83 protein-coding genes (2 of these 83 running past the window's edge) are annotated in these 115,343 nt (G+C 47.1%); 30 read left to right on the top strand and 53 right to left on the bottom strand.

Annotated features, from left to right (window positions below; all coding sequences use genetic code 11):
- The 5 genes from ACO08K_RS09450 to ACO08K_RS09430 form a co-directional block, all read left to right on the top strand.
- On the top strand, positions 1–926 hold the 3' portion of the coding sequence (locus ACO08K_RS09450) for a hypothetical protein (protein ID WP_421796148.1). 148 nt of this gene lie to the left of the window's left edge; 926 of the gene's 1,074 nt are visible here — the last part of the coding sequence; the start codon falls outside the window, past its left edge; its stop codon occupies positions 924–926.
- Between the two features lie 130 nt (positions 927–1,056).
- On the top strand, positions 1,057–3,153 hold the full coding sequence (locus tag ACO08K_RS09445) for an ATP-binding protein (RefSeq protein WP_421796147.1): 2,097 nt from the start codon (positions 1,057–1,059) through the stop codon (positions 3,151–3,153).
- Between the two features lie 326 nt (positions 3,154–3,479).
- Entirely contained in the window at positions 3,480–5,627 is a 2,148-nt protein-coding gene (locus ACO08K_RS09440) for an ATP-binding protein (protein WP_421796146.1), read from the top strand.
- A gap of 31 nt (positions 5,628–5,658) precedes the next feature.
- Positions 5,659–6,684, top strand: coding sequence for an alpha/beta hydrolase family protein (locus ACO08K_RS09435; protein ID WP_421796145.1), 1,026 nt, complete (start codon positions 5,659–5,661; stop codon positions 6,682–6,684).
- A 3-nt stretch (positions 6,685–6,687) separates the two neighbouring features.
- The gene (locus tag ACO08K_RS09430) at positions 6,688–7,764 is read left to right on the top strand and encodes a sensor histidine kinase (protein ID WP_421796144.1); all 1,077 of its coding nucleotides are present in this window, start codon (positions 6,688–6,690) and stop codon (positions 7,762–7,764) included.
- 6 nt (positions 7,765–7,770) lie between these two features.
- Here ACO08K_RS09430 and ACO08K_RS09425 read toward each other — a convergent pair whose 3' ends face one another.
- The 10 genes from ACO08K_RS09425 to ACO08K_RS09380 all read right to left on the bottom strand — a co-directional run bounded on the left by ACO08K_RS09425 (position 7,771) and on the right by ACO08K_RS09380 (position 19,061).
- Positions 7,771–8,712 carry a glycoside hydrolase family 43 protein gene (locus ACO08K_RS09425; protein WP_421796143.1) on the bottom strand — a complete coding sequence of 314 codons (942 nt, stop codon included), beginning with the start codon at positions 8,710–8,712 and terminating at the stop codon, positions 7,771–7,773.
- 214 nt (positions 8,713–8,926) lie between these two features.
- On the bottom strand, positions 8,927–9,196 hold the full coding sequence (locus ACO08K_RS09420; protein ID WP_421796142.1) for a hypothetical protein: 270 nt from the start codon (positions 9,194–9,196) through the stop codon (positions 8,927–8,929).
- A 44-nt stretch (positions 9,197–9,240) separates the two neighbouring features.
- Complete coding sequence (locus ACO08K_RS09415) at positions 9,241–10,008, bottom strand: MBL fold metallo-hydrolase (RefSeq protein WP_421796141.1); 768 nt, start codon at positions 10,006–10,008, stop codon at positions 9,241–9,243.
- A 207-nt stretch (positions 10,009–10,215) separates the two neighbouring features.
- Positions 10,216–10,644 (bottom strand): hypothetical protein, encoded by a 429-nt coding sequence (locus ACO08K_RS09410; RefSeq protein WP_421796140.1) that lies wholly within the window; start codon positions 10,642–10,644, stop codon positions 10,216–10,218.
- 3 nt (positions 10,645–10,647) lie between these two features.
- A complete protein-coding gene (locus ACO08K_RS09405; protein WP_421796139.1) occupies positions 10,648–11,475 on the bottom strand; it encodes a DKNYY domain-containing protein in 828 nt (275 codons plus the stop codon).
- A 7-nt stretch (positions 11,476–11,482) separates the two neighbouring features.
- Positions 11,483–12,883 carry a putative oxidoreductase C-terminal domain-containing protein gene (locus ACO08K_RS09400; protein ID WP_421796138.1) on the bottom strand — a complete coding sequence of 467 codons (1,401 nt, stop codon included), beginning with the start codon at positions 12,881–12,883 and terminating at the stop codon, positions 11,483–11,485.
- A gap of 211 nt (positions 12,884–13,094) precedes the next feature.
- Positions 13,095–14,492 (bottom strand): Gfo/Idh/MocA family protein, encoded by a 1,398-nt coding sequence (locus tag ACO08K_RS09395; RefSeq protein WP_421796137.1) that lies wholly within the window; start codon positions 14,490–14,492, stop codon positions 13,095–13,097.
- Between the two features lie 236 nt (positions 14,493–14,728).
- Complete coding sequence (locus tag ACO08K_RS09390; protein ID WP_421796136.1) at positions 14,729–16,735, bottom strand: DUF6807 family protein; 2,007 nt, start codon at positions 16,733–16,735, stop codon at positions 14,729–14,731.
- Positions 16,736–17,261: 526 nt separating this feature from the next.
- Entirely contained in the window at positions 17,262–18,449 is a 1,188-nt protein-coding gene (locus ACO08K_RS09385) for a serine hydrolase domain-containing protein (RefSeq protein ID WP_421796135.1), read from the bottom strand.
- Between the two features lie 9 nt (positions 18,450–18,458).
- Positions 18,459–19,061, bottom strand: a complete 603-nt coding sequence (locus ACO08K_RS09380; RefSeq protein ID WP_421796134.1) for a hypothetical protein — start codon at positions 19,059–19,061, stop codon at positions 18,459–18,461.
- 281 nt (positions 19,062–19,342) lie between these two features.
- Between ACO08K_RS09380 and ACO08K_RS09375 the strand changes: the two genes are divergently transcribed.
- Together ACO08K_RS09375 and ACO08K_RS09370 are read left to right on the top strand one after the other, a co-directional pair.
- Entirely contained in the window at positions 19,343–20,383 is a 1,041-nt protein-coding gene (locus tag ACO08K_RS09375; protein WP_421796133.1) for a sensor histidine kinase, read from the top strand.
- Between the two features lie 5 nt (positions 20,384–20,388).
- A complete protein-coding gene (locus ACO08K_RS09370; RefSeq protein WP_421796132.1) occupies positions 20,389–21,183 on the top strand; it encodes a LytR/AlgR family response regulator transcription factor in 795 nt (264 codons plus the stop codon).
- Positions 21,184–21,288: 105 nt separating this feature from the next.
- On the opposite strand, the gene ACO08K_RS09365 is transcribed toward ACO08K_RS09370, so the two are convergent.
- Positions 21,289–21,705 (bottom strand): hypothetical protein, encoded by a 417-nt coding sequence (locus ACO08K_RS09365; RefSeq protein ID WP_421796131.1) that lies wholly within the window; start codon positions 21,703–21,705, stop codon positions 21,289–21,291.
- Positions 21,706–22,171: 466 nt separating this feature from the next.
- Between ACO08K_RS09365 and ACO08K_RS09360 the strand changes: the two genes are divergently transcribed.
- Complete coding sequence (locus ACO08K_RS09360) at positions 22,172–22,990, top strand: YEATS-associated helix-containing protein (RefSeq protein WP_421796130.1); 819 nt, start codon at positions 22,172–22,174, stop codon at positions 22,988–22,990.
- Positions 22,991–23,111: 121 nt separating this feature from the next.
- Here ACO08K_RS09360 and ACO08K_RS09355 read toward each other — a convergent pair whose 3' ends face one another.
- Positions 23,112–23,744 (bottom strand): MarC family NAAT transporter, encoded by a 633-nt coding sequence (locus ACO08K_RS09355; protein WP_421796129.1) that lies wholly within the window; start codon positions 23,742–23,744, stop codon positions 23,112–23,114.
- Positions 23,745–24,597: 853 nt separating this feature from the next.
- Positions 24,598–25,245 (bottom strand): HAD family hydrolase, encoded by a 648-nt coding sequence (locus ACO08K_RS09350; protein WP_421796128.1) that lies wholly within the window; start codon positions 25,243–25,245, stop codon positions 24,598–24,600.
- Between the two features lie 72 nt (positions 25,246–25,317).
- Between ACO08K_RS09350 and ACO08K_RS09345 the strand changes: the two genes are divergently transcribed.
- The 3 genes from ACO08K_RS09345 to ACO08K_RS09335 all read left to right on the top strand — a co-directional run bounded on the left by ACO08K_RS09345 (position 25,318) and on the right by ACO08K_RS09335 (position 28,584).
- Positions 25,318–27,696, top strand: coding sequence for a TonB-dependent receptor (locus ACO08K_RS09345; protein WP_421796127.1), 2,379 nt, complete (start codon positions 25,318–25,320; stop codon positions 27,694–27,696).
- Positions 27,697–27,745: 49 nt separating this feature from the next.
- Positions 27,746–28,297: a hypothetical protein gene (locus tag ACO08K_RS09340; RefSeq protein WP_421796126.1), complete on the top strand. Its 552-nt coding sequence runs from the start codon at positions 27,746–27,748 to the stop codon at positions 28,295–28,297.
- 62 nt (positions 28,298–28,359) lie between these two features.
- Entirely contained in the window at positions 28,360–28,584 is a 225-nt protein-coding gene (locus tag ACO08K_RS09335; protein ID WP_421796125.1) for a hypothetical protein, read from the top strand.
- 166 nt (positions 28,585–28,750) lie between these two features.
- On the opposite strand, the gene ACO08K_RS09330 is transcribed toward ACO08K_RS09335, so the two are convergent.
- Together ACO08K_RS09330 and ACO08K_RS09325 are read right to left on the bottom strand one after the other, a co-directional pair.
- Entirely contained in the window at positions 28,751–29,647 is an 897-nt protein-coding gene (locus ACO08K_RS09330; RefSeq protein WP_421798283.1) for an IS630 family transposase, read from the bottom strand.
- A 4-nt stretch (positions 29,648–29,651) separates the two neighbouring features.
- Positions 29,652–29,951, bottom strand: a complete 300-nt coding sequence (locus tag ACO08K_RS09325) for a hypothetical protein (RefSeq protein WP_421795433.1) — start codon at positions 29,949–29,951, stop codon at positions 29,652–29,654.
- A gap of 206 nt (positions 29,952–30,157) precedes the next feature.
- Here ACO08K_RS09325 and ACO08K_RS09320 point away from each other — a divergent pair, with 206 nt between their 5' ends.
- On the top strand, positions 30,158–30,664 hold the full coding sequence (locus ACO08K_RS09320; protein ID WP_421796124.1) for a CARDB domain-containing protein: 507 nt from the start codon (positions 30,158–30,160) through the stop codon (positions 30,662–30,664).
- Positions 30,665–30,678: 14 nt separating this feature from the next.
- Here ACO08K_RS09320 and ACO08K_RS09315 read toward each other — a convergent pair whose 3' ends face one another.
- Positions 30,679–31,380 (bottom strand): SDR family NAD(P)-dependent oxidoreductase, encoded by a 702-nt coding sequence (locus tag ACO08K_RS09315; RefSeq protein ID WP_421796123.1) that lies wholly within the window; start codon positions 31,378–31,380, stop codon positions 30,679–30,681.
- 81 nt (positions 31,381–31,461) lie between these two features.
- Here ACO08K_RS09315 and ACO08K_RS09310 point away from each other — a divergent pair, with 81 nt between their 5' ends.
- The 3 genes from ACO08K_RS09310 to ACO08K_RS09300 all read left to right on the top strand — a co-directional run bounded on the left by ACO08K_RS09310 (position 31,462) and on the right by ACO08K_RS09300 (position 34,543).
- Complete coding sequence (locus ACO08K_RS09310) at positions 31,462–33,006, top strand: cryptochrome/photolyase family protein (RefSeq protein ID WP_421796121.1); 1,545 nt, start codon at positions 31,462–31,464, stop codon at positions 33,004–33,006.
- Positions 33,007–33,183: 177 nt separating this feature from the next.
- The gene (ygiD, locus tag ACO08K_RS09305) at positions 33,184–34,017 is read left to right on the top strand and encodes a 4,5-DOPA dioxygenase extradiol (RefSeq protein WP_421798304.1); all 834 of its coding nucleotides are present in this window, start codon (positions 33,184–33,186) and stop codon (positions 34,015–34,017) included.
- A 52-nt stretch (positions 34,018–34,069) separates the two neighbouring features.
- Positions 34,070–34,543, top strand: coding sequence for a YbjN domain-containing protein (locus tag ACO08K_RS09300; protein ID WP_421796120.1), 474 nt, complete (start codon positions 34,070–34,072; stop codon positions 34,541–34,543).
- Here the strand turns inward: ACO08K_RS09300 and ACO08K_RS09295 are convergent.
- The 23 genes from ACO08K_RS09295 to ACO08K_RS09185 form a co-directional block, all read right to left on the bottom strand.
- On the bottom strand, positions 34,540–35,475 hold the full coding sequence (locus tag ACO08K_RS09295; protein WP_421796119.1) for a hypothetical protein: 936 nt from the start codon (positions 35,473–35,475) through the stop codon (positions 34,540–34,542). The two genes, ACO08K_RS09300 and ACO08K_RS09295, sit on opposite strands and share 4 nt — an antisense overlap.
- A gap of 181 nt (positions 35,476–35,656) precedes the next feature.
- Positions 35,657–38,029 carry a beta-L-arabinofuranosidase domain-containing protein gene (locus tag ACO08K_RS09290; protein WP_421796118.1) on the bottom strand — a complete coding sequence of 791 codons (2,373 nt, stop codon included), beginning with the start codon at positions 38,027–38,029 and terminating at the stop codon, positions 35,657–35,659.
- 53 nt (positions 38,030–38,082) lie between these two features.
- Positions 38,083–39,621, bottom strand: a complete 1,539-nt coding sequence (locus tag ACO08K_RS09285; RefSeq protein ID WP_421798303.1) for a phytoene desaturase family protein — start codon at positions 39,619–39,621, stop codon at positions 38,083–38,085.
- Positions 39,622–39,767: 146 nt separating this feature from the next.
- Positions 39,768–40,400 (bottom strand): hypothetical protein, encoded by a 633-nt coding sequence (locus ACO08K_RS09280; RefSeq protein WP_421796117.1) that lies wholly within the window; start codon positions 40,398–40,400, stop codon positions 39,768–39,770.
- 184 nt (positions 40,401–40,584) lie between these two features.
- Entirely contained in the window at positions 40,585–43,422 is a 2,838-nt protein-coding gene (gene rapA / locus ACO08K_RS09275; RefSeq protein ID WP_421796116.1) for an RNA polymerase-associated protein RapA, read from the bottom strand.
- 190 nt (positions 43,423–43,612) lie between these two features.
- On the bottom strand, positions 43,613–44,389 hold the full coding sequence (locus ACO08K_RS09270; RefSeq protein WP_421796115.1) for an alpha/beta hydrolase: 777 nt from the start codon (positions 44,387–44,389) through the stop codon (positions 43,613–43,615).
- A gap of 193 nt (positions 44,390–44,582) precedes the next feature.
- On the bottom strand, positions 44,583–45,815 hold the full coding sequence (locus ACO08K_RS09265; RefSeq protein WP_421796114.1) for an alpha/beta hydrolase-fold protein: 1,233 nt from the start codon (positions 45,813–45,815) through the stop codon (positions 44,583–44,585).
- 570 nt (positions 45,816–46,385) lie between these two features.
- Entirely contained in the window at positions 46,386–47,891 is a 1,506-nt protein-coding gene (locus ACO08K_RS09260) for an agmatine deiminase family protein (RefSeq protein WP_421796113.1), read from the bottom strand.
- Between the two features lie 140 nt (positions 47,892–48,031).
- Positions 48,032–49,774: a tetratricopeptide repeat protein gene (locus ACO08K_RS09255; RefSeq protein WP_421796112.1), complete on the bottom strand. Its 1,743-nt coding sequence runs from the start codon at positions 49,772–49,774 to the stop codon at positions 48,032–48,034.
- 306 nt (positions 49,775–50,080) lie between these two features.
- The gene (locus ACO08K_RS09250) at positions 50,081–51,259 is read right to left on the bottom strand and encodes a C45 family autoproteolytic acyltransferase/hydolase (protein ID WP_421796111.1); all 1,179 of its coding nucleotides are present in this window, start codon (positions 51,257–51,259) and stop codon (positions 50,081–50,083) included.
- Complete coding sequence (locus ACO08K_RS09245) at positions 51,256–52,521, bottom strand: DUF418 domain-containing protein (RefSeq protein WP_421796110.1); 1,266 nt, start codon at positions 52,519–52,521, stop codon at positions 51,256–51,258. The genes ACO08K_RS09250 and ACO08K_RS09245 overlap by 4 nt, the downstream gene beginning before the upstream one ends.
- Before the next feature lie 208 nt (positions 52,522–52,729).
- Entirely contained in the window at positions 52,730–53,845 is a 1,116-nt protein-coding gene (locus ACO08K_RS09240; protein ID WP_421796109.1) for a tetratricopeptide repeat protein, read from the bottom strand.
- 317 nt (positions 53,846–54,162) lie between these two features.
- Positions 54,163–56,259, bottom strand: a complete 2,097-nt coding sequence (locus ACO08K_RS09235; protein ID WP_421796108.1) for a c-type cytochrome — start codon at positions 56,257–56,259, stop codon at positions 54,163–54,165.
- A 271-nt stretch (positions 56,260–56,530) separates the two neighbouring features.
- A complete protein-coding gene (locus tag ACO08K_RS09230; protein WP_421796107.1) occupies positions 56,531–57,442 on the bottom strand; it encodes a catechol 1,2-dioxygenase in 912 nt (303 codons plus the stop codon).
- Positions 57,443–57,476: 34 nt separating this feature from the next.
- On the bottom strand, positions 57,477–57,986 hold the full coding sequence (locus ACO08K_RS09225; protein WP_421796106.1) for a YybH family protein: 510 nt from the start codon (positions 57,984–57,986) through the stop codon (positions 57,477–57,479).
- Positions 57,987–58,112: 126 nt separating this feature from the next.
- Positions 58,113–58,868 carry a hypothetical protein gene (locus ACO08K_RS09220; protein WP_421796105.1) on the bottom strand — a complete coding sequence of 252 codons (756 nt, stop codon included), beginning with the start codon at positions 58,866–58,868 and terminating at the stop codon, positions 58,113–58,115.
- Between the two features lie 25 nt (positions 58,869–58,893).
- The gene (locus tag ACO08K_RS09215; protein ID WP_421796104.1) at positions 58,894–60,528 is read right to left on the bottom strand and encodes a discoidin domain-containing protein; all 1,635 of its coding nucleotides are present in this window, start codon (positions 60,526–60,528) and stop codon (positions 58,894–58,896) included.
- Between the two features lie 54 nt (positions 60,529–60,582).
- Positions 60,583–61,944: a DUF418 domain-containing protein gene (locus ACO08K_RS09210; protein WP_421796103.1), complete on the bottom strand. Its 1,362-nt coding sequence runs from the start codon at positions 61,942–61,944 to the stop codon at positions 60,583–60,585.
- A 78-nt stretch (positions 61,945–62,022) separates the two neighbouring features.
- Entirely contained in the window at positions 62,023–62,517 is a 495-nt protein-coding gene (locus ACO08K_RS09205) for a hypothetical protein (protein ID WP_421796102.1), read from the bottom strand.
- 198 nt (positions 62,518–62,715) lie between these two features.
- A complete protein-coding gene (locus ACO08K_RS09200) occupies positions 62,716–65,097 on the bottom strand; it encodes a T9SS type A sorting domain-containing protein (RefSeq protein ID WP_421796101.1) in 2,382 nt (793 codons plus the stop codon).
- A gap of 135 nt (positions 65,098–65,232) precedes the next feature.
- Positions 65,233–65,979, bottom strand: coding sequence for a LytR/AlgR family response regulator transcription factor (locus ACO08K_RS09195; protein ID WP_421796100.1), 747 nt, complete (start codon positions 65,977–65,979; stop codon positions 65,233–65,235).
- A 10-nt stretch (positions 65,980–65,989) separates the two neighbouring features.
- Complete coding sequence (locus tag ACO08K_RS09190) at positions 65,990–67,942, bottom strand: sensor histidine kinase (protein ID WP_421796099.1); 1,953 nt, start codon at positions 67,940–67,942, stop codon at positions 65,990–65,992.
- Between the two features lie 192 nt (positions 67,943–68,134).
- Positions 68,135–71,116, bottom strand: a complete 2,982-nt coding sequence (locus ACO08K_RS09185; RefSeq protein ID WP_421796098.1) for a tetratricopeptide repeat protein — start codon at positions 71,114–71,116, stop codon at positions 68,135–68,137.
- A 224-nt stretch (positions 71,117–71,340) separates the two neighbouring features.
- On the opposite strand from ACO08K_RS09185, the gene ACO08K_RS09180 reads away from it, so the two are divergent.
- Positions 71,341–72,768, top strand: coding sequence for an AAA family ATPase (locus tag ACO08K_RS09180; protein WP_421796097.1), 1,428 nt, complete (start codon positions 71,341–71,343; stop codon positions 72,766–72,768).
- 3 nt (positions 72,769–72,771) lie between these two features.
- Here ACO08K_RS09180 and ACO08K_RS09175 read toward each other — a convergent pair whose 3' ends face one another.
- From ACO08K_RS09175 to ACO08K_RS09140, 8 genes are all read right to left on the bottom strand, one after another.
- Complete coding sequence (locus ACO08K_RS09175) at positions 72,772–75,876, bottom strand: CHAT domain-containing protein (protein ID WP_421796096.1); 3,105 nt, start codon at positions 75,874–75,876, stop codon at positions 72,772–72,774.
- A 33-nt stretch (positions 75,877–75,909) separates the two neighbouring features.
- Positions 75,910–78,783: a CHAT domain-containing protein gene (locus ACO08K_RS09170; RefSeq protein ID WP_421796095.1), complete on the bottom strand. Its 2,874-nt coding sequence runs from the start codon at positions 78,781–78,783 to the stop codon at positions 75,910–75,912.
- A gap of 29 nt (positions 78,784–78,812) precedes the next feature.
- A complete protein-coding gene (locus ACO08K_RS09165; protein ID WP_421796094.1) occupies positions 78,813–79,712 on the bottom strand; it encodes a hypothetical protein in 900 nt (299 codons plus the stop codon).
- Positions 79,688–80,296, bottom strand: a complete 609-nt coding sequence (locus ACO08K_RS09160; RefSeq protein WP_421796093.1) for an RNA polymerase sigma factor — start codon at positions 80,294–80,296, stop codon at positions 79,688–79,690. Before ACO08K_RS09160 ends, ACO08K_RS09165 begins: the two co-directional genes overlap by 25 nt.
- A gap of 91 nt (positions 80,297–80,387) precedes the next feature.
- Complete coding sequence (locus ACO08K_RS09155) at positions 80,388–82,088, bottom strand: DUF3472 domain-containing protein (protein WP_421796092.1); 1,701 nt, start codon at positions 82,086–82,088, stop codon at positions 80,388–80,390.
- A gap of 23 nt (positions 82,089–82,111) precedes the next feature.
- A complete protein-coding gene (locus ACO08K_RS09150; protein WP_421796091.1) occupies positions 82,112–83,314 on the bottom strand; it encodes a DUF6786 family protein in 1,203 nt (400 codons plus the stop codon).
- A 117-nt stretch (positions 83,315–83,431) separates the two neighbouring features.
- A complete protein-coding gene (locus ACO08K_RS09145; protein ID WP_421796090.1) occupies positions 83,432–84,874 on the bottom strand; it encodes a hypothetical protein in 1,443 nt (480 codons plus the stop codon).
- An 85-nt stretch (positions 84,875–84,959) separates the two neighbouring features.
- Complete coding sequence (locus tag ACO08K_RS09140) at positions 84,960–86,183, bottom strand: tectonin domain-containing protein (RefSeq protein WP_421796089.1); 1,224 nt, start codon at positions 86,181–86,183, stop codon at positions 84,960–84,962.
- Between the two features lie 183 nt (positions 86,184–86,366).
- On the opposite strand from ACO08K_RS09140, the gene ACO08K_RS09135 reads away from it, so the two are divergent.
- The 4 genes from ACO08K_RS09135 (at position 86,367) to ACO08K_RS09120 (ending at position 94,210) form a co-directional block, all read left to right on the top strand.
- Positions 86,367–87,008: a response regulator gene (locus tag ACO08K_RS09135; protein ID WP_421796088.1), complete on the top strand. Its 642-nt coding sequence runs from the start codon at positions 86,367–86,369 to the stop codon at positions 87,006–87,008.
- A gap of 329 nt (positions 87,009–87,337) precedes the next feature.
- The gene (locus ACO08K_RS09130) at positions 87,338–90,664 is read left to right on the top strand and encodes a two-component regulator propeller domain-containing protein (protein ID WP_421796087.1); all 3,327 of its coding nucleotides are present in this window, start codon (positions 87,338–87,340) and stop codon (positions 90,662–90,664) included.
- 250 nt (positions 90,665–90,914) lie between these two features.
- The gene (locus tag ACO08K_RS09125) at positions 90,915–93,128 is read left to right on the top strand and encodes an alpha-galactosidase (protein WP_421796086.1); all 2,214 of its coding nucleotides are present in this window, start codon (positions 90,915–90,917) and stop codon (positions 93,126–93,128) included.
- A 32-nt stretch (positions 93,129–93,160) separates the two neighbouring features.
- Positions 93,161–94,210 carry a hypothetical protein gene (locus ACO08K_RS09120; protein WP_421796085.1) on the top strand — a complete coding sequence of 350 codons (1,050 nt, stop codon included), beginning with the start codon at positions 93,161–93,163 and terminating at the stop codon, positions 94,208–94,210.
- 57 nt (positions 94,211–94,267) lie between these two features.
- Here the strand turns inward: ACO08K_RS09120 and ACO08K_RS09115 are convergent, their stop codons facing one another.
- Together ACO08K_RS09115 and ACO08K_RS09110 are read right to left on the bottom strand one after the other, a co-directional pair.
- The gene (locus ACO08K_RS09115; protein ID WP_421796084.1) at positions 94,268–94,750 is read right to left on the bottom strand and encodes a phage tail protein; all 483 of its coding nucleotides are present in this window, start codon (positions 94,748–94,750) and stop codon (positions 94,268–94,270) included.
- Positions 94,751–94,913: 163 nt separating this feature from the next.
- Positions 94,914–95,366, bottom strand: coding sequence for a phage tail protein (locus tag ACO08K_RS09110; protein ID WP_421796083.1), 453 nt, complete (start codon positions 95,364–95,366; stop codon positions 94,914–94,916).
- 212 nt (positions 95,367–95,578) lie between these two features.
- Here ACO08K_RS09110 and ACO08K_RS09105 point away from each other — a divergent pair, with 212 nt between their 5' ends.
- The 3 genes from ACO08K_RS09105 to ACO08K_RS09095 all read left to right on the top strand — a co-directional run bounded on the left by ACO08K_RS09105 (position 95,579) and on the right by ACO08K_RS09095 (position 100,858).
- A complete protein-coding gene (locus ACO08K_RS09105; protein WP_421796082.1) occupies positions 95,579–97,693 on the top strand; it encodes a hypothetical protein in 2,115 nt (704 codons plus the stop codon).
- Positions 97,694–97,737: 44 nt separating this feature from the next.
- Entirely contained in the window at positions 97,738–99,255 is a 1,518-nt protein-coding gene (locus ACO08K_RS09100; RefSeq protein ID WP_421796081.1) for a sodium:solute symporter, read from the top strand.
- A 316-nt stretch (positions 99,256–99,571) separates the two neighbouring features.
- Positions 99,572–100,858, top strand: coding sequence for a hypothetical protein (locus tag ACO08K_RS09095; RefSeq protein WP_421796080.1), 1,287 nt, complete (start codon positions 99,572–99,574; stop codon positions 100,856–100,858).
- A gap of 4 nt (positions 100,859–100,862) precedes the next feature.
- On the opposite strand, the gene ACO08K_RS09090 is transcribed toward ACO08K_RS09095, so the two are convergent.
- Positions 100,863–101,582, bottom strand: a complete 720-nt coding sequence (locus ACO08K_RS09090) for an anti-sigma factor (protein WP_421796079.1) — start codon at positions 101,580–101,582, stop codon at positions 100,863–100,865.
- A 163-nt stretch (positions 101,583–101,745) separates the two neighbouring features.
- Between ACO08K_RS09090 and ACO08K_RS09085 the strand changes: the two genes are divergently transcribed.
- Positions 101,746–102,771 carry a WG repeat-containing protein gene (locus ACO08K_RS09085; protein WP_421796078.1) on the top strand — a complete coding sequence of 342 codons (1,026 nt, stop codon included), beginning with the start codon at positions 101,746–101,748 and terminating at the stop codon, positions 102,769–102,771.
- Positions 102,772–102,906: 135 nt separating this feature from the next.
- On the opposite strand, the gene ACO08K_RS09080 is transcribed toward ACO08K_RS09085, so the two are convergent.
- The 3 genes from ACO08K_RS09080 to ACO08K_RS09070 are packed head-to-tail and all read right to left on the bottom strand — an operon-like array spanning position 102,907 to position 105,322.
- Positions 102,907–103,554 carry a phosphatidylserine decarboxylase family protein gene (locus ACO08K_RS09080; RefSeq protein WP_421798302.1) on the bottom strand — a complete coding sequence of 216 codons (648 nt, stop codon included), beginning with the start codon at positions 103,552–103,554 and terminating at the stop codon, positions 102,907–102,909.
- A 9-nt stretch (positions 103,555–103,563) separates the two neighbouring features.
- Positions 103,564–104,397: a phosphatidate cytidylyltransferase gene (locus tag ACO08K_RS09075; protein WP_421796077.1), complete on the bottom strand. Its 834-nt coding sequence runs from the start codon at positions 104,395–104,397 to the stop codon at positions 103,564–103,566.
- 1 nt (position 104,398) lies between these two features.
- Positions 104,399–105,322, bottom strand: coding sequence for a CPBP family intramembrane glutamic endopeptidase (locus tag ACO08K_RS09070; protein WP_421796076.1), 924 nt, complete (start codon positions 105,320–105,322; stop codon positions 104,399–104,401).
- A gap of 111 nt (positions 105,323–105,433) precedes the next feature.
- Between ACO08K_RS09070 and ACO08K_RS09065 the strand changes: the two genes are divergently transcribed.
- The 6 genes from ACO08K_RS09065 to ACO08K_RS09040 form a co-directional block, all read left to right on the top strand.
- Positions 105,434–106,153 (top strand): pyridoxine 5'-phosphate synthase, encoded by a 720-nt coding sequence (locus ACO08K_RS09065; RefSeq protein WP_421796075.1) that lies wholly within the window; start codon positions 105,434–105,436, stop codon positions 106,151–106,153.
- Between the two features lie 223 nt (positions 106,154–106,376).
- A complete protein-coding gene (locus ACO08K_RS09060) occupies positions 106,377–109,565 on the top strand; it encodes a SusC/RagA family TonB-linked outer membrane protein (protein ID WP_421796074.1) in 3,189 nt (1,062 codons plus the stop codon).
- A 12-nt stretch (positions 109,566–109,577) separates the two neighbouring features.
- Positions 109,578–111,026: a SusD/RagB family nutrient-binding outer membrane lipoprotein gene (locus ACO08K_RS09055; protein ID WP_421796073.1), complete on the top strand. Its 1,449-nt coding sequence runs from the start codon at positions 109,578–109,580 to the stop codon at positions 111,024–111,026.
- 103 nt (positions 111,027–111,129) lie between these two features.
- Positions 111,130–111,972 (top strand): BT_3044 domain-containing protein, encoded by an 843-nt coding sequence (locus ACO08K_RS09050; RefSeq protein WP_421796072.1) that lies wholly within the window; start codon positions 111,130–111,132, stop codon positions 111,970–111,972.
- 223 nt (positions 111,973–112,195) lie between these two features.
- Complete coding sequence (locus ACO08K_RS09045; RefSeq protein WP_421796071.1) at positions 112,196–115,288, top strand: SusC/RagA family TonB-linked outer membrane protein; 3,093 nt, start codon at positions 112,196–112,198, stop codon at positions 115,286–115,288.
- Positions 115,289–115,306: 18 nt separating this feature from the next.
- A protein-coding gene (locus ACO08K_RS09040; protein ID WP_421796070.1) for a SusD/RagB family nutrient-binding outer membrane lipoprotein crosses the window boundary here: on the top strand, positions 115,307–115,343 show its 5' portion. 1,571 nt of this gene lie beyond the right edge of the window; only the first 37 of its 1,608 coding nucleotides appear in the window; its start codon is at positions 115,307–115,309; its stop codon lies beyond the right edge, outside the window.

Here is a 115,343-nt window from a genome sequence, read left to right as displayed (position 1 = left end):
TTTTTGAAGACCCCTCCAAAACGCCCCGGAAATATGCCCAGGTGCTGACCCATCAGGATGCCAATGGCAACAAGGTGGAAATCCCCATTGAGGTCAGTGCCAGAGGGCATTTTCGGCGTTTGTTGGGCCATTGCAGCTACCCGCCCTTGCAGCTTATTTTCCCCAAAAATGAGGCGCAGCAAAGCTCCATTTTTAAAGATCAGGTCAAAACCAAATTGGTAATGCCTTGCCGGGGAGACGAGTACGTGATTCGGGAATGGCTGGTCTATAAATTGTACAACCTGATCAGCCCCTACAGTTTCCGGGTACGTTTGGTGCAGCTGACCCTGGTGGATGAGGAGCGTAAAAAGCCGATTGAGCCCTTTTATGCTTTTTTGCTGGAAGAAGAAAAACAAATGGCCAATCGCCTGAAGATGCTGCCACTTGAGCGTAAACTCCCACCCAACGCCACCCAGGCCGAGCATTTCTTGAAGATGGCCGTGTTTGAATACCTGATTGCCAACACGGATTGGTCGGTAGAACACCTGCAAAACATCAAATTATTGACCCCCGATGGCAAAACCGTCCCCATTCCGGTGCCCTATGATTTTGACCATGCGGGAATCGTGGATGCTCCTTATGCCAAACCGGCCATGGAGTTGGAATTGGGGTCCGTTCGCGATCGGCGTTACCGGGGTTATTGCCTGGAAGACGCCCAGCAGTTTGAGCCCGTCATTGCCCAATTCAATACCTTAAAAGACAAAATTTACCAGACTTTTACGGATTGCAGCCTCTTGAATCCCAAATACATGAAGTCCACTTTGCTGTTTTTGGATGAATTTTATTCCACCATCAACAATCCCAAAAAGTGGCAGAAGGAATTTTTATACCCCTGTGATCCCAATGGGACGGGGTATGTGGTGATTAAGGGGTTGAGGGAGGATTGAAAAACTTCTGGCATAATTAGTGTTTGAGGGGGCAGATTTTGGTATTGCTAATCACCATCCAGTTCTGCCCCAATTTCACTATTTTTAAACAGTTATAGCAAATATTCACCTAACCTCTTTATTGCCGACAATGAAATACCTCCTTGCCCTTCTTGTTCTGTTTTGTTCCTTGACCACTAAGGCCCAAAAGCATGATGTGTTGACCATTGATTCCTTGCCACCGCAGGGCATCTTGCTCGATCAAGGTTGGAAATGGCATGCGGGGGATAATCCCGAATGGAAGAAAACCACCTTTAATGATTCCAAGTGGAAAGTCATCAATCCTTCCCAATCTATTCTCCAGGAAAAAGAAATGGATACCAAACGGCCGCTGTGGTTACGAATTAAACTTGACGCTGCGGATAAGACCGTGGCTCTAACCGTAAAACAGTCAGGAGCCACAAGTATTTTTTTAAATGGGAAACTGATAAAATCTTATGGTAAAATCGACCCAACGGGGGCTCACACCACGGCTTTTTCACCCATTGGGGAATATCTTTTATTGCATTTGGACTCAACCCAAAATACACTGGCTATTCGTTACTATTTTCAACAGGGCATTCGCTACAAAGGCGCTTTTGACGCCAGATACCCCTTATTCGAAGGTAAATTATTCCCTCCCGATGCGCTATCCAATAATCTTGAGCCCATCAAATATTTTTGGGAGGGATTCAACATGGCAACGGGTATTGTTTTATTCCTAATCCACTTCATTTTATTTTTATTTTACCCTCCCACCAAAGCAAACCTCTGGTACAGCCTCTCATCTTTGTTGAGTGCAATTGTGGCATATTGCCTGTTAAGTGAAAAAATACAGGGTGAGTTATACATCAAGAACCAATTCATCTTATTGGCCTTATTCATTTCTCCTCTTGCTACTTTTTTATTGTTTCTCACGGTCTATTTACTGCTCAGGCAAACTCAAAAAATATTACTCTGGGTTTTGGCTACCTTGCTGTTTTTGGCCACGATCTATTATTTTTTGTCAAAAAACGGAGAAGAGGTATTTTTTAATTTTTTGGCGACCTTGAGCTATATCATTATGGGCATGTACATGGGATACAATGCTTACAGAAATAACAATAAAGGTGGACTGTACGTGATGATAGGTATGCTGATCTTCATTGCCTGTTGGGCTGCTTTTGTATTTAATTTGGGGAGTGCCAACAATAATCAAATAATTGGTGATATCTTTTTCCACATTGCTAACTTATCCATGCCTATTACCATTTCTATCTTGCTTGGAATAAACTTTGGAAACACCAATCGAGCTTTAATTAAAAATTTGGAAGAAATAAATCGTTTATCCACGGAAAAACAACAAATTCTTGCCTCCCAAAACGAAACCCTCGAACGGCAGGTGGAACAACGGACCGCCGAACTGAAAGCCTCCCAAGCCCAACTCATCCAATCCGAAAAACTCGCCTCCCTGGGTGAACTCACCGCAGGCATCGCCCACGAAATCCAAAACCCGCTCAACTTCGTCAACAACTTTGCCGAAGTCAGTGCCGAAATGCTGGATGAGATGCACGAAGAGCTGGAAAAAGGAGATACTAATGAGGCCATTGCCATTGCTACGGGTCTCAAAACAAACCTGGAAAAAATCAACCACCACGGCCAGCGTGCTTCCTCCATCGTCAAAGGGATGCTCGAACATTCACGGGCGAGTACGGGGGTAAAAGAACCCACCGATCTTAATGCGTTGGCTGATGAATTCCTGCGGCTGGCGTATCATGGTTTGCGGGCGAAGGACAATAATTTTAATGCAAACATGGAGACCCATTTTGATCCTGATTTGCCGCTGGTTTCCGTCATCCCGCAGGACATTGGCCGGGTGCTATTGAATTTGATCAACAACGCGTTTTATGCCGTGCAGCAACGTACGGTAGAGACGTTGCATGCAACGTCTCTACAAAATCCCCCATATCAACCAACTGTCACCGTTTCCACCCAAAAAACGGGTGATCAGATTATCCTTAAGGTCCATGACAATGGCAATGGTATCCCTGAATCCATCCGCGACAAGATTTTTCAGCCCTTTTTCACCACCAAGCCGACTGGGCAGGGAACGGGTTTGGGGCTGAGTTTGGCGTATGATATTGTGACGAAGGGGCATGGTGGGAAGCTAGAAGTAGAGTCTACTCCTAACCTAGGCACTACATTTGTAATGACGTTAGAGCAAGTCTGAAATTTTCCTAATTTCTTTCGGAACCCAATTCTTACCATTCGGACAAAGATTCTTACCACTCGGAAAAACCCTCTTTTATCCTCGGGATGATTTGCCCAACTTTGAATCATCAGATCAGCAGAATGCAATCACAATGATAACAATCTGCTGAACTACTAAACCCCGTTAATTCTTTTTGAATCAAAACACCTAGAACTAGCAGGATTTGTACCTGCCTCGTTTTATCTGGCGAAAATGGGGCAGGATTTTTTTTCGCTCACGGCGTTATTTCTGTATTTTGCAAAAAGCATTTACTCTGATAATGCAGGCTCTAAAACCCCTTTATCATGCGGAATTTAATCTTCTGTTTGCTCTTGTTTCCCTTCCTTGCCTTTACCCAAAATGATGCTATTTTTCGCATCGATAGCCTACCCAAAGAAGGTGTTTTGCTGAACCAGGGCTGGAAATGGCACGCTGGAGATCATCCAGACTGGGCAAAAGTGGATTTTGATGACTCCCAATGGGAAAGCATTGACCCTACGAGGGATATATTCGAACTGCCCCGCCTGGATAAAAGTGGTGAAATCTTCTGGCTTCGGTTACATTTAGCAATGGATCCCAAGGGGCGGCAGCCCTTGGCCATGCTGATTCAGCAATCTGGTGCTTCCGAAATTTACCTAGATGGGCGTCTAGTGCATAAAATAGGCGTTATCGAGGCATTATATCATCGCCATCAGGCTTTAAACCCCATGCAATTCCCCTATTCCTTTCCAACGTCAAAGACAAATTCAACCCTGGCCATTCGGTATGCTTTTAAGCCCAATACTCCTTACAGCACCTTATTTGGTATGACAAACCCAGTTTTTTCAGCAAAACTTAATCTTGCAGAAATCGCCTTTGCTGAAAGTGCTTCCAATTTAGCACTCACAACCAACCGGGATATGTTCAGGATAGGGGTGTATTTTGTCTTGTTTATAATATTTTTTACCCGTTTTCTCTTCTTGCCCACCAAAAAAGTTAGCCTTTATTTTTCGATCTACACCTTCCTTTATGCCATTTCATGGTGGCAGTTTTTGGAAACGCGTTGTCCAAACATCCCCGAAAAATTCTATTGGGCCAATTTATTCTCTTTAATTATCCAAACCATTGGAGTGCTGTTTTTGACCTCTGCGGTATATCAATTTTTTGACCAAAAAAGAACCTGGATGTATTGGATCTTAGTCAGTTTGGCTATTGTATCCATTCCCTTTGCAATTGTTTTTTATGGTTGGGGTTGGCTAGTTTATGCTTTCATTTTTTACAATTTTGCCAATTTCGAAATCGTAAGAACATCCGTAATTACTAATTTAAACAAACAGAAAGGGGCGTGGATTATGGTAGTCGCAGGGGGAATTTACCTGATTTGCTGGATTGTATTTACTTTGCTGTTTTCCCGTATTGTTCAGCTTCAAAATCGAAATATTGAATTAATACTCTTTGATGTAAGCATGCTGATTATGTCTTTAGCATTTGCCATCAACCTGGGGTTTGACTTTGCGATGAACTATCGCTCTTTGCAGCAACAGTTCGAAGAAAATCAAAAACTAGCTGAGGAAAACCAGGCAATCCTTACCGTACAAAACGAAACCCTCGAACGGCAGGTGGAACAACGCACCGCCGAGCTAAAAGCATCCCAGGCCCAACTCATCCAATCCGAAAAACTCGCCTCCCTCGGTGAACTTACCGCAGGCATCGCCCACGAAATCCAAAACCCCTTAAACTTCGTCAACAACTTCGCTGAAGTGAGTGCTGAAATGCTGGATGAGATGCAAGAAGAACTGGAAAAAGGAGATACCACCGAGGCCATTGCCATTGCTACGGATCTAAAAACAAACCTGAAGAAAATCAACCACCACGGCCAACGCGCCTCCGCCATCGTCAAAGGGATGCTCGAACATTCACGGGCGAGTACGGGGGTAAAAGAACCCACCGACCTCAATGCGCTGGCTGATGAATACCTGCGATTGGCATACCACGGCCTGAGGGCGAAGGATAATAATTTCAATGCGACCCTGGAAACCCATTTTGATCCCAATTTACCCAAGGTCTCAGTGATTCCCCAGGACATTGGGCGGGTGTTGTTGAATTTGATCAATAACGCCTTTTATGCGGTTGCTGAGCGCAGTCGAAGCACGGTGCACCAGCGTGCGGTAGAGACGTTGCATGCAACGTCTCTACAACATCCCACATACCAACCCACCGTTACCGTTTCCACCCAAAAAACAGGTGATCAGGTTATCATCAAGGTACAAGACAATGGCCCCGGCATTCCCGAATCCATCCGCGACAAAATCTTCCAACCCTTTTTCACCACCAAACCGACAGGGCAAGGAACGGGTTTGGGGCTGAGTTTGGCCTATGACATTGTAACAAAAGGGCATGGGGGGACTTTAAACGTCGACTACACTGAAGGAGAAGGCAGCAATTTTATCCTAAGCCTTCCCATCCTACCGTAAAATGTTTATTTTGACAAAAAAACACTCACACATGCGTGCACTGAATTTCATTTTTGTCCTGAGTTTGATCTGTTCAATCAGCTTTGCCCAAACCCCCGACCTTTCCGCGCAGATCAAAGCCCTCGAAGACCGCCTGCAATTTTTGGAGCAAGGTTTATCCAAACAAGTGGACGACCTGATGTGGCACGAAAAACTCGGCGACATAGCCACAATCGACAAAGTACGTTACACCAGCAAACCACCCCATGTGATCAGCAACCCCACTGGACAGGGCGCCAAAAACCCGTTGGTGATCCAGGCTTATACCTTTATTCCCAAAAAATTCGCCTCATCCAATAAATTGCCCCTGATGGTGCTGGTTCACGGGGGCGTACATGGCGATTTCAATACCTTTAATGCCCATATCGTTGCCGAGTTGATCGATCAGGGCTACATTGTGATTGCGCCGGAATACCGCGGCAGTACGGGCTATGGTGCAGGTTTTTACCGCCAAATCGACTACGGCGATTACGAGAACGACGACGTACTGGCAGGCAAACAATGGGCCGTGGAAAACCTGCCCCAGGTCGACCCCTCCCGCGTAGGCATCATGGGCTGGAGCCATGGCGGCATGATCACTTTGATGAATATTTTTGACCATCCCGAAGATTACAAAGTGGCTTATGCCGGAGTACCGGTTAGCGACCTGATTGCCCGCATGGGTTACAAAACACAGGGCTACCGCAATGAATTTGCTGCCCCTTACCACATCGGCAAGGATGCCAACGACAATGTGGCCGAATACCGCCGCCGCTCCCCGGTCTGGAATGCCCAAAAGCTCAAAACACCACTCCTGATCCACACCAACACCAACGATGAAGACGTCAACTCGCTAGAAGTGGAAGCTTTGATCAATGCCCTAAAAGCCAATGGCAAAAAATTTGACTACAAAATTTATCAGGACGCTCCGGGTGGCCATATTTTTAACCGCATTGACACCAAGTTGGCCAAAGAGTCCCGGGTGGAAATTTACAAATTTTTAGCTCCCCACCTGAACCCACCCAATGCCCCCAAATAGCCGATGAGCAACAAGCGCAAAATATTGATCGTAGATGATGAAGCAGACATCGAGCTGCTCATCCGCAACAAGTTTCGGCGTCAGATCCGGGACAATCAATACGAGTTTGTCTACGCCAAAAACGGCGTTGAAGCCCTTTCCAGACTCCAGGAACACCCCGACCTCGACATAGTGTTCAGCGACATCAACATGCCGGAAATGGATGGGCTCAGCCTGCTTCGCGAAATCAACAATGTCAATCCACTTTTGCGCACAGTCATGATTTCAGCTTACAGCGACATGGCCAATATTCGGCAAGCGATGAATCGTGGAGCATTTGACTTCATCGGCAAGCCTATTGATTTTGATGACTTTGAAAACACCCTGGCCAAAACACTCCAATTTGTCGAGCACTTCAAGACCTCTTACCAGGCTATTGAAGAAAACAGCATACTGAACCTGCGCACCCAGGAACTCGCCAAAAAGAACCAGGAAATCGAACTCCTACTCAAAGAAATCCACCACCGGGTCAAAAACAACCTGCAAACCATCTCCAGCTTGCTCAACCTGCAATCTGCCACCATCAGCGACCCCGCAGCCCTCAAGGCCGTGCAGGAAAGCCAGAACCGGGTGCGCTCTATGTCGCTCATCCACCAAAAGTTGTACCAGGACAAAAACCTGGCTACCGTAGAAATGAAAGACTACCTGGAAACCCTGGCCCAAACCCTGCTTGATACCTATGGGAATATGGAGGGGCGGGTACAGCTGCATTTCCCGATGTCCGAGCTGGAACTGGATGTGGACACGGCCATCCCATTGGGTTTGATTGCCAATGAACTGATTACCAACTCCCTGAAGTACGCTTTTTCAGCTGGCCGGGAAGGAAAAATTGAGGTGAGTCTGGTTTTGGAGGATGACCAACAATATTGTCTGCGGGTTTCAGATAATGGGCTCGGTATTCAGGAGCAAGGCAATGAAAGTGGCACTGGTTTTGGCAGTCGTTTGATCCAATTGTTGGCCATCCAACTCAATGGTCGGGTAGAAATTCAGGACGATGAAGGGGTAACGACCCTTGTCAAATTTCAACCTTTGAATGGGTAAACTTTATCACAATTTAGCCTTCACCTCCTGATTGAACCACTTGGTTTTCACCGCAAACATCGTTCCATGCCGCACCCCGGCTGGGAAACTCACCTGATCCGAAATATCCGTCCAGGTTTTTAAATCGCTGGAACTGACCGCGCCGTATTTGTGCTCGGTGTACTTGTCAAAATACACGATCCAGTTTTTGTTGATGTGCAATAGGGTAGGGCCTTCAGCCCAATATTTACCCGTGATGGGTTCGGACGCCTTGCTGTACCCACTCAACAATTGGGTGCTGCGGGCAATGCGCAAATTCTTTTGTGCTGGATTGCGGGTTTCATCCTTCAAAAAGAGGAGGTATTCCTTGCCAATTTTTTGGATGGTGCCATCAATGACATTGAAATTCTGGTCGTAAAACAGCTGGGTAGGTGTAAAGGTCTTAAAATCTTTAGTGGTGGTGTAGTACAGGCGGTGGTTGTACCCGGCATCCCCTGCTTCGGCACCCGCACTAAAGCGCCCGGGAATGGTGCTCGCCCAATAGATGATGTATAGTTTGCTGGCTTTGTCGTAAAACAGTTCTGGCGCCCAGGTATTTTTTGTGGTAGGTTCGTGGTCCATCACCTTGAGGTACTGTTGTTCCGACCAGGTGATGAGATCCCGTGAAAAGGCATAGCCAATGCCCCGCTCCGTCCAGCCACTTGTCCAGACCATGTGAAACAAACCATCCGGGCCCTGAATGATGCAGGGGTCGCGCATCAGTTTGGAAATACCCACCACAGGTTGTAAAAAAGATTGGTCATTTTTGAGTGACTCCCATTTCAGGCCGTCGGCGCTCCAGGCCAGGTGGAGGCCGTCTTCACCGTTGCCTTTAAAGTAGGAGAAGAGGTAGGTGGTTTTGTTGGATTGGGCGTTGATGTGGCAGCAACACAGTCCAAGGAGGAGGAGCAGAGTGATTCGTTTTATCATGGTGGAATATTGGTTGCGTTGTCGTTGGTTAAAAACCCAAAGCGGCATTCTTTTTTATCACAAAGGAAAAAAACGAGGACTCAAAGGACACAAAGTTAGACGTTGACAAGGTTTTAAATCCAAGATACAATCTACTTTTCAATTCAACCCTCGTCAAAATCTCGCCTTTGTGTCCTCTGTGTTTCTTTGGGTATTCTTTGTGAAAAAAATGTCGCTAATGCCAGGGCCCCTTGTGCGTAATCATGGCGATGAAGAACAGCAATGCAAAAAGTGAAACCCCTATTGCAGGTGCCCCTGCCAACCAAAGAGCCAGGTTAAAACGATAAAAACTCAAAACAATGGCCGCCACCGTTAGTCCAAGTAAAGCACTGAACCTTCTGCGGTACATTCGTCTTTTGTTGGATTTCACCACAAAGGCTTCGTGGCCCAACATCAGTAGAATGATGGCGTCAATACAGAGGAAGAGGGCGAATAAGATTTTCATGTTCCAGGTATTCAGGTGTTAATCAAAGGTGCCAAAAGCTTGCCTTACAACTCAACCACACTGTAATCCGCCACAGCGACATAATTGGGCTGCTTTTCCAATACCGCAGCTGCACTCGGATAAAAAGTACGGGCAATTTTTGGCACCAAACCCTTGGCATACTTTTGCTCATCGTGGGTGCTGATGATGTGTCGGGGATTCAGGATTTGTGCCAATTTTTGTAAAACACCCAAACCTAAATTGACCGTTCCACCCAGAAAAAAAGGCAAATGGTACTCCGAAACGGTAGTGATGAGCACATGAATCGGGTATTGTTTCAGTATTGCGATTTGTTTGGCGTTGGGTACAAAGCCATGTGGAGCATAAAAGATGTTTTCCCCGTCCGGGCTCAGGATCAATAGGGCATTGTGCACCTGGTCAAATAAAGAGGCAGTACGAAACTGCGCAAAGCGCAGCTCCCCCAAACTCCAAAAGCCATTTTTGTAATCAGGAATCGTTTGGAATGTCCAGCTTTGCCCAAAGGTTTTTTCCAGTCTTTTGCGCGCGGCGGGCACGGCAGCAATCGGGATTTCCGGAGAAAGTAAGGCTAGTGTTTTTTCGTGACAATGGTCCGAAAAGGGTTGAGAAATGATGATGTGATCAATGCTTCCCAATGCCTCAATGGCTACAGGTGGCGTGGCATGCCATTGCTCATTGAACCAGGAAAAGCCATCGATCTCGGTGCCGGTGAGCCAGGGATCGAGGAGGAGGTTTTGGTTAGCGATTGTAATTTTCCAGCTGGTGTCTTGGTTTAGGCGTTGGAGGCTGATCATGGCAAATGTTTGGCTTGTATCGGATAGATTATCAAATAATTAGTAGGGATATGCACTGTCTAAAACCCCGCCCCGAAAGTTTTAGACTTTCGGGGCGGTCGAGCAAAGCACTGGTTCGCTGCTTTACCTCCCCGAAGGTTTGGAACCTTCGGGGAGGGGTTCTAGATTTGCGGGCAAATCCTTGATTTTTAACCTGCCTCAAATCTATTAATTCGGCACCGTACTCGGCACCCTAACAATATTCTCCAGTACCAAACTATCCACCGCCTCCACCTGTGCAGTTTCTTCATTTTTTTTAGGCCAAAGGTGGAACCCTCCTGTCATACTTGGGGTGATTTCCCAGGTGCCCCAAATGCCATTTTCATCCACATTACCGTCGTAAAAAACGGTGTGGGTTGCGTAGTATTTGGTCATTTTGCACCAGAGTCCCTGAGTGTCGTAAATGCCCTTCCAAACAAATGGCCCGATATTGTCACTTCCACCACCACTGACTTCATTGTTGGCAAAATTGAGGGAAAAATACATCTTGAATTGCTCTGCACCTGGGCCTTGAGCGTAGGTGTAAAAACCTTCCCATTCCCCGCTGGGAAAAAGTGGATGGGTTTCGGAAGCATTGTTTAAATCCAAAGGGTCCATTGTTTATTGTTTTTTACCCGATTGATAGGTGCCGTTTTTGTCCTTGGCCTGATGATTTTCGGTTTCTTCGAAGGTAGCCAGATCTGCGCCCTCTACTACCCGATCTTCATAGTAGACCTGATTCTTGTCTTTGGCATATAACCTTTTTAGACCTACAAAAGTTGGCACATCAACTCCCGTCATCGGCACCCAAGCCGTTTCACGCCCGAGGGATAAGCACCAGGCCTTGTTTTTATCCTTAAAATGGAATTCGCTTACCGCTTTAAAAGTTTCACCATCGGCACCTTCCAAGGGCTGATCATGCCAAAAAACATGGTAACGATCCCTGGCTAGGTAATTCCCGTTGAACATGGGTACAAATTCAAAAGTGGCAGGATCAGCTCCAGCTACGGGAACATTATCTCTAAAAACTTTTTCCCGATCGCGGGCATATACAATCCCTTCGGCGGTCACATTACCCGGCTTTTCATTGGGATTGGGTACAATTTCAAAATGAGCCCCATCATGGCTAATGATTTCATCGCGGGTAAACCCATAGTTTTTGTCTTTGGAATAAGCCCCAGCCAGATGTTTGAAAGAAGCAGGGTCGGCTTGAGGGATGATTTTCCCGTAATAAAACACATGGTTTTTATCCTTGCCGTATTCGTCTTTTATCGATTTGAAACTTTTGGGGTCAGCCTGTCCGATCACTTGACGCGAAGCTGGAAATCCGTGGTAAAACACCACTTGATTGTCTTCAATCTGGTATCCACTTTTTAAGCCATCAGGAATACAGCTTTTCAGCGATAAGCCAAAGATAGCCAGCCCCAGCGCAGCGATTTTTTTGAGCATTGTGGTTTTATTTGTCTCTACTCAACTCATATGCCTTTGTCGTAACGTAGTACTTCGCCAGCATATTGGGTACTTCCCACTCGGGCAATTTGCCTTGAGTCAAATATTGCAAATATTTTTCGGTTACCTGAGCAAAATGTGCCTCATGGCCAACGCTATAAGACTCGGGAATGATGATTTTCCAACCTTTTCCGTTGGCCTCGTAGCCCAAACCTTTGAATTGACCGTTGTTCAGGGTATTGATAGCTGTTTTTAAAGCAGCCTCAGCAGCAGCACGATCTACATTGGGAAGTGGCTCAACATAGAGGATGGGCTTGTATTTTTCTGCCGCGCCTTGCCGGATTACGAGATTGGCTTTGGTGCCCCGCATGATGGAAAAGTGGGTATCACCGGCGCCTTCGGGGGCCTGGAAGTTCCAGATCACCGATACTTTGGCGTGGACACCTTTGACACTAAAATGGGTTTCACCATTGGCAAACACTTTTACGGTTGAGTCCTTGGTCAGGTCTTTTTTCAAAAAACCGGGGAAACCGGGTAGGGCGGTTACCTGTTTGAATTGATCCCTGCTCAGCTCCGTAGCACTGCGTTTGGCAGCCTGCAACTGAATGTCTTTGGTATAACTGATGCTTTGTTCGGGGAAACATTCCCAGAGCACCAAATCCACTAGGTGAGTCGATACGTCTACCACCCCTTCGCCTTGCTGCTCCACATCAAAAAACCAGGCTGGGCGGATCAGTGGCGCACCAGATACAAATTTGAAAAAATGGTGTACACTTTCCTTGGTAATGGCGGGGTTATCCGGCGTCCCTTTCTCAAGGGTTCCAAACAGGTCCGGCATTTGAGAAAGCTCCCGTTGCAGGATGGTACTGATCTCGTAGCGCTCGGTCATGATGTCGTAGAGCAACACGCCTTTTTTTTCTGCCAGGGGAAAAAGCTGTTTGAGGCGCTGAAAATCTGCGGGTTTGATGGCCATGGGTTTATCGGCCAGTACGTTTAACCCGGCGTCGATGCAGGATTGGATGTAATGGGTTTTCTGGGCATTGTTGCCGGAGATCACCACTACGTTTCCAGGCTTTTCACTGAGCATTTTAGCCAAGTAATCAGTGCCCTTGTAGACCTTGGAATTCCAATGAGTAGGATTTTCCGGGCGTTTGTTGTAACTGTCGATGCGCGCCAGGTGGGCTTTTAACTCGGGTCCATCCGGTGCGTACACATACACTGTTGAATCAACTTGGGTGTAATTGTTTTTTTGCACCAAGGCCGCATGGAAATGCCCGGGATCGAGGGTCATCAGCTTGATTTCGTTGGCGGCACCACTGAGTTTCATGCTACTGGTTTGCTCTTGGGTTTGAGAATTGGAACAGGCGCAAAGGCCAGCGAGGAGGAGGAAAAGGAGTGATTTGTGCATTTTTTTCATTTATCTAGTTCTTTAGCAAAGGCAACATTTTTTTGATTTGGCTGCGCCAAATATTTTGTAACCGCGACGACGCGACGGCGCGACGTTACATGTGCTTCGCACACTTTTGCAACGATCATTTGGCGCAGCCAAATGGATCGTCGCGCCGTCGCGTCGTCGCGGTTACAAAAAAGCAGCGAAGCTGCTAAATGCGTAACATGAGTTATTTCACATATTCCGTCCCAAATGGAAAACGCTGTGGCCGAGCCAACATCGCATTCGCCTCATCGTCATTTTTGAAGCGTTCATGAATTGGGTCCCAATGGAGGGTGCGTTTCAATTTCATGGCCGCGTGAATGAGCAAACAAGCCGAGGTGGAACGGTGGGCCACCTCCACCGGAGCAATGGTTTGTTGACCATTTTGAATACAATCCAACCAGTTGCCGTGCTGATCTGGGGAATTGTACAGGTGAATTTCCTCAGGTTTGATGATCGATTGCAAAATTTTGGCATCGCTGGCACTAAAGGCATCCGAGTTTTTGGCATTACCTGGATCACTGGCCGTTACGCCCACATTGCCCCTTGATACAAAAATCCAGCCTTCGCTGCCTTCAAAACGGACCCCGTTCGGGAATGCACCGCTGACTTGCATGTTTACCCCATTGGCATATTTTGCTTCGGCCAAAAAGTCGCCGTGTACATTCCAAAGCCCACTGGTTGGAAACTTCGCATCCGCCTTGATTTCGATTGGCCCCGTATGTTCCGTGCCCATCCCCCAGTGCGCGGTGTCGATGTGGTGCGCGCCCCAACCCGTGATCATTCCCGCTCCGAATTGTTCACAACGCAACCAGCCCGGACGGTCAAATCCCACTTGTGGGTGTACTCTTTTTTCGGTGTAATACACATAAGGCGTAGAGCCCAGCCACATGTCGTAGTTCAGGGTTTTCGGGATGGGCATTTCTGGCTCCACTTCACCCCCGGGGTCGCCCGGCAAGCCAATTTTTACGGTATGCAATTTCCCAATGCGGCCATTGCGCACCAGTTCACAGGCCCTTTTGAATTGCGGCCAGGGGTTCTGAGAGCGCTGCTGGCTACCAATTTGAAAAACCACGCCCGATTTGTGGACGGCATCACTCATGCTGCGCCCTTCGGCGATGGTCAATGCAGCTGGTTTTTGCAGGTAGATGTGTTTGCCAGCGTATGCAGCCTCAATCGCTGGTTGAGCATGCCAATGGTCGGGTGTACTGACGATCACTGCATCGATCTCTGGATCCATGAGCATTTGGCGGTAATCGTCGTACATTTTAACATTGACGCTGGTTTTTTTCTTATCGGTGTACCATTTTTCAATCCATTCTTTGCCAAATTCCTTGCGCTTGCTGTCCACATCACACACCGCCATTACCCTGGCCTGGTCAAAGCGCATGGTATCTGGCAGGTCGTGCCCCATAGCTATTCGTCCAAAACCAATCTGACCAATTTGAATTTTATTGCTGGGTGCATTTTTGCCCAAGACCGAAGCAGGTACAATGGTAGGCAACACCATCATGCCGAGCGAGCCAGTGATGGTGGTTTTGAGGTATTCGCGGCGGGACATGCCGCGTTTTTTGTGATTTTGCATGGTTGTAGGTTAAGGGGTTGAGGAACATGAGTCATCCCGAGTTTTTGAAAAGTCAAAATCGGGCATAAACCTAATCGCGGAGCGATTGAATTTTGAATAGCCCCGGTCGTCCGGGGTAACTAGTTGGGTCAAATTGGCGGCAACCACGGCAGTGGTTGAACTCAATTGAGCAAAAAATTCAACCGCATCCGCGGTTTGTTATCCCAAAAATTCGGAATGACTCATGTTTTCAACTTTTATTCCGTAATGAGTTTATCTGTCGCCTTGCTGTAGTCCAACTTATCACTGCCGTCCAGCACCCACAGAATGCCACCCAGCAAGTGAGTCGTAAAAGTTGGATCCGAGTAGTATTCTTTTTTGTGCCCAAGTGCAGTGTACCAGGTACGTCCCAGGCCCTGTTCTTCTGACCAGCAGAGTGGAAAGAGTTTCCCGAAAGTAATGCCCGGGTATTCCCCTTTTTTGTCATCAACAACGGTATTCATGTTCGCGGCAAGCAGTACATGTTTGCCCGGATACAGGTGTTCAAGGTAGTAACATTCATCTTCCCAGGCCCAGGTACTGGGTAAGTGCAAGGTAGACGGATGTTGAGGATCGATCACCTGAATTTCAAATTTTTGTAGCGGCGGATGGCGTTTGAATTTGCCACCGAGGGTGCGCCAAAACCAGGGCCATTGCCGCTCCGATCCCGAAGCAGAGTGAATGGCCACCATACCGCCACCTGCCTGGATGTAGCGCTGGAAAGCCAGTTTTTGCGCTTCCGTATCAAAAGTTTCGTTGTTGGTATTCGAAAGGATAATCGCGTGGTACTTGTTAAGGTTGGCCTCGGTAATGAGGGCGGGATTGCTGCTGGTATCCACACTAAAGCCGTTTTCGGCGCCCAATTTACGGATGGCTACTATCGAGCTGGCGATGTTGTCATGCACATAGCCCTTGCCGTTTTTGGTGTACAGCAGCACTTTTTTATTGGTGTCGAGTTGGCGCAGGATGATTTCGACCTGAGGAGGGTGCGCGTAATCTTGCCAGTATTTCTCCATTTGTTCCGGGCTGATTTCACCGTCGTAAACCAACATACGGTAGTTCAGAGTATAGGCTTTGCCGGGTTGGAGCACCCAGTCCTGTTCCTGGGCGGGGTTAAAATTGAGGAAAACATTCTCCTTACCCTGATTGGCTCCGGTTGCCCAAAGGCGCAGTTGTTCAGGGTAGTTGTGGTTCAAAGGGTGAGTCATGAATAGGATGCCCGATTTGCCGAAGCTCGATACTCCACGGGCATCGATCCAGCGGGCGCGGGTGCCATTGCCATCACCTTTTCCTTTGCCTTCGGAGGTCAACAAGCGGGCGGTTTTATCGTCCCACTTTTCGGTAGCCCGAAACCCAAAACCTTGGTAAGTATACGCTTTGATGGTAAAAACGCTGTCGCTGGCGCAATGGAGAATGGATTGAAAATCTACCACTTGGGGGCCATCATCCACACCGGCATTCCAAACCTTGATGTTCCATTCTTCCTCCAGAGCAGCCCTGGAACCAGTGGGACTTGGGGCAGTTAAATCAATGTGTTCATGGCGCGTGCTGAGGGTCCCCAACACAGGCCCTTGGGTAACTGCGGGCAAAGAGGGCACTTTTACGGTGCCTTCCCCCTTGTACAGGTTCCAAAAATCCAGTTTGCGGCCCTCAAAAACCGTACTGGTCCAGGGGTTCCAAATGCCGTAATGGTGGATGTGATCGGGAGGCTGAACGCGGGTCAAGACCTCTCCTTTCGGCGACCACAGTGGATGGATGAAGCCACCACGGCGAAAAAGCTCGGATTTACCTTCGGGCACATTGGCTTCGGCGTATTGGTAGCGCAAGAGGTTGCGTTGTTTGCGTTGAAAAACGACGGCTCCTTTTTCCCGAATGGCGACGATGGGTGCCGCCGCCGCATTGGCCGTGCCCGTGCGTAGTTCAAATACCCGCTTGGTTCCGGCCGGAGTCGCCCCCGTTAAAATCCAGCACAATTGTTTTGTTGGCCCTTGTTCCAACTGAAAAGGAACAGGCACTTTGCCTTTTGGGGTTAATTCCAGGAGTTGATAAGTACTGGCTGGGAGGGCAACACCATCCAGATTTAAACTGACGGGGCTATTCTGGCGCTCAAAATCACCACTTGCAACCGTAAAAGTCAACAGTGCCCGATCTTGAGCAAAAAGAGAAGAGTTGAGCATACTACTCCAAAGCAGTATCAGCAGTGCTAATGTTTGTTGTTTGTTCATCTATACTTGTTCTTTTGCCCGGTGTAGGTAGAGAAATAAAGGTAGAAAAATCAGCAGACCTATTATTGGGTTGACGAAAAATTTAATTTTCACCCTGAACAGGTTGTGGGTTTCTGTTTTTGCAGAAAAAAACAAAAGATTTTGGGCAAAAGACTGGGAGCATTAACTGGGTAGTTTTCGAAGCCGGTTGAACATTGAGGATAGAATCTAAAAAATCTAAATAACTCACATTAGGCATTTTATTTATCGCAGAGTTTCACAGAGTACACGCAGAGTTTCACAGAGTTTTTTAGGGCACCTGCGGTGCCAAGAGGCCTCAGAGGTCGCCTTTTACTAAGGCTGGGTTCCTTAGTCGTTATCAAATCCATTACGCTTGATCTTAAGCAAGATTTTCCCGGAGCCCTAACTCCAGCCACCGCAGGTCGCAAACTCCTTACAACTAAAAAACTCCGCGAAACTCTGCGTGTACTCCATTAACTCTGCGGTGAAAAATGCCTAATGTGAATAAATGAGTTTCTGGAAATACCTAGAATCTGGAAACAAACCCACACAACTCCCGCTTGAAGTCGGTGGTGCGGAACAAGTACTGCCCGAACAATTGCCGCCCCGCATTGATGCTGATGAAAATGTAGGTTTGTTTCGAAGGGATGTACAATACTTCGGTGGTTGCGCCCAGGTTATCCCCCTCGTGACCATAAGTGGGTACTCCTTTTTCATACTCGAAATACTCCAACCCCAGACCATATTCAGCCTCCGTGGATTGTTTGCCTTTGATCCAGTTTCGCATTTCCTGAAGCGATTCCTGGCTGACCACTTTTCCTTCTACCAATGCCTCCATAAAACGGATCACGTCGCGGCCATTAGCAGCAATCCCGCCGTATCCTACCAGATTGTAGGCAATGGCGTGGTTCCACTGGGTGCAATTTTCCAAAACACCGTTGTTGAAGCGTTCAAAGTAATAGTTTGGGAAACCCAGGGTTTGTACCTGTTGCTCCGTAACTGGATAATAAGTATCCTTCAATTCCAGGGGTTGAAGAATTTCAGCATGCAACAATTCCCCCCAGGTTTTTCCACTCACTTGTTCCAGCATCAAGGTCAAGAGCAGGTAATTGGCGTTGGAGTAATAAAAATCGGTACCCGGTTCAAAGATTGGCTTTTCGTCGTAGAGGTATTCCAATTGTTCAGCAATGCTAGGCTGGCGCAAGGGGCGGTTGAATTGCTCCAAAAAGAAGCCTGGCGAAGCGGTGAAATTTTTAAGCCCGGAAGTATGGTTGAGCAACATCCGCACCGTAATGTTTTTAGCCTGCGGCAAACGATTAGTAATGTAAGCAGGCAAATAGCGCTGGATGGAACTATCCAAACTCAGCTTGCCTCGTTCTTTCATTTTCATCACCAGTGCCGCCGTATAGGTCTTACTGATGCTGTATACCCAGGCCACCATGCGGTCTTGCATTGGTTTTTTGTCTTCAATTTTGGCGTAGCCAGCATTCACAACGTACCAGCCCGCCGGGCTTTTGACCATGATTTGTACACCAGGGATACCTTTGTTTACATTGCGTTGGGCAATTGCCTTGAGTGAATCAGCCAGTGGGTGCTGAGGATTGACGGGGATGGTTCCATTGACCTCCGCTACCTCCGTGCTGTAAATGTCTTTGTCACAACTCCAGGTGCTCAGGCCCAGCAGGAGCAAGCCCAGGATAACGATCGTTCTCATGTGTTTGAATTATTTGTGTTTGGGTGAAAATTTGAAACCGCCAACCAGGGCACCTACCGGAAATGGGCTGAGATCGGGGCTGTAACCAAAAAGCAGATTGGTTTGATAAGCCAGGTATGGGGTGAAATGGCCACTACCCGAAGCAATTCCTTTAAATCCCAGAGCTAAACGCAGCGGCACTTGTACTACGCCTTTGAATTTTTTTCCCTGCGCCCAGGATTCTCCATTCCATTCCAGGGAAGTTGAAGGGTAATACACCAATTGATACCCAATCCCGGTACCAATGCTGGGCTGAATACTTTTGCCAATGGTAGGCTCATAGCGGATTTGAGTTTGTGCAAAAAGCCCATTTCCCTGGTAGGGATTGTGCTGATACCCCAGGGTGACGCCCGCTTGCAGGTTTTGTTTTTCCCCCAGCCCTCGATAAAGCCCCAACATAACCATGGGTTTGGGTGCAGTAAACTTGGCCTTGAGCCCCGGCAAAAAGAACGCATGCACCCCCACACTCAGATCAAAGCTGGTTTTGGAGTTGCTTTGAGCCTTCAAAGTTCCACCCAGCATCAGCAAAAAAAGCATCCTGAGCAGGTGGTGATGAAAAAATAGATCCTTCATTTTGTCAACAGTTTTAAGTGTAATTGATTGCGAATACTGAGACAAAACTGCAGGGGGATCCATTGGCAGGAAAGGGCAAGCAGACTTAAACCGCCGATTTTTGGCCTCAAGTCGCCAAGCGAAATCCTGAAAGGGTTTTGGAGCGTTTTTTGGATCAAAAATTTTAAAAAGCAGCTTGAGAAAGGAAAAAAGCAGCTTGAGTAGGCATTCTTGCTTTTCCAGGTATGGTTTCGTTGTTGAGCCACCCGATCTGCTGTATTTTTGCAGCTCAATGCCTACTGATGAAAAAGCAATACCGTTGGTTTATCTTATTTGCAGTGGCTCTGGCCTTTATTGGTTCCAATACCTTTACCATTTTGCAGGATACCCAAACCAGTATTTCCTGGCGGTTGGTGTATATCCTGACCACCTCAGTAGCCATACTCACCCATTTTTCCGTTTTTTATGGCATTGCGGTGGTCATGCAACGGGTGGCGCCGGGATTAACTTTGACCCGCCAACGCATCCTGGCCAGCTTGTTTATTGCGGTACCCTTGGTGACTTTGCTGATGGTTTTTTCGGATGCAGGCCAAAGTTGGTTGCAAGGGCAAAAAATCGTCGCTTTTGTTCCTCTGGCACTGGTGGCTTCTTTTTTTCAGTCAATGGCCATTGGGATGTTTGTAATTGGCTTGAGCGAGGCGGTGTACCAGTATGAGCAATTGCAAAAAACCGAGAAGGAAAAGGAGGATTTGCTGCGGCTCAATCTTTTGGCGCAATACGATAGCCTGAAACAACAAGTCAATCCACATTTTTTATTCAACAGCTTGAATAGTCTCAGTTCCCTGATTGGGCAAGACCCGGAGAAAGCGGAGCTTTTTGTGCAGGAAATGAGTCAGGTATACCGCTATTTGTTGCACAACAGTCGGGATGAGTTGAGTACCCTACAACGTGAACTCAATTTTATCCACTCCTATTTGCATTTGTTGTTGACTCGTTTTGGCGCTGCCCTACAAGTTCAGATTGATGTAGCCCCGGAGTTTTGGGAATATCGTATCCCGCCGCTCACCCTCCAATTGCTGGTCGAAAACGCGGTAAAACACAATGAAGTGTCCAGTGAAAACCCGCTCCAATTGAGCATCAGCATCGAAAGGGGGCGTTTAAAGGTGAGCAACAACCTGCAAAAACGCATCATCACTACTTATTCTGAAAAAATCGGACTGGCCAACATCATGGCCCGTTACCGTCTTCTGGGTTATCCTGATGTAGAGGTGATTGATGATGGCGAGCATTTCACGGTATTGTTGCCTTTGATCAAAAGGGATTCACTCATTCCCCAATTGTAAACAGCATGAAACTGGAATCATCCCTGAAAATATTCATAGTGGAGGACGAACGTTTGGGGCTCGAACGTTTGATCAAACTACTCCACGAAATTGACGAGACCATCGAAATCCTGGGGCATGTCGAAACCGTGAAATCCGCGGTATGGTGGTTGCAAAACCATCCGGCACCCGATCTCTTGTTGCTGGATATTGAGTTGGCAGATGGGCAGTGTTTTGAAATTTTTAGGCAAATTGATGTACAAGTGCCCGTGATTTTCACCACCTCCTACGATGAATATGCCCTCAGTGCCTTTAAAGTGAATAGTGTGGATTATTTGCTGAAGCCGATTCGCAAAGAGGAATTGGAACAAAGCCTAGCCAAATTGAAGCGCCTCAGAACTACTTACGGGGAACCCCAAACCCAGGTGAACGTGGAAAAGCTCATTGCCAGTATCCATCAGTTTCAAGCACCCCAGGAATACCGCAAACGTTTTTTGGTCAAGCAGGGGCAAAAATTACAAGCCATCGAAGTGGAAGAAATTGCCTGGTTCCATACAGATAGTAAAATCAGTTTTTTGCGCACCTGGGACAATCAGCGCTTTGTAGTGGATTATACCCTGGAAGAACTGGGTACTATGCTGGACCCGCAGTGGTTTTTCAGAGCCAATCGAAGCTACATCGTCCACGCACGGGCCATTAAAATGATCAATCCCTATTTCAATGGCAAGTTACAATTGAAACTCCAACCGGCAGCCGAGCTAAATGATGTAATCATCAGCAAGGAAAAAGCGAGTGAGTTTAAACGTTGGTTGGGAAAATAAAAACAGTATCGCGAATGCACTATTTAGTTGGGCAAAAATGAACACTTATTTTTTCATCGCCCCTGTGCTCCCGCGATACTGTTTTGCTTGTAGCTAGATTAAGTTTTAATGTGTTCCTGCTTCTTTGGTTTCCTCACAGGCCAAAGCCTTTACAGTTACCGTATTGGATCGATAACTGCTCACTCTACGCAAGGTTGTTTTGTCAATAAAATGGATCATCACAAAAACCTGATACTCTCCTGACCAAGGCAGAGGTACCATCCGTGCAGAGACTGGCGTATCCCAGGTTTTGGGGCCATCCGGATGGATTGCATACCAGGTGTACACAACTCCAACGTTGAGAGGGGGGGCAAAATTCGGAAACTTGATCACGCCCACATTGGCTTGATTGGCTTTGGTGTAACCACAACAGAAGGTGTTGTTGTTGTTATACCCATTGGTACAGGCGATTTGGAACTCTTGTGCGGATCCTGCGACAACAATGGAACCTAAAAAAATGATCGCAAGAATTAGTTTTCTCATGTTTACGTGTTTAACTCTCTACACAGCACTTGTAATGATTACAATGCCAGTAGGTTTTGTTCATGGTTGTTTTCAGTTGCACCCTCGACTACAAATTCTGCTTCTTTGTAATCTTTTCTTTTGACGCAAAAAGTCATCAAAAGTAAAAGGCCTTCACATACTTATTCGGTTACTTGATCTTTCAACTGTTTTATAAACAACAGTCGTTCCGAGACTTGATTCGTTTGACACGTATTTGAGCAGACCTAAGGGGAATGGCCTGTATAGAACTTTTACAAAAATGTGACTTTTTTGTTTAGTATGCAAACCTCCCAGCAGTTTTTTTTAGAATTCGGTAGGAAAAATTAGGGTGAAAGGTGTTATAGTCAGCACGGGGACAATTGCCACTGCATAAATAAGTGTTCAAGGAAAGCTACTTATCATTTTTCCTGCTATATTCGTAAAAAAACACTTAAACCTTCAAGCCATGCCAGATTCTTTGTCTTTATTGGTAGACTCCTTACGTCAAAGCATAGCCGATTCTATTTCCCAAAGCATTACCGATTCTTTAGCCCGCATTCAGCCGCCTGTTGACAACTCCCCAGCGGCATCTTCCATGGATTGGCACTATGTCCTTACCCTGCTTGGCATCATGGCAATAACGGGTATATTGGGCGGCACCGCCAATTACCTCAACGCCCCTAAAGAAGAGCGCAATTTTATGCGCAGTTTGTTGATGGGTTTGGTCGCCACTATTGCCATCCCTTTGTTTTTAAAAGTGGTGGACAGCAATATCCTGAACGACACCAAAGGAGATACCCTCAATTATTTCATCTACGCCGGTTGTTGCGTTCTAGCCGCTTTTTATTCGGCGCGTTTCTTAGAGGGTTTATCCAGCCGAGTACTTCAAAACTTGCAGGAAAAAGTTGATCGCACCAGTGAAGCTGTGCAGGAGCAGGGAGAAAAAATCAATGAAACTGCCGACAAAACCGACATGATCATAGATACCCAGATTCCGGATCCGGCACAAGTCATCCCAGAGCCGGAAAACATTCCGGAATTGGCCCCCGAAGATTTAAAATCGCGTAATGTATTCGAAGATTTTCCTGCCGTAGACAACCGCAGCCCTCAAGAAAAAATAGCCGCTACCTTTGCAAAATACCCTATGCAAAAAATGGAATCCATTTGTAAAGCCCTTGGGGTGAGCCCCGAAACCATAAAGCCAATTTTAATCGGCATGGAGCAAGAGGGCAAACTTAAAAAAGTGTTGCACCGCGGAGAGGAAGTTTATGCCATACAGCGTTAGACCGTTTTTTATTTCATTCGAGTGCAAGACAAAATCGGGGCAACACAAAAAATATTGAATGATTGCGGGTTGTAGAGACGCACGGCCGTGCGTCTCTACGGTGCGCTGCCCCGACATATATTTACTTCATCCCTTCAACCAATTGGATGATGCCAAAAATGATGTATTGAACCCCCAAAGACATTACAATGAAGCCCATAATGCGGGACAACGCATTCAATCCTGCTTCGCCCAACAGTCGATACAGGTAGGGCGCTGAGCGCAAGATCAAATACACCAAAACGCCCAAAAAGACGATTACGGCTGCGACCACCAGGTGTGCTTCCCAGCTGGGGTTCTCATTGTATTGGGTAATGAGGTAAGAAATTGAACCCGGACCGGATAGTAAGGGCATGGCCAAGGGGGCAAAAGAAATATCCTGCCTTTGGAGCGCCTCTTCTTCCACCTCTTTATTCACTGCCCGGTTTTCGGCAAATTTACCACTGATCAAACCATAACCAGAACTCAAAATCATGACGCCCCCGGCAATGCGCATGGCACTGATGCGGATGCCAAAGAACTCAAGGATAAGCGTTCCGGCAAAAAAGAAACCCAATAAAATGATGGTGAAATAGATCCCCGTACTGCGCGCGGTTTGGTTGCGCTCCACGGGCGTGTAATTTGGGGTCATCGCCAAAAACACTGGCACTGCTCCCAAGGGATTGACCACTGAAAACAGGGCCCCCAATACGGCAAAAAACAATTCGATCATCATGTGGCAAGAGTTGAAAGCTGAAGAGCAAGTTTAAAATCGGCTGAGAAAATAAGCAAAAGAGTGGAAATAAAAAAGGGAAGCCGAGTGACTTCCCATAAAAACACCTAAAACCCATATTCATATCATGAAAACCTTGCAAAACAAATCACGGGAAAGGTATTCTAAACCCGTGAACGTGCATTATATCTTCGGTTTTGAGCGGTTTTTAAAGTAAGGGGAGTAAAAAACTCCCCCTCGAAAAACACCTAAAACCCATATTACAAATTCGTAGAGTTGTGATCAGAGTAGGAAAAAAAGGGGGAATTTCTCCCCCACTAAGCACTAAAAACCCTATCTCATGAAAAAACTCATTTTCTTATGCAATGTCAATTTGGATAGTCCGAAGTTTTCATCGCTCACTCTTCACTCGGGCAAGTTTAAAAAGAAGGGGAGAAATTAAAATCCTCCCCATCCATAACACCTAAACCCATAACCTATCATGAAAAACTTAAGTCTATCTCTAAGCTAATCAAGCCTTTGCTTTTTCGCTTATTTGTCTTTTTGACGAAGGCTTTTTTTAAAGTCACACTTTAGTGTAATTTTTTTTTGTTTCTTGCTAAAAAAATTTCTAAAGTTGACTTTTACTGCCGTCCATTGTGTCAAAAACACACATTCATCAATGTGTACGCTTTTTTTGACGTGCCTACCTCAAAAAGTCACGCGAAGGACGAAATTTTTTTCATTTTATGGAAGCTAAGGAAAAATATTTCGATAAACCGTAGTCAAACAATAGAAATACGCAGCAAAACGGGGTGTTTTGGTTGTTCATCGTTGATTTTCATGCTTTTAAGCCATTCGAGTGCTAAAAGAAGCTTTATTGCCACAATAAATCGTCTAAATGGAGGTAGTTGTCAATAAAGCGCAACACGTTGGGGAAACGTTCAAATTCTTCCTTGCTGTGGGTGGTGGTCACCACGACCACCTGACATCCGGCCCGATGCGCCGTTTCCACGCCAGTAGGTGAATCTTCAAAAATCAGGCATTCTTCAATAGGCACTCCCATGCCCTGAGCCACCATTTGAAAAACCTGGGGGTCGGGTTTGCCTTTGCTGACCATTCCTGCATGGACCACAGTTTGGAAATAATTGCGCAACCCGTAGATGTTATCCAGCACGAAATTGACATTTTCGGCAGGTGCCGCAGTACCTACCCCCATCGGGATACCTTTGGAATGGACTTTTTGTAAAAAATCGGGTAATCCGTCGATTAATTTTAATTCCGAAATGAACTGACGGCGGTAGGCATTTTCTTTTTCCCAGGAGATGCGTTTAAATTCTTCTGGGGTAAAGCGATCCCCGAAAAGTTTGGCCAAAATCTCCTCATTTTTGCCATGAATCGTTTGTCGAACTTCCTCCAATTCCATTTTTAGGCCCAATTCAGCCAGTTTTATTTGCCAGGCGCGGTGGTGTACCATCATGTTGTCCACCATCGTACCATCCATATCAAAGATAAATGCTGCCATTTTTTTTAATTTGAGGGCATAAATATCTGTATTTTGGAAAGAAGAACCGTTGTTAAGCCTGTGAATAATTTAATGATTCGAAGTGCTGGGATGCAATTGATCAAAATGCTATTGCTGATTTACTTTGTTCCCGTTCTAACATTAGCTTCCGGACAATCAACCCAAATACAGGTTATTCGAGGAAGTATTGCTGATGCCACGTTGAAGGCGCCATTGGAAGGGGCCAACATTGTTTTACTTTCATTGAGCCCAAACCTGGGCACCAGTTCCAATGCTGAGGGCCAATTCCGCATTGAAGCAGTACCCATTGGTCGTCATAATTTAAAAGTGAGTTTCGTGGGTTACAAAGACCTGTACCTCAACAACATTTCCGTAGAATCAGGCAAAGAAACCCTATTGAATATTGAGTTGGAAGAAGACATTCAACAAACCAATACCGTTACGATTCGTGCAAAATCAGACAAAACCAAGGCGCTCAACGAATTTGCTGCAGTCAGTGCCCGCCAATTCAGTGTGGAAGAAACCCGCCGTTTTGCCGCCAGCTTATACGACCCCGCCCGAATGGCCACTGCTTTTGCGGGTGTAAACAGCTCCGGCGGCGATGGCAACGCCCTTGTCATCAGGGGCAATGCGCCAAATGGGCTGTTGTGGCGCATGGAAGGAGTAGATGTACCCAATCCCAACCACTTCGCCCGGGTGGGCACCTCTGGTGGAGGAATCTCCATTCTAAGTGCCCAGTTGCTGAGTAATTCGGACTTTTTCACCGGGGCTTTCCCCGCTGAATACGGCAATGCACTGGCGGGTGTATTCGACATCAAACTGCGTAAAGGTAACAATGAAAAACGGGAGCACACCCTGGCAGCCAGCATTATTGGGGTAGATGTGGCAACTGAAGGCCCTTTTAAAAAAGGATACGCGGGATCTTATTTGATTAACTATCGTTATGGCTTTTTATCGCTCATTCAAAAACTAGGCTTAAATGTGGGCGACGCGCCTACTGAGTTTCAAGATCTGTCTTTCAACATCAGCCTGCCCACCAAAAAACTGGGGCAATTCAGCCTCTTTGGTTTTGGAGGGCTTAGTCAACAGGCTATTGCCGCTGTGCCCGACTCCAATTTGTGGAAAATAGATGGGGATCGGCGCTTTGGTCGACTGGATGCTTCCAACACCGGAGCCATCGGGCTGACCCACAACTTGTTGCTAGGTAAAAAAACAGCCATCAAAAGTATTGTTGCACTCAATGGCTACGCCTACCGGGAGGAAGACTCGCGTTATGAGCGCGCCACTCAGCCGCTTATTTTTACCCGGGATAACCGCTTTGCTGAACAAAACATCACTTTTTCAATTGTCGCAAACCACAAATTTAGCCCCTATTTTTCGCTTCGATTTGGCGCGTACAACAGTGTCAAAAGTTTTGCATTGCGCCAGCGTGAACTAGTGAGTGGCAAATTGACTGATCGGATCAAAAATCAGGGAAAAACCCACTTACTCAATGCTTTTGCACAAGGCAAGGTGCGTTTTTCCGAACGTTTATCGCTACTCTTGGGTGCACATGTCCAGCACCTTTACCTCAACCACAAAACAGCCCTGGATCCTCGGGCGGCCTGGACCTGGGCGCTGTCGTCCAAGCAAAGTTTGGCATTGGGATATGGGCTTCATTCACAAATACAACCGCTGGGCAACTACTTTGCCCGCGTCATTCGGGGCAAGGATACCGTTTTGGTCAATAAAAATATGGGATTTACGCGGGCGCACCACCTTGTTCTGGCGCACAATTGGCAATTCGTGCCCAATTGGAACCTCAAAACTGAGCTCTATTATCAATGGTTGTTTAAAGCCCCCATTACTGCCGGGCGGGCTACCAATTTCAGTCTGTTGAACATGGACGATGACTTCACCATTGATGCGTTGGAGAACGAGGGCAGGGGAAAAAACTACGGCCTGGAACTTACACTGGAACGCTACTGGACCGATCAATTTTACCTGCTGGCCAGTTTGAGCCTGTTTGAATCTACTTACCTGGCCTCAGATGGGCAGTGGCGCAATACCCGCTTCAATGCCAATACTGCAGCTACTTTTTTAATCGGTAAAGAATGGACTTTCAAAAAGCGCCGCAACCCCTCCGCTCTGGGGTTGGACCTACGCTATTCTCACGCAGGAGGCCAACGGGTCGTACCGATTGATTTGTTGAAATCTCGCCAACAAGGGCGTACCATCACCATCCCTACCCGTATTTATGACGAGAAACTACCTGCTTTTCACCGCCTGGATGTTCAAATGGAATGGCGGGTGCAATATCCACACCTTACGGGAAGTACCATCCTGGGCGTTCAAAATGCGACCAATCATCCTAACCCTGTTCGGCAAAGTTTCAACGCCGCAACTGGAAAAATCCAGTACAGCTACTTGGCCGGAATCATCCCCGTTTTAGGATATCGGGTTGAATTTTAGCCCTTTTCCAAAATCTCTTTATCTTCGATATTCACCAAAACCTAAAACCATGCTTGCCAAACTGCAAAAATGGGCCACTGGCCGCAATGTGATCGTCCTGGTCATTCTCGATCTCATTTTTATGCTGGGCGTCATGCCGTACATGCAACTCCTGATGGCTCTGGTGATGAATCAGCATCCTCAACCCATCGACTTGAGTATTCCTACCTGGACCCCTGATCAGGGTTTTGCCCTGATAGAGTCTTATGGTGAGGCTGGTCGCAAATTGTACCGCACCATTGAACTCACTGCGGATGTGGTTTATCCGCTTGTTTATGGTTTTGCTTTCGCGTTGTTGATCACTTTTTTGGTGCGCAAAATAGCACCAACCCATAGGTGGTTGCCTTATCTGGCATTTTTGCCCCTCCTCGCAATGGTCTTTGATTACGCTGAAAACCTGGTCATCGTGACTTTGTTGTGTACTTATCCTGAAAAATGGGTGGGCGTAGCGAAACTGGGTGGCATTTTTACCTTCTTTAAATGGATATTGGCATTTGCGGCCATCGGGGGAAGTGTGATAGGTTTAATTGTGTGGGGGATTAAGGGCCTCAGCAAACGTTAAACAAAGACTGGCATAGGAACAAACCTTTTTGTACTTTTATTATCAGCTAAAACAATGGATCAATGACTATTGATGCAAGGAAATTACATTTGATTAAACGTTTGATGGACATCGAGAATGAGGCTATTCTGGATAAATTAGAGGCCATCGTAGATGCCGATCCTATTGATTTGCTGTTAGCAGATGTTGAACGCATCAACAATGGTGATACTAATGATTTCCTTTCCTTTGCCAGCACCCATGAACTAGCTGATCATTTAGGTGTAAAATGGACTCCGACTATTTAGCTCATACACTAGACATTTAGCTAGAAGGACATCAATTGCCCCTGGCTTCAGCCTGGGGGCATCAGCCCTCTCGGATTTGGGCTTTAGCCCTAGCATGAAAATTAAGGCTGTGGCTAAAGCCAGATCAACAAAGAAACCTCGGATCCACGCGCTAATGAAGTTTTCTTTAAAAAGCGTTCTTTGACATATTGGAACTAACATCAGCGAAAGGGCGATAAAAAGGCGACTGTAAAGCCCTTAGGCCCACATATTGAAGCAAAGGCTGGTTTTGATGACCAGGTTGTGCAAACCATTGTTCGACTTTAATTTTCAATGCATCCCATTGATCGACCAGGCGATGATTGTGCAAAAGATCTTGCTTGAGCCATCGCCACATTTTTTCAATGGGATTGAGCCAAGAAGCATAAGTGGGCAAAAACAACAATTGAACGGGTAAATTTTTACCCTTGAACTTTGCTTTAGGCTTGAGATGTTGCCATGATTTGGGTAAAATTATGGGGAATGGAGATTGCTGAGGAGCTAAAGCAGCAAGGACGTCGGGGTGAAAATGAACCGGCCAATTATCCAGGATGACCCAAATGGTTTTTTGAGGATGCTTCAGGGTGAGTTCCTCAAAAAATTGAATGATGGTGGGTACCTTGATTTTATGACGAATCAAATAGTGGGTTTGGCCCGTTAGTCCATTTAAAGCGCCACAGATTCTGAACGTTTTATTGGAATAATGACCTAATCTACACAAGGGTTGCTTTTGCGAAGCTGGACTCCAGTCATAGCCAATCGTGGGCTGGAGATATACGGTGAGCTGATCCAAGAAATAAATTTCCTGCTCTCCAGGATTATGGCTTCGGATTTGCTGTAGCAGGTACTCTACTTTGGCCTGATAAGCTGGATCAGGGCTATGTACATATTGGCGTGCTCGTAAATGGCGAACCCCAATTTTTTTGAGTACTTGCCACACTCCACCCAGGGAGTAGTCCTTAAATGCCTCGATCTTTTCCCTCAATGCCTTTAGCGTCCACCGACTTTGATCTAAACCAAAGTTAGTTGGACTTTGACCTACCACCAACTCAACCTGGGTTTGTAGTTGTGGGGGGCTTAGAGGGGGAAAACCCAGGCTTACGACCGCGGCCTGCCTTTTGTTCTAAGCCTTTGATGCCTCCTGCTTTGTAGCGAACCACCCAGTCATAGACCGTGTTCTTGCGCCGACGTCGCAGTAAGCCTTTGTTTGCAACTTCGTTGCCAAAGGAACCAGACGCAATTTGTAAAATGGCACTCGCTCGCTCTCGAAGATAGGGCTTGGGTGAACGTTTCAAGAGGCCTTCCAAGGCTTCTTTTTCCCCTTCGCTCAAGGTTAGATAGATTCTCATCTCTCCTCTTTTTGATGCTAAGTTACCAATATTTCAAAGATCGTTTTTTACGAAAAACTTCATAAGCACGTGGCAATTGATCTCCTCCGAGCAAAACGTACAGTAATGTAGCCCTTATTATATGGTATTTTTCAGCTCTCCCCCTTTATGAGGATGTTTTTGTTCCCTCAAAGCCCCAGCTTTGTACCAACAAAAATAGCCAAGCCATGCGACCCATTTTCCTCTTCATCACACTGTTCTATTGCGCTGTCCAAAGTTTACAAGCCCAAAGCCAACCCATTCAATCACCCCGCTTGGCGGTTCAACCCAAAGTGCGGGCTGTTGATCTAAACCTCAAACCAGAGCTGAATTTCAATGGGGAACCCCAACAGATTTACCGCTCACCACAAGCCCGAGTGGTGCTGCTCACAGTGCGCAATACCGGCCCTATTGCTACGGGAAACTTTAGCATTGAAGTGACCTACAACTGGCGGGTGGATCATGAATCTTTCACCGCCCAAAGCCTCAAAAGGAGCCAGAACATTGGAGCCTTGGCAGCAGGCCAGCAAGTGCAGGTAGAATTTGTGGTGCCCGACAATTTGATTCACCGCAATGCGCCCTATGGCTCGAGCAACGTAACGCTCAGTTTTAAAGTAGATGCAACAGGTGTAGTTGCAGAAATGTCTGAGAGCAACAATACTGCCAGCCTCAGTCTGCCCATTGTCAATCAATAAACTCCAATAGCTTCTTATACCCGTACTGCGCTCATCCCCCCATCTGCGTGAATGACCTGCCCCGTGATCCACGCAGCATCAGCAGTCAACAGGAAGGTAGCCAGAGCCGCTAGTTCGCTGGCGGCTCCTACTCTTTTGAGGGGGTGCCGATTGGCCGCAGCTTCCCGTTTTTCATCACTGCTCAAAAGGCGTGCGGCCAGAGGGGTATCGGTCAAAGAAGGAGCAATACAGTTCACCCGGATACCCGGAGCAAGTTCGGCGGCCAAGGATCGAGTCAATCCTTCTACCGCACCCTTGGCTGCGGCGATGCTGCTGTGAAACGGCATGCCTTGACCAACCGCTACAGTACTGAACAAAAGAATACTGCTGCCTGGATTCTTTTTCAGCGCCTTGAGGCTAGCCTGAATACTTTTGATGGCACCTACTACATTGATCTCAAAATCTTCCCGAAAAGAAGCAAGTGGCAAACTGGCAAAAGCCCGCAGATTGATACTCCCGGGGCAATACACCAAACCTTGTAAATTTTCGGGAATTATGGCGGCGGGAATCTCCTCCGTACTCACATCCAGCACATGATGAGTCACACCTGGTAATTCACTCAACTCGCCCAGTGTACGCGAAATGACCGTGACCTCATTGCCTTGCTCGAGCAATTTTCGACAAATTTCCAATCCAATTCCGTGGCTTCCACCCACTACCAGGTAATGTTTTGACATGGCTCAATCCTTTTGATGTGGTGCTAAGAACAAAGTTCGTGGCGCTTTGTTTAGAACCAGCAACTCATCGAACCGTATCCAATGACTTACTATACTTTGAGGCTCATCCTTGGTGACCAACTCAATGCCAACCATTCCTGGTTACAGGATAAAGACCCCTCCGTTCTGTACGTATTGATGGAAATTTTACCCGAGACCCAGTACGTTCAACATCACGTCCAAAAGGTTTGTGCCTTTTTCCTCGCCATGCGGGCTTTTGCGAGCCAACTCCAGGCAGCAGGCCATCAGGTGAAGTACTTCCAGCTGGATGATCCTGACAATCAACAAGATTTTGCATCCAATTGTCAACAACTGATCGAGCTTTATTCCATCCAAAAAATGGAATACCAGTTACCCGATGAATGGCGAGTGGATCAATTGCTGCTATCTTTTTGCAAAGGCCTGGCTATTCCCCACCAGGTTTATGACACTGAGCATTTTCTGAGTACCCGCAACGAACTGGCTGATTTGTTCAAGGGCAAAAAGACCTACCTGATGGAGAGTTTTTACCGTAAAATGCGGGTAAAACACCAAATCCTGATGGAGCCAGATGGAAAAACGCCACTTAGTGGACGTTGGAATTACGACGCGGAAAACCGCAAAAAAATGCCTGCCAATCTTGGTGTTCCTCCAACGCTGGCACAATACCGCGATGTTGAGGATATCCTACTAATGCTGGAAAAGATGGGGGTGAAAACAATGGGCTCGATTCAAACAAAGCATTTTAATTGGCCAGTTACTCGCGCCGAAAGTTTGGCGTTACTGGAACACTTTGTACAGATTCGGCTGCGGGCTTTTGGTGATTACCAAGACGCCATGATCGATCGGGATTGGTTGTTGTTCCATTCCCGGCTGTCCTTTTCTATGAATGTGAAATTGATCGGTCCCCGAGAAGTAGTGGATGCCTGCATCAGTTATTGGCAAAATAACCAGCAAAATGTGCCCTTTTCAGCCTTGGAAGGTTTTGTGCGGCAAATCATCGGTTGGCGGGAATACATGCGGGGGATTTATTGGGCGGAAATGCCGGGCTTCGCACAGCTCAACTACTTTGATCATCAAGCCAAACTACCCAGCTGGTACTGGACGGGCCAAACCAAAATGCGCTGCTTGGCACAAGCAGTTGGCCAGTCCCTGGATCGAGCCTACGCCCACCACATTCAACGCTTGATGCTAACAGGTAATTTCGCCCTGCTTTTGGGGGTGCACCCCGATGAGGTAGACGCCTGGTATTTGGGCATTTACATTGATGCGCTGGAATGGGTTGAAATTACCAATACCCGGGGCATGAGTCAGTTTGCCGACGGCGGCATAGTTGGCACCAAGCCCTATGTTTCCAGTGCCAATTACATCCACAAAATGAGCGATCACTGTGGGAAATGCCATTATGATAAATCTTTGCGTTATGGCCACCAAGCTTGCCCCTTCAATGCTCTTTATTGGGATTTTTATGATCGGCACGCCGACAAACTGCGCGGCAATCCCCGCATTGGGATGGCTTATCAGGTTTGGGACAAAATAGATGCTGAAGAACGAGGCAAAATTTTAGCCCATGCAGACTGGATCAAAACCGCCGTTGATTCGCTTTAAAAACAATGGCGCAGCATTCCACCACCCGCGAATCACAAGAACAGCTGAAACGCGTACATTCCCGGGTTTTCCAAAATTCAATGTATATACAACTATTTTTTACCTCGTAGCGTTTTTACAAAAAACTTGCGCATGAAACGCAAAACATTCATCAAAACTGTATCAGGAGCTGCGCTTATGATGACGATGGGATCTTTCAAAAACTTCCGCGATGAGTTGGAAGAACAAGACGTAAAAATGCCTCTTTTGTTCCTGGGCCACGGTTCGCCCATGAACGGTATTGAAGACAACGCCTTTAGTCAGAGTTGGAAACAACTGGCGAAAGACATTCCCACGCCAAAGGCAGTTTTGGTGGTTTCGGCGCACTGGCTCACCCGAGGTACCCATGTTACCGCGATGACCGCGCCAAAAACCATTCACGATTTTGGTGGATTTCCTCAAGCCTTATTCGATGTGCAATACCCCGCTCCTGGCGACCCGGTACTTGCCGAAAACACGCGCAAACTGATCACCAAGACTGAAGTAGGTTTGGATCACGAGTGGGGCCTGGATCATGGCACCTGGACGATCATTCGCCACATGTATCCCGAAGCCAACATCCCGGTTTTACAACTGAGCATCGATTATTACAAATCACCCCAGTACCACTACGAACTAATCCAGGAATTGGCAGAGCTGCGCAAAAAAGGCGTGCTCATCGTGGGCAGTGGCAATATGGTGCACAACCTGCGGATGGTTGCCTGGGAGCACCTACAAAAAGAGTCTTACGGCTTCGATTGGGCCATTGAGATGAACGAGGTTTTTAAAAAACACATCAGCGATGGCAATCACCAACCGCTGATCAATTATGAAAACTTGAACAAATCGGCCAAGCTGGCCATTCCTACACCCGATCATTATTACCCATTGCTCTACATTTTGGGCCTACAAGACAAGAACGATCCAGTGCATTTTTTCAATGACAAAGCGGTAGGTGGGTCTTTGACTATGACTTCGGTGAAATTGGGATAATTTTTAAAAAACTCCGATATTGTGGGTATTTCATAACCCAATGACAATACCCATGGAAAACACACAAAACCCATCTCATCCTGCCGATGTGCAGTACAACAAGGTGGTAGAAATGGTACACTGCTACGCAGAGTCTGTTGGCCTGGATCGACACACCGTGTACAATTCGGAGAAGCTTTTTTGGAGCTGGACCAAAGGTAGTGCGACCATCCAGATCATGATCCACAAGCTCAATTACGACAATGGATCACGACGTGATTTTATCCGCATTTTTTGCCCGGTGATGGACGTGCCAGCAACCAACCAACTACTCACTTTTTACCGCCGACTGTTGGAGTTAAACGATGAGAAATTCGGCATTAAATTCAGCATTTTACCCAATGCCAACAAAGTTTGGGCCACCTTTGAGCGGGACATCAAAGGCATTGATTTTAATGAACTGTCTACTTTTATCAGTGATTTCGAACACTGGGCCGATACCCTGGACGATCAGTTGAAAGAGCAGTTTCCGAATTTGCTGAATTAAAAATCCACTTGCGTCCTTCCCGTTTTAAAATCGTAGACACAAGAGATACGACCATCAAAGTTCCCCATACAACTTCCGTTGGCTTTGGTGGTTTCACTCTGTTGGCAATAAGGAAAATAGTAGCGGATGGTTTCCATGTTGCGCAAATCCCATTCGGTATTGACCATGGCGATCATTTCAACATGAAAGTCCAGTTTTTTGGAGGTCCGCAAAAAATCCACTACATCGTCGTGGATCTTTTTGCGGACTTCCATTTCTCTTTTGCCACTCAAACTCAGGCTTCCAGGCAAGAACTCTGAGGATCCAGGATCAGCCAAATCAGCATTGGCCGCTGCGATTGTATTTTCATAAACCCAGGCATTCGCCCGATTGACGAAGCGGGTATCGAGTACTTCTGGGAATCTTTTCCCCCAGGCCTTAGGGTCCATTACTTTCAAATTTAAGCGACAAGGCACCATATTGCGCTGGGCAGCCCAGGCGGCACTAACTTTTTGAATTTGCTTCATGCGGGAGGTGAAAATGGAGTTGAAAGGCTCCTCATACAATTGGATCTCAACCGCATTCTGAGCCAGGTTGGTTCCTACTACCACATTTTTAAAGCCATTTTTTTGCAATGCCGCCAATAAATTACCCGCTGCTTCAGCGTTAACCTTGGCTGCTTCAAAAGCGCTTTGAATCGAATCTTTGATCATGCCCCCTTTTTCCTTTTTGGGCTGGTAATCGATCGTAAACTGAATTTTAGGATCAGCGACCGACTGAATGGGGATCAACACTAGGGAGTCTGCGGTATTGACTTCCGTACCGTCCACAACTTTGTACTGTTTGGGAAACCATTCATCCAGAGCAGTTTGTACTTCCGAACTACTTTGATCACTTGTACAAGAAAAAAGAGCATAGGCCAGAGCCAAAGTAAAATAAATATAGTTGCGCATGGCTGTTTTGAATTTGAACAGGCAAGAGTACAAAATCTCTGGAACTCCACCTAGGTAGTGGGGCAAAAATAAATGTTCATTTTTTTTGAGCTAAAGGATTAGATAAGACACTTGAAATGAAACGTTTATTTATCTAATCCTTTGGCAAAATGAACAATTTATTTTTTTATCGCCCCTGAAATTAGTCCCGCAATATTCTGGCACCAAATACCCGGCCCGCAGTTTTCCCATAATTGGCCTCTACTCGCACCACAATTTTATCCCCAGTTGTCAACATTTCGGCTGGTATCGGGTACTCTCGATCGTAAAAACGCCCCGTTTGTCCACCAGTCAAGGTTTCGGTGAGTAGCAATTGGCCATTTACCTTGATGTCAAATTTGCGGTCTTTGTCGTCGCCGATGTAGGTGAAAAGCAGGCGGTTTTTGGCACCTGGTTGTACTTTCATTTCAAAGGCAAAAAAGTGCCCGGTACGAGCTTCCCGGCCATTTACCCCCAGGGCATCGCTGACGTAAGAGCGCTCACTAGCTTCCAGCTTGTGGTCGCGCTCGGGTTGCATTTCGCCGATGCGGAAATTATCGAGGGTCTGAGCGTCGATTTTTTGTTGGCGTTGTTTTTCGGCTTCATATTCGGCCTGGCGGGCCGTCCATTGTTCAGGCGTGAAATAATCCCAGTACACGCTGTAATATTCCTTATTGCTTTGGAAAAAGGGAATCAACACTGGTGCCAGGGGTTTAGCTACTGCTGGGCTCAATTGAAACTTCAAAGCAGCAAGGTCTTGCGGCTGTACCAGTTGATCGGCTTTACGCTCGGCACTCAAAATGACGGGAGTGCCGTATAATGGATCGGGCATTTTGTTGCCCAATTGACCAGCTAAAACGATGGGTCCGTACAAAAAGGCAATCCGATTGGGATTGTCGGGCATACTTTCGGTGTAGAGCTGCATGGGCATGTCCAGTTCGAGCACATCCCCATTTTTCCACTTGCGATTGATGCTGTAATACCCATTGGACTGGGCGATGGCTTCGACGGGTTTGCCATTGATTTTTAGTTGCCAGTTGGTGCTCATCCACCAGGGGCGGCGTAGGTACAGGCTGAATTTTTGGGCTTTTTTGCCACTAAATTTGACGCTTACTTTCCCACTTTGTGGGTAGTTTGTCTCCTGGCGAACGGTCATTCCCCTGGCCTGCCAATTCAATTCGGATGGAATGAACAGGTTGAGGTAAAGCCCTTTTCCATCTGCACTGTGGTAATAGATGCTCTCGTTGTATTTGACATGGTTTTCCATACCGCTACCCACACAGCAGGTGAATGTGCGGAATTCGTCGCTGAACTCCTTCTTGCTGCCCATCCGTAGGGGGACAAAGTAGGTCATCATGCCCGTCTCCGGGTTTTGCGAAGCCAAAATATGGTTGTACAAAGCCCGCTCGTAATAATTGGCCAACTCGGCGGTGGGTTCCTGACAAAAGAGGTGCCGGGTCAGCTTGAGCATGTTGTAGGTATTGCAGGTTTCGCAGGTATTGTCGCTGAGTCGATCGTTGAGTTTGCCGGCTTCGCCACAGTATTCGTAGTTGCTGTTTCCACCAATGACATAGCTGTGCTTGTGCACCATCGTTTCCCAAAAAAAGGAGGCGATGGTTTGATCCCGGGTATTGCCTGTGAGCTGGTACTGACGGGCACTGCCGATGGCTTTGGGTACATTGGTATTGGAATGTTTGCCAGGCAGCGGATCAATTTTTTTGGAGAGGGGCTCCATCACAAAGTCATCAAAGAACTTGTAAGAGAGGTCGAGGTATTTTTTTTCACCCGTGAAGGCGTACACGTTGGCCAGGATTTCATTCATGCCGCCGTATTCGCATTTGAGCATTTTTTGGCGTTGGGCGTCATCGAGTTTGTTTACCACTGCTCCGGTCCAGTCGGACATACCTTTGAGCACCTGCAAGGCCTGGTCATTGTTGGTATACAGGTAGGCATCAGCCAAACCAGCCATCACCTTGTGGATGGTGTACCAGGGAGACCAGCCTCCATTGAGGTCGAAGCCAGAAGAGCGGATGTCGCCCCGGGCCACCTGAGCAAAAATGCTGTCTTCTTTGGGAATGGCCCCCACGTAACCCGTTTTGCGCGCCTCTTGACAACGTGCCAGTTCCTGAACCAGATAGGTTACTCGCTCCTTGTATTTTTCATTCTTGCTGCCCGCGTACATCAAAGCGCAAGCGGACAGGTAATGCCCGAGGGTATGCCCCGACAGGCCTTCACTTTCCCAACCGCCATACACTGGGGCTTTGGTGGGCAAGCCAGCGTTAGCATAAAAGCGGTGCAAAAGACGATCGGGCTCTATTTTGAGCAGATAGGCGGCGTCTTTTTCCATCGCAGTGTAAAATGGGCTGCCGGGTAACAAGCGTACATCTTCCAGGGGGAAGCCATAGGCTTGCAGGGCGATGGCGGGTTTGACCTTTATTTTAGATTCTTGGGCAATGGGCACGTAGGATTGGGCAGAGAGAAAAAACGCCTGAATGCAAAGGCAGATGGTCAGGCTAAAAATGAGGGTATTTTTCATACGTCCGGTTTTGTCCAGGCAAGTTAAAAAAAGAATAATTGTGGTGTGTACATTTACCCCCGCTCAAGCACAGCCATGGCCGCGTTGTGCCCCGGGATCCCGCTTACGCCGCCTCCACGGATGGCACCTGCTCCACAAATAAAAATGCGTGGATCGTCCGTTTCTACCCCCCAAGCAGGCGCTTCGTCCTCTTCATGGAAAGGGAAGGCCAAATCCCGATGGAAAATATTCCCACGAGGCAAGCCAACCTCCGCTTCTATGTCGAGTGGGGTTTTGGCTTCGATGGCCAATTCACCATTTGGGGACTGGGCAAGTACGGATTCTATCGGGTCGAGCAAATATTGATTGAGGGAGTCGATGGCGGATTGCAGGGCCAATTTTCGCTGGGCGTCGTGCTGGTCATCAAACAAGGCTGCAGGAGTATGTATTCCAAAAAGTGTGAGTGTATGGTATCCTTTCTGCTGCAATTCAGTGCTCAGGATACTCGTGTCGGTCAAGGTATGGCAATAAATCTCCAGGGGCATCGAGGCGGGTATATTGCCCGCTTTGGCTTCCTGGTAGGCAGACTCCAGTTGTGAAAAACTCTCGTTGATGTGAAAGGTGCCTGCGAAGGCATCGCGCGGGTCAGCTCCCGATTTGAGTCGGGGCAATTGTTTGACCAACATATTGATTTTCATTTGCGAACCTTCTAAACTGGCCGGAGGATTTTTTCCACGCAGTTTTGCCAACACTTGTGGCGCAGTATTGGAGAGCAGGTAGTTCGCTGAAAATTGATCCCCATTTTCCAGACTTACCAAGACTTCTTGTTCATCGGATTGCACACTCGTGACTTTACTATTGGTCAAAATGCAAACACCCGATGCCAGTGCTACACGCTCCAACTCGCGTACCAATGCGCCCATACCCCCCTGAGGCACTTTCCATTCACCCGTTCCATTGCCAATCAGGTGGTAGAGGAAACATTTGTTGGCCTGCAAATCGTAAGCAGAAGCGAAGGTGCCAATGAGCCCATCGGTAAGCACCACTCCTTGCACCACATCGTGCTTAAAATGATTGGTGATGGTCTGTCCTATCGGTTCCTCAATCAAATAGTCCCAGACCCGATCAAGTCCGATTTCTTTCTTGAGTTGCGAGCGGGATGGCAGTGGTTTTAGCATGGTGGGCGCTATGCGCTGGGCAAATTCTTCTATTTCGCCATAAAATTTCTGCCAGGCTTTCATCTCGGCTTCGCCCCCTTCCAAGGAGGCAAAGGAGGCAGCCGTTTGTTCATCCCAAACTCTGGAAACGTGCAGGCCGGAATGTTGCCCCAGCGCAGCATACGGGGTATAACTGGCCACTCGCCGGGATAAGCACTTAAAATTAAGGTTGAGGTCCTGAATGATTTTATCAGGCAACAGGGAAACCAGGTAAGCGTAACGCGACAGGCGCGCATCAAAATCGGGAAAAACCCGTACACTGGTCGTGGCACCACCGATTTCAGCGTTTGCTTCCAGCACCAGGACTTTTTTGCCTGCTTTTGCCAGGTAAGTTGCGGCAACCAGGCCATTGTGCCCGGCGCCAATGATTATGATGTCATATTTTTGTGTAGCCATCTCAAAAATAGAAGAAGTGTATTGAAATTTCAAACAAGCTCTAAACCCATTGGTGGGACTGTTGTAAAAGTACATCTATTTTTGAAAATGTTGTTGCGGGTCATTCTCCTTTCTTACCAAGAGTTTGTCCAATAATCTCATCCACACTATTTAAAGGGTTCGTAATTGGTAAGTTTGATATTGTCAAACCAGGCTTCAATATAACCTTTAGTGCTGACTGCGCTCGACCTTAATCCCACTTCAAAACATCGTCCGATATCGGTGTTTAAATCAAAATCAGCTTTAATTCTGCCCCAGTTTTCGTACTGTAAATCGGCAAATCGCACTTTATAAAACGTCCATTTTTTAGCAGTAACCGGGATCATTTTTGTTGATCCCCATTTGCTGCTATGCCCTTTACTCAGCACCAGATAGTGCAACATTAACGTGTCGCCTTCGCCTCCTTTACACCAAAAAGAAAGCCAGGTGTCCTGTTGGAAAGATTTCCATTTTGTTTCCATACCATCAGCGGCGAGTGAATCCGCTTTAAGGTCGGTAAACCAAGTAAATGGTTTGTTGGATGGTATGGAATCCCATCGTACGTAGAGACAGCTTTTGGACTGCTTATTAATCTGATCCTTTTTGATTTCATCATAAGAAAACTTTACCCGTTTATTATCCCGCCACCAGTTTTCGGTTGGCGGTTTGTTTTCAAAATCATTGATCACGATTTTTTGCTTTTGCTGGGCTAAAGCAATTTGCAAGGGAAGAATGACTAGGATAAAAAGTAGGTTTTTCATATTTGGCGTCCTTTATTTTACTGATTTCTTCAAAAGCCAGCAGGTGATCAGCGTGAAGCTTCTCCTCGTCTGGAAGTTTGAGAATGTTGGAAGGTGTAAACTCAACCAAATAACTATTGAGTTTAAGAAAATGTGCATTGGCAGAAGCTAATTCATTTACCCCGCTCGTCTAAGCCTTCAACGCTCAAGGCACAACGCCGGCGCAAAGTATAAGTTGAATGGCGTCCAACCTTACGCGTGCATCTTTAATAAGCGAAGTTAGGGTCAGCTGTTCATGGAGTGCTGTCTGAATTTCTGCTGGTCTGATGTTTTTATTTTTTTGCTGTAATATTTTTAGTCTATCTATTTCATGATTCAGTGTGAGGTTCATGCGTTGCAATCCATTTTTTATTTCTTTTGTACTTTGTTCTTCCACCATTTTCGTGGCTGCTGAAATCATATTGGGCAGAGTCGTTTCCATTAACGTTTGATTATCCAGCAAAGCGTCTATTTGTCCAGGAATCATTTTTTTGTCTAATGTTTCAACAGAATACCGATCTGTTACATCGTTGCCAAGATGATCAACTACAATTCTTAATAGTGTATTTGGAAGGAAACGGTCTACATATATGCTTCGGTCTCTCGATGTTTCAAGAACAAAAAGTAGTTCAAGCAGAATACCGCGGCTGTTGGTTCCTCTAAGAACGCCAAAACTAGCGCTCCCTGTCCCTGAACTTAACACCATGTCGATAGCACCAGTTGTGATGGGATGATCCCAACTAAGGAAACTAATATCTTCCCGACTAAGCGCGCGTTGTCTATCGAATGTAACACTTATACCTTCAGGCGGAATAGCGGGAAATACCTCAGTGATTGCAGAAGCAGGATGCAAAAAGTAGGTTCGGGGAGAAAGATCTTCCATTTCTATATCAAAATGGCTAAAGACTTTTGTAAAATAATTTTCAAGGCTCTTATCGCAGTCTTCTCTTTTAATTTGCTCCACTAGTTTTGCTGCTATCCTGGGGCGAAAAGAATTCATCTCCAACAATCGATCACGTCCTTCAGCGAGGCTTTTTTGAAGTTCTTTTTGAAAAATGGACGTTTTGGTAATCAATGCTTCTAATTCCGGGCTAAAATCTGAGAAGGAGGGAGAGTTGGATAAGGTTAGCAGTTGGTCACGAAATAGTTTCGATATTTCATTTCCACCCTCAAGATTCTCTTCAAAGGCATTTAACCCTTCGTGATACCACCTTACCAGCACATGCTGTGGGCTGTTGGCCAGGTAAGGGACATGAATATGTATATCTTCTGTTTGACCAATCCTGTCGAGGCGCCCGATGCGCTGCTCCAACAATTCGGGATGAAGCGGCAAGTCGAAGAGTATGAGGTGATGGGCGAATTGAAAATTTCGCCCCTCGCTGCCAATTTCAGAACAAAGGAGGATTTGAGCGCCATCTGATTCTGAGAACCATGCCGCATTTCTATCGCGTTGGACAAGGGTAAGGTCTTCGTGAAAAACACTCGCTTTGAGATTGGCACGCTTCACTAAAAATTTTTCCAATGCAAGCACCTTTTCTTTGCTCTTGCATATGAGCAGTATTTTTGCAGGATACAGTTTCTTCATTGTAGTTAAAAGCCAATGAACTCGAGGGTCTTCGGCAAACCAAAATTCCTGTTTATTTGCAATAGCTCCGGGCGCCATATCGTGGGCAAACTCATTCGCCAGGCGCTGAAGCCAAAGGGCCTTATCTTTGGTTGTGTTTAAGGGAATTAGATGCGCCTTTCGCTTTGGGAAACCGCTCATTGCAGATCGGGTATTTCGGAACAATACTCGGCCTGGGCCATGCTGGTCCAATAAATCTTCAATAAGATTATCCTTGGCAACATCTCCTCCTTTTGTTAAGGATAGTATTCTTTCCTTTGGGAAAAAGGATTCTAATATTTTTGTATCGTTAGGTTGCAATTTTTTTCCGGAGTACAGTTTTTCCACAATAGTGGCAATGTTTCTATGGTCAGAAGGCTCATTTATGAAATCATGATAATTCGAATACCTGTTTGGGTCTAGTAATCGAAGTCGTGCGAAATGGCTTTCTTCACCTAGTTGTTCCGGGGTTGCAGTGAGGAGCAGTAATCCTTTGGCTGCTTTACTCAATAGTTCCACCATCCCATACTCCGGGCTCACTTTGTCAACAGACCATTCCAAATGATGTGCTTCGTCTACAACGAGCATATCCCAACCAGCAGTCAGTGCTTGTCTGGTTCGTTTCGCTGAACCGGCCAAAAATGAAGTACTGCAAATAATCAGTTGATCGTCGAGAAAGGGGTTACCATCTGGGGCATTGCCATCGAGTGAGGCACAGCGATCTTCATCGAAAATGTTAAACCACAGGTTAAACCGACGTAGAACTTCTATAAACCATTGATGTACCAAAGACTCAGGAACGAGAATGATTACCCTCGAAATTCGTCCACTTAACAACAAGCGATGAAGGATTAAGCAAGCTTCAATGGTTTTTCCAAGACCAACCTGATCTGAAAGTAAGACACGAGGAGCATATCGTGAACTCACCTCATGAGCAATGTATAGTTGGTGAGGAATAAGATCGATTCTACCGCCCACAAATCCATTTACAGGAGATAATCTCCGGTTGTAATCGTGTTGTAGTGTCTCTCTGCGTAAGGCAAAGGTTTGTGGAGCATCTACATCACCCATAAAAAGTCTGTCATCGACACCATGTCTTGCTGACACATCGCCGAGTTCGGCCTCAGACAATTTTCTGTCTTTCCCGTAATACAGATACAACTCACCCTCTAGTTCAACCTGTTTAATCAGCAATGATTGTTTTTTTGTATCTACGATGATATCGCCGGATTTAAACACAACTCGACGTAAGGGAGCACTTTCCAATGCATATAGTCGTATTTCATTGGATCTGGGAAAATACAGCTTGACCTTTCCTTTGCTGGTTTCTGTTACAATACCAATACCTAGTTCAGGTTCACCTTTGCTGGTGTATCTTTGATTAGGAAAAAAGCGTTCCATATAACGTTTCAAATTAGATTAAGCCTGAATGAACCTTCACTTTATTTTTTTTCAAAGTTAATGGATAGTACTTCTTCTAAAGTTCTACTGCAATTGTGTTTGTGCTTACAACAATATTAAATTGAAAACCATTGCTCAATACAGCGGCGCATGCCCCTTCAGGGTTCACACGCCGCTACCTAGTATTGTGTCATTTTTTCGCTACAAAGAGCAAGCCCTCTTTAAAGCCTGGATAGGGCGATATGCCCCAATCATCAAAGGCTTGGTACTTACTGGCGATTTTATTGCCGGATTTGCTGGTCAATAGTTTAGCAAAGGCGGTCATGTTTTCGTTCACTTCGGGGATGTTGCTGTTACTGTATGCCCCGTTCAAGGAAGCCAGGAAGATTTTCCGGTCCTTGAATTTGTCAGGGGTTTGTAGTGCCTTGTTGGCCAGCCCCGTGAAAAAATCATTGTTTTCGTCATACCATTCCTTGCTCGCAGCGATGTAGCCATTGAATAAGGTCGGTTTGCTCAGCATGGCGTACAAGGTAAAAGAACCCGACAAGGATCTGCCATGCAATACCCTCTGTCCATTGCAGCGGTACTTTTTTTCGATGGAAGGGATCAGTTCTTGCTCCAGGTAGGACAGGTGTTTGTCGTATACGGCGTTTCCCATCTCCCTTTCCAATTTGTCTTCCACGTTGATGCCTACCACGATCATTTCGGGGGTACCGTTTTCTTTGTGCAGTTTTTGGGTTAACACCGCAATTTCTTCCAGCATTTCGTCGGTTACTTGGAGAAAGAACAAGACAGGGTACTTTTGTTGTGATTTAGCATAGCTGTCAGGTAAACGGACCATTTGTTTGACGGTTTTTTTCAGAATGGATGATGCGGGATTGCTGGCCACCACCTTGGGGGTTTGGGCCTGGAGAAATCCGATTGAGCATAGGCTCAAAATAAGGAGAAGCGCACGGTTTTTAGGCATTGTATTTAGTTTTTATTGGTTATCAATAACTCTTAAGGAGCAATCAAGCGAATAAACGTTGAACGTAGCCAGTTTTGATTGTATAACCTGCTAAATTCAGGTTTATTTAACAGTTGGGCAAGGTATAAAATTGAAGCTTGCCAAATCTTGGATTTTTATGGTGATTTGGAACCTCATGGTACAAAATCACCATCTATTTGCTTTTAAGCTCTTCCAATTTCTTTCTGGTGCTCTCCGTCTCCTTGAGGGCTAGCGCTTTTTCGAACTGAACCAGCGCATTGGCCTTATCACCGATGGCTACAAAATAATCGCCATATGAATCAAAAACATTGAAGCTTTCGGGGTAATTGTCCACATTGAGTTTGAAGAGGCTTTCCGCTTTTTTGTAGTGTTTTTGCTTCAAAATTTCATAAGCCAAAAAATTGATTTCCGCTTCATCGGGCTTGATCTGGTATCCCATTTTTTGGGACAATTGGGCGAAATGGTTTTTGTATTTAGCCGCTAGCAAACTGGTCGAATCGGTATAATCTTTTGAAGCGAGTTTTAGCGGAAAAAAGTCGAAAAAGAAACGCAAGGCATCGTACTCGGTAATGAGCGGCACCGAACCATGCGTATCATTAGGGTAATATTTGCTACCGTACTTCAGGCCATTTTGCTTGTTTTTTTGAAAAGCAGCATCCAAAATCAGGATGGAGCGGATGTGCTCCGAATCTCTGGTTGTATCTTTATGGACCGTTTTGATGTTCATGCCTTCTTCCATGGTATTGGCAATGCCCAGGTACAGCGATTTTCCGGCAAATTTCTTTTCTGCCAAAACCTTTTGCGTTTGTTTCAGCAGCTTTTGTTTGTCCCACCACATACTGGGGTCGATGCTGATGTAGGAGTTGAATAGGTTGTTGTGGTGAATAAAAGCCTGCATCACCATCAAACCGCCTAGTGAATGTCCGATGAACATTTTGTAGGGCGCAGTCGGGTATTTTGCTTCAACGTGTGGCATCAATTCTTTTTCCAAAAAGGCAAGGAAATTTTCGCCGCCGCCGGTTGTTTTAGCGGAGGTGCTGTCGATATAAGGCGGGTCGACGTCGATGTGGGTAGGGGTGAGATCGCGCATTCGGTCGGTATTGGGGATGGCCACTACGATCATTTTGGGGCAGAGGTTATTGCCTCCGGTGCTCAATTGTTCAATCATGCCGACAACGGATGAAAAATGCCCGTCGCCATCCAACAAATACACTACTGGGTAACGTTGAGGGCTAAAAATGCTGTTACTGCCCTGGTCGGGAACGTAGACCCAGATTTTCCGTTGTTCACCCAGAATGCTGGATTGGAGGCTATCGATGCTGCCTATGACGATTTTGTTGGTTTGGGCAGTGGCGGCAAAAGTGCTCACCACAAAGCAAAGCAAAAGAAAAGCTGTTTTTTTCATACTGAAAGGTTGATGGTAGTTCGATGGTACGAAAATACGACGCTTTTCGCACCAGCAAACCATCAGTTCGTTGCTGAGTTGATTGATTTTCAGTCCCTCCATAGAGGCCCCGAAGCTAGCTTCGTTAAACCCATAGGCTGAGCGACATTTTCTTTTAAAACAAAGCGTCCAGAACAATACGTTTAGGTGCTTAAAATTGATTGCAACATATTTTAATGCCCAATCAACTTTGTAGCAATTTTCAGCCAGTTATCATTAAAGTATAACCAACCAGCGGTGACATCTATGCTCAATGCCCAAAGCACGCCCAGCACATAAGCGGGGTGTAATCTTCTACGCGTAATCAAATCATAAATACCCACGAATAAAATTAAGGTGAACGGGCATGAAAGCTGACGAACTACAAATGGCCAATAACAAAAAAGCATCATTGATAAACCCCGAAAGCAATGCCAGCCAGGCAAAAATTATCATCAATAAAAAGAAGTTTCTATCCCAAGGATGCTGTGAAGGGAAGCTATTCGTTTCACTCATTGTACTATTGTTTTTTGATTGGAAAAGGATGTGCCTTTATCGCTCTACCGTGTAAAATCCACTTGGTGCAGTTCGGGGCATGGTTTCCTTATTGCCCGATTTTGAGGCAGCCGAGATATAATACTCAATGATTTTATGGGGCGCTTTTGCTGGAATGGTGGTGTGGAAATGGGTGTCATCGTCGGCGGATTTAAGCGATTCCGTTTTCCAGTTTTGTTCGCCTTTTATCCGCCAATACAATGTGGGTGAATTCGCCACCAATCCTTTTTTACTGTAATCGATGATAGTGGCATACACGGTCAGGGGGTCATTGATTGCCAGTTTTGAGGATAGGCGTTTGACACTGATGAACAGCATTTCATTGTCCCAAACCGCTCGGGTACGGCAATGCAAGGCATCGCCACTTTTCCAGCCATAGCCCGATGAATATTGCTCTTGCATGCCAGGGGCCAGGAAGGGCTCGTCTTTCAAGGCAAACTCAAAACCTTTTACGGTATAACCAGGCATTGCCTTTTGCCAGGTTTGTAGGGCTATATTATCGGCTTTAATTTGGAACAGCGGGACGTAAATGGTTTTATTGACAATGATGGAATTGGAATACGCCGCTAATTTCTCACCCTCGTATCGGTCTGTTTTGAGCCTCAAAATTTCGTAAGGGCGACCATATACGGTTTTTAGCTTTTTTAATTCATTTTGAACGATGTTTTCATAAACGGGATAGAGCTCATGGTCTACAGGCGGCTCGGCTACCAGTATTCGTTCTTCATCCAACAATTTCATGAAGCAGTCAATATGTTGAATGCCCATCTTTTCAAAATTGGAAACAATATGGTAACTATTGATTCCTTGCAACGCCTTGTTGAGCTTGAAATACTGGGCTTCAGGTATCTGGTGGAATTTGTTTTCGCTGGGTAAAATGCAAGTCGAAAAAGCCGTTCCCAAGCCATCGGTTATAAAGTTGCCGCCCGTATTGATGAATGGCAGGTTCAATACTTCCAAGTTCAATCCTTTGGCCAGTGGCACAATCGTGTTGTCATCTATTTCTGATTCCAAGGTTTCATGCTGTTTATCCGAAAACAAGGAATACAATGAGTCGGTGCATCCCCATTTGGCTCTGGGCGGAACATAAAGGCAGTTGGCATCAGCGAGTTTCATGGTACCCTCCGGTGTAAATATGGCACTTGGGCCCCAATCTCTTACCCACCAAAAATCGATCCCTCGGGGTACATAAATGAATGTATTTTGGGAAGCCTCTATGCCCCATTTGCCGTACCATTGTTGAGCCTCTTTTTTGATGGAATCGTTTTCAACCAAGGTGTAAAGGTGATTGTCTTTGGCGAGTTCTACCAGCAATTTGTGGGGCAATGCCAAAGGCCATGCGACCAATGTTCCTTTGGCAGGCTCCCATTCAGCGGCGCTGCGGTTGGTGTTGCCTTGGGTGTAGTAATTGCTTTCAAGCGTAGCTTCCTGAATCTGATTTTTACAGGCAGATAGCGCGAAAATCAGCACAAGGAAAAAGGTATTTCGTGTTGTTGATTTCATTTTAGATTCCTTATACAAACAAAGCATCCAGAACAATGCTATTGTCCACCAATCCGTCACTTAAAGACGATTAATTCCAGATTATTTGTCTTTAAGTGGATCGGAAAAAAACGTCCAGATATCCCGCGTGGGGTATAGCTTCACTTCCACCCAAACATCCCTTTATCCGCATATCGGGTCGCTTCTTTGAGCTGGTGTTCATATTCAAGTTTTTTTTGAGCGTCGCCACTTTTTGCGTAAACTGCCGTCAAGGCATGAAGCACATAGGCGCTTTTGGGGAATCTTTTGAGTAAATCCTGGTAAGTTTCAATGGCTTTATCCCATCTTTCTGCTTTTTCGTAAGCCTGGGCCAAGCTCATTGCCACAGGGCGGGAATACAAAGGAGGCTCACCGTAGCCCAATTCCAGTTCATTTTTCTCAGCCTTCTTCAACAATTCCAGCGCATGTACAAAGTTGCCTTGATAACTGGAAATGCGGCCCTGTAATTCTAAACTTGCTATGTTTAAGGTGTTTTGATACCCCCATGAAAAACGTGAAAAGGGTTGGTTCAATGAATTATCCTTTTCCGCTTGCTTTTCATTTCGCCAGAGGATTGCATCCAAACCATTTGAACATTGAATAGCATCGCTTAGGTTATTTTTATCAAGGGCATCCATACCCTTTGCAAAAAGGGTTAAGCATTGTTTGAATTCCATGCTGGCAACACTAAAAGCAGAGTCACTGGCCATCACTTTTTCAAGTTGGGTTACAACTTTATCCCATCTGCCAAAAGCCATTTCCATTTTGGCGGGAGCTAGAATACCCTGGTTGAAAAAATAACCATCATAGATTTTCTTTCTGGCTTTATCTGCTTTCATGCTTTTTAGCTTTTCAGCATAAAAAAGTGCCTCATTGTATCTGCCATCGTGGACACAGTTGTTGATTAAATAGTTGATATTGTGGATGTAATTCCAGTTGTCTACTTCCTGAATTCCCTCGTTTTTCATGTAAGCCGAGTCTACTTTTACGGAAGCGACAAAGGCATCGTGAGCCCGTTTGTAATCGCCGATTCGGTTGTAAATATGCCCGGGCATGTGAACGTTATGCCCCGACTTAGGCGCAAGCGAGGTCAGGATATCGGCACTGGCCAGGGCACGTTCGGGGCAGCAATGTTCCATGAGGTGTATCCAATAATGGTTAAAAGCATGGTTGTTGGGAGCCATCCGTTGCACGTCTTTGAGTAAAAATTCGCTGTAAAGCTGCCCTTCATTGGGATTCATTTTTGTATCAAAACCACTCATTTTATCCAGGGCTAAAAACAATTTGGCATCAATGTCTTCGGGAAATTTGTGCACAATTATCTCATATTTTTTATCCATTTCCGGATAGGCTTTTTCTTTGAGGGAATCGCCTAAAAGTCCAATCTCGGCATACAACTTTTCGTGTTCGTTGGCAGTTTTGAGCAGTTTTTTCAACTGTTTCGCAGCCACTTTTTTCTGATGTGCAAATGCACTATCCGATTCCGGACCAGGAGTTTGGAGCAGTCCCCAATAAGGCATGATGGCTGAAGAATCGTTCCGGATGGCTTCTTTGAAAGCACGAAAGGCTTCAAAATCCCAAAAGCCATGCAGCAAATTGAGGCCCTGATTGAAATACGCTTGGGTTTTTTCGGATTGGGTGTTGATTTTCATGCTTGAGTTGCCAATTCCGGTCATCAACTTGGGTGGCGGCAGGTTGTGGATGTAGAAATTTTGCGCCCGTGATGCCTGGATATGGGCGAGGTGGTTGTGGCTTGAGCCTTCTGTTGTGGCATCGCTCTTGGGATGGTCGTGCTGGGCATAGCCGATTGTTCTGGCTCCCAGGATGCAAACAAACGCAATGGAAACAAAGGGGAAATTTTTCATTTTAAGTGTTTTTGAATTAATGCACATGACCACCGCAGGCCTCAATTTGTATGTTGACCCGAATCGATTTTAACAGCGTCAAAGAGAACTGAACCGAACCTTTGTTAGCCTTTTATTGCAGTCAAAAGAACAGAAGTAAGTGAGGGAGGGAAGTTTTTCATCGTTCCTGCAAACCGAGCTTCAAGATCGATGCAATTGCGATTTCAATCTAAAAGAAGCTATAAGTCGCGGAATGTGTAAAATTTACATAGATTCCGCGACTTATAGCTGTTTTTTTGAAAAAATCACCAAAACAGCCCGGGCTTATTATTCAGTTTTTCTTTTGCCCTTACTAAACTGCACTTCTTTGTACTCCGACTCATCCGGCGGCCCGGCGGTGATTTGCAGCTTGGGGTTGCCGGTCAGGGTCATCACCACCGAGCCAAAGGTACCACCCCAGCCATTGAAGGTACGGCAAACGGGGTTGCCCGGGTCGTCCTTGGCCCGCAAGGCGGCTTTGATGTCGGCGTCTTTTGCGTTGGGAAGTGCGGCGATGTGCCCCTGCACTGAAGCAAGGCGGATGCTGCTGTTTCCTTTTTCCGGCTCCTTGTACCAGTCTTTCAGGTCGTCGTTGGCGATGGGGTGGTTGGTGTGGTACACCGTGCCGTTGGTATTTTTAGGGTCAAAACGCACGACTTTGTTGCAAGACGCTTCAAAGTCATAAACTTCGCCCTTGATACCGATGATGTAGTTTTGCCCCGACGCATGGGGGACACTTTGGATGAAGCGCAGTATCTCGTCTTTGTCGGTGCTGTTGAGGATGTGTCGCACGACGAAAGCGACAGGCAGGCCTGTGGCGTTGGCTTTGAGTTGCATCAGGGTGTTCATGCAGGCTCCGATACCGGCTTCGTTCAGCCCATTGAGGGCGATCAGGCCGGGATAGGTGAGGATGAGTTGTTCGGGCGTTTGTTTGGTTTTTGCCAAACGCATCAAGACCTGATAACCGTCGGTGTAGCCTTCCAGGTCCATGTTTTGGGCGATGTAGCCGGGGTTGCCGTCGCGGGCGGGCACACCCATGCCGCTGCAATGGTGCTTGTCGCGGGCATCCTGCCAGACCCAAAATTCGTCGAGCAGGTTGTGAACCATGATGTCGTTGAAGGCCTGCCCCGAACCGTCGGCGATGCCGCGCACTTCTTCATACAAATCGGGCGTCCATTTTTTGATGGCTGCATCGAAGTGGGCGTAGGCAAAAAATTCCACCACCACCTGATCGGCCGGTTTCTCTAACTGATTTTCCACGCTTTTTTTCCATTTTGCGACAATTTCGCCGATTTCTTTTTTCAGTTGTTGGCCGTGTTGCAGGCCGCGAGCGTAGCCCCTGCCGTGGAAGCTGACTTCGCGAAGGCGGCGCTGAGGCGGATTAGGGTTCGCTGCGGATTGTGCTCCTACATTTTGGAGAAAGGCTACGCAAAACAGGCAGCAGAGGATGAAGGTGGTGTTTTTCATGCTAAAATGGTTTGAGCTTTTGTAAAAGATTGGGCTTTACCATACGTTAAGCTCCGCCAGACCCATTCCAATGGGCCATAGTTAAAATAGCGCAGCCAAACGGTACTGATGAGTATTTGCAGGGTGAAAAGGGCAATGGCAAAAACGGTTAAATAGAAGGTGCCTAGTTTGCCACCATAGTTCAGACCTTGGGATAGGAAAACAAACTGACAGACGAGCGAATGCGATACATAATTGCTGAAAGCCATTTTGCCAACTGGGGCGATGACAAGCATGATTTTTTTACCAAAACCCGTTTGAAAACCCAGCATAAACGTACCGACATATACCAATGCCAAAGGTGCAACCCCAAAGGCATAAGCCATGGTTTGGTAAAGGCCATTTGTTTTCAATTGGTAATAATCGCCATCAAAATTGTGCACGTAGTAGGCCAAAACATAATTTGCAGGCAAACCAATGAGCAAGCCCAAGCCGATGATCCAATACACCGTCTTTTTGTGCTGGGCGATGTTTTTGTAAAAATTGGAACGCCCCAATACGAACCCGATTAAAAACATGCCCAAAACTTTGGGGGTTCTGCTTACCAAAAACAAATAGCCAAAACGATGAAAAATACCTGCAATATTGAGTTGGAGTATACCCCACCAATTTGCCTGTTTAAACCAGGCTTCATAGTCGCCTTCGGACTGTACACCGCTTAGTTGTTTAAATACATTTTCCCCGATTAAATGTAGGAAATTGGCAGGCGCGTTCACCATGGCCCACTGCATTTTTGCAGCATATAATGCTATTGGTGAGCAGATCAACACTGCACCCGTGATCAGAAGGGCTCTGTCCGAAAAGCGCCGGAGTGGCAGCAGCAGGAAACCAAGCATGGCATAAAACAGCACGATATCGCCTGGCCAAATCAGGATATGCCCAAATCCGAGCAGCAACATGAATAGCAAGCGCCTTCTGATGGTTGGGAGAGCATCACTCCCCTTGTCAAGGCCACGTTGTATTTGTAGCGCAATGCCCCAGCCAAACAACAAACTGAAAATGGAATAAAACTTCCCCTCGATGAACATCGCATACAGGAAGTTGAGTTGCTTGTCCAGTTCAGGGAGTAAAAAAGGGCTTGATTCGACCCGATTAGTCCCCCAACCCAATCCGCCAATCGTCAAGTTGGCGATGAGGATACCAAATATGGCAAAACCCCGGAGTACGTCCATGAAGACTTCGCGGTCTTTGCTTTGGATCGGGGCTATGGTATGCTTGTTCATAAACGAAAATTGATTTTAGGAAAAAGGGGGTGTCACTACCGTTTCATCGGCTTTTAATCCTTTATTACAGCCAAAAGAGAAGAAGTAAGTGAGGGAAGGGAATTTTTTTCATTAGTCACTTGTACAAGCAAAGCATCTACTCCTAAATCACGGGCAACTGAAGCTCAAAGATTGTTGATACTCAAATAAAGCAAATACCAAGAGACCCTTACCCGCCCGCCCGTTCCTGAACTTTCTTAAACCTCGGGTCACTCCGGATGCGTTTCCAGCGCGGGTCGAGCTTGAGCCAGCGGAGCCATTCATCCCCTTCGTCCGCTGCGATATTTAGCCAAAGAAAGGTATTGTCAAAATCGCCGAGCGCTTCGTAAGCCGTTGCTATCTCGTAGGGCATCCACTCATAATTTGGCTCCAAAACCGCAGCTAGTAACCCTTTGCCGATTGCAGTATCACCGGCCATAACGTAAGCGCGTGCCGAGCTGGTCAGGTTGAATCCATCCTTGCTCAAAAACGCATAGGACAAATTTGTTGCCTCCAAAGCCTGGTCATATTTTTCCTGTTCTGCCAGGGCCAGCCCTTTGTAATAATAGGCCGGCCAGCCATTGTTCCAGAAGTCTTCCTGGTCTGTTTTTTCAATGTGCTGATCACATTGGTTGATCACCCAGTCGTAGTTTTTGGCCATGTAGTGCATCCGCATTACCCTCCACTGATAGAGGTCTTTGCACGGCTGGTCGGCGAGGGCCATGGCTGTTTCGGCATACCGAAACGCTGCTTCAAATTTTCCCTGATAAGCCAATAATTCAGCGTAGTCGAAATAGATGATTGCGTTGGCTGGCTCAATTTTAAGGGCATGCAAATACAGGGCTTCGGCGCAGGCATAGTTGTGTCCGCCCCGGGCCGCGATCAGTGCGATGGAATGGAGCGCAGATACCAAATCCGGATTCAGTACCAAGGCCTGCTGCAAATCGGCCATAGCTTTTTCCAACTTATCTTGTGTAGGTATCCCGGCATAGCGGTGCAAGGAACCATGCACCGAGCCCAGCAGCTCAAAAAAAGCCCGCACCCTGGCAGAGTCTGCTTTTGTTGACTGCCGAGACCGGGAGTTAACCTTGGCAATTCGGGCTTCGGTTTCCATATCCAAGGGGATGAGTGCTTCCTTCGCCAGGGAATCGGCCATGGCGAGGGAACGCGTAGTGGGGGCCGTCGTGCTTTGGGGTAGGGGCGGGCAATGGAATGATAGTTTGTCCTGGGTTTGGGTTTGCCCCAATCCAGGGGTTATGAGGATGAGAAGGCAGATTAAGGGGAGTTTAGGAATAACTTTTTTCATTGCTTGGTTTGCTTTGGTGATTGAGTAGCGTACGATTACCCAGTTTTTAACCGCAGAGTTTCGCAGAGTACACGCAGAGTTTCTCTGAGTTTCTTTTAGTTTTAAGGAGTTTGCCACCTGCGGTGGCGAGCGTTCGAGCGCTACTGAAATTTGATTTCTTTGTACCAGGTACTGTTCAATGCGGCCTCTGAGCACTATTTGCCATCGTAGATGGCCTAACTAAAAAACTCCGAGAAACTCTGCGTGTACTCTGCGAAACTCTGCGGTAAAAAATGCTAATGTGAGTTAGTGTTCAATAATGAACCCCAACCCGATGGCTATTTCTTTGCCACATCGCCTTGCCCATACTGCACCGGATAACCCCGATTTGTCCACACAATAATGCCTTCGTCAATGATGGCGGTATTTTTATAACCCAATCGCCGCAAGGTACTCACCACCTTTTCGGAGGCCGCGTGAGGACAAGCACAATACACCACAATCCAGGTGCCATCTTTAGGCATGTCTTTGATAAAGGAATCGGGCTCCTCGTAATAAGGAACCGGAACCGCACCCGGGATATGGCTCTGGTGCCAGCCCGCTTTGGAGCGTGCATCAAGGATCACCATGCGGGATTTGTCTTGCAAGGCTTTGAGCACTTGTTCGGCAGGCACGTATTTTCCTTCCCGCAAGCTGAATTTGGGGGCCTTCTTTTTGGGGTTCAAGATGTAATCTTTAGGAAGTGGTTCTTTGATCACCACTGCACCAGGAGCGTTCCAGCCCGAAGCGCGACTGCGGATATAAGCCGTGAGGCCGTCTATTTCTTCCTTCTTGAGCTCGTTCTTGAATGCCCGCATAGGAGTGCTGTCTCGGCCTTCCGCAATGGCATAGCGCAAAAAGGCATCGCTTGCGGTGGCCAAAAACATGGGGTTCCCCAAAGCCGGGGCACTAACTCCTTCACCTTTCACGCCATGGCAAGTTGTACAGGTTTTGTTGTACAATTTTTTGCCAAGCGCTACATCTCCGGCTACCGGATCTGTGGATAGTTCAAGCGGTTTTTTGACGCCACTTTTTTCGCGCAGCCAAGTGATCAACAGGTCGATGTCTAAATATTCCAATGGGCCGCCCTGGTCTTTGGCATAAGCGGCCATGGCGGTACCTTGCCGGCCATAGGCAATGGTATAGCGGAGGAAATTGTAATTGGCTGCAGGAATTTTGGTGACGGACATCAAAGAATGAGAGCGTAAGGAAGGCGCGTTGTCGGCGGCATAACCTTCCCGGTTCTTGCCGTGGCACAAGGCACAATACTTTTGATACAGGGCCGAAGCATGTTTTTTTGCCACCCTATTCAGCTTTTTGCCCTCTTTAATCTCGTATTGCTGAGCTAGGAGTGCTTGCGCTTTGGGCTCCTCTACAAATTCAAGTTGCACACCGTGGGCATATTCTTTTAACACAATCAAACGTTCGGGTGATTTTCCCATGCGCAGGGCTTTGGCTGGCAGCTTCTTTCTGAAAAATGCCCGCGTGGCTTTCAGTTTTTTTACTTCAAAGCGCATGGCATATACGCCTGGGCCGCGGGCTGTCAAAAACCTGGAAAGGGAATCGCCAGGCGATTGGGGCCTGATCAACTGCAGTTCCTGATTGGCGGATACCTGGAATCGAACTACATCGGGAGACTTGGGCTGTTTCAATTCGCTCAATCCCATCTTTTTAAATTCCTTGCGGGCAGCTTTCAGGTTGTCCACTACAATGCGCAGCGCAGTCATGCCCACGACACCGTTGGGATGATTGGAATACGTGCGATTCATCGCATAGATGGATGTTTTTTCGTTTTGATAGTCCTGATAAGGCAGACCAATGTACTCCATAAAATCGGGGAGATGTGCTGGGGGATTTTTGGCATTCAAGCCCACGGTGCGCCATTGTGGACCACCATCATCCCAATCCCAACCCTTGGGCAATTCTTTAGCAACCCGACCTTCCTGAACCGAGTCAATGGCAAATCCCCGGGTGTTGAGCCAATCCAAAGTGGCCTTTGCCGATGAGGTGGAAAGGGAATACAAACGAACGCCTTCATGTTTTTTCAAAAAAGAGCGGATGAATGAGGGCTTGGACTTTACAGTGGAATCCTTCAGGGTGATTAATTCCAGTGCCGACATGTCCGGGAAGAATGCAGCAATGCCAATTGATCCGCTGTAAATTCCTGGATCGTATTTTTCAGGCTTGGGGATGTCAAAGCCAAGTTTTTCGGCGTAATGTTGTCGGGCGCTGTCCAGGTTGGATACCACTACGGTAACATCACTAATCCCCAGGCCTAAACCCAATAGGGCGTCGTGCTTGGATTTTTGGTTTTGACAAGCAGGCAATAAGGAACTGATTGCCAGAACAAGGACAATCAGGTGATGGTTTTTTGAAGTTTTAAGGCTGGTATGCATAGGTGATGCTTAGATGTGTTTGGTTAAATGTGGGACATTTTCTAGTCCTTAATTGCAACTCGTTGAAGAGAGGTAAGTGGCAAAGGGGAATCTATTTATTTTTTTAACAAAGGACACAAAGACGCGATTTTAACAAAGCAATACACCTGGACTTTATCTTATTTTGGATGTAATGCCTCGTCAACGTCTAACTTTGTGTCCTTTGTGCTGCCTTTGGGTTCTTTGTGCTACTATGTCGCTTTATGTTTTCCGAAAAATTCGGGATGACTCATCATTTCATCACCCGCTTATACACAACCACAATCTTTTCCCCTTTGTCGTTCGAGTAGGTTTCTCTCATTGTGATCTTGCCGTAATCACCTATTTCAAAAACAGCTGAGTATTCCTGCACAGTCGAACCTGGAAAGGTGAAGGTATTATCGCCCACAAATTCAAAGTTCATCCCAAAGGGCATCCCATTCGTTTTGTCGCCTTTTATCCAGAGTTGTTTGTCCTTTCTGAACAGCTCCATTTTATTGTTGGGGTCATTTTCCGCGATGTAGTTGCCCACTAGGAGGCCCATGGAAGCGGGCTCTATCGCCAGTTTTTTGGCCATACTGATGTTGTACTCCACTTTTTTGCTGCCACCCGTCAAATTCTGGACCTCCAGGATTCTCTTTTTTGCAGCAGGGGAGGATGAACTACTGTCTTTTTCCACCCAGGGGTCGCCGCTGAAATAGAGCTGGGTCACCAATGGCTGATACCCCGCTGCGGTGATCATCATATGGAAATGGGCAGGTCGGAAATTTCCACCACCTGCATCATAAGGCACGGGTAAGATGGTTTTGAAGGAATAATTGCCCTTGTCATCGCTGTAGGTAGTGCCCCGGTATTTGAAATCCTTGGATTCGTTGTCGTAAACCCCATTGCCGTCGCAGTGCCAGAGCTCGATCTTGGCATTTTTGTAGGGAGTACTGCAATCGTCGTGTAGCACCTTTCCCAGCAAGGTGATGGGGTCGCCTTTTTCACCCTTGATGGCGAGTAGGTTTCGCACCGGGCTATTCGGGCGGTAAAATGGCCCCAGAATGTCGGAGGTGGTTGCACAATCGCCTACGTAGCGTTGGCCGTCGAAATGGACGAAACCGGTGGTGCTGATGGCGATGGCGGATAAGGCGGTGGTTTTTAGAAATGTTCTTCTTTGCATGATTGAGGGATTTTGGATTAAAACACGCCTATTTCTACTTCGCATCGTCGTTGCTGATGTCCCGAATGGTTAGCCATTTTCCGTTGCGTTTTTCCCAGACAGCCATGTATTTGCCTGTATAGATCACCTTTCCGGTGCTGTCAGTTTGGGTGGTTTTTCCGACTTCCGTCACGCGGCTTTCGTCGCCGTACAAGTCCAAGGTTTCAAACACGGTCTTTGTGTTTTCCTTGCGTCTTGCCATCTCCACTTCCACGCCTTTTTGGATGGCGGCTTTGCCCACGAGCATAGGTAGGTCGTCGTTCATGCTGATCGCATCGTCGGCATAAAAGCCCACAATCGTGGCGACGTCTTTTGCATTGGAAGCGGCGGCCCAAGCATCTTCAATGGCTTTGATTTCGGCTTTGATTTTCGCCATGTCGGGTTGAGCAACTACCGTTTCGGCGGCTTTTGTAGCGGCATCATTTGTCGGTGTATTGCAAGCGACTGTAAAAATGGACAGGGCAATACATGTTGCTATGACTGAGAAAAAATTAGTTGATTGCATGGTAAAAATTTGTTTTGAGCAGTTGATCACATTAAATGATTGACTTAATCTGATCAACTGCTTATTGTTAAAAATTAGAAATAGTCATTCCACGTTTCAAACACGGAGGATAGCGGACCACCTCGTTTATAGTTTCTCCATCTTCTCTTTACTGGCCGTAAACTTCGGGTTCATCTGAAAAGCCTTTTGGTAATTAGCCTTGGCTTTTTCCTTGTCTCCTTTGGCCGCATAAGCGTCGGCCAGGCTGTCGTAGGTATTGGCAGAGTTGGGAAACATCGTGTTGTTGAGGGTGAGCAGCGCGATGGCTACGTCGACTTTTTTGGCTTCCAACGCTTTATAACCTGCTGCATTTATGTCCCATTCAAAAAAACTGTATCCCTTCGGATTGTTTTTTTGCAGGGCTTTGAACTCGGCCTCGGCGGCGGCAATGCCACTTTTTTCGGCGGTTTCTACAAACAAGTCGCAGGCAGCAGGCTTGGCGTCCATCACGTCGGTGATTTCGACGATGGAGACGATGTACCCCGATTTTTTACTTTCGGGCGCCTCGGCAGGTAGCAGGCTAAAGGGCAATTCTTCGCGGTATTTGCTGCCTTTTTTCATCTGGGTCATCAAGAGGTCCCGGGCTTTGGAAATGGGGTCGGTTTCTTTGCCCAATTGGAAATGCATGTTGTATCCCAGATCGCGACTGGAAAACTCTACTTTGCCCGTGCTGTCCAAGCCCTCCACCTGAATCATTACCTCCTGTCCCATTTTTGGGGCTGGGCCGTTACCGGCTTGGAGAACGGTGTATTTCAGGCCTTCGGCGGTGGTGCCGCTTTGGGCAGCAAGGGTCAGGGCGCCGATCAGGGTGATGGCGCAGGCGAAAAACAATTTTATGGACATGATTGTATGTTTTTAGGTTTGAAAATCAACGTCTTACTATGCAATTGGGGTAGGCTTCTATTATGCGCTTATAGTTGACAGGAAGCACCCAATTTTCTTTAGTCGCCTTGAGCTCAGTGACCATATTATTGGGGATAAGCATGACAGTGATATCATTTGCAGGCGTAGCCTTTTCGTTTATTCTGTACCAAGAATAGGTTTCACCATTAAATTTGTAGGACATTGGGGTTTGGTTTAGGACAAATTTGTGGAATTCATACCGCGTATAGCCACCAGGCACATCTTGTGCAACCTCCAAAGTCTCGGAAGTCGTTTGATTAACATTGCGCCCTTGAGATGTTTGGGTGCCGTTGGTATGATCTATGCCTACCTCTGTTGTTATTCCAAACTCTAAACTAGCAATGGCGAGGCTTACGGTTGCCTTAGCGGTGGTGGTCAATGACCAATGGGTTCGGTCTTCTTGATGGACGGTTCTATTAAAATCCATTCCTTCGGAAATGCTGGTGGTTCTGGTGGACTTTATGGAATTTGCAGTGGGACTTAAATTCCTGAAAATACTTACTTGGTACATTTCTGAGGACTCGGCCTGGCCTGGAGTCAGTTCGCCAATATCACTTCCAAAAACCTGTACTTCCGCTAAATTCAGGTAGTTGCGATCGTTTAGTTCCACTCGTACGTAACGGCCAACTTTTTTATTGGTGAAAATTTTACTCGGGCCATCAAATTTCTTTTCATTTTCTGCAAAGGCTCCAATTTTACTGGTTACATCTTCTTTGATATAAGGTGTCACCCAAATATTAAAATTGTTCAATCGGTCTTGACAGCAGTCGGTTCGGTTGAACAATTTTACCTGGTCAATCAGGTAGTTTTTTCCTAAATCTACCTCCCAATAGGTTTGGTTATCAGCCTCAGTGTGTGAAATAGAGCCCGCATCTGAGCGACCACTGATGTCCCCGTCATTGGCCCTATTGGCGAAACTGAAATCAAAAACACTTGATTGTCGTGCTGGCTTGCCCAAGGCAAGGTTATTGTCCAGCGGTGGATTCACTAATTTACCATTTACTACCACTTCTGCAAGACTCAGAATACCAGGTTGGTTGAGGTAAATGCGAATGTATTGGCCTCTTTTATTGCCTGTTATTGTTTTACTTCCTTTAAAAGTGGGTTGCTTGTCAGCAAAAACCTCTCCACTGGTATTGCTGGTAAATGGCACTGAAGAAACCCGGATGCTAAAGTTATTCAGCCGTTCTGTGACATCATTCCGATTGTGAATCGTGATGGAGGTAATATCGTAGGTACCCAATAAATTGACTTCCCACCATGGATTCGGGGTGTCATTGGTGTGAGATACAGTGCGTTTCCCCCAGTCGCCATCGGTATTGCCGTCTACCGCCCGATTGGCATGCCCAGCCTCAAAAGTGCTGCTTTGTTTGGTCGGTTTAAATTGGGCAATGTTGTTTTGGTCAAATGCTGGCCATTCTGTTTGCCCCATCACGGAGCCTGATACCAGAAGTGCAATCAAAACGACGAGCATTGCGCTGAAAGGTAATCGTTTTTGATAGACGCGAGCAGTGGTTTGGCCATGATTGCCAATTTTGGTAGCATGAGCTGCGGTGTCCTGCTGCTGAGGTGCACAGGAGAAAAAAATTGTCGTTGACATATTTTAAGAATTTTGGTGTTGTAAGTGAAAGATTTAAAGCAGTGTTTAGCGAACTTAGGATGCGGTCGAAACGAGGTTAGGTGCTGAAGCAGTTCTCCGCATTGGTTGTAATTTCCAATAGGTCAAACTCCGCCACAGCCACTCCAGCGGGCCAAACAGAAAGTACTTCAACCAGATTGGGCTAACGATCAACTGGATGGCCCAGATGACCAACACGACGAAATAGATTTGGTAATATTCCAGCTCGGCGAAGTAGTTCAGACCATAGCCAAAGAAGAATAAAGTGCAAATGAGCGAGTGTGAAATGTAGTTGCTCAAAGCCATGCGCCCCACCGCGGCCAAACGGCGGCACAAGCCCTGGGCTACGCCCGATTTCGCCAACAGAATCAATGCCGAAGCATGCCCCAAAACGATCAAAATGCGCTGGAAAGGATAAATCAAACCAATCCAGTTGATGGACACTTGCTCCATGCGGGCGAGGTTGGCTTCGAGGGTTGTGAAGTGAAGGAAGGCGTAATAACTGCTGTACATCACTAAGGGCAAACCCAAGCCGTAACCAATTTTTAGTACTGTCCAGTAGTCCTTGGTTGACCAGGCACCAGCAAGGAAACCCCATTTGAAAAGTGCCAAACCCAGGAGCATTAAGGCCAGCGAATCCCATACTTCAAATGGCAAGTACTTGGTTTGACCGTCCCAGGCCAGTGGGCGCAGGTAGCCTGCTACAGTAGCATAATCCGACTTCATTTTACGGGTGTTTTCTTTGGCATCTTCCCGGTTGGGGATCATGCTCTTTTCTATTGTTCGCCATTCTTTCAATGCCTTGGTTTGGCTTGCCGTGAGGGTTTGATTTTGGCTTTGGGCAGTACTTGCTGCTACATAGGCGATGCGTTTTGCCCGGATGTTTTGGTATTGAATGGTTCCGGCCACAAAACTCGCGATGGCAACGATGGGCACCGCCCACACCAGGTATTTGGCTGCCACATTGCGGAACAAGTACAGGATCATGCCACAAACGGCGTAGAGATACAGGATTTCACCAATCCAAAGAATGAGGTGAGCATGAACCAAACCGAAAAGTAAGAGCCAAAACATCCGCCGATAGTACAGCGCATGAACCGAAGCGCCTTTGGTACCTTTATTGGCAATGAACAGCAGTAAACCTGCCCCGAACACCATGCCGAACATGGCGCGCATCTTGCCTTCAAAGAAGACTCCGATGAATTTGTAGAGCCAGAAATTGAAGCTGCTGGGGTCGTTTTTGAAGGCTTCGAATGAATAATCTGCCATGGAAAAGCCGGGAATATTCATCAATAAGATGCCCAAAAGGGCAAATCCTCGGAGGATGTCGATGGTGTCGATGCGCTGGGTTTCCGCAACGGGGGCGGCAGTAGCCATTGCTTGAGTTGTTGATGACATGTTTTTTGATTTTAGGTACAATGGAGTTGTATACTTAGAGCCGAAAACAGATTGTTTGAGCGTGATTTCGACAGGCCTTTAATTCCGAGGATCAACCAAGCGTTGTCCACAAAACTTGCAGGTTGAAGTGCGCTGTGCTGGATACCCGATGCTTCGATAGATGTTGACAAAAGCAAGTGGCTCCTGATTGGCGTGGTGATGAGGGCACCCGCGTTGGATTTGCTCTTGTGCAAGGTCAGATGGCGTGGTTTGCATTTCTTGCGCTACGCCACAACTGCTGCAAAACATACCTGTACCAAGCACCAGTACGAGGAGGCTCAGAAAGGGATTGTGTTTAGCTTGGCGATTGCGATCCGATTGGGTGTATTCCCTGAATACATAACATACGAAGAGGAACCCTAGCAATAAAACCCCAGCCGTTAAAGCCAGGAGGGTATTTTGTTCAAGCAAATGAACGGTAGTGGATAGGTCCATTTTTGCCTGCTGTACATTGCCCGCTGAGGCCAAAGTTTGTGCAGAAAGTAGAGCAGGTGTGCTAAGTAAAAAGGCTGTGACGATTAGGATGTTTCTCATGTTGCTCGTTTTTGGTGTTAACAGATCAACCAATGTTTAATCCTTAATTGTGGCTAGTGGGGGAGAGGTAAGTGGGAGCGGTAAATTTTTTTGAAAAAATAATTTTAGCCCATTGAAAATAGCGCCTAACCATTACAACAAGCGCACTGCTACACCAATGGTGCAGCAGTGCGCTGAAAAAAAGAACCTATTGTACGTTTATTGCAGCAGCACTTTCCTCGCATAAACCCGCGCGCCCGAACGCACTTGCAATACGTACAAGCCTTTGGGCAAAGTGCTCAAATCCAGATCGACCTGTTGTAAGGCTATTTTCTGATTTGAATTGCGTAGAATCTTTCCGGTCAGGTCACTAAGTTGAAAGGATTCTACGGGGTCATTGCTCAGCAATTTAACTTGAAGCTGGCTACTGGTAGGGTTGGGGAAAACCGATAACAAACTGGCATCGCCGATGTCTTTTGTGCCTGTAGTGGCATTGCCAAAAAATACCGACGCCAATACGCTGGAGGTAATATCGGGATCGCAGGGCGAATACATAAATACCTCCAGGTTAGGGTAAGTAAGCGGACTGGCGTCGGAGAGCCGACGCACCTCCAGGATCAAGTCTTGTACGCAGCTATTGGCTGGAATGGTAAAGGTTTGCCCCAAATCATTGCCATTGAGCGCTACTCCCGCTGCCGCCACAACGGCACCGTTGAGGTTGGATTGTGGATTGAGCTTCAAATTATAGGTGCGCGATTCATTGGATTCGTTGCACAAATCCAGTTTGAAGGTCGCCGAAGTATTTATCGGGATACCTTGTTTGGTAAGGGTGTTCGCCGTTTGGCCATCGTGTTTGAGTTTGGGCTGGTCGCGTTGGTAACCACCTTCAAAAGGGCAGGAACTGATCGTCCCCTGTTTTACCCTAAACACTGGTGTACCGTACATGGGGTCGCGTACCACGTCCACATTGAATTTGTCGCCCGGGTCATCATCCTGGAAGGTGTAGCGGATGTTTCGGGCCGCTGTACCACTTTGTGAAGCCGTTTGGCCAAAGCGCTTTTGGGTCTTGTATTCATACCCACCCGAGAAGCCGGAACCGCCAATATTGACCACACCTTGTAAGCCAAAAGCCCCGTCGATGTAATTTTCAGTCGTAATGGTTTTGGTATCGGTAATTTCGATGGAAGATTCCCGCGAAATCGGCCCGGCGGCGCCACTGAATGAAATGTTTTCAAACAGAGCCGTAGCGCCAGAGCTATTTTTATTGGCTTCATTGAGTTGCAATACCTGTTTCCAGACATCGATTTGGTTTTGGGCGTCGTTGATGGCTTTCAACTTTGCACGATTGTTGGGTCGAACGCCTACGGAATCTGCCACGATGCGCTGTAAAGCGGCAATATCTGCTTCAATGCCTTCTTTGGTATACACAAACTGCCGAATCGATTCTGGAATCGCCGCATATACCAGGCCAGTGTCAAGCCGGCCTCGACAAAGTTTGGTATCTGCTACAATGCTGCGGAATAAGCCATAATTCATGTTCATCCCATAACCGATGAACACATCTGAGCCATCTGCCGCATTCGAGGTGGCAAAACCTTTGCTGATGGTGACACAGGTTTGTCGGGTGTTGCTTTGGATCTTGACATTGCCCGTAGCGCCACTGCCCCTGATTTCAGCGTAAACTTCATAATCAACGGTAGCAATCAACCCAATCGATCCTTTTACGCCTATTTTTACATTGGCATTGTAGGAGTTGGATTCGTCCGTAGCAACGTTGGTTTCCAGGCTGCGACAAGAAGTCTCGGTCGTTTGAAAATCGGTGAAACTGCCATCGCCGGGAGGATCGTGCAACACCAGATATGGTACCTGGGGCTCGGTAATCGTGCCGAGAATGGGGGCCTCCTCGGGGATGATGCCTTCTACTATAAAGGGGAGTACGAGATTGTTATTACGGCCAAAAACAGTGCAATTAAATCTGTTTGGGCCACAATAACTATATAAAGAAACTGGAGCGTATAGCCAAGCTTGCTCCGCTGGGCGCGTGAAAGTAAACGTGACTTGCCGGGTATATTTTCGAGCACCAGTGGTAGGATTATCTTGTATTACCTCTTGAATTATCCCTCTGGATCCATTTGCACGCTCGGCATAGGGATACAAGGTAAAACTTCCGTCCCGATATTCCCCTATGTCTAAAAAACTCGGAGTTGCAAAACCACCGTTTTCAATGATGGGATTATACAGACCCGTACTCGCAAAAGCCCCAAGGGTATCCTTCGAATCGGATTCAAAAGTGATGGTGATGGGTTCCCCTACTTTGGCTTTGAAATATTTGCTTCGTGGTATCTGGTCAAAGGCCCTCTTCAATAAACGCGCAACGCGCAAGTCATTGTCAAATAGTCCATTTGTTAGCCCGTCCTTGTTCTCCTCCAAATAAGCCAGGGGCACTTCACAAATCTTACCCCGGTTGCTCGAAACCGTGATTTTGACGCCATATGGTGCCTGGATTACGGGAGCTTGTGCGTAAGTTCCTGGTATGCACAGCAGCCAGGCGACGCTGAGCAGGAAGGCAATTCTGAAAAAGTAGTCGTTGAGTTTCATCATGCAGCATTTGGTGAAATGATGCCTTAAAAAAGCAGCAATACCACAGGACTTGCAAACACCTGAGGACGAAAGGATGGGTTTCTTGAGTGGAGCTGGGGAATTTGTGAGTAAAGCAAAAAACGAGTGAGGAACAACTCAAATCGTCTGAATTCGTTTCAACAATTCTTCCCGCAGCACTTTGCTGAGAGGAATGGCCTTGCGGGCAATGATGACGTGACTTTCGCTGACTTCATCGATCTGGGCAAGGTTGACGATGTACGAGCGGTGGGCACGGATGAAATGTTTGGTGGGAAGTTTTGCTTCCATGATTTTTAGGGTGATCGCCAGTAGGTATTCTTTGTTTTTGGTGAAAATGCGGCAGTAGTTGCTTTCGGCTTCGATGTATAAAATGTCTTCGAGAAAAATTTTGACCATCGAGTCCTTGTGCCGCACAAAAATACGGTCGCTCAAAATAAACGAAGCTTCCTCGAATTGTCCTGCATCGGGTTCGGGCGTTGGGTTATCCGCCATTCGACTGAGGGTGAGTTCAATGGCGCGTTGGAGGTCCAGTTTTTTGAAAGGTTTGGAGATGAAGGCGTAGGGTTTACTCGTTTTCGCCCGATTAAAGGTGGCGTCGTCGGTGTTGGCTGTCAAAAAAATAATGGGTAGTTCGCGCTCTTTATTCAGGGCCAGCGCCAATTCTACCCCATCCATTTTGCCTTTCAGGTGAATGTCGAGCAAGGCGATATCCGGTACATTGTCTTCTACCTGTACAAGTGCATCTTCGGCACGAGGGAGAATACCCGTTACCTCATATCCAAGCTCGGTGAGCAAGGTGGATATTTTGGCGGCGATGAGCATCTCATCTTCTACGATTAAAATTTTTACTTTGTTTGACTCCATAAGCTTTGCATCAAGCTGCCCGGTTTTTCTTGAATTCCAAACGCACCAGCGTGCCGCTTTGTGTTTCTTCCTGTAGGGTGCCGCCGAGTTGTTGGGTCAATAACGCGATCAATTGTGAACCGAATCCGGTACCCTTAGTTTGGGGCGTTTTGCCAACACCATTGTCGGCTACTTCCAGGCGCAGGGAGTCAGCGTCGGTAGTTTCCAGTTGGATTTTCACAACGCCGCTTTGCCCATTTGGGAAGGCGTATTTCAAGGCATTGGTCAGCAGTTCATTCACAATCAGCCCCAATGGCACGGCAGTATCAACATCCAATTCCAACTTGTCCATGATGCATTCAATCTGAATCCGCTCCTCAGCAGCAAAGGTATCCAAAATGCTTTCACTCAAATTGATAAAATAATCCTTCATGTCAATACACGATAAATTATCACCTTGATATAATTTTTGGTGCACGATGCCAATGGATTGTACGCGGTTTTGCCCTTCTTCCATCACTTCGCGCAGGTTGGGGTCATCCACTTGACGCGATTGCAGGAGCAACAAACTCGATACCATTTCCAGGTTGTTTTTTACCCGGTGGTGTATTTCCTTGAGCAGCAGTTCGTTTTCCCGGTTCCTTTTTTCCAGTTGTTGATTGGCGGCTCCCAGCAGGCGATTAGCCTTTTGACGGGAACGCAAACCAAGGTAGATCAACAACGAAGTAAGCAGGGATAAAACCACAAATCCCCAGAGGAGCAACTGAAATTTGTTCTGCCTTTCAATTTGTTCTTCCTGCACGGCAATGGTCGCGGCGCGTTGCCCCGCTTCGTATTTATCGGCCAGACCATCTTTCAAGGTATTGATTGTTTGTTCGATCTCGCGTTCTCTTTCATCCTGATAAATGCTCATGTAGCGATAGGCGTTTGTGTAATCGCCCAGGCCCGCGTAGCTGTCGGCCGCGTGATGCAGGTTTTCCCGCAAATTGCGTTTTTCGCCAATTTCGTGCATCAGCTCAATGGCCCGTAAGGTGTGGGGCAATGCCTGATCGTAGCGTTTGTGCAGCAGCAGGGTATGGCCAGTATTGGCCTCGCTGGTCATTATTCCTCGCTTCAAGCCTAATTTTTCGCAAATGTTTTTTGAGCGTTCGTAGTCGCGAAGCGCTGCGGTGTAATTGCCCAGGAACTTATTGGCGTTTCCCCTCACGTTTAATGCTCGGGCAGCTTGTAGTCCATTAGGAGCTATCCGCTCCACAATGTCTATCCCTTGCGAGGCGTACTTTAACCCTTCGGCGGGTTCTCCTTTCAGCACATAGGTATAAGACGAATAGAGGAGTGCATCAACCAGTAGCTCTGGTTCATCCATTGTTTTTAATAGGTCAATAGCCTGTTGGGAATAGTTGATTGCTTTTTCATAATCATCTTGCATGGCATGCAGGTCCGCTAGTGCGGTGTAGGTGCGGACCAGTTCTTTGCGATATCCGCTTCGCTCCCAGATTGATACTGCTTTGAAATAGTGGTCCGCCGCTGGGGCGAACTCCCGCTGGTTGGCCTTTGCCTGGCCGATCCAGTAGTGTGCTTCTGCACTTTCTTTTGCTTGAGCCTTGGGACCAAACAGGGCCAAAGTACGATCGAGGAAAACCATAGCGGTATCGTAACTCGTTAAGCGTACATAGGCTTTACCCGCCAGTAGCAGCGCGCGGGCCTGCAACAATTTCGGCGCTTGGTCTCCTCCCCAGCGGAGTGCTTGACTGGCATATCCACGCAGGGCAGGCAAATTGGAGACAGCTGCAGAGTCGGCGAGAACGTCCAGCAATTGGATCGCTTCAGCAGGGTCTTTGGTACTAGCCAAGCGCGTTTTTAGAGCGGCAACAGATTCATGCGTTGGGGCGGAAGGCAATCGGGACTTTTGGGCAAAAGCCCCAGTAACAGCAAGCGATAAGGCAAATAGGAGCGCCCGCAGGCGATACAATTTGGGATTCATAGCAAGGAATTAAGTAACGCAGAAAAATTAACTTCCCAATTTGGGTTTTGAATAGGAAGTCGAACGGTTCATTTCAAGTGAGCTTCCTATTCAAAAGCCTCGAAAAAAATTGGGAAGTAATTTTTTGCGTCATACTAAATGCTTTAGCGCAGGCCTAAAATAAAAAAAAGCGCTTATTAATTCACCCAAAAATTACTCCACCAATACAAAGCCCGCCCATTTAAACGCCTCGCCACTGTACCTCCCCCGCAGTTCCGTCTGCGTAGCGCGAAACGCTTCGGGCACCGTCTTTTTGTCCTCCAACCAATGCTTGTAAAAAGCGGTCATAAACACCTGGGTCTGAAAATCGGGTACCTGCCACAGCGACATGATCAGGTAGCGGGCTCCGGCTATTTTGAAGGCGCGCTGCAAGCCGTATACCCCTTCATTGCCTACCAGGTCGCCAAGGCCTGTTTCACAGGCGGAGAGCACCACGAGCTCGGTATTGGCGAGGTTCATCTGGCTGATTTCGTAGGCGGTAAGGATGCCGTCTTCCAGGCCGGGACGTAAGGGTTTGCCAGTTTTCCAGGCGTGGTTGCCACCCGCCAGTACCAGGCCGGAGCGGATCATGGGGTTGTTGGATACTTTGAAGGTTTTTTCACCAATCGTCTTTACCTCACCCGACTTCGACTCTTTTGGATCGGGAAAGAAAAAGCCGTGGGTGGCCAGGTGGAGAACGCGCGGTGATGGGCTGCCCTGGCCCAAGGCTTTGAACGATTCTTCGGTAGCTTCGATGCCTTTTTTCAGGGTAGGGGTAATGCCTTTGCTCTTCATCACGTTGGCGGCAGCGCTGATTTCTACTTCGGTCCAGCGGAGGTAGTTCCAGTTTTCGCCGCGTAGAGTGGAGTCGTTTTGGGTAAAAACGAGGCCGCGTTGGGCTGCCAGGTCTTCGAGTTTTAGGGGCGTATTGGCGGCTACTGTAGGTATGGCGTCGTATTGGATGCCACCGTAGAGTTGGGCGGTAGCGCTTTGCTGGGTGGTGGGCACGGGTGGAACGACCAGTTGGCGGGTGCTACCCAAGGTACTCAGACGGTGTTTTTCAGCCAGGGTTTTGCCGTCGGGCGTGGGGATGGCGCCTAAATTGATGCGGTGCAACAAGCCGGAGGGTGAGCAATAGACGGTGGTACCTTGTGGCAAGGCTGCGGAGATGGATTTCCAGATTAAATTGTAGAGTTGGTCGCCTTTTTTTGCGGCAGCGTAAAGGTCGTTGTAAAAAGCAGGTTGGGGGTTGCCCTCGGTTTTGAGAAGTGTGGTGAGTTGTTTCTCTTCGAAGAGGGGGATGAATTTTGGCGCGTCTGTACCAGGCAAAAGAACAAGCGCAGCGTAAAGCATGCTGTCGGTTTGTTTTTTTCGATAAAAACGGTAACTCACGAACTCGATTGCTGCTTCACCGGGTTTTAATGACTTTTGAATTTCCTGCCATTTGACTTGTCGTAAGGCCTGGCCGAAACCTGCTACTGTTCGAGCGAGGTCTTTTTCGAGGTTGTTGGCTTTGGCTTCCAGGTCGGCGAGGCTTGTGCTATCGCGGTCGGCGACGGGTTGGGCATATTGTGCGGCGAGGCGGCGTTCGTAGGATTTAAGCAGGTTGAAATTTTCGGCTGCTGCTGGGTTGGAAAGCACGAGGGTTCGGCTTCGGTTGGCAGCGTTCAGAAGGAAGCCTTTGTAAAACAGCGCGTTGTCAAAGCAATCGGACACCCTTTTGGGACTGGCCGACCGCCGGACAAAAGCCAGTGCATTGTCCAGGCCGTCGGAAAATTCGTTGAGGAAACTGTTCATCTCGCGTTCGGAGAGATGGTGCATGGCTTTTTCTGCCAGGTGTCGGTTTATTTGCGAAAGTTCGAGGTATAGGGGCTCGGCCTTTTCCTGTTCGCCCATATCGAGGGAGTACAGGATTGCCAGGTTTTTGAGGTTTTCGGCATATTCGGGATTTTCCCTACCCAACACTTTTCCGTAGATGGCTTTGGCTTCTAGGTACAGGGCTTCGGCTTTTTCGTAGTTGCCCGTTTCGCCGTAAACAATGGCGAGGTTGCTCAAACTTTTGGCATAATCGGGATGCTCCTTGCCCAAGGCTTTTCCCCAGATGGTTTTGGCTTCGAGCAAGAGCGGTTCAGCTTTTTCGTATTGGCCCATTGCGCCGTACAGCCCCGCGAGGTTGTTCAGGCTTTCGGCATAATAGGGGTGCTCCTTGCCCAGTGCCTTTCCATAGATCTCTTTCGCTTCGAGGTACAACTGTTCGGCCTTATCGTAATTGCTTTTTTTCTTGTAAACAACGGCGAGGTTGTTCAGGCATCTGGCATAATCGGTATGCTCCTTACCCAAGGCTTTTCCCCAGATGGCTTTGGTTTCGAGGAATAGCTGTTCGGCTTTATCAAAATCGCCCATAGCAAGATAGAGGCTCGCAAGGTTGTTCAGGTTTGTGGCATAATCGGGATGCTCCTTGCCCAGCGATTTTCCAGCGATGTCCAGGGCTTCGAGGTACAGGAGTTCGGCTTGCTCGAATTTGCCCGTATTCTCGTAAAGGATAGCAAGGTTGTTCAGGCTTTTGGCATAATTGGGGTGCTTTTTGCCCAGGGATTTTCCCCAGATTGTTTTGGCGCGGAGGTACAACTGTTCGGCTTTTTCATATTGGCCCATATCCATATAAATGATGCCTAGGCTGTTTAGGCTTGTGGCATAATCGGGATGCTCCTTGCCCAGCGCTCTTTCCCGGATGGCCATGGCTTCCAGGTAAAAGGACTCGGCTTTTTGGATATTGCCCATGTCTTCATAGAGTACGCCGAGGTTGTGCAAAGAGGAAGCATAAACGGGGTTCTCTTTACCGAGGACTTTTTCACGTATTTCTCTGGCTTCGAGCCACCATTTTTCCGCTTCAGGCATGTCGCCTTTGAAATAAGAAATTCGTCCGTGGTTCAAGGCACAACGGCCAAAAGACGCCGACAGGCGGCCCAGTTTTTCGAGCGCGATTTTTTCAGCCAGGGCATTGACTTCAAGGGCTTGGTCGAAGTTACTACTGGCAGCGAGTGTTTGGGAAACCCGAATCAGACTATCCACCCGCCGCAGCGCCACCGAATCCACCGTCTGCGCGCTCAACAAACCCGTGATCAGGCAAAAAGCTAAGCATAAATAGTTTCTCATTGTAGGATTGATTAACAGGCTGTAGTAAATTACCTTTTGATGAATTTAAAGGTAAGTGTTTTTTTAAAAAATTGATGTGTCATTCCATCAGCCTGTTTAGGTTTTGCTCTTGCGTGCTGGTGCCTGAATCTTTATCATTACGTTGTTTTTAGCCAATTTGATTACATTTTTTTGGCTAAAATCAATTTATTTACCTATATTTGAGCCATAAATGAGGTTTTAAAATGGCTAAAATAACAGGAAGATTAGAAGAATTGGCAACATTGCAATCTATTCAAGCGGACGACAAGTCGGCTTTTGTTGCTGTATATGGCCGTAGGCGAGTAGGCAAAACCTTTTTAATCCGTTCCTTTTACGAAGGGCAATTTGCTTTTCATTTGACGGGTATTGCCAACGTTGAAACCGATCAACAGTTGACCAATTTTCATTCTGCCCTGATTCGGTATTTCCCGGAATTGGAAGACAACCTGCCCGCAAAAGATTGGTTTCAAGCATTTCAACAACTCATCAAGGCGATAGAGTCGCTGCCTTTGGCGGGAAAAAAAGTTTTATTTTTAGACGAACTGCCGTGGTTGGATACACCTAACTCGTTTTTTATATCGGCGTTAGAGCATTTTTGGAACAGTTGGGCCAGTGCGCGAACGGATATTGTATTGATTGTTTGCGGCTCGGCAGCATCCTGGATGATTAATCAACTCATCAACAATACCGGTGGTTTGTACAACCGAGTGACCCATCAGATTCAACTCGACCCCTTCACTCTGGCTGAATGTGAAACCTTTTTCAAAGCAAAATCAGTCGGCTTTGACCGTTATCAATTGCTGCAATTGTACATGGTGTTTGGTGGTATACCTTTCTATTTGGATATGATAGACCCTCGTAAAAGTGCCACCCAAAACATCAATGATTTGTGTTTTAAGCCAAAAGGAAAACTGAGGAATGAGTTTGATAAACTCTATGCGACCCTTTTTAAAAAAGCGGATAAGCACATTGCAGTCATTGAAGCCCTTGCCAAAAAAGGCATCGGACTTGAACGTGATGCCCTACTCAAAGCGACTAAATTGCCGAATGGGGGCAATACTTCTGCGGTTTTAAGAGAATTGGAAGAAAGCAATTTCATTCGTAAATACAATACTTTCGGGAAGCCAAAGAACAACGCCATTTATCAACTGACCGACTTTTATTCCCTCTTTTACCTGAAATTCATTAAGAACAACAGCCCATTTGATGACAACTACTGGATCAATGGCATCGATACGCCTGAAATACGTGCATGGAGTGGTTATGCCTTTGAGCAAGTGTGCCTCATGCACCTCTCTCAACTCAAAAACGCTTTGGGCATCAATAGCGTCCAAACCCAAACCTCGGCCTGGGTTGGAAGCAATGGAACGGACAAAGCGCAAATCGACCTCTTGATTGACCGCCGCGACCACGTGATCAATCTCTGTGAAATGAAATTTTCAATGAAAGCTTTTACCATTGAAAAAGAGTATGCTGACAACTTGCGAAAAAAAATGAGTCTTTTTGCTGAGTTGACCAAAACGAACAAAGCCCTTTGGCTAACCTTCATCACCACCTATGGACTGGTTCAAAATACTCATGCTCAATCTTTGGTGCATCAGTCCATCACTATGGATGCTTTGTTTTTGTAAAACTCACTCCACCAGCACAAAACCCGCCCACTTGAACGCCTCGCCACTATACCTCCCTCGCAATTCCGCCTGCGTAGCCCGAAACGCTTCTGGCACCGCCATTTTTCCCTCCAGCCAATGCTTGTAAAAAGCCGTCATAAACACCTGGGTCTGGAAATCGGGCACCTGCCACAGCGACATGATGAGGTACTTCGCGCCCGCAATTTTGAAGGCGCGTTGCAAGCCATAAACCCCTTCGTTGCCTACGAGGTCGCCGAGGCCCGTTTCGCAGGCGGAAAGCACCACGAGTTCGGTATTGGCGAGGTTCATCTGGCTGATTTCATAGGCGGTGAGGATGCCGTCTTCCAAGCCTGGGCTTAGGGGTTTGCCCGTTTTCCAGGCGTGGTTGCCACCCGCCAGTACCAGGCCGGAACGGATCATGGGATTGTCAGAAACTTTGAAGGTTTTTTCACCAATGGCCTGCCCCTTATTCGGCTTTGATTCTTTTGGATCGGGAAAGAAAAAACCGTGGGTTGCCAAGTGTAGAACGCGTGGGGAAGGGTTGCCCTGGCCCAGCGCTTTGAAGGATTCTTCGGTAGCTTCTGCGCCTTTATTCAAAGTAGGCATGATGCCTTTGCTTTTCATCACATTGGCGGCGGCGCTGATTTCCACTTCGGTCCAGCGGAGGTAATTCCAGTTTTCTCCGCGTAGGGTGGAGTCGTTTTGGGTGATGTCGGGGCCGCGGCGGGCAGCTAGGTCTTCGGGTTTTGCTGGTGTATTAGCGGCCACTGTAGGCGTTGCGTCGTATTGGATGCCGCCGTAGAGTTGGGCGGTAGCGCTTTGCTGGGTGGTGGGCACGGGTGGAACGACCAGCTGGCGGGTGCTACCCAAGGTACTCAGGCGGTGTTTTTCAGCCAGGGTTTTGCCATCGGGCGTGGGGATGGCGCCTAAATTGATGCGGTGCAACAAGCTGGAGGGCGAGCAATAGACGGTGGTTCCTTGCGGCAAGGCAGCGGAGATGGGTTCCCAGATTAAATGGTAGAGTTGGTCGCCTTTTTTGTCATTGGCATAAAGGTCGTTGTAAAAAGCGGGTTGGGGATTACCTTCGGTTTTGAGGAGGACGGAGAGATGTTTTTCTTCAAAAAGGGGGATGAACTTTGGCGCGTCTGTGCCGGGCAAGAGAACAAGCGCAGCGTAAAGCATGCTGTCGGTTTTCTTTTTTTGATAAAAACGGTAACTCACAAACTCAATAGCTGCTTCGCTAGGTTTCAATGCCGTTTGAATTTCCTGCCATTTGACTTGTCGTAAGGCTTGGCCGAAACCTGCTACTGTTCGGGCAAGGTCTTTTTCAATGTCATTGGCTTTGGCTTCCAGTTGGGCTATCAAGGGGCTATCCCGTTTGGCAATGGGTTGAGCATACTGAGTGGCTAGCCTGCGTTGGTAGCCTATCAGCCGGATGTATTTTTCCGCGGTGCCCTCATCCGAAAGGGCTAATTGTTTGATCCGGCCTGTGGATTGGAGCAGAAACCCCTTGTAGAAGAGGCTGTTGTCGTAGCAGATAGGGTTCATTTTTTTACTGCGGGCTATCTGGGTGAACGAAAGGGTTTGGTTCTGACTATTGGAAAACTTGTCCAAATAATTGTTCAATTCACTTTCGGAAAGGTGGTGTAGGGCTTGTTCAATAATGTGCATATTCACCGTGGACCATTCAAGCAAATGAAGTTCGGCTTTTTCGTATTGGCCCATGTCCTGGTACAACCCCGCCAGATTTTGCAGGCTTTCGGCATAACCGGGATTTTCTCTGCCTAAGGCTTTTTCCCGGATGGCTTTGGCTTCAAGGTTAAGCGGTTCGGCTTTTTCGTATTGCCCCATGTCCCGGTACAGAACCGCCAGGTTTTGCAAGCTTGCGGCATAATCGAGATGTTCCTTGCCTAAGGCTTTTTCCCGGATGGCTTTGGCTTCAAGGTTAAGCGGTTCGGCTTTTTCATATTGGCCCATGTTCTCGTACAGAATCGCCAGATTGCTCAGGCTTGCGGCATAATCGGGATGTTCCGTGCCTAAAGCTTTTTTCCTGATGGCTTTGGATTCAAGGTAAAGCGGTTCGGCTTTTTCGAACTGGCCCATGAGCTGGTACAACCCCGCCAGGTTGTTCAGACTTGCCGCATAATAAGGATGTTCCCTCCCTAAGGCTTTTTCCCGGATAGCTTTGGATTCAAGATAAAGTGGTTCGGCTTTTTCATATTGGCCCATGGTCCAGTACAGAATCCCCAGGTTGTTCAGGCTTGCGGCATAATCGGGATGTTCCTTGCCTAAGGCTTTTTCCCGGATGTCTTTGGATTCAAGGTATAGTGGTTCGGCTTTCTCATATTGGCCCATGTCCCGGTACAGCCCCGCCAGGTTGCTCAGGCTTGCGGCATAATCGGGATGTTCCGTGCCTAAAGCTTTTTCCCGGATGGCTTTGGATTCAACGTAAAGTGGTTCGGCTTTTTCGTATTGGCCCGAGTTCTCGTATAGAATCGCCAGGTTGTTCAGGCTTGCGGCATAATCGGGGTGTTCCCTGCCTAAGGCTTTTTCCCGGATGGCTTTAGATTCAAGGTAAAACGGTTCGGCTTTCTCATATTGGCCCGTGTTCTCGTACAGAATTCCCAAGTTGTTCAGGCTTGCGGCATAATCGGGATGTTCCCTGCCGAGGGCTTTTTCCCGGATGGCTTTGGCTTCAAGGTAAAGCGGTTCGGCTTTTTCGTACTGGCCCATGTTCTTGTACAGAATCGCCAGATTGTTCAGACTTGTGGCATAATCGGGATGTTCCCTGCCGAGGGCTTTTTCTCGGATGGCTTTGGCTTCGTTGTACCATTTTTCAGCACTTGTATAGTCTCTTTTGAGGAACAAAGTTCTACCGCGGTTAAAACAACAACTGCCATAGGCTGCCGATTGCTGCCCCAGCTTTTTCAATGCGATTTTTTCTGCTACGGCATTAACGTCGAGGGCTTGGTCAAAGTCTCTTTTGGCAGTAAGCGCACGGGAAACCTGAATCAAACTATCCACTCGCCGCAGTGCAACCGAATCCACCGTTTGCGCACCCAACCAACCCGTGATCAGGCAAAAAGCCCACAATAAGCAATTTCTCATATTGACATCGAATAGTGATATAAAGAGGTTGACCTACTCCACCAGCACGAAGCCCGCCCACTTGAACGCCTCGCCACTGTACCTCCCCCGCAGTTCCGCCTGCGTAGCGCGAAACGCCTCGGGCACGGCCATTTTTCCCTCCAGCCAATGCTTGTAAAAAGCCGTCATAAACACCTGGGTCTGAAAATCGGGCACCTGCCACAGCGACATGATGAGGTAGCGAGCACCCGCTATTTTGAAGGCACGCTGCAAACCGTATACCCCTTCGTTGCCTACGAGGTCGCCGAGGCCCGTTTCGCAGGCGGAAAGCACCACGAGTTCGGTATTGGCAAGGTTCATCTGGCTGATTTCGTAGGCAGTGAGGATGCCGTCTTCCAGGTCGGGGCGCAAGGGTTTGCCCGTTTTCCAGGCGTGGTTGCCACCCGCCAGTACCAGGCCGGAACGGATCATGGGGTTGTCGGATACTTTGAAGGTTTTTTCGCCAATGGCCTGCCCCTCACCCGGTTTTGACTCTTTTGGATCGGGAAAGAAAAAACCGTGGGTGGCTAGGTGCAGGATGCGCGGTGATGGACTGCCATGACCTAAAGCTTTGAAAGATTCCTCGGTAGCTTCGGCACCTTTTTTCAAAGTAGGCACAATGCTTTTACTTTTCATCACATTGGCGGCGGCGCTGATTTCTACTTCGGTCCAGCGGAGGTAGTTCCAGTTTTCGCCGCGCAGGGTGGAGTCGTTTTGGGTGATATCGGGGCCGCGACGGGCGGCTAGATCCTCGGGTTTGGCTGACGTATTGGCGGCCACAGTGGGTGTGGCGTCGTATTGGATGCCACCGTAGAGTTGGGCGGTAGCGCTTTGCTGGGTGGTGGGCACGGGTGGGATAACCAACTGCCGGGTACTGCCCAGTATGCTCAGGCGGGTTTTTTCGGCCAGGGTTTTGCCGTCGGGCGTGGGGATGGCCCCCAGGTTGAGGCGGTGCAGCAGGCCGGAGGGCGAGCAATATACGGTGGTGCCTTGCGGCAAGGCAGCCGAGATGGGTTTCCAGATTAGATCGTAGAGTTGGTCGCCTTTTTTGTCATTGGCATAAAGGTCGTTGTAAAAAGCGGGTTGGGGGTTGCCCTCGGTTTTGAGGAGCGTGGTGAGTTGTTTTTCTTCGAAGAGGGGGATGAATTCTGGCGCGTCTGTACCAGGCAAAAGAACAAGCGCAGCGTAAAGAACACTGTCAGTAGGAAATTGAATGCTTTTATTGTAATAATTGAAATGTACAAATTCAATCGCTGCGGCATTGGCATGCAAGCTTTTTTGTACTGCTTGCCAACTTACTTGTCGCTCTACTTCTGTATACCCATCAACCTCTCTGGCGAGTTGTTTCTGAAGCTCATTTTTTTTCATTTCAAAAGAAACGACTTCAGAACTATCACGTTTAGAAAAGGGCTTGGAGTAGGCGTCGCCCAGACGGCGTTCATAAGACTTTAACAAATTAAGCATCTCTTCGTGTGCAGGATTTTTTGTAGCTAATTGTCGGGCGCTGATAGCTGATTGTAGCAAAAAACCTTTCAGAAATAGAGTGTTGTTGTAGGAGATACCAGAAATTCCAGGAGGTATCTGTAGCTTTGGTGCTGCTGTATGTATGAGTGAAAAAACTGCGTCCTGCAAGCCTTCTTCTTTGCGAAAATATCGCTGCATTTCCTGTTCAGAAAGGTGGTGCAGTGCATTGCTCAGATTGAATTGAAGCACTTTGGTTAATTGATTAAACAAAGCTTCGGAAGCAACATATCGGCCAGTCATCTGATATAATGCCGCTAGCAGTCGGAGCGCTTCTAGGGTTTGTTCACTACCTTCTCCAACGGAATTGTGTGCAATGCGGAGTGCATTCTGCAAGAGCGACTCTGCGTGTTCCAATGCCCCAGTTTCGATATAAATAGCTGCATGACGACTAAGACAATATCCATAACCCGGGTGTTCGTAACCTTCCAATTTAGCTCTTACCCCACAAGCTTCATTCAACAAGGATTCTGCTTTTTCAAATTGTTTGAGCCTAGCATAGATTGTGGCTAAGCCCTCCAGTATTTCAGGGTAATTGCCCGATTCTTTGCCCACTGTTTTTTCAACGATAGATCGGGCTTCCAACATGTGTTCTTCAGCTTTTGGGATGTTGTTCACCCGAAGATAGGACATTGCCAAAGTTTTTAAACTAAAAGCAAAAGTGTAATGTTTTTCGCCTACTGCAAGGCGACGTCTTTCTGTTGACTTCAGTGCATATTGCAAGGATTTGGGGTAGTTGCCCATCATTTCGTTCAACGTAGCTAAATTGTTAAGAACGGTGGCGGCTTTTCTGTTGTTGGAACCTTCATGTGTTTCAATATAGGCTAACGCGCTTAAAAATGCTTCTTCACCCTGCTCGTATTGGCCTGTTCGGATGTAGCCGACACCAAGATTGACCAGGATGTTGGTATAGAAGGTATTGTTTTGATTGTGTGGCAGCTCCATCACCTGACGGCCTTCGAGCAAATAGGGCAACGCTTTTTCATGTTGCCCCCATGACATGTAACAATAAGCAATATGACTCAGACTTATCGCGTAAGAGGCATGTTGTTTGCCAAGTACTTTTTTTCTGATGCGCAGGGCTTCCGAGGCCCAATTAAACGCTTCCTGATCAGGTATCTCTAGTTGTCTAAGCATTAAACCGTAATGGCTGTGACAGCAACGGGCATACGCAGCGGATTCGCGGCCAATTTTTTCAAGGGCTATATTTTCGGCCAATGTGTTTAAGCGGAGTGCATCGGAAAAATTTTCAGTTGTGTCTACCCTGCGAAGCAAACTATCCACCCGCCGCAGCGCCACTGAATCCACCGTCTGCGCACTCAACAAACCCGTGATCAGGCACAAAGCCATCCATAAACAGTTTCTCATAGTAGTATTGATTAACAGGGTGAGGCGAATTATTGCAACAACTTCAGTGCTTTTCGAGCCTGTCTGCGGTAAGGATGTCCCGGGTTTGCTGCTATCGTGGTGAATTGGGCAAGCGCTTCCGACTTTTTGTCCGCCAACAATAGGGCCAGGCCTCGGTACCATTCCAGTTGGGGTTTCCAATCCAATTGACGACTCTGGATTTGGCCAAAATGAAGCAAGGCATCCGGGCCTTCGCCCGTTTGCAGCAGGCAATAAGCTCGTAGAGATTGCAGAGTGTCGTTCGCTGGCCGGGCGCTCCCCAATTGCTCCAGTTCGAGGTAAGCGGTGGTAAAGTCCCGTTTTTTTAGTTTTTCATCGATGCTGGGAAAGGCCTTACTTATGTCAAGCCCTAGTAGCGGATAATCCACGTACCACAACTGATCGAGCAGGGCTTGCAGGGCAATATTTGCTTGGCCCGCACCGCGCGTGGCAACCAAGTCGGGCGCAGGATTAAGCGGCTCAGGAATGAGTTCATCCTGGAGTGCAAAGGTTGGGAAAATGGGATCAGGAGGTACTGGAACTTCTTCCTTCGGTTTGATTTGGGCAATAGGGGGCTTTTCGCGAGGTTTTTCAGATTTATTCTGTTCAGGAGCTTGTTCTTTGCGTGGTGCAGGTGCGCTGGGAGCTGGCTTTTCGCTAGGTGGCGCAGCTGGCGTAGCCTCATTTTTGGTAAAAAACCAATAGGCCACGGCGGCCAAAAAAGCCAGCGCAGCCAGGGTGAACAATATCCGCCTCCAAAACGTTCGTCGGTGCTGGGCAGCCTGTTCTGCGGCTACTTCGCGCAACTTGGATTCCAGCCTCAAACCCGCCAAGCCCTCCATGACTTGTGCGGCTGCGCGGCGTTCGTCGTCTTCAGCGTTGTTACTCAGGTATTGTTCGTAATCTTCCATTGTCGCGCTATTTGGATCAATTTTTTCATACAATCGCTGCGTTTTATCTTCAGCGAATCGGTAGTGGTATAGCGGGTCCAGCCTTGGCGAACCACTTCTTCATCGGGATAACCTTCGATGTGGTGGAGCCGGATGACAGAGGTACAAGGTTCGCCCATTTGCCCCAAAAATTGCCGTACCAGCTCGGCTGATTCCCGTTGCCGGTTACTGGCTTCTATATCTGGGTCGTGCAAATCGTGGTGGTCTTCGATCGATTCATAGTTTGTTTGGCGTTTCCTGGTCATCGACAAGGCCACCCGCTTCATGATTTCGACGAGGTAACTAGAGGGGGCATGGCCTTGAAACTGGTACGAGCCGTCCTCTATTTTTCGCAAAAAGATGAGCGAACTTTGGTTGAGCAATTCATCGACGCTTTCTGGCGCCAATTTGTATTGCTCAACCAATTTCTTCGCCGAAGGCATCGCCTTGTTTTGCACACAACGTATTGCCGAGTTGTTCAAACTTTTCAGGGCTTGAAACAATTGCTCATTGTTTTCAAATTGTCGACAAGGGTTTGAAGGTGTCAGCCACTCGGTAATGCGCATCGAACTCAAGCTTATATTGTATTGATCAACTTAAAGGTAAGTGTTTTTTGAAAAAATTATTCGCATGGTATAGTTGACCTGACTATAAAGTCTATTGCTTTGGCAATTGATCGAAGTTGATCACCGGTTTTTTACCTCCCGGGGTCCGTTTGAACATGGAATCCGGGTTGGTGAAATTGTTGAAAAAGCCACAATTGCGGAGAAAGAACTGGTTGTTTTCCACCCCACCATTAAAGTCCATGCGCAGTTTTTTTCGCCCGGTATCATCATTGGTAAATCGAGCCTCCGTCATTTCGCTCCAGTTGCCCGAATCATCACAAACCCATTGGTTGTTGAACAACACTTTGCGGGTTATGGCGCCTCGTTCGGGTTGGAAATTCTCCAAAAACGAATGGGGCGACTTATACCAGGTTGAGATTTTGGGCCGCTTGAAAGAAGCAATGAGCCGCCAGGCCTGCATGTTGGGATCAAAAAAGTAGGAGGTATAGGTAGTGGTGTTGTCGCCATTGGGGCGAATGCGGGTCAGGAATTTATAGGTCTGGCCCGCTTTCCAGTTGTACAGCAAATAACTTTGGCCACCGGAGCCTTCGCCTCCAAAATCCTTGGCATTCACACCTGGTCCTTTGGCCAACAACCTCACCCGCTGATCGTCAGGGATGGAGGAGGGATCGTCGGTAGTGAAAGGGCTCCAGACCGAGAACAAAACCCGGCGCTCGGTAGCGCTATTCACCTGGATGCCACAATACCCTTCGGCAAAGCCGTTGACCATAAAGTAGGAGCCGATGGCATCGTTGCCAGTAGGCACAGTCACTTCGTTGTAAAACCATTCGATGTTTTTGCCAGCGGGGAGGGTGTAACTCATGTGTACCGAAGGGCCACGTCGCCCGAAGTAGTAACTGTCTTCCACGGCGCCCGTCAAACTGGCGTTTACAAATTTGATGTTGGCTGGGTCACTCTGGATTTCTATGGCCTGGATGTCGGCGAATTTGGCTCCGGTTTTTTGCAGGCCCTTGAGCACAATGGGAACGTAACCCGCTTCCAGGGTAAAGGTGCCCAGCGCATATTTTTGCCAATCGCTGCCGTTTACGTCTACTTTGATGGTACTGCCTTGCATGCCCACATTGAGGCTGCTGGCTTGAGCAGCTTTGGCGATCAGTTTCAGGGAGTAAGTCCCTTTCTCTTGGATGCGGAAATACACCGTGGGGATCACCGCCGCATCCGTCCAGTTTTGGATACCCATGGTTGAAAGACCAATGCCACTTGCTCCAAAATTATTGAAGAAGGTATTGCCACCCAAAGGGACTATGTTGAAGGGTTGATTGCTGGTAGTTGGGGGTGTAACCACGCCGCTACTGGCGGTGGTTTTCCAGCGGGCGCTTAGCCAGCCGGGTTGTATTGCACCCAGTTCAACGGCACCGCTTTCGGTGTGTAAATAGGTACTCCACCATTTGTTTTTGAGGCGCAGCTGATCAGTACCCGCAACCGGTTCCAGTATCCACATGGCGCTCCACCAGCCGGGTTCGATGGCTCCGATGGAGGGGGATTTCGCATCTTTTTCGGCATTGAGGTAGCCACCACTGGCCACATGTTTGAGGCGCACCTCAGTACTGTTGGCAATTTTTTCGATGATCCAGGCCGATTGGTTGCTCTGAACTCCGAGGCTGGGTTTCCCGGCTTCAAACTGGAGGTAAGTTTGTTTCCAAACGTTTTGAATGTTGACATTGCCTTGGGCAGAAAGCTGCTGGGTCAGGGCAATGCCCAGGGTGAAAGCGACTAGATTTCTCAAGTACATTGGTATTTGGTTTTGTATTGAACTCACAACTTCGGCACCTGGCTCAATTCCACCCCCAACACATGTTTACTGATCACATTCAAATCTGAAGCCTTCCCTTCAAAATGAAAGGTTTGCTGCACATGGCGATAAGTGCCACCTTTTTTGAGTACCAGGGCAGGGGAGGAGGTTTCCAGTTCATAAAAAGCGCCCATTTGTTCGCCTTTGTCGTTCGGGCCGTCGTTGTAGGTATTTACCACGTCGCCACGGTAGGGGTAGCGCTGGATTTCCCACATGGAATTGACATAAGCGGTATCGCCAGCGTAGCTGAAACGGACGATGGTCAAAGCACCTTTTTCGGCATCGTAACTGCCTGCGAGGGGCTTGACAATGGAGGGTGGAATGCCAATTTTGCCCCGCGACTTGGCGTCGCCTTTGAAGAAGAGTACACTGTCTTTTTTAATCAAACGATCGGCAGCAATTTTGCCAAAATAAGCATCGTTGACCTGGGCGCTACCGCCAGCTTTGTAGGGCAACATGACCACTTGTGCGGGGCTGGCCTTCAACATGCCCAAAAGCCAGATGGAGAGCACCCCTTTGGATTTGTCCCAATCTTCCTGGCCCGTATTGCTGAGCTGATTGTCACTTTCATAGCCTACCCATTTTACGGCATTCAGCGGTACTTGCAAGAGGTCGCTGGCTTCTTTTTCGCTCAACAAACGGATGCGGCGTTCCACCTTGAGGTCGAAACGGGTACCTGCATAGTTTTCGATGCTGAAACTTTTGGCAAAAAGGGCTTGCGTTTTATCTTTTTGCACGGCTGGATAGGTCATGGTATCGATGGCACCGGGTGTTTGCCAGTGGGGAAAATCAAAAGGGTCACCTTTTTTGAAATACAGGCCATATTGCCCGCCTTCCGGGCCCAGCCAAAATCGTTCTTCGCCACCAAAGGCATTCATGTGGGGCTGGTATTCCCCTTTGGAGATCAAATCGTGGTTGATCCAGCCGTAGCTGGTGCCTTCCATCCCCGCAGCACTACTGGTCATTACCCGACCCTGGTAGGCTTCGGCGAGCAGGACTTTGCGGTCGCCGTCTTCGAGCAGGATGAGGGGGATATGGGTTTTGAGTTGGGTGTAATCGTAGGCGAAAGTGCTGGTGTCGGTGGTGGATTCGGTGGAGTTGGTAGCTGGATTTTGGCAGGCCTGGAAAAGGCCAAGGGCCAAGATGAAAGGAAGTAATCTGTGCATAGGTGTTTTGTTGGTGGACTTAATGTCTTAAAAGTATCGAAAATGATTGATTAAAATAGAATTGGGCTGAGCTATTTTCAATTAGCCCAGCCCAACTAAATCATCCTTTAAAAACAACTATTTTTCGCCAACAAAAACATAGGGACTATTGCCAGCAGAACCCGTGCAAAGTGCGTCAGCATCCCATCGGCCAGCAGTTCTTTCCCACTTGCACGTACTGGTGTTGCACGTGAAGCTGAGGTTGTCCCACCAAACCCGGTTGCATTTTGGGAAAACGTATTTGTTGTGCGCACCAGCCGGGATGTTGATGGTTTGGCCACTGCTGCCACCCGGTAGTCGGAACTCCACCCAAGTGTGGTCGCTCACACTGCGAAAGGTTTGAGCGGCACAAGCGCAAGACGGATTGTTGATGGAGCTAGCTGATTTTTTCGACCATAAAATATTGTAAATAGGTGACTTAGTGCTCGATCCTATAGCCCCATACATTACTTTTGAGGTATATAAATCGATTTGAAGGGCGACATTGCGACCAGGGTCCTGGAGGTAGACCGACCAATCGTCGCGCCCAACTTCGTTAAAGCTAAAACGGGTGGTACCCAGCAAATCGCGTTCCAACCATTTGCCCGAAGCGTCTTTGGCTAAAGTGCCCCTGCCTTCAGCGCCGTTGTGAAATTCGATCATTTCTACGTTGCGGCCATTGGCACTTTGGCTGGCCTGACCACTGGTGAGCCTGAGGTAACGCAGGGGCGCCGGGCGATCGCCTCTAAAGGCCAAACAACTCACCGAATAAGTAGAATCCAGGATCATTTTTTTCTCTTCTTTGGCCAGTGGATACTCATACACGGTACCCAGTTTGCCCGTTTGTTGCATCAACAAATTGGGGAGTGTACCCATATCGATATTCAACTTAGTCATGCAATTTTTGGTGTCCAAGGAATGCATGAGGCCAAAAGCATGCCCCAGTTCATGAGACCAACCGGCCAGCTCGGTAGCCAACATATGGGGCCGATTGATGAAGATGTCGTAGGTGCTGTTCCAGAAACTCCCCGTCATTTTTAATACTCCACCCCAGCCGCCAGCGTCACCCGCCGTGCCTTCCAGAACGGAAACCACTATGTTGCGGTTGTTGAGGAATTCTTGTCCTAAATTGGCTTTAATGAAGTTGTAGTTGTTGTTCCAGTCAACGGCATCCTTAACACTGTAGTTTGAACGCAATACACTGACTTCCGGATCAAATTCAAAAGTAACTCCCAGCATCTTCAAATAATGGCTTTGCATGATGGCCAAAATTGCTGCGATGGCTTCTTTTGCCCTGGGTTTTTCCACTTGTCCAACTGGGACAATGTACAGGCCTTTCACCCGGAGGCTGGTCGCCACGATGGGACTGTGGAGCTGGTGCCCGGTGGGCGTTTCATCTGCCGCATAACTGCTGGAAGCATTGTTCATAAACAAACTGCTTTGCAGATCCTGTGGTTCGGTAATGGGTTGAAGAGACAAGTTTTGGGCATTCAAACTGGCAAAGCCCAAAATAGCCAGCACGGTTAATTGGAAATTTTTCATATTGGATTTTAACTGTTTTATGGTGAAAAGACCTTCAAAAAGCCATTTTTAGGCGCAGCTTCAGTTGTACTAAATGTTGTCGGGATCAATATGTTATTGGGATCAATTTTAGGTTATTGTCAATGGCATAACCAGCATTATCCGCATAAGCGACTGCGCTTAAAAAATAACCATTGGCTACGGATGTCCAGAATTTACCCGCATTTACTGTCGATTTTAGGTTCCCTTGATCGTCAATACCAATGCCCAGATCAAAACTTTTGGCACTGATGCTTTTCATTTTTCCAGGGACCTGGCTCCAATTGCTGCCCGCATTATTGGTACGCCACATATTGCCACTATTGAGGGCCCAGGCGGTATTCCCATTCACTGCCGAGATGCTTTGCGCCGCGCCACTCACTTTTGACCAGGTAAAGCCAGCGTCCAGGGTTCTATAAATTTCCAGTTTGTCATTGACGCCCCAGGCAATCTTGTCGTCCACCCCAGATATTTGTTTCAGCAGACCAGGGGTGGTTCTCCAGGTAGCGCCTCCATCCAGGGTCAGTTCAACTTTCCCCTCAAAATTGATGCCCCAGGCGGTCGTATTGTTTATTGCAGAAACGTACGCTAATTTTTTGTTTAGGTCATACCATGTATTGCCAGCATCCATGGATTTGAAAAGATACCCCGCAATATTAACCCTCCAGATGATTTGTTTCAATGGAGCGGAGATTTGATCTGGAAAGGTCCCACTGCCCATTGCCCCCAGCGTTGCGTCGGCTGTGTTCGATGGGCTGCTTGTGGAGGTTGAAGAGGCTCGATAAATCTGCCATTGGGCACTCAACCAACCAGGTTGAATTGAGCCCATTTCTAAGGCTCCGGTCTCCGTATGCAAATAAAGGCCCCGCCATCTGTTCTTGATGCGTACCAGTTCAGTTCCAGCTATGGGCTCCAGTACCCACATGGAGCTCCACCAACCGGGGCCTGCTGCACCTACTACTGGAAACTTCGCATCAGTCTCTGCGTGTAGATAGGCTCCACTGACCACATTTTTTAGGCGTACAACATTGTCGATGTCAGTTTTTTCGGCAATCCAAACTGCTTTTTCACCTTGTGGGCCCAATCCCGTTTTACCGGCATCCGCCTGGATATAGCTTTTTCGCCAGAAGTTCTGGATTTCGGCAGTTTCTTGCGCCGATAAATGTTGTGCTGTAAACAGGAGGCTACAAAGGAGCAACAATTTGGGGCACCTGGCGAAGAAGCTACGCCAGCTTTGTTTTATTGATTCGAGCGCAGGGTCTGCTGCACGTTTTTTGATTGGTTGTTTCACGTATATTGGTTTTGGTGGATGAATGAATTAGATGGTAGTGATGGGACAAAATTGATCAAAATGTGTAGGCCTCACAATCACCCTAAGCGGTGAAAAAGGGGGGGGCTTTACCACTGAAAACTCACCCGCCCGGGTGAGTTTTTAATTAACAAAAGCACTTAACTTTACAGGAATTTATACCACATGAAAAAGACCAAAATCAGCATCATTGAAGACAATAAAGTTGTGCGTGAAAATGTATCCAAGTTCGTCGGGTTCCATGAAGAGTTTGAACTGTGCCAGGTACATGGCTCCGTAGAATCTTTCTTGCATGCGTTGAACATCAATCCTTCGCTCCAATCGGACATCTTGATCCTTGACATCGGGCTTCCCGGTTTGTCCGGGCTGGAAGCCATCCCCCTGATTTTGGAAAGATTGCCGCAGCAAGACATCATCATGCTCACCACCTACGAAGAGGAAGACGTGATCCTCAAAGCCTTGTGCTCGGGAGCCTGTTCTTATATTTCCAAAAAAGCCAGTCTGGACGAAATTGTGGAGGCCTTGCGCATTGTGGCCAATGGTGGTTCGTACATGTCGCCATCGATTGCCCGTGAAATTGTCAATCACCTGATGGGCGGCAGGGTCAGCAAAGCCAGTATTCTTTCGGATCGACAAAAAGAGATTTTGGAAAAACTGGTGGATGGTAAGAGTTATGCCACGATTTCCACGGAGTTGTTCATTTCCATCGAGACCGTGCGTTCACACGTCAAGAAGTTGTACAAAGTCCTCCAAGTAAACAACAAAACCGAGGCGATTACGCAGTACATGAAGGGCTACATCAAATAGCTAAGGAACGGAAATAGAATAAAGTAAATGGGTTGACTTGGCTATTTTTTGATTTGGCAAGGCAGGACGAAGGCGCATAGCGGGCCTACGCAACTGAGGAGTAACGCAGCGAAATCGAAAAAGAGCTTGTCAAGCGTTTACATTATTCTGTTTCCGTTCCTAGGCCAAAATCATTATCTTGAGAGTTCGAAGCGTAATCATTTAAAGGCTGCTCTATGATTTCCCAAAATCGATGCCATCATCACCTGCCCAGGTGTGTAAGGTTGTTGTATGTTTATTTTTGCGTGAGCTCGATGTTTTCTTGCAATCAGAATCACCCCAACGAAAACTTGCCCCACTTTTTCCCCGAGTTTATTCCGGCCAGAGGGCGTCTTGTTTCTCAGGACAGCATCATTCTGCCACAAACCACCGCAGTTGGCTCCGTATTTGTTGGTCCCAATTGTACACCCTTTGAAGTAGCCGCCAACACCAACATCCAAGCTCTTGGTCGACCCGAAACTAGACCAGCTGGGTTACCTGCAAAAGCCATCCCTGGACAAAATGCCATAACCCTGCCCAACGTAACCCTTGCGGTAGATCATCCTGTGCCAATGGGCATTCCCGAAACAAGTGTAGTCAAAGATGCCCACATCAACGATCACAATCCCGACAACTTTAGTTCTTTCAGCGTTTTACATGGTTTAAAACACATTCAAGCCACTTGTTTGCTGCAGGATCAATTGGGCTGTTTGTGGATCGGTACTGATGGCGGCGGACTGAGCCGTTACGATGGCAAACATTTCATTACTTATACCGATCAAGCGGGGCTGGGCGGCAACAGCATCAGCAGCATTTTTCAGGATAAACAAGGCAACATCTGGATCGGTTTTTGGAGTGGGGGCATCTCCAAATTCGATGGAAAATATTTCACCAATTTCCGCCTCGCTGAAGGATTTTCCGATTTTCCCGTCATCAAAATCATTCAGGACAAAGCAGAGAATGTATGGTTTTGCAGTTCCGGAGGACTTTTCAAATACGATGGCAAAAACTTTGCTCACTATACCGAAAAACAGGGCTTGATCAACAATGATGTCATCTGCGCACTGGAAGATAAAAAAGGGAATCTTTGGTTTGGTTCAGCGGGTGGCTTGAGCAAATTTGATGGCCAAACTTTTTACAATTATACCAACAAAAACGGACTCAAAGCCAATTACATCTATGCCATTAGAGAAGACAAAAACGGACTACTTTGGCTGGGTTCCACCGGAGGGCTGGCGTCCACTTTTGACGGCACCACCTTTGCGCATTATCAACTCAACGCTGATTTTACCATCACTAGCATCATTCAGGACAAGAATGAAAACATCTGGTTTGCCTCTGATGGCGTGGGTTTGCTCCGCTTAAATACCCGCCTGAATACCCTGACCCGGTTCAGCGAAAAACAAGGTTTGAGCAATAATTTCATTTCGGACATGCTCGAAGACCGGACGGGGGCAATCTGGTGCAGTTCCCTGGGGGGAGGGGTAATCAAATATGCGGGCAATTTATTCTCACATTTTACCATAGCAGAAGGCATCAGCAGTGATATTGTGTTCGATGTATTAAATGACCGTAATGGCCACATGTGGCTGGGCACCCGAGGCGGTGGATTAGTTCAGCTGGATCGCCGCAAAAATATTTTTCGTCATTACTCAACCGATGATGGCTTGGGGCACAAACTGGATAACAACAGTATATTCAGTCTTTTAGAAGACAAAGAAGGTAACATCTGGTGCGGAACCTGGGGCGGGGGCGTTTCGAAATTCAACGGCAAAAATTTTGTCACCTATACCCAAGAATCTGGCTTATGCGGCAATGACATTCGTTGCATCTATCAAGATCGCAGTGGTGCCATTTGGTTTGGATCTTGGAACAACGGGATTTCCAGACTTGACCCTGTCGGTCAGTTTTTTACCAATTATACCACCAAAGAAGGACTGAGCCACAATGACATCAAAAGCATCATCGAAGATCAGCGCGGAAATATCTGGATTGGCACCAGAGGTGGAGGCCTCAATAAACTTGACCAACAGCGCAAAACAATCACCCATTTCACTACGCAGGAAGGATTTTTCAGCGATGATGTGTCAGGCCTTGTAGAAGATAAATCGGGTCAAATTTGGATCAGCAGTGTCGGCAATGGGCTGATTCGCTTGGATCAGGCTCAACGACAGTTCACCCGTTTTGGAGTAGAGGAAGGTCTGATCAACAACAATATTTTGAGCCTGACCCTGGACGAACAGGACAACCTTTGGCTGGGTACCCGCGGTGGCTTGAGTAGGTTGTCGCAGACTGCATTGAGGCAACTGGAAAAAGCGCAGCTTGTACAACCTGAAGCCTTGAACCAATCGCCAGTACTGTTCAAAAATTACGCCTACGAGGATGGCTTTTTAGGTGTATCCTGCTATTTGGGCGCCATTGGACAAGATACAGCAGGCAATATTTGGGTGGGTGCAAGTGATCGTCTTACCGTGTACCACCCAGGTGGCGACAATTTTGAAACTCAAGCCCCCCAGGTAGAACTCAGCACCGTCAACTTGTTCAACGAATCGATCCCCTGGGCGCTGTTGGCAGGGAAAAAGGATACTTCTTTCAATTTGAGTAATGGTGTAAAAGTGGGCCAATTCCGATTTGCTGATTTAATGCCCTGGAAAGGGGTTCCTAAACAATTGAGCCTGACCTATAACAACAATTTTCTTGCTTTTCATTTTATTGGCATTACCACCAAATCGCCGCAAAAAATGCGTTATCAGTACAAATTGGAAGGTGTTGATGCCAATTGGAGCGGTTTAAGTGCGCTTACTGAAGTGCCTTATGGCAATTTGCCTGCGGGAACTTATACATTTAAGGTTAGAGCCATGAATGGGGATGGTTATTGGAGCAAAACCTTGATGTACCCTTTCAGCATCCGTCCGCCCTGGTGGAAAACCTGGTGGGCTTATTTACTTTATGCGGGTCTTTTTGCAGCAGCTGTTTATGCTTTCATCCAATACCGCACTGCCCAGGCTATCCAAAAAGTAAAAGCATTGGAAGCCATCCGTACCAAAATTTCCAGTGACTTACACGATGACGTCGGTTCCATTTTATCGGGCCTGGCCATGCAATCCCAAGTGATGGCCTACACCGCGCCAACTGAAATCAAAACCGCCCTGAACGAACTGAGTGACATGAGTCGCGATGCCATGGAACGCATGCGCGATGTTGTTTGGGTCATTGACTCCCGGAAGGACAAATACGAAAACCTGATTGACCGGATGCGGGTTTTTGCTGAAAAAAATCTGGGAGTCAAAAACATTACTTACCACTTTGCAGTGAATAGCATTGATGGGAAAAAATTCATCGATCCAGAAAAACGCCAAAACATTTACTTGATTTTTAAGGAAGCGATTACCAATATTCTAAAACATTCAGATGCTTCAATGGTGAAGATCGTTTTTGAGCAGGAAAAAAATCAGCTCCGCTTATTTATCCACGATAATGGATCCGTAAAAGAACAAACGTTTTCAGATGGCTTGGGCTTGAGCAATATGGCTATGCGGGCAAAACAAATTGGCGGTAGTTTGCAAATCGCATTTGTAGATGGTTTTAGGGTGGAATTAAATCTGGATGAAAACAAAAAAGCTGCCTCCAAAAATTGATCCGGAGGCAGCCTGGGCATTGATGTGCTGAGGAAACCCCATTGCACAACATGAAATTACCAAATAAACCAAATGATTGATTTGTTTTTTCATGGTGAAGATTTTAAGAGGCAATAATTGAAGTGCAAGTGCGCCAAGAAACCTGCATCTTTTGCTGAAAATTGGCTTTTAAAGCACTAAATTAGAGTTTGAAACATAGCCGCCCAATTCCACAACCTTTGTGCTGGCCTTGCTAAACGTGCCGATCATCATGAAATACCAAGTTCTTTTCTGCTCTCTTTTTGCTTTTTGCCTGCTGTTTGGACAGTCGTCTTCATACGCTCAAACCAGTGTCACGATCCCCATCGAATCCAAAGATTATGCCCTGATACTCCAAACCGATGCGGATCAACGTCTTGGCATCACCCATTTTGGCAAACGTCTCAGCGATGCTGCCGAATACGCGGGCATCAAGGCCCTATACAAACACAATGACGGCAATGCCGGGATTTACAATAATGTCTACACTCCAAGTGGTTCCTGGAGCTTGGTGGAGCCAGCCCTGCAAATCATTCACGCCGATGGCAATACCTCGACTGAATTGAGGTATGTGAGCCATCGCAAGGAAATGTTGGCCAATCAGGTAAGCCAAACCAGTGTACTGCTGCGCGACCCGGTATACGCTACGGAAGTCACCTTGTACTTCAAAGTCTACCCCCAAAACAACGTATTCGAACAATGGAGTGAAATAAAAAATGCGGAAAAAGGCAACATCCGCCTGGGCAAATACGCCTCGGCGAACTTGTACTTCATGGGTTCCGACTACTACCTGCGGCATTACCACGGCACCTGGGCTGGGGAGATGAAACCCGAAGAAACCCGTTTACCTTTTGGCATCCACACCCTTGATTCCAAATTGGGTGCCCGTGCAAATCTGTATCAACCCCCAACTTTCATGTTGTCTTTCGATCAACCCGCTACCGAAAACAGTGGCAAAGTACTGCTGGCCAACCTGGCCTGGTCGGGCAATTTCAAGATCGACTTTGAAATGGACAGCTACCACAACCTGCGCTTGATTGCCGGCATCAATCCCCATGCTTCGGAATACCAGCTGGCGGCAGGGCAGAGCTTTAAAACCCCGGCGCTGATTTATGCTTATGGTGAAAATGGAATTGGTGAGGTCAGCCGGAATTTGCACAGTTGGGCGCGGAACTTCCGGGTGCTGGATGGGAAGGGCTCTCGCCTGACCTTGCTGAACAACTGGGAAGCGACCTATTTTGATTTTGATGAAAAAAAACTGGTGGGTTTGTTTGCCGGGGCCAAAAAACTGGGCGTTGATTTGTTCCTGCTGGACGACGGCTGGTTTGGCAACAAATATCCCCGCAATGGAGATGTAGCAGGTTTGGGTGATTGGCAGGAGAACGTCAAAAAATTACCGCATGGCATTGGATATCTGGTAGAGGAAGCCTCCAAAGCTGGTGTGAAATTTGGCATCTGGGTCGAACCCGAAATGGTCAACCCCAAAAGTGAACTCTACGAAAAACACCCCGACTGGGTCATTCGCCAGCCCGAGCGGCCCGAGCATTATTTTCGCAATCAACTCGTATTGGACTTGAGCAACCCGGAAGTGCAGGATTTCGTCTTCGGGATTCTGGATAAGCTATTTACCCAAAACCCGGACATCGCCTTCATCAAATGGGATTGTAATGCCGTGATTTACAATGCCCATTCGGCCTATTTGGAAAAGCAAAAAATGCCCCAAACCCACCTTTACGTCGATTATGTCAATGGTCTGTACAGCGTATTGGAACGCTTGCGCAAAAAGTACCCGGTGGTGCCCATGATGCTCTGCTCGGGTGGCGGTGGCCGGGTGGACTATGGAGCCCTCAAGTATTTCACCGAGTTTTGGGTTTCAGACAATACCGACCCTCTGGAGCGGATTTTCCAACAATGGGAATATTCCTATTATTACCCTGCCATTACCCATTGTGCCCACATCACCGATTGGAGCAAGGTGGGTATCAAATTCCGCACGGATGTGGCCATGATGGGCAAAATGGGTTACGACATTGTGGTGGATCACCTCAAGCCCGAGGAACTGGAATTCAGCCAGCAGGCCATAAAAAATTACCAATCGATCAGTGATTTGATTTGGCATGGAGATCTATATCGATTGGTGAGTCCCTGGCAAAACCCCATTGCCTCCAGCATGTTTGTCAGCCCTCAAAAAGACCGGGCGATTGTGTTCAATTATGTGGTGAGCAATCGCTACGAAAATACGTTTTCTACGGCACCGATTAAATTGCAAGGTCTGGACCCCGTGAAAAAATACCGTTTGACCGAACTCAACGTATTCCCGGGCACCAGGTCGAGCATCAATGCTACTACGGTTTATTCCGGGGATCTATTGATGACGGTTGGTTTTAATCCGAGTCTGAGTCTTCGTCGTACGAGTGTATTGGTGGAGGTGAAAGAGGTGCGTTGATGATTACTCAAGTAATGCTAAAACGAGGAAGAATGTCAAAATGGCTCTTGTTTGTTTGTTTGCTATTTGTGGGGTACGCTTCCCTGGCACAAGGCGTGTACATCCCCCACGGCTTCAAAGGTCCTCTTTTTTTTGACGTCAGTGGCCGCTTGCTGCCTAATAAAGATGGTGCACGGGTATACCGCATTTTCCAGGAAATTGGGGCTGGCGCTAAAAAAAAGGACAAAGTTGAAATAGATGAAACGGGCCGTATCGCTGTTTTTAAAACTCCTAACCTCTATTTTTACTTTGAAGACCACTTCATAACTGGCGAAATCAAAACGCAAGGCTACGTTTGGGTTACGGCTATCCACCAGGAGTCGGGACTGGGGCTGTTTTCCTGGAAACTGCACTTGAAAGGAGAATGCCGCTGGTATCATTTTAACGGGAAGCTGTCGATAGTTGGGGTTTATGAGGGGGAAGAATGGTATGGTGAACAAAAAGAATTCGACCAGAATGGATCGCTAACCCGCCTTACCCACGGAAAACCCTGGGCAGAATACGACTACTTCTTTGAGCGAGAGGTGCTTAAAAAAAAGGATTTCCGTTATGACGAATCCCTGGAAAAAAGCACTTTACCTGCCCCCCAACAGCGCAATGCCAAGGCAGATCAAAATCTGATCGATGCCAAACCCATCGATTTTGTGGCACTCATGAATGAGGCACCCCGTTTCGAAGTGAAAAATTACCGTCCTTTTCTGGGCTTGTACCAGGGCGAAACAATCAATGGAACCCTGAAAAAAAAGGCGAGTGCCAATCTTGAAATCGTAGAATTTATTGAAAAAAAGGGAACTTTTATTGCCGAGTTTTATGCCTTTGAGGGTTTTGAAGTACAGGCCAAGTTGACGGGCAGTGTAAACGATAATGTGCTTTTTGCCAGAGGAGACTGGATGATTGGCGGCGAAAAAATGGGCTACATCACCCTGGCCATTTTTTTACAGAAAGAAGAGGGGAAGATCGAAGGCTTTTTTAGTTTGAGGTCTTTTGACTTGGAAGCGAAGGCGCAATCTTGTTCTTTTAAGTTGATTCGGGAATCGAAGTAAGCACTTTTTTCCCCAGCCTTTGTGCCCACCACATCTGCCTCTCTTTCCAGGCCTGGATCATCCTTCCTTCGGATAAATTGTCGAGACAGAGGCGTAGGCTAAAGAAATACTTTCAACCTTGTAATGGCTTTCCTCGGCATTGAGCCCTGAAATTTCCCATTTGATTGGATAGGCACCTCCAAAAAACCAGGACATTTTAGGCGACTTGCTTTCGGCATCCAGCAAATGGACAATGATGTCTTTGGTAACGATTTTCGCATTGAGCCCTTGGGACAATTGCTCATTGCACCACTTGCCAAAGCTGGCTCCTGCCGTGGTGACTAGCCCTCTTTTTAGCACTAGCGTAGAATCGTTACTAAGCCGGACTGGAACTTTATGCACATACCGATTTTCTCCACCTTCGGAGATTTCTTCAGTGGACATTTCAGTAGTAATCCCCGAAACCTCCAAAAAACCAGCTTCCAGGTGGTCACTTCCAGTAGATTCACCAAGTATTTCCACGGAAAACAAAAAGCCCAATGGCGGAAAAAAAGATTCCATGTTTTATGTTTTTTTCTTTTGTGGCCAAGATCAGAATGGCCATTACCATAGCACAATCAATACAAGTAAAGCTCAGCGCTATCCCGAATTTTGGCAATCAACCACATATATACTAGGAGCAGCTCCTGCTAAAATTTGGGATAAACCTTCGCAAGGGCCAAATTTACTTGGCTTCCATTAACAGCCCTTCATGACCCCAAACGATTTCTTCGATGGCTGCTTCACTGGTTTGGGCGTTCAAACTCGCTCCAGTGACCTTTTTGGGGAAGGCGTTGGTCAAAGTCCAGATAAAAAGTGGGGTCTTTGAATCACTATCGATCAAAGAAATGGTAATGGTTTGTCTTTCTACCGTATTCATCTGAATTTCGGTAAAAAAATCATACAAAGCTTGGTCTCCCTTGAAAACCCCTTTTTTCATGGTGATGTCGGAATATTTTTTCAGGCCTGGCATTTTGACCACTGAAAAGGATGGATTGTTGCCATTGCGGTATTCAATGACATCAATTTCAGCGTCCAAACCAGATACCTCTTGACAAGAAATTTCGGTATTTCCAACCATCACCCGAAAGTGAAAACTTGGAATTGGCCACGGTGCTTCTTGCTTTCCTCCAGCCATGTTATTTAGATTAAAAGATGAGTTAAAAAATTTGACTTACACCTTATGAAGTCAATCATTTAACCTCAATCAGCTGCTCATACAATCCCTAAATTTACAAATTAGAATCACTTCCTCAATGCTAATTTCAGGACAGCACAGGAAAGTCTCCAATTCTTCAACATGTACTTTTATTTTGTCGCTGTTCCTAAATCGCTTTCAACCTACATCAAATGGTCAAATATCTTCTGCTTTGGGCACTTGCATGGATCTGCATTGTCCCGATTAATGGGCAAAAAGCACTTAAAATCGACCGCGAAAAACTGGTCAAACGCCACAACATCAGCCATACTGAGATCACCCCTTTTAGCCCACTCTCCGTAGGCAATGGCAAATTTGTTTTCACTGCTGACATCACGGGTTTACAAACATTCCCGGAACATTACGAACCTGGCATTCCACTAGGTACTCAATCCGACTGGGGTTGGCACTATCCTCTTAACCCCCGTGGCTACAAGCTAAGTGACATCTTAAAACCCTATCAAGTGGGCGACCGCGAGGTCAAATACGCTTGGCGCCACAGCATGGCTAGCGATACCTTCAAGGCAAATGCTTCTGATTGGCTGCGCGAAAGCCCCCACCGCATCCATTTGGGGATGATTGGCCTGGAAATGCAAAAAAAGGACCAAAGCCCGGTAAGCATTGAGGACTTGAAAAATCCCAAACAAGAACTGGACCTTTGGACGGGCCGGATGAGCAGTACCTTTGAAATAGAAGGCCAGCTGGTAAAAGTGGAAACCCTGGGCAATCCAAATCTGGATGGAATCTCGGTACAAATTACTTCCCCTTTGGTGGAGGAGGGCCGACTCAAAGTCAAAATCCGCTTCCCACTGGGCATTCCGCAGCGCCTGAGTTACAGCTTTACCCAGAATGACCAACACCGCAGTGTATTGCTGGACAAGAGAAACCAGCGGGTCCTGTTCTCCCACCAGCAGGACAACGACTTGTATTACATTGGCGTACGGCACAGTGCTGGCGAAATTCAGGCGGGGGGGGCACATACCTGGTTTTTGGTGCCTGACGCCAAGAAGCCAAAGTTTGAATGCAGTCTGGTTTTTAGCCAATTCGAGTTTCCCCTTAACCGCATTCCCCATCACGACAGCATCCGCATTGCCAATGCCCAATCCTGGTCGCGTTTTTGGAAAAGTGGGGGCGCCGTCGATTTTTCTCAATGCACCGATTCCCGCGCCAAAGAACTGGAACGCCGGGTGGTTTTATCCCAATACCTCACCCGCATCAATTGCGCCGGAACCCTTCCGCCTCAGGAAACCGGCCTGACTTACAATAGTTGGAATGGCAAATTCCATATGGAAATGCACTGGTGGCACGGCGTACATTTCCCGATGTGGCAACGCGCGGAGTACCTCCGCCCCCAAATGGCTTATTACAAGCGGATTCAGCAAAAAGCCAGAGCCACTGCTCAAATGCAGGGCTACGCAGGGGTGCGCTGGCCTAAAATGACTGGCCCTGAGGGTGACGAAAGCCCCAGCGGCATTGGTCCCTTCCTGATCTGGCAACAACCCCATTTCATTTATTTGGCTGAACTTTTGTACCAGGATAAACCCAATAGAGCTACGGTAACGCAATACCAGGAACAGGTTTTTGCCACAGCAGAATTCATGGCTTCTTATGCGCGCTGGGACGAAAAACGCCAGCAGTACGTACTGGGCCCAGCCTTGATTCCTGCGCAGGAAAACTTCCGCCCGGAAACCACGATGAATCCTCCCTTTGAATTGGCCTACTGGCGCTGGGCTTTGCGCACTGCGCAGGAATGGCGCAAAAGGGCTGACTTGGCTCCAAACCCGCAATGGCAAAAAGTCATTGATCAATTGGCACCATTGGCAACCCGGGATGGCTTGTACCTCTTTGCGGAAAATGCAACGGACAGTTACCTCGATTCTGCGTATTTGCACGATCACCCCATGATTGCAGGCACCTACGGGATGTTGCCTCCTTCGCCCGAAGTGGATCCAAAAATCCTCGAAAAATCCCTGGATGCCCTTTGGACCAAGTGGGACTGGCCCAGCACCTGGGGTTGGGACTATCCCATGCTGGCCATGAGCGCGGCCCGCATGAAACGGCCCGACTGGGTGGTGGACTACCTCAGCATGAAAACTGTCAAAAACACCTACCTCACCAATGGCCACAATTACCAGCGTTTCGACCTGAGCATTTATCTACCGGGGAATGGAGGTTTATTGGCGGCTATTGCCATGATTTGTACCCAGGGTGCCTGGCCAAAGGATGGGAACTGGAAGGTGAGATGGGAGAAACTAAGAAGCCTATAATTTTTTCTATCTTCATCCAATCAATCGCAAATCATTTTCAACCCATGCCCAATTCAGTCTCCTTACTCGACGGCCTTATCATTGTGGTTTATTTTCTGTTGATGGTCGGTGTCGGCCTGTATTTTTCAAGACGCAACAACAGTTCTGCTCAATTTACTACGGCCAGTGGGCGTATTCCGGGCTGGGCCTTGGGTCTGTCGTTTTATGCTACTTTTTTGAGTGCCATTACTTTTTTAGGGGACCCGGGCAAATCTTTTGGCAGCAATTGGAACCCTTTTGTGTTTAGCCTTTCTATGCCTTTTGCCGCCTATGTTTCCGCGCGCTTTTTTGTGCCCTTTTACCGCGAGCAAAAGGTGGTCAGCGCGTACAGCCATTTGGAGGAGCGGTTTGGAGCCTGGGCGAGGACATACGCCATGCTCTGTTTTATCATGACCCAGTTGGCGCGTATGGGTACCATTTTTTACGGCGTAGCCCTGATGTTGAACGCCCTGACTGGCTACGGAATGCACTGGATCATTTTAACCCTGGGCTGTTGCATTATTGTGTACACGGTTATGGGGGGCATGGAAGCGGTGATCTGGACGGAGGTGGTGCAGGCCATTATCAAAACCCTGGGTGCGCTGTTGATTTTGGGGATCGTGTTGTCACAAGTCAAATTTTCCACCATAGTGTCAACGGGTTGGCAAGAACACAAATTCAGCTTGGGCAGCTTTCGACCCGATTTTTTTCAAAGCAGTTTTTGGGTCGTGTTTTTGTACGGCTTTTTCATCAACCTGACCAATTTTGGCATCGATCAAAACTACATCCAACGCTACCACACCGCCCGGAATACCCAGGATGCTTCGCGCAGCATCTGGCTCTGTGTGGTGTATTACCTACCCGTTTCGATGCTTTTCTTTTTCATTGGAACGGCCTTGTATGTCTATTACCAGCAACAACCTGAATTGATCCTGGAACTCAAACAGCAGGTCACCCTTGAAAAAGGACTGGATTTCAACGCCTTGCAGCCTGCTGATTACGGAGATAAAGTATTGCCGTTTTTCATCAAAACACAAATCCCTACGGGCTTCCTGGGCTTATTGATGGCGGCTTTATTGTCGGCGGCAATGAGTACCATGAGCAGCGGCATGAACAGCTCCGCCACCGTTTTTTTACAAGACATTTATCAGCGCTACTTTAATCCACAAGCTAGTCCCGAACAGCAATTGCGGGTATTGCGGATTGCCACGATCGTCATGGGCTGTCTGGGTATGGCTTTTGGTTTGGGCATGATCGGGGTGAAAAGTTTGTTGGATGCCTGGTGGAAAATGGCCGGTTTGTTTGCCAGTGGGATGTTGGGATTGTTTTTGTTAGGCTTTTTGAATAGAAGGGTAGGGGAGCGGGCGGCAAAAATTGCAGCGATTTTGGGCCTGATGCTCATTTTTTGGTTGAGTTTCAGGGATTATTTTCCACTGCATTGGCAAAGCCCCTTTGATTCCAAATTGACGGTGGTATTGGGGACTTTGACGATTGTAGGCATCGGGGTATTGATGGAGCGGGTTTGGAGGAGAAATGCTAGCTAGTTTTAGCGGCCTCTCCAACCAAGGCAGTCTACTTAGGGCTGGAACAAAAACGGAAATTATACTGCACAAGTCAAACACTACAATGCTAAGGTGTTCCTCTTTTTTTCGTAGAAGCCTGAAAATATGCAGTATATTTCCTTAGAAATGGCGATTGTAAAAGTAGCCATCAGTGCTGGTTTTTTTTTATTTGACCAGTTGCGAATCAATTTGCAACCGAAAAGCAATTGCTGTGCAATTTTATTGTTTATCCCCACAAAATCCTTTATTTTAGCGCAAAAGGTATTTTCCAAACGCTAAAGCAAAGCACTTCAACATCATGGCTGAAATTCAACAATTCTGGAATGCTATCGCTGAAGCAATCCAGGAGAAATTTGGCAATGGTCACCCTGAAACCTGGAACAAGTACAAAATCACGATCTTTTTAACCGACTTTTCGACGAAGTTGGGACAACTCTGCAGCCAGGATGAGCGTAAGGCCATTCTCTGTGGGGCAAAAAAAAATAGAGCAGGAGAACTCACCCCTCCAACCATTACCTATCACTCTTTTCGCCGTATTTTCATTACTAAAGAAAGCTCCGGTAATCGATCTACCCGAGAGATGTTCGCCATTTACCTGGGCTACGATTCTGCACATGATTTTATGGTGCAAAAAGGCATTTGGACTGCCCTTGAGCCTGATGATATTGCCACTCCTTGGGCCCGAAAACGGGCTCGTCTTTGGTTGGCAATTGCGACACTGCTTGCTCTTATCGGATTTTCCGTTTATTGGAGCCGCCCCACTGAAACCAGGTATGCATTTGTAAGAAATGAATTGGGAATAGTCCTGGTCAATTTGTCCAAGGAACGCCGGGTGAAACTCACCCCTTACACTGAAGACATAGCTGGCCTTGAATTTGATCCTCAGACCAGAACCCTTTTTTGGGCTTGTCCCAATATAGATTATCAAAGTATTGGTTGTGTAAAGCTCAAACCGAATTTCAGCGGAGTTGAAATTGAATCCTTAAATAGGAATTTGACCCCAAAAATGGAAGGGCCAGTGGGGATTGCCCTGGATACCAGGCAACAGTTTATCTATTGTTCTGATTACAAAGACTCGCTTATTTTGAAATTCGATTACCATGGCAAGTTAGTTGATACGGTGCTTACGGAGAAACTGCCCGGGGCCCCATCATCGATAGTGCTGGATGCAAAAAACCAAATCTTGTATTGGACAGATATAGACAATAACCGTATTGGGAGATTGTTTCTGCTCGAAAAACGAGCCGAACCTTATTTCATTACCAATGCAGGGGAGTTTCCTGATGGCCTTTCTATCGACACTTTGAATAGACGGCTTTATTGGGCCAGCCACAAGTCATCCCAGATTGGATGGGTTCAACTTCCCAATTCAGTGCCTCATCTGGTAAGTGTAAGTGATCAACCAGCTGCGGTCGAGGTTGATGCGAAACAGGGAGTATTGTACTACGCTATTTGGAAAAGCCCTTTTGTGGGAAAAATATTGCTCAGTAAACTCCATTCAGCAAAAAAAATCAGCAAAGTGGATTCTTTTTTTGTAGAGGCAGCGCATCCTGGCGTGATTAAAGTACTCAATATCAAAAATTAAAGTCTCAAATGGCCCGGCTAGCCACCAGTCTACTCACGGTGGGTTCTTTACTCCCCCCCTTAGGCTCAATCGTCACATTTAAACTTGCTGCATTTTCTAAAAAAACCAAATCCTGGTATTTGGCCAAATCTTGCGCGATCAACCCGATGCTAATCATCTTCCCCGCTACATCTACCCAAATCTGATATTGCTGGTCTTCCGGTAACTTTGGTAAATTAAAAGGATTGAGCATGGCTTTTTTACTCACTTTGTTCCAATAAACCAAGGCCGCTGCTTCGGTATTTGTAGTCGTTTCAGTCAGTACCACAGGCTGGGTTTGGGGGTCTTTGAGGAAGGCAATTATTTCTTCTCGGCTTTCACAGGTACTCAACTGAGTCAATAAAGTTTTGTTTTCCTCCTGCAAATTGCGCATACGCAAAGCAGATAAAACACACAACAGTGCTAAGGACCCAAGCACCACCACGCTCAACCAATGGACTTGACCATAAGTTTTGGTAGCCGGAGCACTGAGCGTGCGCTGAGTTTCGCTCGTTCTTTGTGCCGGCGCTGGAATGTCTTGTTGCAGGGCGTATTGCTTGATGGCTTCCCGCATTGATGTTACTTCCTGAACGAGTTCGGGGTACAAATTTAGGTGTCGCTCTACTTCCTGTGTTTCGTCAGGGTCAGTAATGCCTAAAACGTATTGCTCCAATAATCCGCTTGCCAAAAAAGTCTGCTTATCCATAGTGTTGGTGTCAAAACAAAAGCAAAACAGCAAAATGAAGAAAAGGTTGAGAAGTTGAGGAGTTGAGAAGTTGAGTGTCGCTCGCGGTAGCCTCAACTTCTCAACCGCTCAACTCCTCAACTTTTTCCTTATCTTCGCTCCGCGTTCTTCATCCCCGCAACCTATGGACCAGGCACTATTTAAGATCAGAGAAAAAGGAAAATTCGGTTTTATCAACCAACAAGGTGAGGTAGTTATTGAGCCACAATATTATGAAGCTGAAGACTTTTTTAATGGTTACTCCCGTATTCGCCTCAACGACAAGTGGGTTCCAATGGACACTTTGGGCCGCTTGTTGATCAAGCATTTTTTCAATTTTGTGGGTTATTTTGAAGAGGGTTTGGCTCGGGCACAACTGGTTAACCGTTGGGGGTACATCGATCAAAAATGCAATATTGTCATCGATATTCAGTACGATCAGGCTGGTGATTTTAATGCAGGTCTGGCAGCAGTGAGCCGCCGCCGGCAGTATGGCTACATCGATCCGGAAGGGGATTGGGTGGTACAACCCCAGTACGAATGGGCGGGCCCCTTCAGCAAAGGACTGGCACCAGTAGCCTGGAACGAAGGATCGGGGTTCATTGAGCCAGATGGCTTTTTAGCCTTTAGCACCCCCTATGAAAAATGTATGCCCTATCAGGAGGATGTAGCCGTTTGTGTGCATCGCCGACTATGGGGCTTACTCAATCGACAAGGAAAAACCCTTTGTGAACCCCAATATTTGTACAAAGAAGGAATTTCCAACGGCGATTTTTTTGACGGCATGGCCATTATTTGCCGGGACAATCTTTTTGGCTTCATCAACCAGAAGGGAGAAGAAATTGTAGCCCCACAATATGGTGCAGTTGGTGATTTTAGCGATGGTTTGGCTCCTGTACAACAAGACAAATTGTATGGCTACATTGATCCCAGGGGAAAAGAGCAGATTTCCATCCAATTTCAGGATGCCAATGTGTTTTCAGAAGGTTTGGCTGCGGTGAACAGCAAAGGCTCCTGGGGCTATATTGATCGATCGGGAGAAATGGTAATTCCGCCGCTCTATCGGCAAGGGGGGAACTTTAAAAATGGATTAGCCTTGGTGATTGCGGCTGGGAAATGGGCCTATATTGATACCAAAGGGCAGCCAGTGTGGGTAGAAAATATAAGATAAAAAGGACTATCGTTCCCTGAAGTGATTCCTTTGGTGCCTTAGGTTTCTTAGGTGGTAAAAAAAGAATAAAGCCTGCGGAGCAGGGTCTTCTTTCACCACCTAAGAAACCTAAGGCACCAAAGGAATCACCTAAGATTAACACACTGCAATCACATCCACATTCCCCTTCACCTTTTGGCCAATTTTTACTTTTACTTCCGCATCGAGGGGCAAAAACAGATCTACCCGTGATCCAAACTTAATGAAGCCAAATTCTTCACCCTGCACCAGGGTTTGCCCGGGCTGGACGTAATACCGGATTCTCCGAGCCACTGCACCTGCAATTTGGCGCAACAAAATTTCTACTTTGGCATTTTTGATCACCACGGTAGTTCTTTCATTTTCAGTGGAAGACTTGGGATGCCAGGCTACCAGGTACTTTCCAGGATGGTATTTGGCATATTGTACGGTGCCTCCAATCGCTGCCCGGTTGACGTGCACATTCAGGGGCGACATAAAGATGGAAACCTGGAGTTTTTTTTCCTTGAAATACTCGTTTTCTTCTGCCTCTTCAATGACCACCACTTGCCCATCGGCGGGGGCATAGATGATGCCTTCTCCTAATGTTGAGATGGCCCGTTTGGGGTTGCGGAAAAACTGCACGATCAAAGCCCAGAAACCTAGGCTTAGTAGGCCCAACCAGGGCTGAATAATTGGCAAAAACAAGGCACCTAAAATATTGATCCCGACAAGCAAAAGGCTTGCTAGGATAATGATGAGGTAACCTTCGCGATGTATGCGTATCATTTTTAATTAATTAATGATCCAAAACAAATAGGCTGCCGAAAAAGGCAACTGAAACATAAATCCATCAAAACGATCTAAAAAACCCCCATGCCCTGGCAAAAGGCCACTGGAATCTTTGATGTTGATGCCTCTTTTAAAACTGGATTCAACCAGATCCCCAATTGACCCAAAAATGATCACAATGAAGCCCAATACCAACCAATGTATGAATGCTAATTCCGGGAACAATCTCCACAAACCCCAGGCGACAATCAGGGTGAAAAAAGCAGCACCAAGCGAACCTTCCCAGGTTTTTTTGGGCGATATTTTTGGAAACAGGGGCGTTTTACCCAATTTTGATCCAACCAGATAAGCACTGGTATCACTCGTCCAGGTCATCAGCATCAGGCCAAGGGGAATGTGGAACGAAAAATCTGAGCTAATGAAGGCAATCGCATTCAAAAGGGCAAAAGGCACACCTATATATAATATGGTCAAAAAAATGAATCCAACCGATTGAAAAGCCTGGGTATTGCCTTGGGACAATTCAAAGACAAAGGGCAAAAACAACAATGGGAAAAAACACATCAGCATTGGCAGCCAGCAATCATCCGGAATAATGCCCAAATTCAAAGCACTAAGCCAGGCATAAGGAAGCAATCCCAATGCCACTGCAATGGATCGACGGATCAAATCCTGGCGATTGTCTTCAGAAAACGTCAAACCCGTAAACTCCCATAAACACATGCCCGTAATGAAGCCAAAAAGTAGCACAAACGGAATCTTGCCCCCAAATACTCCCCCCAGCATAATCAATACAAAAAATACGGCGGTGATTACCCTCAATCGAAGACCTCCCATATTAGCTATTTTGCTGTTTATGTAAACGGCTCAAGTAGAATCCTACCACGACCAATATGGCCAAGCCCAGAGTGCCCCCCAGCCAATTTGGACTGTCGATGGCCTGATCGGGCGAAAATTGATCAGCTTTTTCACCCAAAAAATAATAAGCAATCACTTGTAAACTGTTGAACAAAAAATGGACCAGAATTGGCAACCACAAACTGCGCGACCAGTAAAACAAATAGCCCAAACCAGCACCTAAAATCATGCGGGGCAAAAAACCAACGAACTGCATATGGATGGCACTAAAAATGATGGCGGTGATCCAAATGCTGAGGATTGGGTTATTAACAAACTTATTCATTTGTTGCTGGACAATTCCCCGGAAAACCAATTCCTCCCCCAATGCTGCCACTACTCCAACGGTGAGCAAATTGAGCAACAACTCTGCCGGGCCATCCATGTGGAGCAATATTTTGACCAACTCGTTGGCACTTTTTTCCATGTCTTTCATCCACATGGGCAATGGCAATTGCTGATTGAGCCAATAACTGGTTTGTGCCACTGGGAAAATGGCCAGCACAAACAAAATTCCTCCGCCAATGAACAACCAGCTGGGCCATTGTTGTAAGCGTAATTTTTCGAGCCATTTGCCTCTGAAAAAAAGCAAGGCAACTGCAACTGCACCTCCGGTGAAAGCAAAGAGATGGGGAAAAAGGTTGGCCCAGCGCGCCAAATTGCGTTGTTGCAAACTGGCATCCTCTTTCATATTGCCTAAAAAAGCCAAGCCATCCAAACCTTGCGCAAACATCAAGGCATTGACGAGCATCGAACCAAGAATCAAACCGACCAACATGAATGCAACCAGGCAAAGTAAGATCATCCAGGGAGAGGCCTCTTTACGTTGAACAGGCATTTCTGAATCCGGGAGTGGGTAGTCCATGAATTTTTTTGGTAAAATTACGTAAAGTCCTTGATCAATCGGGGAAAAAATATCGAGCTTTGTGCCTCGGCTTCGCTCGGCAACGGGCGCTGAGGCACAAAACAATGAAATATGTCAACCGTACGTCTAAGTGTCAACATCAATAAAATTGCGCTAATCCGCAATTCCAGAGGCTCCAATTTACCCGATCTCACCCAAATTGCCAGAGACTGTGAAGCATTTGGTGCCCAGGGGATCACCGTACATCCCCGGCCGGATGAGCGCCATGTGCGTTTTGATGATTTACCTCTCCTGAAAAATATCGTGAGTACCGAATTCAACATCGAGGGGAACCCCGATGCACGGTTTATGCGGGAAGTCACCCAGGTACAACCCCACCAAGCCACCCTCGTCCCCGATGGCCCTCAGGCCCTCACCTCCGATCAGGGTTGGGATACCTTAAAATACCATGACTTTTTGGTGGACGTAGTCGGCGAATTGCAAGCAGCAGGGATTCGGGTATCTATTTTTGTAGACGCTGATGAGCGATTGGTTGAAGGCGCCAAAGCCGTTGGTGCCGATCGCATCGAATTTTATACCGGGCATTATGCCAAAGATTTTTTGAAAAACCCTGCGGAAGCGGTTAAAAAACACGCGCAGTGTGCGCAACTGGCCGTGAATCTAGGTTTGGGCATCAATGCCGGGCATGACTTGAACCTCCAAAACCTGAATTTTTACAAAAATGAAGTGTTGGGGCTACAAGAAGTATCAATTGGCCATGCCCTGGTTTGTGACGCATTATACTTCGGACTCCAAAATACCATCCAGATGTACTTGCGGCAATTGGTGTAATTGACTTATATGAAAAAAAATATCATTTTACGAAAATGGTTTGCTACATAAAAAATGAGAAATTCATAAAATGAATGGCCAAACTTGGCTAATTATTGACAAATTTTGAGTTATCCGACCTTAAATTATCAAAAATTCATGAGCAAGCTGTAATATTCCAACATCTTTTTGTCGCCGACTGATAAAAAGAAATTTTATTTTTTCAACGTAAAACAGCGATAGTATGAAAAAACACTTACTAGCACTTGTGCTGGTACTGTTCGCATTTGTAGCTACATGGGCACAACGAACAGTTACCGGTAAGGTGATCGACAAGCAAGGTGAAGCACTTATTGGTGCGAGTATTCTTGCAAAAGGTACCACCAGCGGTACCGTTACCGACATCGATGGGACATACAGCCTTTCCGTTCCCGCCAACGCCTCTATTCTTGTAGTTAGTTACACTGGGTACAACACCCAAGAAGTTACACTTGGCAGCTCTAATGTAGTGGATGTAACCCTTGAAGCAGGGATTACACTGGAAGAAACCGTGATCACCGGTTTGGGGATCAAACGTTCAGAAAAATCAGTGCCTTATGCCGTACAAACGGTAAAAGCCGAAGACCTGAACGTAATCCGTCAGACCAACCTCAACAACGCCCTAGCTGGTAAAGTAGCTGGTGTGCAGTTGCGTGGACAGTCTACGGTTAAATTGGATCAAAACTCCACCATTCGGATTCGTGGTGCTGGTTCTTTGAATGACAAAGCGCCACTTTACGTTATCGATGGTACTCCTGCAGATGCACTCGACTTCAATATGGACGATATTGAGACCTTGACTGTGTTGAAAGGACCAAACGCTACGGCCATCTACGGCCAGCGTGGTGACGCCGGGGTAATCGTAGTTACCACCAAAAAAGCTGCCAAGCGCCCCGGTATTGGTATCCAGTTCAACCAAAGTACTTTCCTGGACAAGGTGTACATCCTGCCCAAGTACCAGAATGCTTATGCAGGTGGTGGTTCTGCCGACCTCATCAAGTTCTCCTGGGAACAAGGCATGCCTGAAGAGTGGAAAACTTTCGAAGGCAAGTACTACCACGACTATTCTGACGACGCCAGCTGGGGTCCACGTATGGTTGGCCAAGAGTACATTCCATGGTATTCCTGGTATGTAGGTACACCAGATTTTGGCAAGACTGAAAAATTGGTCGCTCAGCCAAACAACATCCGCGACTTTTACAACACCGGGGTAAGTACCAACACCAACCTGAACTTCACAAAAGCTGGTGACGGATTCTCTTCCCGGGTATCTTTGACCAAGCAGAATACCAAAGGTTTGTTGCCTAACTCTGGATTGGACAAATACACTTTGTCTACCCAGAATACCCTCAACCTGAGCAAACACTTTGAAGTAGGCGCCAATATCAACTTTACCACGACCAAGGTAAATGGTGAATTTCAAGACGGTTACTCCAACAACAGTACTGGTTCCTTCAACTCCTGGTTCCACCGTAATCTGGACATGAGCAAGATCAAAGAGTTGAGCAATATGCGTTCACCTCAAGGCATCCTGGGCTCCTGGAACCACAACAACCCAGGCTCTTACCTGAGTTCTCCATTGGCATTTTATGGTGCCAACTACTGGTATAACTTCTTCGGCTATTTTGATCAACTGGATCAGCAGGCCAACCGCGAACGTTTATTTGGTGACATCAGCCTGACCTACAAACTCAATGACAAATTCCGGGTTACAGGCTTTGTACGCCGTAACCAGGCGAATACTTTCTTTGAGAACAAAGGCCCAGCAATTTTGCAAAACAGCGCAACACAGACTGGTTTTAAAGCCTTCTACGGTACTGGTCAAACCTTTAACCGTGAAGACAACTACGAATTGCTGGCCGTTTATTCTGACCGCATCAGCGACTTGCTTTCTGTGGAAATCAACGCAGGGGGGAACATTCGGAAAAACACGCGCAAGGACTTTACGGGTAACACCGTGGATGGTCTGAGTGTACCCGATTTGTTTACTTTGGGTAACTCCTTCAAGCAGCCATTTGCTTTTGGTAACTTCCGCTCGAACAAAGAAGTACGCAGCTTGTATGCACGTGGTTCTTTTGGTTTGAAAGACATGTTGTTTGTAGACTGGTCCGTACGCAACGACTGGAGCTCTGCGCTGCCAGTTGAAAACAACTCTTACCTCTATCCATCAATTGGTGGTAGCTTTGTATTCAGCGAATTGACCAAAAACTCCCTGCCTTTCCTGAGCTTCGGTAAACTCCGTGGTAGCTGGGCACAGGTAGGTTCCGATTTGGATCCATACCAATTGGCTTTGACTTATGGCCTTGGTGCTGACCAATACAATGGCAACATCCTGATGGGTACCCCCAACGAATTGGTAGATCCAAATATCCAACCTTCACTGTCATCTGCCATTGAATTTGGTTTGGATTTGCGTTTTGCCAAAAACCGCCTGGGCTTGAGTGTAACTTACTACGATGAATCCAAGACCAACGAAATCCTTTCTGTTTCTGTAGCTGGCGCCAGCGGGTTTACCTCCAAAAAAATCAACGCCGGTCAAATCGACCGTCATGGTGTGGAAATCCAATTGGAAGCAAAACCTGTTTCTACCAAGGACTTCAGCTGGGACATGAACCTGAACTTTGCAAAGAACACTACCGAGATTGTTGAATTGGCAGATGGCATCAACGCCTTCATCGCTGAAACAGGTACTTTTGGTACTTCTTCTGGTGCCCGTTTGGTACACGTAGTTGGCCAAAAGTGGGGTCAAATCCGCGGTGGTGGCATCCAAAAGCTCAATGGCAAAAACGTAGTAGACGCCAGTGGCCTCTTCGTTGCACAGCCTGATTCTTATTTTGGATCTGCTCTGCCTGATTTCACTGGTGGTTTCTTGAACACCATTGCGTACAAAGACTTCCAGCTGAACTTCAACATCGATTTCTCTAAGGGTGGCAAGTACTTCTCATTGTCTGACCACTGGGGAACTTTCTCTGGTCTGTTTGAGCGTACTGCTGAATTGAACGACAAAGGAAATCCTTCTCGCGACCCAGTTGCTGACGGTGGTGGTGTACACGTACAAGCGGTAAATGCCGATGGTACTCCATTTGATGGTTACATCGATGCACAGACTTACTGGCACCAGTTCCGCAGCCGCAACATCGCTGAAACGAACGTTTATGACCTGACATTTGTTAAACTACGTGAAGTGAGCCTGGGTTACAACTTGCCAGTGAAAAAAATGGGCTTGAGCAAATATGTTCAAAAAGCCACTATTTCATTGGTAGCGCGCAACCCATGGTTGATCTACTCCAAGAACCGCGACTTCGATCCATCTGAAATTTCTGACAGATATGGTGAAAACGGTCAGTTCCCAGGTACTCGTTCATTTGGTTTCAACATTTCTTTGGGCTTCTAAAAACAAATAATAATGAAGAGATTCATGTTCCATAAATCCGCTTTGGTAGTGCTCACTGCATTGTTCGTAGCAAGCAGCTGTGACATTACCGACTTCGGAGATACCAACGTCAGCCCCAACGCCACAACTATTCCAATTACCTCGGCGTTGCTGACCAACTCCATCATCGGTACTTTTAACGCCGGTACTTTGCGTGATGTTACTGCGGGTGCTTATGCCCAGTATGTTTCGGCTACTCAGTATACCGAAGCAACGCTGTACACCTTTTCCAACCCTGCTTGGGATGGCGTATATGCTGGTGCATTGTACGATTTGCAAAACATCATCAACAACAACACCGATCCGGCAACTGCCCCTGTGGTAGCTGTTAACGGTTCCAATGCCAACCAATTGGCGGTTGCCCGCATTGTGAAGGCATACCGTTACTGGTGCTTGACCGATGATTATGGCGATATTCCTTACTCTGGTGCCTTGAAGGGTGAAGCTCAGGTTCCATACGATAGCCAGGCAGACATCTACAAGGATTTGTTCAAGGAATTGAAGGAAGCAGTCGCTCAATTTGACGGCGGTTTGGCTGCCAAAGGTGATATCCTTTACAATGGAGACATTGCAAAATGGAAAAAATTCGCCAACTCGATTCGCCTGATCATGGCATTGCGCATTTCCAAGGTAGATGCTACTTTGGGTAAAGCGGAAGCAGCTAGCGCGATTGCCGCTGGTGTGATTGAATCAAATGCCGACAATGCCGTAATGAGCTGGCCAGGTGGCGCTTTCAAAAATACCTGGTTCCTGCTTTATGATGGTCGTAAAGACTGGGCGATCAGTGACATCGTGGTTAACGCCATGAGCCCGCTGAATGACCCACGTTTGAAAGCCTTTGCTACTCCAAACAACAAAGGTGAAATCGTGCCTATGCCTTATGGCCTGACTCGCGATGCAGCCATTGCTTACACCAACGTTCACCCTGATTTCTCATTTATTTTGGATGCTCCAATGCGCACACAAAGTGCTCCACAGGTAATCCTTTCTGCAGGTCAGGTATTTTTGGCTCGTGCTGAAGCTGCCCAACTAGGTTGGACCTCTGAAAGTGCTGCTACCATGTATGCTAATGGTATCAAAGCGAGCTGGCAAGAGTGGGGGGTATTCGACCAGGCCAAGTTTGACGCTTACCTGCAGGCAGATGGCGTTACCTTGTCTACTGGATCGGCACCTGCAAAAATTGGTTTGCAACGCTGGTTGTCCTTTTATCCTAACGGATCTCAAGGTTGGTACGAATGGCGCAGAACGGGTTATCCAGACCTGAAGCCTACTCCGTTTGCAACCAACTCCAGCAAACAAATTCCAGTGCGTTACGCGTATCCATCTACCGAACCAAACTTCAACGGCGCTGCTTATAACGCTGCTGTTGGTCGTTTGACTGGTGGAGATACCCAGGACGCCAAAGTTTGGTGGGATAAATAAAATAGGGTGTGAGTTTGGGTGTGGGTGTGCGTGTGATGCGCCCTGTGCCCAAACTTATATGGTTAGTCAAAAAGTGTTTTTAAACGCTTAAAAAGGATCAAGTATGAAAATTTTTAAATATATTCCTCTTATGCTTCTGGGTGGCGCATTGAGCTTCCTGGGCTGTGAGGATGAGGTTGTGAACCCTATTGAAGGAAAGGGAGACAACTTTGTACGCATTGCTGAAGGGGCCAATGACGTAACCATTGTAGGCTTCTCCGCAACACCGGGTGAAAAAACGGCACGTTTGCTGGATTTGCTCCGCGATGCCAATTCAGAAAGCTCATTGCAAAGCACTGTAGGCGTTAAGCTGAAAGTTGACAAAGCAGTTTTAGATGCATTCAATGCAGCTCACCCCGCAGATGCAATGGTAGAACTGCCCGCCAGCTTGTACACTACGGATCCATTGGAGTTTACGTTGGGTGCAGGCGAGTTTGCCCGTGGTGTCAACATCAAATTGGATCCAACCAAGTTGGACCTGACCAAGAAGTATGGCATTGCAGTTAGCCTCGTTGATGCAAGCGGACACAAAGTACGTGACGGACTCGGTTCTGCCGTGTTCAACATCGTAGCCAAAAACGATTGGGATGGCCGTTACCAGGCAACAGGGGTGTTCTCTCACCCTACGGCTGGCGACCGGGCCATCGATCGGGTGAAAGATTTTGTAACGGTTGGTCCACGTGCAGTAAGAGGCGAACTGGGCGATTTGGGTGGTTCAGGGTATTTCATGGTACTAACCGTGAACGCTGATAATTCAGTTACCATCGATCCATCTGGGGTAACTCCAGGCCTCAAGACCGATTACCAGCCGAACTATTACGATCCAGCTACGAAAACTTTCTTCCTGAAATATTCGTACAATACTGCTGCTCCTCGTATCGTGACAGAGCAAATCAAGCTGAAGTAATTTTTAAGCTTGCCTAATTTTATTCAGCGTACTCGAAGGCTGATCCAATTTTATTGGGTCAGCCTTTGTTTTTTTTGGGCATTTTTTGTTCTATGAACTGCTTTTTTTTTTACCGTTTATGCGAACAATTTTCAAAAACTTGAAAAAATGTTATTGCAATCTTAAACATTCATCTAAATTTGGCAACGGATTGGTTTAACAAAACAAGTAAAATCGAATTAGTATGAAAAAACACTTACTAGCACTTGTGCTGGTGGTCGCTGCTATTGTACCTGCATTAGCGCAACGAACCATCACAGGCAAAGTGACCGACACAAAAGGTGAAGCGCTCATCGGAGCCAATATTTTTGTGTTGAAGACGACAGTCGGAACAGTGTCCGACGTAAATGGGAGTTTCTCATTAGCCCTACCTGCCGGAGCAGAAGTCATCTCTGTGAGCTACACGGGTTTCACTACCAAAGAAATTGAAGTTGGTAACCTTTCAACCATTGATGTTCAATTGGAAGAAGGTTCGATCTTGAATGAAGTGGTCATCACTGCGTTGGGTATCCAAAAACAACCTAAAGAGTTAGGTTATTCGGTTGCACGCATTGCGGGCGACGATATTACCCAAGGTAAGGTAACCAACCTCCAAAACGGTTTGGTAGGTAAAGTATCAGGGCTTAACGTATCTACTGTCAACAATGGCGTGAATGCAGACACTCGGATTGTACTCCGTGGTATTCGCTCCTTGCTTGGTAACAACCAGGCCCTCTTGGTTGTAGACGGTACTCCAGTAGCACTGAGCTTCATCAACTCCATCAACCCCAATGACGTACAGAGTGTCAACGTACTGAAAGGTGCGAACGCAGCTGCATTGTACGGCCCAGAAGGGGTGAACGGGGTAATCGTAGTCAACACCAAAAAAGGTTCTTCAGGTGGTAAACCACAAATCACAGTGGGTAACACTACCTTGTTTGAAGACATCTCTGTCTTTATGAAAATGCAAGACCGCTTTGGTTCTGGTTCTGCATTTAACTCCTTTGGCGATGGTATTTATGATCCCATCGAAAACCAGTCTTGGGGTCCAGCGTTTGACGGTACCATCCGTGAAGTAGGCCAGGTTACTGAAGATGGACAGCTTCAGGAATTGCCTTATACTTATTTGCCTGACGAAAAAAGGAATTTTTTCAACACTGGTGTGAACATCCAAAATGATGTTTCGGTAAGTAGTGGTGATGATAAGTCGAATTTCTTTTTGTCTGTACAGAATGTTCAAATCAAAGGCATTATGCCTAGTGATGTTGGCGACCGTACCACCGTACGTTTGAATGCCGGGAAGACCTTAGGTATTTTCAACGCATCAATGAACTTTGGCTACACGCAGAAGAATTCGGATTTGACTCCACTGACAGCTACCATCTACGATCAGGTATTCCAGGCACCAGGGCAAATTCCAATTACCCGCTACAAGGATTTCCAAAATGATTATTGGTCTAACCGCAATAATTATTACAACGATTACTTTGCTAACCCTTACGAAACGATCTACAACAACCGCGTTGACAGCAGATCGGATGAGTTCTTCGGCAACGTAGCCTTGACTTTGAAGCCTACCAAGTGGATGAGTATTACTAACCGGATGGGGTATACCCTCACGTCGGCAGTAAACCACGCCATCAGCCGCAGAGTCAACTATACCGACTTTGCGATCAGCCACCGTTCTTTTGCTTCAGGTGGTGGCCGTACTGCTTCATTGTCTGACTTTCAGGGTTTCACCAATCGTTTGAACAACGAATTGATCTTGACTACAGACAATACTGTAGGTAAGTTGAACATCAAAGGTTTGTTGGGTAACTTGATCCGCCAGACTTCTCGCAAGGAGACCAGTGTTTCAGGTGGTAACTTGGTTATTCCTACTTTGTTCAACGTGGCCAACCGTACTGGTGAGCCTGGGGCAAGTTCATTTTTTGAAGAAAGCCGCTTGAATTCCGTATTCGGAAGTGTAGCATTTGGCTACGACGATTGGGCGTTTGTGGAAATCACTGGTCGCAACGACTGGGACAGCCGCTTGCCTGCTGAAAACCGCTCCTATTTTTATCCAGGGGTGAGTGCTTCGGTGATTTTGACGGACTTGTTTGAAGGCCTGGGCGATGGTCCAGTCATCAATTCCATCAAGCTGAAAGGCGCTTACGCGAAAACGGGTAACGTAAACTTAGGTGTCTATTCACTGGAATCAATTTTTTCTCAAGCTGGTGGATTCCCATTTGGTACCCTCGCTGGCTTTACAGCTGAGAATAGAATCAACAACCCAACCATTCGCCCTGAGGTAGTAAAATCTACCGAGATTGGTGCTGAATTCGGTTTGTTCAAAAACAAAGTATTGTTCGACATCGCTTACTACTTCCAAAACAACAACGATCAGGTTGTTCCGATCCAAATTTCCTCTTCAACTGGCTACACTTCAGCCTTGTTGAACGCGGCTGAATTTAACAACCGTGGTTTGGAAGTTGACCTGAAATTGCTGCCTTTGATTGAAGCTGGTGGTTTCCGTTGGGAAATGTCGGCCAACTATACCTACAATACCTCAGAAGTAATCTCTATTTATGAGGGTTTGAACGAATTGTTGGTGGGCAACACGTCTTATGTCATCAAAGGATACCCAGCTTACACCCATAAATTGGTGGACTGGGAGCGTACTCCAGAAGGCAAAGTCATCATCGATCCTGTTAGTGGTTATCCCAAGCAGGCTACGACTAGTAAAACCTTTGGCAACACCAACCCAAATCACATCTTTGGGGTTAATTCAGACTTGACTTACAAGGCGTTCAACTTGCGCATAGTAGCAGAATACCGTGGGGGTAACTACATCTTCAATGACATTGGCCGTAGTACAGACTTTACTGGCGTTACTGCATTGAGTGCAACCAATGGTCGTCAGCGCTTTGTATTCCCCAACTCTGTATACTCTACAGATGGTGGTAATACTTATGTTGAAAATACGGACATCGCGGTAAACAACGCACACTACGCCTTCTTGCAGGATGGTCGTTTCCGCAATACCCAAACCAACTACTACAGCTCGGCTGCATTCTGGAAGTTGCGTGAAGTAGCATTGACTTATTCCGTACCAAAGAAATTGTTGGGTGGCGGAAAATTCATCTCAAGAGCAACCGTATCATTGGTGGGAAGAAACTTGTTGATGCTGCGTCCAAAAACCAACCAGTGGACGGATCCTGAATTCGCCAACACGACAGGTAACGACATTGGAACGACTACCGTTGGTCAGACGCCTCCAACCAGAATCATGGGATTCAACGTAAACCTGACTTTCTAACCACAAATGCCGAAACTTATGCAACATTATATCAAAATTTTCATCTTGACCTTTT

Origin of the sequence: Haliscomenobacter sp. (assembly GCF_965225875.1) — a bacterium.
Taxonomy (GTDB): Bacteria; Bacteroidota; Bacteroidia; order Chitinophagales; family Saprospiraceae; genus Haliscomenobacter.
Note: the sequence above shows the minus strand (reverse complement) of the source record. Positions and strands in the feature narration are given on the sequence as shown.

What these genes read in the sequence shown, in the direction of transcription:
- ACO08K_RS09160 (WP_421796093.1), bottom strand. Translation starts at nt 80,296, where the DNA reads ATGCGCATTACCGAGTGGCTGACACCTTCAAACCCTTGTCGACAATTT.
- ACO08K_RS09270 (WP_421796115.1), bottom strand. Translation starts at nt 44,389, where the DNA reads ATGCCTAAAAACCGTGCGCTTCTCCTTATTTTGAGCCTATGCTCAATC.
- ACO08K_RS09110 (WP_421796083.1), bottom strand. Translation starts at nt 95,366, where the DNA reads ATGGCTGGAGGAAAGCAAGAAGCACCGTGGCCAATTCCAAGTTTTCAC.
- ACO08K_RS09105 (WP_421796082.1), top strand. Translation starts at nt 95,579, where the DNA reads ATGGTCAAATATCTTCTGCTTTGGGCACTTGCATGGATCTGCATTGTC.
- ACO08K_RS09360 (WP_421796130.1), top strand. Translation starts at nt 22,172, where the DNA reads ATGCCAGATTCTTTGTCTTTATTGGTAGACTCCTTACGTCAAAGCATA.
- ACO08K_RS09250 (WP_421796111.1), bottom strand. Translation starts at nt 51,259, where the DNA reads ATGAAAAACACCACCTTCATCCTCTGCTGCCTGTTTTGCGTAGCCTTT.
- ACO08K_RS09420 (WP_421796142.1), bottom strand. Translation starts at nt 9,196, where the DNA reads ATGAAAATCTTATTCGCCCTCTTCCTCTGTATTGACGCCATCATTCTA.
- ACO08K_RS09245 (WP_421796110.1), bottom strand. Translation starts at nt 52,521, where the DNA reads ATGAACAAGCATACCATAGCCCCGATCCAAAGCAAAGACCGCGAAGTC.
- ACO08K_RS09150 (WP_421796091.1), bottom strand. Translation starts at nt 83,314, where the DNA reads ATGCACAGATTACTTCCTTTCATCTTGGCCCTTGGCCTTTTCCAGGCC.
- ACO08K_RS09395 (WP_421796137.1), bottom strand. Translation starts at nt 14,492, where the DNA reads ATGCAAAATCACAAAAAACGCGGCATGTCCCGCCGCGAATACCTCAAA.
- ACO08K_RS09240 (WP_421796109.1), bottom strand. Translation starts at nt 53,845, where the DNA reads ATGAAAAAAGTTATTCCTAAACTCCCCTTAATCTGCCTTCTCATCCTC.
- ACO08K_RS09230 (WP_421796107.1), bottom strand. Translation starts at nt 57,442, where the DNA reads ATGCAAAGAAGAACATTTCTAAAAACCACCGCCTTATCCGCCATCGCC.
- ACO08K_RS09210 (WP_421796103.1), bottom strand. Translation starts at nt 61,944, where the DNA reads ATGTCATCAACAACTCAAGCAATGGCTACTGCCGCCCCCGTTGCGGAA.
- ACO08K_RS09260 (WP_421796113.1), bottom strand. Translation starts at nt 47,891, where the DNA reads ATGAAATCAACAACACGAAATACCTTTTTCCTTGTGCTGATTTTCGCG.
- ACO08K_RS09315 (WP_421796123.1), bottom strand. Translation starts at nt 31,380, where the DNA reads ATGTCAAAACATTACCTGGTAGTGGGTGGAAGCCACGGAATTGGATTG.
- ACO08K_RS09050 (WP_421796072.1), top strand. Translation starts at nt 111,130, where the DNA reads ATGAAAATTTTTAAATATATTCCTCTTATGCTTCTGGGTGGCGCATTG.
- ACO08K_RS09400 (WP_421796138.1), bottom strand. Translation starts at nt 12,883, where the DNA reads ATGCACAAATCACTCCTTTTCCTCCTCCTCGCTGGCCTTTGCGCCTGT.
- ACO08K_RS09365 (WP_421796131.1), bottom strand. Translation starts at nt 21,705, where the DNA reads ATGAGAAAACTAATTCTTGCGATCATTTTTTTAGGTTCCATTGTTGTC.
- ACO08K_RS09190 (WP_421796099.1), bottom strand. Translation starts at nt 67,942, where the DNA reads ATGAATCCCAAATTGTATCGCCTGCGGGCGCTCCTATTTGCCTTATCG.
- ACO08K_RS09385 (WP_421796135.1), bottom strand. Translation starts at nt 18,449, where the DNA reads ATGAGAACGATCGTTATCCTGGGCTTGCTCCTGCTGGGCCTGAGCACC.
- ACO08K_RS09410 (WP_421796140.1), bottom strand. Translation starts at nt 10,644, where the DNA reads ATGGACCCTTTGGATTTAAACAATGCTTCCGAAACCCATCCACTTTTT.
- ACO08K_RS09310 (WP_421796121.1), top strand. Translation starts at nt 31,462, where the DNA reads ATGACTTACTATACTTTGAGGCTCATCCTTGGTGACCAACTCAATGCC.
- ACO08K_RS09075 (WP_421796077.1), bottom strand. Translation starts at nt 104,397, where the DNA reads ATGGGAGGTCTTCGATTGAGGGTAATCACCGCCGTATTTTTTGTATTG.
- ACO08K_RS09090 (WP_421796079.1), bottom strand. Translation starts at nt 101,582, where the DNA reads ATGGATAAGCAGACTTTTTTGGCAAGCGGATTATTGGAGCAATACGTT.
- ACO08K_RS09440 (WP_421796146.1), top strand. Translation starts at nt 3,480, where the DNA reads ATGCGGAATTTAATCTTCTGTTTGCTCTTGTTTCCCTTCCTTGCCTTT.
- ACO08K_RS09350 (WP_421796128.1), bottom strand. Translation starts at nt 25,245, where the DNA reads ATGGCAGCATTTATCTTTGATATGGATGGTACGATGGTGGACAACATG.
- ACO08K_RS09215 (WP_421796104.1), bottom strand. Translation starts at nt 60,528, where the DNA reads ATGTCAACGACAATTTTTTTCTCCTGTGCACCTCAGCAGCAGGACACC.
- ACO08K_RS09120 (WP_421796085.1), top strand. Translation starts at nt 93,161, where the DNA reads ATGTCAAAATGGCTCTTGTTTGTTTGTTTGCTATTTGTGGGGTACGCT.
- ACO08K_RS09060 (WP_421796074.1), top strand. Translation starts at nt 106,377, where the DNA reads ATGAAAAAACACTTACTAGCACTTGTGCTGGTACTGTTCGCATTTGTA.
- ACO08K_RS09205 (WP_421796102.1), bottom strand. Translation starts at nt 62,517, where the DNA reads ATGAGAAACATCCTAATCGTCACAGCCTTTTTACTTAGCACACCTGCT.
- ACO08K_RS09295 (WP_421796119.1), bottom strand. Translation starts at nt 35,475, where the DNA reads ATGCGCAACTATATTTATTTTACTTTGGCTCTGGCCTATGCTCTTTTT.
- ACO08K_RS09325 (WP_421795433.1), bottom strand. Translation starts at nt 29,951, where the DNA reads ATGAGAATCTATCTAACCTTGAGCGAAGGGGAAAAAGAAGCCTTGGAA.
- ACO08K_RS09145 (WP_421796090.1), bottom strand. Translation starts at nt 84,874, where the DNA reads ATGAAAAATTTCCAATTAACCGTGCTGGCTATTTTGGGCTTTGCCAGT.
- ACO08K_RS09175 (WP_421796096.1), bottom strand. Translation starts at nt 75,876, where the DNA reads ATGAGAAATTGCTTATTGTGGGCTTTTTGCCTGATCACGGGTTGGTTG.
- ACO08K_RS09335 (WP_421796125.1), top strand. Translation starts at nt 28,360, where the DNA reads ATGACTATTGATGCAAGGAAATTACATTTGATTAAACGTTTGATGGAC.
- ygiD (WP_421798304.1), top strand. Translation starts at nt 33,184, where the DNA reads ATGATGACGATGGGATCTTTCAAAAACTTCCGCGATGAGTTGGAAGAA.
- ACO08K_RS09405 (WP_421796139.1), bottom strand. Translation starts at nt 11,475, where the DNA reads ATGCTCAAAAAAATCGCTGCGCTGGGGCTGGCTATCTTTGGCTTATCG.
- ACO08K_RS09425 (WP_421796143.1), bottom strand. Translation starts at nt 8,712, where the DNA reads ATGATAAAACGAATCACTCTGCTCCTCCTCCTTGGACTGTGTTGCTGC.
- ACO08K_RS09100 (WP_421796081.1), top strand. Translation starts at nt 97,738, where the DNA reads ATGCCCAATTCAGTCTCCTTACTCGACGGCCTTATCATTGTGGTTTAT.
- ACO08K_RS09380 (WP_421796134.1), bottom strand. Translation starts at nt 19,061, where the DNA reads ATGAAGGATCTATTTTTTCATCACCACCTGCTCAGGATGCTTTTTTTG.
- ACO08K_RS09300 (WP_421796120.1), top strand. Translation starts at nt 34,070, where the DNA reads ATGGAAAACACACAAAACCCATCTCATCCTGCCGATGTGCAGTACAAC.
- ACO08K_RS09045 (WP_421796071.1), top strand. Translation starts at nt 112,196, where the DNA reads ATGAAAAAACACTTACTAGCACTTGTGCTGGTGGTCGCTGCTATTGTA.
- ACO08K_RS09390 (WP_421796136.1), bottom strand. Translation starts at nt 16,735, where the DNA reads ATGAACAAACAACAAACATTAGCACTGCTGATACTGCTTTGGAGTAGT.
- ACO08K_RS09180 (WP_421796097.1), top strand. Translation starts at nt 71,341, where the DNA reads ATGGCTAAAATAACAGGAAGATTAGAAGAATTGGCAACATTGCAATCT.
- ACO08K_RS09220 (WP_421796105.1), bottom strand. Translation starts at nt 58,868, where the DNA reads ATGTCCATAAAATTGTTTTTCGCCTGCGCCATCACCCTGATCGGCGCC.
- ACO08K_RS09345 (WP_421796127.1), top strand. Translation starts at nt 25,318, where the DNA reads ATGATTCGAAGTGCTGGGATGCAATTGATCAAAATGCTATTGCTGATT.
- ACO08K_RS09065 (WP_421796075.1), top strand. Translation starts at nt 105,434, where the DNA reads ATGTCAACCGTACGTCTAAGTGTCAACATCAATAAAATTGCGCTAATC.
- ACO08K_RS09170 (WP_421796095.1), bottom strand. Translation starts at nt 78,783, where the DNA reads ATGAGAAACTGTTTATGGATGGCTTTGTGCCTGATCACGGGTTTGTTG.
- ACO08K_RS09235 (WP_421796108.1), bottom strand. Translation starts at nt 56,259, where the DNA reads ATGCATACCAGCCTTAAAACTTCAAAAAACCATCACCTGATTGTCCTT.
- ACO08K_RS09355 (WP_421796129.1), bottom strand. Translation starts at nt 23,744, where the DNA reads ATGATGATCGAATTGTTTTTTGCCGTATTGGGGGCCCTGTTTTCAGTG.
- ACO08K_RS09445 (WP_421796147.1), top strand. Translation starts at nt 1,057, where the DNA reads ATGAAATACCTCCTTGCCCTTCTTGTTCTGTTTTGTTCCTTGACCACT.
- rapA (WP_421796116.1), bottom strand. Translation starts at nt 43,422, where the DNA reads ATGGAACGCTTTTTTCCTAATCAAAGATACACCAGCAAAGGTGAACCT.
- ACO08K_RS09340 (WP_421796126.1), top strand. Translation starts at nt 27,746, where the DNA reads ATGCTTGCCAAACTGCAAAAATGGGCCACTGGCCGCAATGTGATCGTC.
- ACO08K_RS09415 (WP_421796141.1), bottom strand. Translation starts at nt 10,008, where the DNA reads ATGATCAGCCTCCAACGCCTAAACCAAGACACCAGCTGGAAAATTACA.
- ACO08K_RS09225 (WP_421796106.1), bottom strand. Translation starts at nt 57,986, where the DNA reads ATGCAATCAACTAATTTTTTCTCAGTCATAGCAACATGTATTGCCCTG.
- ACO08K_RS09280 (WP_421796117.1), bottom strand. Translation starts at nt 40,400, where the DNA reads ATGAAAAACCTACTTTTTATCCTAGTCATTCTTCCCTTGCAAATTGCT.
- ACO08K_RS09155 (WP_421796092.1), bottom strand. Translation starts at nt 82,088, where the DNA reads ATGTACTTGAGAAATCTAGTCGCTTTCACCCTGGGCATTGCCCTGACC.
- ACO08K_RS09290 (WP_421796118.1), bottom strand. Translation starts at nt 38,029, where the DNA reads ATGAAAAATACCCTCATTTTTAGCCTGACCATCTGCCTTTGCATTCAG.
- ACO08K_RS09135 (WP_421796088.1), top strand. Translation starts at nt 86,367, where the DNA reads ATGAAAAAGACCAAAATCAGCATCATTGAAGACAATAAAGTTGTGCGT.
- ACO08K_RS09375 (WP_421796133.1), top strand. Translation starts at nt 19,343, where the DNA reads ATGAAAAAGCAATACCGTTGGTTTATCTTATTTGCAGTGGCTCTGGCC.
- ACO08K_RS09255 (WP_421796112.1), bottom strand. Translation starts at nt 49,774, where the DNA reads ATGAAAAATTTCCCCTTTGTTTCCATTGCGTTTGTTTGCATCCTGGGA.
- ACO08K_RS09095 (WP_421796080.1), top strand. Translation starts at nt 99,572, where the DNA reads ATGGCTGAAATTCAACAATTCTGGAATGCTATCGCTGAAGCAATCCAG.
- ACO08K_RS09085 (WP_421796078.1), top strand. Translation starts at nt 101,746, where the DNA reads ATGGACCAGGCACTATTTAAGATCAGAGAAAAAGGAAAATTCGGTTTT.
- ACO08K_RS09370 (WP_421796132.1), top strand. Translation starts at nt 20,389, where the DNA reads ATGAAACTGGAATCATCCCTGAAAATATTCATAGTGGAGGACGAACGT.
- ACO08K_RS09055 (WP_421796073.1), top strand. Translation starts at nt 109,578, where the DNA reads ATGAAGAGATTCATGTTCCATAAATCCGCTTTGGTAGTGCTCACTGCA.
- ACO08K_RS09435 (WP_421796145.1), top strand. Translation starts at nt 5,659, where the DNA reads ATGCGTGCACTGAATTTCATTTTTGTCCTGAGTTTGATCTGTTCAATC.
- ACO08K_RS09320 (WP_421796124.1), top strand. Translation starts at nt 30,158, where the DNA reads ATGCGACCCATTTTCCTCTTCATCACACTGTTCTATTGCGCTGTCCAA.
- ACO08K_RS09430 (WP_421796144.1), top strand. Translation starts at nt 6,688, where the DNA reads ATGAGCAACAAGCGCAAAATATTGATCGTAGATGATGAAGCAGACATC.
- ACO08K_RS09265 (WP_421796114.1), bottom strand. Translation starts at nt 45,815, where the DNA reads ATGAAAAAAACAGCTTTTCTTTTGCTTTGCTTTGTGGTGAGCACTTTT.
- ACO08K_RS09115 (WP_421796084.1), bottom strand. Translation starts at nt 94,750, where the DNA reads ATGGAATCTTTTTTTCCGCCATTGGGCTTTTTGTTTTCCGTGGAAATA.
- ACO08K_RS09125 (WP_421796086.1), top strand. Translation starts at nt 90,915, where the DNA reads ATGAAATACCAAGTTCTTTTCTGCTCTCTTTTTGCTTTTTGCCTGCTG.
- ACO08K_RS09285 (WP_421798303.1), bottom strand. Translation starts at nt 39,621, where the DNA reads ATGGCTACACAAAAATATGACATCATAATCATTGGCGCCGGGCACAAT.
- ACO08K_RS09185 (WP_421796098.1), bottom strand. Translation starts at nt 71,116, where the DNA reads ATGAGAAACTATTTATGCTTAGCTTTTTGCCTGATCACGGGTTTGTTG.
- ACO08K_RS09195 (WP_421796100.1), bottom strand. Translation starts at nt 65,979, where the DNA reads ATGGAGTCAAACAAAGTAAAAATTTTAATCGTAGAAGATGAGATGCTC.
- ACO08K_RS09070 (WP_421796076.1), bottom strand. Translation starts at nt 105,322, where the DNA reads ATGGACTACCCACTCCCGGATTCAGAAATGCCTGTTCAACGTAAAGAG.
- ACO08K_RS09165 (WP_421796094.1), bottom strand. Translation starts at nt 79,712, where the DNA reads ATGGAAGATTACGAACAATACCTGAGTAACAACGCTGAAGACGACGAA.
- ACO08K_RS09200 (WP_421796101.1), bottom strand. Translation starts at nt 65,097, where the DNA reads ATGATGAAACTCAACGACTACTTTTTCAGAATTGCCTTCCTGCTCAGC.